Annotated in this window: 101 protein-coding genes (1 of these 101 only partly in view); 51 read left to right on the top strand and 50 right to left on the bottom strand. The window is 62.9% G+C overall.

Features of this window, described 5'->3' with window-relative positions:
• On the bottom strand, positions 1-2060 hold part of the coding region annotated (locus CRO75_RS04435; RefSeq protein ID WP_204856402.1) for a VCBS domain-containing protein (this coding region is incomplete at its 3' end). Its footprint begins 1695 nt before the window's first position; 2060 of 3755 annotated nt are visible.
• 786 nt (positions 2061-2846) lie between these two features.
• Between CRO75_RS04435 and CRO75_RS04430 the strand changes: the two genes are divergently transcribed.
• Positions 2847-3335, top strand: a complete 489-nt coding sequence (locus tag CRO75_RS04430) for an Hpt domain-containing protein (protein WP_062823342.1) — start codon at positions 2847-2849, stop codon at positions 3333-3335.
• A 109-nt stretch (positions 3336-3444) separates the two neighbouring features.
• Here CRO75_RS04430 and CRO75_RS04425 read toward each other — a convergent pair whose 3' ends face one another.
• Positions 3445-4074: a response regulator transcription factor gene (locus CRO75_RS04425; RefSeq protein ID WP_097134544.1), complete on the bottom strand. Its 630-nt coding sequence runs from the start codon at positions 4072-4074 to the stop codon at positions 3445-3447.
• Positions 4075-4591: 517 nt separating this feature from the next.
• On the opposite strand from CRO75_RS04425, the gene CRO75_RS04420 reads away from it, so the two are divergent.
• The 9 genes from CRO75_RS04420 (at position 4592) to CRO75_RS04380 (ending at position 17188) form a co-directional block, all read left to right on the top strand.
• Positions 4592-5155, top strand: coding sequence for a fimbrial protein (locus tag CRO75_RS04420; RefSeq protein WP_097134543.1), 564 nt, complete (start codon positions 4592-4594; stop codon positions 5153-5155).
• Positions 5156-5179: 24 nt separating this feature from the next.
• On the top strand, positions 5180-5947 hold the full coding sequence (locus CRO75_RS04415; RefSeq protein ID WP_097134542.1) for a molecular chaperone: 768 nt from the start codon (positions 5180-5182) through the stop codon (positions 5945-5947).
• A 170-nt stretch (positions 5948-6117) separates the two neighbouring features.
• Complete coding sequence (locus CRO75_RS04410) at positions 6118-8688, top strand: fimbria/pilus outer membrane usher protein (protein ID WP_097134541.1); 2571 nt, start codon at positions 6118-6120, stop codon at positions 8686-8688.
• Positions 8688-9467: a fimbria/pilus periplasmic chaperone gene (locus CRO75_RS04405; RefSeq protein WP_097134540.1), complete on the top strand. Its 780-nt coding sequence runs from the start codon at positions 8688-8690 to the stop codon at positions 9465-9467. Before CRO75_RS04410 ends, CRO75_RS04405 begins: the two co-directional genes overlap by 1 nt.
• A gap of 79 nt (positions 9468-9546) precedes the next feature.
• On the top strand, positions 9547-11232 hold the full coding sequence (locus CRO75_RS04400; protein ID WP_097134539.1) for a ShlB/FhaC/HecB family hemolysin secretion/activation protein: 1686 nt from the start codon (positions 9547-9549) through the stop codon (positions 11230-11232).
• Between the two features lie 74 nt (positions 11233-11306).
• Positions 11307-14348 (top strand): GLUG motif-containing protein, encoded by a 3042-nt coding sequence (locus CRO75_RS04395; RefSeq protein WP_097134538.1) that lies wholly within the window; start codon positions 11307-11309, stop codon positions 14346-14348.
• 186 nt (positions 14349-14534) lie between these two features.
• Positions 14535-15707, top strand: coding sequence for a fimbrial protein (locus CRO75_RS04390; RefSeq protein WP_097134537.1), 1173 nt, complete (start codon positions 14535-14537; stop codon positions 15705-15707).
• A gap of 94 nt (positions 15708-15801) precedes the next feature.
• Entirely contained in the window at positions 15802-16731 is a 930-nt protein-coding gene (locus CRO75_RS04385; RefSeq protein WP_097134536.1) for a LysR substrate-binding domain-containing protein, read from the top strand.
• A gap of 94 nt (positions 16732-16825) precedes the next feature.
• Positions 16826-17188 carry a 5-carboxymethyl-2-hydroxymuconate Delta-isomerase gene (locus CRO75_RS04380; RefSeq protein ID WP_009042603.1) on the top strand — a complete coding sequence of 121 codons (363 nt, stop codon included), beginning with the start codon at positions 16826-16828 and terminating at the stop codon, positions 17186-17188.
• A 24-nt stretch (positions 17189-17212) separates the two neighbouring features.
• Here CRO75_RS04380 and CRO75_RS04375 read toward each other — a convergent pair whose 3' ends face one another.
• The 5 genes from CRO75_RS04375 to CRO75_RS04355 form a co-directional block, all read right to left on the bottom strand.
• The gene (locus tag CRO75_RS04375) at positions 17213-18151 is read right to left on the bottom strand and encodes a LysR family transcriptional regulator (protein WP_097134535.1); all 939 of its coding nucleotides are present in this window, start codon (positions 18149-18151) and stop codon (positions 17213-17215) included.
• Between the two features lie 184 nt (positions 18152-18335).
• Entirely contained in the window at positions 18336-19247 is a 912-nt protein-coding gene (locus CRO75_RS04370; RefSeq protein WP_097134534.1) for a DMT family transporter, read from the bottom strand.
• A gap of 16 nt (positions 19248-19263) precedes the next feature.
• Positions 19264-20448, bottom strand: a complete 1185-nt coding sequence (locus CRO75_RS04365; RefSeq protein ID WP_097134533.1) for a cyanate transporter — start codon at positions 20446-20448, stop codon at positions 19264-19266.
• A 260-nt stretch (positions 20449-20708) separates the two neighbouring features.
• Positions 20709-21179, bottom strand: coding sequence for a cyanase (gene cynS, locus CRO75_RS04360; protein ID WP_097134532.1), 471 nt, complete (start codon positions 21177-21179; stop codon positions 20709-20711).
• Between the two features lie 74 nt (positions 21180-21253).
• Positions 21254-21913 carry a carbonic anhydrase gene (locus CRO75_RS04355; protein ID WP_062823332.1) on the bottom strand — a complete coding sequence of 220 codons (660 nt, stop codon included), beginning with the start codon at positions 21911-21913 and terminating at the stop codon, positions 21254-21256.
• Between the two features lie 123 nt (positions 21914-22036).
• Here CRO75_RS04355 and cynR point away from each other — a divergent pair, with 123 nt between their 5' ends.
• A complete protein-coding gene (cynR, locus tag CRO75_RS04350) occupies positions 22037-22951 on the top strand; it encodes a transcriptional regulator CynR (protein WP_097134531.1) in 915 nt (304 codons plus the stop codon).
• Here cynR and CRO75_RS04345 read toward each other — a convergent pair.
• Entirely contained in the window at positions 22924-23706 is a 783-nt protein-coding gene (locus tag CRO75_RS04345; RefSeq protein WP_062823330.1) for a transporter substrate-binding domain-containing protein, read from the bottom strand. The two genes, cynR and CRO75_RS04345, sit on opposite strands and share 28 nt — an antisense overlap.
• Here CRO75_RS04345 and CRO75_RS32500 point away from each other — a divergent pair.
• The 6 genes from CRO75_RS32500 to CRO75_RS04320 all read left to right on the top strand — a co-directional run bounded on the left by CRO75_RS32500 (position 23705) and on the right by CRO75_RS04320 (position 28991).
• Complete coding sequence (locus CRO75_RS32500) at positions 23705-23920, top strand: hypothetical protein (protein WP_143503887.1); 216 nt, start codon at positions 23705-23707, stop codon at positions 23918-23920. The genes CRO75_RS04345 and CRO75_RS32500 overlap by 2 nt on opposite strands.
• Before the next feature lie 47 nt (positions 23921-23967).
• A complete protein-coding gene (locus CRO75_RS04340; RefSeq protein WP_097134530.1) occupies positions 23968-25617 on the top strand; it encodes a phosphoethanolamine--lipid A transferase in 1650 nt (549 codons plus the stop codon).
• 84 nt (positions 25618-25701) lie between these two features.
• A complete protein-coding gene (locus CRO75_RS04335; RefSeq protein WP_097134529.1) occupies positions 25702-26385 on the top strand; it encodes a class I SAM-dependent methyltransferase in 684 nt (227 codons plus the stop codon).
• A 122-nt stretch (positions 26386-26507) separates the two neighbouring features.
• Positions 26508-27641: a ribonuclease D gene (gene rnd, locus CRO75_RS04330; protein WP_097134528.1), complete on the top strand. Its 1134-nt coding sequence runs from the start codon at positions 26508-26510 to the stop codon at positions 27639-27641.
• A complete protein-coding gene (locus CRO75_RS04325) occupies positions 27638-27931 on the top strand; it encodes a YcgL domain-containing protein (RefSeq protein ID WP_007926915.1) in 294 nt (97 codons plus the stop codon). The genes rnd and CRO75_RS04325 overlap by 4 nt, the downstream gene beginning before the upstream one ends.
• Positions 27932-28058: 127 nt before the next feature.
• Entirely contained in the window at positions 28059-28991 is a 933-nt protein-coding gene (locus CRO75_RS04320; RefSeq protein WP_097134527.1) for a D-2-hydroxyacid dehydrogenase, read from the top strand.
• A 156-nt stretch (positions 28992-29147) separates the two neighbouring features.
• Here CRO75_RS04320 and CRO75_RS04315 read toward each other — a convergent pair whose 3' ends face one another.
• Complete coding sequence (locus CRO75_RS04315; RefSeq protein ID WP_007926913.1) at positions 29148-29741, bottom strand: nitroreductase family protein; 594 nt, start codon at positions 29739-29741, stop codon at positions 29148-29150.
• Positions 29742-30161: 420 nt separating this feature from the next.
• On the opposite strand from CRO75_RS04315, the gene CRO75_RS04310 reads away from it, so the two are divergent.
• Together CRO75_RS04310 and CRO75_RS04305 are read left to right on the top strand one after the other, a co-directional pair.
• Positions 30162-30611, top strand: a complete 450-nt coding sequence (locus CRO75_RS04310) for a YcgN family cysteine cluster protein (protein ID WP_007926912.1) — start codon at positions 30162-30164, stop codon at positions 30609-30611.
• Positions 30612-30657: 46 nt separating this feature from the next.
• Positions 30658-31896, top strand: a complete 1239-nt coding sequence (locus CRO75_RS04305; RefSeq protein WP_097134526.1) for a hypothetical protein — start codon at positions 30658-30660, stop codon at positions 31894-31896.
• Between the two features lie 130 nt (positions 31897-32026).
• Here CRO75_RS04305 and CRO75_RS04300 read toward each other — a convergent pair whose 3' ends face one another.
• The 4 genes from CRO75_RS04300 to CRO75_RS04285 form a co-directional block, all read right to left on the bottom strand.
• Entirely contained in the window at positions 32027-32404 is a 378-nt protein-coding gene (locus tag CRO75_RS04300; RefSeq protein ID WP_097134525.1) for a DUF2892 domain-containing protein, read from the bottom strand.
• 88 nt (positions 32405-32492) lie between these two features.
• A complete protein-coding gene (locus tag CRO75_RS04295; protein ID WP_007926908.1) occupies positions 32493-32960 on the bottom strand; it encodes an RNA methyltransferase in 468 nt (155 codons plus the stop codon).
• Positions 32961-33125: 165 nt separating this feature from the next.
• Positions 33126-33491 carry a YajD family HNH nuclease gene (locus CRO75_RS04290; RefSeq protein ID WP_009042617.1) on the bottom strand — a complete coding sequence of 122 codons (366 nt, stop codon included), beginning with the start codon at positions 33489-33491 and terminating at the stop codon, positions 33126-33128.
• Between the two features lie 49 nt (positions 33492-33540).
• Positions 33541-34227, bottom strand: coding sequence for a hypothetical protein (locus CRO75_RS04285; protein WP_092417768.1), 687 nt, complete (start codon positions 34225-34227; stop codon positions 33541-33543).
• A gap of 75 nt (positions 34228-34302) precedes the next feature.
• Between CRO75_RS04285 and CRO75_RS04280 the strand changes: the two genes are divergently transcribed.
• Positions 34303-34608 (top strand): hypothetical protein, encoded by a 306-nt coding sequence (locus CRO75_RS04280; protein ID WP_009042619.1) that lies wholly within the window; start codon positions 34303-34305, stop codon positions 34606-34608.
• On the opposite strand, the gene CRO75_RS04275 is transcribed toward CRO75_RS04280, so the two are convergent.
• Both CRO75_RS04275 and CRO75_RS04270 read right to left on the bottom strand, forming a co-directional pair.
• Positions 34605-35078, bottom strand: coding sequence for a cyclic nucleotide-binding domain-containing protein (locus tag CRO75_RS04275; RefSeq protein ID WP_009042620.1), 474 nt, complete (start codon positions 35076-35078; stop codon positions 34605-34607). The genes CRO75_RS04280 and CRO75_RS04275 overlap by 4 nt on opposite strands.
• A 103-nt stretch (positions 35079-35181) precedes the next feature.
• Positions 35182-37236 carry a S9 family peptidase gene (locus tag CRO75_RS04270; RefSeq protein ID WP_097134524.1) on the bottom strand — a complete coding sequence of 685 codons (2055 nt, stop codon included), beginning with the start codon at positions 37234-37236 and terminating at the stop codon, positions 35182-35184.
• A 101-nt stretch (positions 37237-37337) separates the two neighbouring features.
• Here CRO75_RS04270 and CRO75_RS04265 point away from each other — a divergent pair, with 101 nt between their 5' ends.
• Genes CRO75_RS04265 through CRO75_RS04255 form a run of 3 tightly spaced genes read left to right on the top strand, consistent with a single transcriptional unit; the run spans position 37338 to position 39188 of the window.
• Entirely contained in the window at positions 37338-37832 is a 495-nt protein-coding gene (locus CRO75_RS04265; RefSeq protein ID WP_009042622.1) for a hypothetical protein, read from the top strand.
• A gap of 25 nt (positions 37833-37857) precedes the next feature.
• A complete protein-coding gene (locus CRO75_RS04260) occupies positions 37858-38634 on the top strand; it encodes a class II glutamine amidotransferase (RefSeq protein ID WP_007926899.1) in 777 nt (258 codons plus the stop codon).
• An 11-nt stretch (positions 38635-38645) separates the two neighbouring features.
• Positions 38646-39188 (top strand): DUF2937 family protein, encoded by a 543-nt coding sequence (locus CRO75_RS04255; RefSeq protein ID WP_009042623.1) that lies wholly within the window; start codon positions 38646-38648, stop codon positions 39186-39188.
• 296 nt (positions 39189-39484) lie between these two features.
• Here the strand turns inward: CRO75_RS04255 and CRO75_RS04250 are convergent, their stop codons facing one another.
• On the bottom strand, positions 39485-40399 hold the full coding sequence (locus tag CRO75_RS04250; protein ID WP_097134523.1) for a LysR family transcriptional regulator: 915 nt from the start codon (positions 40397-40399) through the stop codon (positions 39485-39487).
• A gap of 140 nt (positions 40400-40539) precedes the next feature.
• On the opposite strand from CRO75_RS04250, the gene CRO75_RS04245 reads away from it, so the two are divergent.
• The 4 genes from CRO75_RS04245 to CRO75_RS04230 all read left to right on the top strand — a co-directional run bounded on the left by CRO75_RS04245 (position 40540) and on the right by CRO75_RS04230 (position 44262).
• Entirely contained in the window at positions 40540-41826 is a 1287-nt protein-coding gene (locus CRO75_RS04245; protein ID WP_009042625.1) for an MFS transporter, read from the top strand.
• Between the two features lie 68 nt (positions 41827-41894).
• Positions 41895-42644, top strand: a complete 750-nt coding sequence (locus CRO75_RS04240; RefSeq protein ID WP_097134522.1) for a 5-oxoprolinase subunit PxpA — start codon at positions 41895-41897, stop codon at positions 42642-42644.
• A complete protein-coding gene (locus CRO75_RS04235; protein WP_097134521.1) occupies positions 42641-43348 on the top strand; it encodes an allophanate hydrolase subunit 1 in 708 nt (235 codons plus the stop codon). The genes CRO75_RS04240 and CRO75_RS04235 overlap by 4 nt, the downstream gene beginning before the upstream one ends.
• Positions 43345-44262: a biotin-dependent carboxyltransferase family protein gene (locus CRO75_RS04230; RefSeq protein ID WP_097134520.1), complete on the top strand. Its 918-nt coding sequence runs from the start codon at positions 43345-43347 to the stop codon at positions 44260-44262. The genes CRO75_RS04235 and CRO75_RS04230 overlap by 4 nt, the downstream gene beginning before the upstream one ends.
• A gap of 128 nt (positions 44263-44390) precedes the next feature.
• On the opposite strand, the gene CRO75_RS04225 is transcribed toward CRO75_RS04230, so the two are convergent.
• The 3 genes from CRO75_RS04225 to CRO75_RS04215 form a co-directional block, all read right to left on the bottom strand.
• On the bottom strand, positions 44391-45569 hold the full coding sequence (locus CRO75_RS04225; protein WP_097134519.1) for a VWA domain-containing protein: 1179 nt from the start codon (positions 45567-45569) through the stop codon (positions 44391-44393).
• Positions 45570-45733: 164 nt separating this feature from the next.
• Complete coding sequence (locus CRO75_RS04220; RefSeq protein WP_078473226.1) at positions 45734-46579, bottom strand: MoxR family ATPase; 846 nt, start codon at positions 46577-46579, stop codon at positions 45734-45736.
• Between the two features lie 142 nt (positions 46580-46721).
• Entirely contained in the window at positions 46722-47798 is a 1077-nt protein-coding gene (locus tag CRO75_RS04215; RefSeq protein ID WP_097134518.1) for a DUF748 domain-containing protein, read from the bottom strand.
• Between the two features lie 133 nt (positions 47799-47931).
• Here CRO75_RS04215 and cysK point away from each other — a divergent pair, with 133 nt between their 5' ends.
• The 4 genes from cysK to CRO75_RS04195 all read left to right on the top strand — a co-directional run bounded on the left by cysK (position 47932) and on the right by CRO75_RS04195 (position 51922).
• Positions 47932-48906: a cysteine synthase A gene (cysK, locus tag CRO75_RS04210; protein ID WP_007926882.1), complete on the top strand. Its 975-nt coding sequence runs from the start codon at positions 47932-47934 to the stop codon at positions 48904-48906.
• A 248-nt stretch (positions 48907-49154) separates the two neighbouring features.
• Complete coding sequence (locus CRO75_RS04205) at positions 49155-50093, top strand: aspartyl/asparaginyl beta-hydroxylase domain-containing protein (RefSeq protein WP_097134517.1); 939 nt, start codon at positions 49155-49157, stop codon at positions 50091-50093.
• Positions 50094-50439: 346 nt separating this feature from the next.
• The gene (locus CRO75_RS04200; protein ID WP_097134516.1) at positions 50440-51303 is read left to right on the top strand and encodes a DMT family transporter; all 864 of its coding nucleotides are present in this window, start codon (positions 50440-50442) and stop codon (positions 51301-51303) included.
• Positions 51304-51535: 232 nt separating this feature from the next.
• Positions 51536-51922 carry a hypothetical protein gene (locus CRO75_RS04195; RefSeq protein WP_097134515.1) on the top strand — a complete coding sequence of 129 codons (387 nt, stop codon included), beginning with the start codon at positions 51536-51538 and terminating at the stop codon, positions 51920-51922.
• A 178-nt stretch (positions 51923-52100) separates the two neighbouring features.
• Here CRO75_RS04195 and CRO75_RS04190 read toward each other — a convergent pair whose 3' ends face one another.
• Positions 52101-55547, bottom strand: a complete 3447-nt coding sequence (locus CRO75_RS04190) for an autotransporter domain-containing protein (protein ID WP_097134555.1) — start codon at positions 55545-55547, stop codon at positions 52101-52103.
• Positions 55548-56255: 708 nt separating this feature from the next.
• Positions 56256-57170: a DMT family transporter gene (locus CRO75_RS04185; RefSeq protein ID WP_097134514.1), complete on the bottom strand. Its 915-nt coding sequence runs from the start codon at positions 57168-57170 to the stop codon at positions 56256-56258.
• Between the two features lie 199 nt (positions 57171-57369).
• Between CRO75_RS04185 and aceK the strand changes: the two genes are divergently transcribed.
• The 6 genes from aceK (at position 57370) to CRO75_RS04155 (ending at position 67373) form a co-directional block, all read left to right on the top strand.
• Positions 57370-59091 carry a bifunctional isocitrate dehydrogenase kinase/phosphatase gene (gene aceK, locus CRO75_RS04180; protein WP_097134513.1) on the top strand — a complete coding sequence of 574 codons (1722 nt, stop codon included), beginning with the start codon at positions 57370-57372 and terminating at the stop codon, positions 59089-59091.
• A gap of 221 nt (positions 59092-59312) precedes the next feature.
• Positions 59313-63224 (top strand): ATP-dependent RNA helicase HrpA, encoded by a 3912-nt coding sequence (gene hrpA, locus CRO75_RS04175; protein ID WP_097134512.1) that lies wholly within the window; start codon positions 59313-59315, stop codon positions 63222-63224.
• Positions 63225-63564: 340 nt separating this feature from the next.
• Positions 63565-64686, top strand: coding sequence for a beta-ketoacyl-ACP synthase III (locus CRO75_RS04170; protein ID WP_097134511.1), 1122 nt, complete (start codon positions 63565-63567; stop codon positions 64684-64686).
• 65 nt (positions 64687-64751) lie between these two features.
• The gene (locus CRO75_RS04165; protein ID WP_009042639.1) at positions 64752-65366 is read left to right on the top strand and encodes an RNA polymerase sigma factor; all 615 of its coding nucleotides are present in this window, start codon (positions 64752-64754) and stop codon (positions 65364-65366) included.
• Complete coding sequence (locus tag CRO75_RS04160) at positions 65360-65593, top strand: zf-HC2 domain-containing protein (RefSeq protein ID WP_009047594.1); 234 nt, start codon at positions 65360-65362, stop codon at positions 65591-65593. The genes CRO75_RS04165 and CRO75_RS04160 overlap by 7 nt, the downstream gene beginning before the upstream one ends.
• Positions 65594-66029: 436 nt before the next feature.
• Entirely contained in the window at positions 66030-67373 is a 1344-nt protein-coding gene (locus CRO75_RS04155; RefSeq protein WP_097134510.1) for an OprO/OprP family phosphate-selective porin, read from the top strand.
• A 97-nt stretch (positions 67374-67470) separates the two neighbouring features.
• Here CRO75_RS04155 and mtr read toward each other — a convergent pair whose 3' ends face one another.
• The 8 genes from mtr to CRO75_RS04115 all read right to left on the bottom strand — a co-directional run bounded on the left by mtr (position 67471) and on the right by CRO75_RS04115 (position 76444).
• Positions 67471-68748 (bottom strand): tryptophan permease, encoded by a 1278-nt coding sequence (gene mtr, locus CRO75_RS04150; RefSeq protein ID WP_097134509.1) that lies wholly within the window; start codon positions 68746-68748, stop codon positions 67471-67473.
• A gap of 98 nt (positions 68749-68846) precedes the next feature.
• On the bottom strand, positions 68847-70190 hold the full coding sequence (locus tag CRO75_RS04145) for an amidase family protein (protein WP_097134508.1): 1344 nt from the start codon (positions 70188-70190) through the stop codon (positions 68847-68849).
• A gap of 36 nt (positions 70191-70226) precedes the next feature.
• Positions 70227-71936, bottom strand: a complete 1710-nt coding sequence (locus CRO75_RS04140; RefSeq protein ID WP_097134507.1) for an NAD(P)/FAD-dependent oxidoreductase — start codon at positions 71934-71936, stop codon at positions 70227-70229.
• A gap of 18 nt (positions 71937-71954) precedes the next feature.
• Entirely contained in the window at positions 71955-72425 is a 471-nt protein-coding gene (locus tag CRO75_RS04135; protein WP_097134506.1) for an aromatic-ring-hydroxylating dioxygenase subunit beta, read from the bottom strand.
• Positions 72418-73719 carry a Rieske 2Fe-2S domain-containing protein gene (locus tag CRO75_RS04130; RefSeq protein WP_097134505.1) on the bottom strand — a complete coding sequence of 434 codons (1302 nt, stop codon included), beginning with the start codon at positions 73717-73719 and terminating at the stop codon, positions 72418-72420. The genes CRO75_RS04135 and CRO75_RS04130 overlap by 8 nt, the downstream gene beginning before the upstream one ends.
• Positions 73720-73732: 13 nt before the next feature.
• The gene (locus CRO75_RS04125; protein ID WP_097134504.1) at positions 73733-74680 is read right to left on the bottom strand and encodes an iron-sulfur cluster-binding domain-containing protein; all 948 of its coding nucleotides are present in this window, start codon (positions 74678-74680) and stop codon (positions 73733-73735) included.
• A gap of 14 nt (positions 74681-74694) precedes the next feature.
• The gene (locus tag CRO75_RS04120) at positions 74695-75096 is read right to left on the bottom strand and encodes a DUF4440 domain-containing protein (protein ID WP_097134503.1); all 402 of its coding nucleotides are present in this window, start codon (positions 75094-75096) and stop codon (positions 74695-74697) included.
• Complete coding sequence (locus tag CRO75_RS04115; protein ID WP_097134502.1) at positions 75077-76444, bottom strand: MFS transporter; 1368 nt, start codon at positions 76442-76444, stop codon at positions 75077-75079. The genes CRO75_RS04120 and CRO75_RS04115 overlap by 20 nt, the downstream gene beginning before the upstream one ends.
• A 118-nt stretch (positions 76445-76562) precedes the next feature.
• Here CRO75_RS04115 and CRO75_RS04110 point away from each other — a divergent pair, with 118 nt between their 5' ends.
• On the top strand, positions 76563-77450 hold the full coding sequence (locus CRO75_RS04110; protein WP_097134554.1) for a LysR family transcriptional regulator: 888 nt from the start codon (positions 76563-76565) through the stop codon (positions 77448-77450).
• A 46-nt stretch (positions 77451-77496) separates the two neighbouring features.
• Positions 77497-78621, top strand: coding sequence for a GNAT family N-acetyltransferase (locus CRO75_RS04105; protein ID WP_097134501.1), 1125 nt, complete (start codon positions 77497-77499; stop codon positions 78619-78621).
• Positions 78622-78636: 15 nt separating this feature from the next.
• Here the strand turns inward: CRO75_RS04105 and aqpZ are convergent, their stop codons facing one another.
• The 5 genes from aqpZ to CRO75_RS04075 form a co-directional block, all read right to left on the bottom strand.
• Entirely contained in the window at positions 78637-79335 is a 699-nt protein-coding gene (gene aqpZ / locus CRO75_RS04100; protein ID WP_009042651.1) for an aquaporin Z, read from the bottom strand.
• Between the two features lie 540 nt (positions 79336-79875).
• Positions 79876-81708, bottom strand: coding sequence for an ABC transporter ATP-binding protein (locus CRO75_RS04090; RefSeq protein WP_097134499.1), 1833 nt, complete (start codon positions 81706-81708; stop codon positions 79876-79878).
• 230 nt (positions 81709-81938) lie between these two features.
• Positions 81939-82502 (bottom strand): peptidylprolyl isomerase A, encoded by a 564-nt coding sequence (locus CRO75_RS04085; RefSeq protein ID WP_007920626.1) that lies wholly within the window; start codon positions 82500-82502, stop codon positions 81939-81941.
• A 3-nt stretch (positions 82503-82505) separates the two neighbouring features.
• A complete protein-coding gene (locus CRO75_RS04080; RefSeq protein ID WP_097134498.1) occupies positions 82506-83309 on the bottom strand; it encodes an alpha/beta hydrolase in 804 nt (267 codons plus the stop codon).
• 43 nt (positions 83310-83352) lie between these two features.
• Positions 83353-84276, bottom strand: a complete 924-nt coding sequence (locus tag CRO75_RS04075; RefSeq protein ID WP_007920628.1) for a LysR family transcriptional regulator — start codon at positions 84274-84276, stop codon at positions 83353-83355.
• A 49-nt stretch (positions 84277-84325) separates the two neighbouring features.
• Between CRO75_RS04075 and CRO75_RS04070 the strand changes: the two genes are divergently transcribed.
• The 3 genes from CRO75_RS04070 to CRO75_RS04060 all read left to right on the top strand — a co-directional run bounded on the left by CRO75_RS04070 (position 84326) and on the right by CRO75_RS04060 (position 86648).
• Entirely contained in the window at positions 84326-84640 is a 315-nt protein-coding gene (locus CRO75_RS04070; RefSeq protein WP_007920629.1) for a hypothetical protein, read from the top strand.
• A gap of 149 nt (positions 84641-84789) precedes the next feature.
• Positions 84790-85389: an FMN-dependent NADH-azoreductase gene (locus CRO75_RS04065; RefSeq protein WP_097134497.1), complete on the top strand. Its 600-nt coding sequence runs from the start codon at positions 84790-84792 to the stop codon at positions 85387-85389.
• 395 nt (positions 85390-85784) lie between these two features.
• The gene (locus CRO75_RS04060) at positions 85785-86648 is read left to right on the top strand and encodes a carboxylate/amino acid/amine transporter (RefSeq protein WP_097134496.1); all 864 of its coding nucleotides are present in this window, start codon (positions 85785-85787) and stop codon (positions 86646-86648) included.
• Positions 86649-86687: 39 nt separating this feature from the next.
• On the opposite strand, the gene CRO75_RS04055 is transcribed toward CRO75_RS04060, so the two are convergent.
• Positions 86688-87986 (bottom strand): mechanosensitive ion channel family protein, encoded by a 1299-nt coding sequence (locus tag CRO75_RS04055; RefSeq protein ID WP_097134495.1) that lies wholly within the window; start codon positions 87984-87986, stop codon positions 86688-86690.
• A gap of 192 nt (positions 87987-88178) precedes the next feature.
• Between CRO75_RS04055 and CRO75_RS04050 the strand changes: the two genes are divergently transcribed.
• Complete coding sequence (locus CRO75_RS04050) at positions 88179-89516, top strand: DEAD/DEAH box helicase (RefSeq protein ID WP_007920640.1); 1338 nt, start codon at positions 88179-88181, stop codon at positions 89514-89516.
• A 56-nt stretch (positions 89517-89572) separates the two neighbouring features.
• Here the strand turns inward: CRO75_RS04050 and CRO75_RS04045 are convergent, their stop codons facing one another.
• Positions 89573-89851 (bottom strand): hypothetical protein, encoded by a 279-nt coding sequence (locus CRO75_RS04045; protein ID WP_009042658.1) that lies wholly within the window; start codon positions 89849-89851, stop codon positions 89573-89575.
• A 209-nt stretch (positions 89852-90060) separates the two neighbouring features.
• Between CRO75_RS04045 and CRO75_RS04040 the strand changes: the two genes are divergently transcribed.
• The gene (locus CRO75_RS04040; RefSeq protein ID WP_143503885.1) at positions 90061-90552 is read left to right on the top strand and encodes a hypothetical protein; all 492 of its coding nucleotides are present in this window, start codon (positions 90061-90063) and stop codon (positions 90550-90552) included.
• 33 nt (positions 90553-90585) lie between these two features.
• Here the strand turns inward: CRO75_RS04040 and CRO75_RS04035 are convergent, their stop codons facing one another.
• Both CRO75_RS04035 and CRO75_RS04030 read right to left on the bottom strand, forming a co-directional pair.
• Positions 90586-91533, bottom strand: a complete 948-nt coding sequence (locus tag CRO75_RS04035) for an AraC family transcriptional regulator (RefSeq protein WP_097134553.1) — start codon at positions 91531-91533, stop codon at positions 90586-90588.
• A 115-nt stretch (positions 91534-91648) separates the two neighbouring features.
• A complete protein-coding gene (locus CRO75_RS04030) occupies positions 91649-92386 on the bottom strand; it encodes a thioredoxin family protein (protein ID WP_007920657.1) in 738 nt (245 codons plus the stop codon).
• Between the two features lie 198 nt (positions 92387-92584).
• On the opposite strand from CRO75_RS04030, the gene CRO75_RS04025 reads away from it, so the two are divergent.
• A complete protein-coding gene (locus CRO75_RS04025; protein WP_062823295.1) occupies positions 92585-92977 on the top strand; it encodes a hypothetical protein in 393 nt (130 codons plus the stop codon).
• Positions 92978-93067: 90 nt separating this feature from the next.
• Here the strand turns inward: CRO75_RS04025 and CRO75_RS04020 are convergent, their stop codons facing one another.
• The 3 genes from CRO75_RS04020 to CRO75_RS04010 form a co-directional block, all read right to left on the bottom strand.
• Positions 93068-93937, bottom strand: a complete 870-nt coding sequence (locus CRO75_RS04020; protein WP_097134493.1) for a DUF6279 family lipoprotein — start codon at positions 93935-93937, stop codon at positions 93068-93070.
• A gap of 79 nt (positions 93938-94016) precedes the next feature.
• Positions 94017-94730 (bottom strand): TorF family putative porin, encoded by a 714-nt coding sequence (locus CRO75_RS04015; RefSeq protein WP_097134492.1) that lies wholly within the window; start codon positions 94728-94730, stop codon positions 94017-94019.
• 197 nt (positions 94731-94927) lie between these two features.
• A complete protein-coding gene (locus CRO75_RS04010) occupies positions 94928-95116 on the bottom strand; it encodes a hypothetical protein (protein WP_016702300.1) in 189 nt (62 codons plus the stop codon).
• A gap of 351 nt (positions 95117-95467) precedes the next feature.
• On the opposite strand from CRO75_RS04010, the gene CRO75_RS04005 reads away from it, so the two are divergent.
• From CRO75_RS04005 to CRO75_RS33510, 3 genes are all read left to right on the top strand, one after another.
• A complete protein-coding gene (locus tag CRO75_RS04005; RefSeq protein ID WP_023968236.1) occupies positions 95468-96304 on the top strand; it encodes a S1-like domain-containing RNA-binding protein in 837 nt (278 codons plus the stop codon).
• A gap of 156 nt (positions 96305-96460) precedes the next feature.
• On the top strand, positions 96461-97384 hold the full coding sequence (locus CRO75_RS04000) for a DMT family transporter (protein WP_085530115.1): 924 nt from the start codon (positions 96461-96463) through the stop codon (positions 97382-97384).
• Positions 97385-97634: 250 nt separating this feature from the next.
• A complete protein-coding gene (locus CRO75_RS33510) occupies positions 97635-97763 on the top strand; it encodes a PA1414 family protein (RefSeq protein WP_009042667.1) in 129 nt (42 codons plus the stop codon).
• 148 nt (positions 97764-97911) lie between these two features.
• On the opposite strand, the gene CRO75_RS03995 is transcribed toward CRO75_RS33510, so the two are convergent.
• From CRO75_RS03995 to speB, 6 genes are all read right to left on the bottom strand, one after another.
• Complete coding sequence (locus CRO75_RS03995; protein WP_007920673.1) at positions 97912-98163, bottom strand: phosphopantetheine-containing protein; 252 nt, start codon at positions 98161-98163, stop codon at positions 97912-97914.
• A 72-nt stretch (positions 98164-98235) separates the two neighbouring features.
• On the bottom strand, positions 98236-98961 hold the full coding sequence (locus tag CRO75_RS03990) for an MBL fold metallo-hydrolase (protein ID WP_097134491.1): 726 nt from the start codon (positions 98959-98961) through the stop codon (positions 98236-98238).
• Positions 98962-99045: 84 nt separating this feature from the next.
• Complete coding sequence (locus tag CRO75_RS03985; protein WP_097134490.1) at positions 99046-100425, bottom strand: sodium:solute symporter; 1380 nt, start codon at positions 100423-100425, stop codon at positions 99046-99048.
• A 137-nt stretch (positions 100426-100562) separates the two neighbouring features.
• Positions 100563-102074 carry a cytosine permease gene (locus tag CRO75_RS03980; protein WP_092418030.1) on the bottom strand — a complete coding sequence of 504 codons (1512 nt, stop codon included), beginning with the start codon at positions 102072-102074 and terminating at the stop codon, positions 100563-100565.
• A 197-nt stretch (positions 102075-102271) separates the two neighbouring features.
• Entirely contained in the window at positions 102272-102694 is a 423-nt protein-coding gene (locus CRO75_RS03975) for a nuclear transport factor 2 family protein (protein WP_062823289.1), read from the bottom strand.
• Between the two features lie 9 nt (positions 102695-102703).
• The gene (gene speB / locus CRO75_RS03970) at positions 102704-103654 is read right to left on the bottom strand and encodes an agmatinase (RefSeq protein WP_007920678.1); all 951 of its coding nucleotides are present in this window, start codon (positions 103652-103654) and stop codon (positions 102704-102706) included.
• A gap of 372 nt (positions 103655-104026) precedes the next feature.
• Here speB and CRO75_RS03965 point away from each other — a divergent pair, with 372 nt between their 5' ends.
• Both CRO75_RS03965 and CRO75_RS03960 read left to right on the top strand, forming a co-directional pair.
• Positions 104027-104920 carry a LysR family transcriptional regulator gene (locus tag CRO75_RS03965; protein ID WP_007920680.1) on the top strand — a complete coding sequence of 298 codons (894 nt, stop codon included), beginning with the start codon at positions 104027-104029 and terminating at the stop codon, positions 104918-104920.
• Positions 104921-104930: 10 nt separating this feature from the next.
• Positions 104931-105542, top strand: coding sequence for a DTW domain-containing protein (locus CRO75_RS03960; RefSeq protein WP_097134489.1), 612 nt, complete (start codon positions 104931-104933; stop codon positions 105540-105542).
• A 139-nt stretch (positions 105543-105681) separates the two neighbouring features.
• Here CRO75_RS03960 and CRO75_RS03955 read toward each other — a convergent pair whose 3' ends face one another.
• Genes CRO75_RS03955 through CRO75_RS03945 form a run of 3 tightly spaced genes read right to left on the bottom strand, consistent with a single transcriptional unit; the run spans position 105682 to position 110585 of the window.
• Complete coding sequence (locus CRO75_RS03955) at positions 105682-107037, bottom strand: HlyD family type I secretion periplasmic adaptor subunit (RefSeq protein WP_097134488.1); 1356 nt, start codon at positions 107035-107037, stop codon at positions 105682-105684.
• 10 nt (positions 107038-107047) lie between these two features.
• On the bottom strand, positions 107048-109207 hold the full coding sequence (locus tag CRO75_RS03950; protein ID WP_097134487.1) for a type I secretion system permease/ATPase: 2160 nt from the start codon (positions 109205-109207) through the stop codon (positions 107048-107050).
• Positions 109208-109226: 19 nt separating this feature from the next.
• A complete protein-coding gene (locus CRO75_RS03945; protein ID WP_097134552.1) occupies positions 109227-110585 on the bottom strand; it encodes a TolC family outer membrane protein in 1359 nt (452 codons plus the stop codon).
• 588 nt (positions 110586-111173) lie between these two features.
• Here CRO75_RS03945 and CRO75_RS03940 point away from each other — a divergent pair.
• Positions 111174-113173: retention module-containing protein (locus CRO75_RS03940; protein ID WP_143503889.1), on the top strand; the 2000-nt coding region annotated here is incomplete at its 3' end.

Here is a 113173-nt window from a genome sequence, read left to right as displayed (position 1 = left end):
ACGATGCTCCAGGTCGCGGTGGCAGCGTGATCGATATCGGCCGAGCTGAACTGGCCGCTGACACTGAGGGTGGTGTCTTCCTGCACGGCGCCGACATCGTTGCCGGTGGCGAAGCTGAGTACCGGCGCGTCGTTGCTCCCGGTGACAGTAATGGTTACCAGTTGGGTGTCGACGCCGCCCAGGCCATCGCTGACCTGCACGCTGAACACCTCATCATGACTTTCGCCCGTCTTCAGAGACTGCACGGCACTGGCGACTCCATCGGTGCCGTTGGCCAGGGTGTAGGTCCACTGGCCGGTGCTATCGACGGCGATCGAGCCGAAGGCGCCGGTATTTGCCCCGACAATGCTCCAGGTGGCCGTGGCAGCGTGATCGATATCGGTCGAGCTGAATTGACCGCTGACGCTGAGGGTGGTGTCTTCCTGCACGACGCCGACATCATTGCCGCTGGCGAAGCTGAGTACCGGCGCGTCATTGCTGCCGGTAATGGTGATGCTGACCGTCTGCGTCGCCGAAGCCGCGTTAGCCGCGCCGCTGTTGTCGGTGGCGACCACCGTGTACGAGAAGGTGATGGTTTCACCGGCGCCGAGGAAATCGAGGTTCTGGCTGCTGCTGTAGTCCCAGCTGTTCTGATCGACCGAGAAGCCGGCGATCAGTGCCGAAGCCACGCCCGCATTGAGCGTGCCGCCGCTCCAGGCGATGTTGCCGTTGGCGGTGTGCGACACGGTCACCGCGTCGATGTTGTCCAGGTCGGCAAAGCTCAAGGCGCCGCTGTCGCTCAGTGTGGCCGCAGCGTTGCCTTCGCTCATGGCGCCGGTAGTGTCGGCAATCGTCAGCGTCGGCCGGTCGTTGGTGCCGGTGATAGTAATGGTCACGGTCTGCACCGCGCCGTCGCCAATCGCCACGTCATAGGTCTGGGTGATGGTCTGGCCTTCGCCCAGGAATTGCAGGGCGGCATTGTCTACCGCGAAGTGCCAGCCCAGCGAGCCGCTGCCCGTGCCGGTGCTGTCGTTCAGCGGGTCTGTAGTGAAGCTGCCCAGGTAGCCGGAAGCGCCCGGCGTGACGGTAACGCTGTGGGTGTCGATCAGGTCGGCGTCGGTAAAGGTGATGTTGCCGCTGGCAGCGTAGTCGCCGCTGTCTTCCTTGGCATCTCCGGTCTGCACGCCGCTGGTGATCTGCACCTGATCGTTGGTGCCGGTGATGGTGATGATCACATTCTGCGTTGTCGACGAGCCATGCCCGTCACTGATGGTGACCACATAAGTTTCGCTGGCCGTCTGCCCCTGGGCCAGGGACTGGGCTGCCGCGTTATTCAAGGTATAAGTCCAGTTGACGGTGCCGTTGGCCGCATTGGCGGCTTCAGTCACCGAAGCGAGGACGAAGTTGCCCAGCGCTGTGGCATTGCCTGGCGCCGCCACGAAAGAGGCGGTATGCGTGTCGCTCAGATCGACATCGTTAAACGCAATCGTGCCCGTCGCGCTGTGCGAGTCGGTCGGGCTAGGTGTCGTGGCCGCATCTTCGGTTACGGTACCGGCCTGGGCGCCAAGGCTCATCGTCACGCTGTCATTCGCACCTGCAAATTGCACCTGCGCAGTGGCCCAGCTGAGCGTGCCATTGCCGAGACGAATCGCATACGTAAAGCTGTCTGTCAGGGACGCTCCGGCAGCAAGCGCCTGAAGTTGCGCCTTGAAAGCAGTCGATAAGGTCGCGGCGTCGTAGCCGACTTTTCCATCCGGCGTAATCCAGATTTTTGCGCCATTGAAGCTGGTGTCGGAACTCGTCGCCTCGACTCTGCCCGTGTCCTGGACCAGGAGATCGGCCGGAGCATAAACCTTGGTGGCAGTAGAAAGGCTGGTCGCGTTATCGAGTGACCAGAGTGTCTTTGCATTGCCGCCGAGGTCATTGGACATGACGTCCAGATACACGATCCCCAACAGGTCTTCAGTGATGGCTGCGCTGCTCGTGCCAATGACGCCGGTAGTGAAAATGTCGTCCTGCGCCTGCGGTGTATTGGAAAACGAAGTTGCGGTGCCGCCGCTGGTCGTTGTGGTGGTAGCCATGTCTTTCTCCCGAGAATGTTTTTTTTAGAATCGTCAGGTCCTGCTGGCAGGACGAAGTCCCGTGCTTGTACCGCTCAGGGTGTCAAGGAGCGGTACGAGGTGATCCCGGACATCGTTGGCCGTCTGGGCCTGCCGGAAGAGGGACGCAGGTGGCGCGTAGGTGAAGAAGTTCGCCGTACTTGAGAAGCGAATCGCAGGAGCGGTCGGGCGAACATGAGCCCAAGCCTGAAGCTGCGCTGCGCGTGGCGCGCAATAGTCTGAGAGCACCCATATGAAAGGGACTCCTGAGTAATGACTGGATGAAGCCGGGTCGTTCTGACTCAGGGATACGGCCTTTCCTGATATCAGTTGGATAGTTGTTTAGTTGTGGGGTCAGGCCTTGTAAAGGTGTTAACCGGAAGTAACAGTACGAAGTGCCAATATTCCGACAGGCGGGTGATTTGGTGTCAATATTATGTCGATTTGTTTTTGGCGAAATACTCGCAGGTACCCGGCACTGATACGGCTCAATGGGCTGAAACCCTTATGCGGCAAGGGCTGGCTGGGTCATGCCAGTGCTGGGTGTCTACAAGTTGCAGCGTCAGCTATTAAAAAACGCCAGAGCATTTTTTCTGGCGGGTTTTTTCATGCTCTCCGGACTTCAATGTCTGGGGGGACTCCCTGAGTAAAACCGCCCTGTTCAGCGCTTTGAGAAACGTCTGATATTCGCTTCCAGGAGTTTTGCCTAGCCTGATTCGTATTCGATGAACGGGCCGCGGCATATTCAGGTGAGGCAGGGAGGCAGATATGAATAGGCAGGACGTACAGGCCGGTGCAACGCCGGAGGCAGCAGGCTTCAGCGCAGGCATAAGCGCGGGTGAGGAGGTGTTTCACGCTATCCGGGTCGGTTCCGCGGTGTCGTTGCTAGAGGTGCTGGGCAGGCTCATGGACCTTGCTGGCGACAATGAGCAAGTCGCGCGACGGCTCATCGACGACGTAAGGACCTACCAGATCAAAGACCTCGAGCTGTTGCGGGCGTACTGCGAACAAAACGATCGGCAAGCCATTGCCAGGCTGTGCCACAAGATAGCGGGTGCAGCTTGTGTGTTGAAGTACCAGCCGCTGATCTCCAGCTGCCAGCAGCTGAGGGACGTCAGTGTCGCAGGGACCTGGCCGGTGCTGTTGGAAAGGGCGCAGTTGGTCGAGCAGGCGTTGCTCAACCTCAAGGACATCTGTCTTGTAGCCATACAGGATGATGGGCCAATCAATCTGAGAGAACTGCCTCGTGAGCGCTGATTCCTCTGCTGCTCTGAAGGAGTAGTACTCGATGTCCCGTCGCAAAACCGATAAGACGTCGATTCTGAAACGGACAGATGTCCATGCGCTGCTGGGTTTCGCAAGAGGCCTACATGATTCCTTTCTGCCTGGCTATTTCAATCAGGGCCAGAAGGTTGGTGGTGTTGAATTTCTTCAAGAGTCTTACTTTGTAAGTGCTGACCGTTTTATGACTGATAAGCAGAGTCGCTGCAATCTCCCTATTGTTAAGGCCCTGCGCTAATAATCTTAATGTGGTGATTTCCCTATTGGTCAGCTGAGAGGCGGCAATGCTTTGCATCTGGTTGGTGTGAATGCTTTCCTGCAACAGGAGCAAAGAACTTTCAGGAAAATAGGTATGCCCTGATAACAGTGCCTTTACTGCATCTCCCACCTCATCTAGCGCTTCATCCTTGCAGATGAAGCCTGCTGCGCCCCCATGCAAACAACGTACGGCAAAATTTTTTGAGTCGCTGGAAGTCAATATCAGCGTTTTTACCAGGAAGTTATTTGCCTTGAAGTGGGTGAGTACCGATAACCCGTCCAGTTGCGGTAGATCGAGGTCAAGTATCACAAGGTCCGGTTTATGTGTGCGAACAACTTGAATGGCATCGACGCCATTGTCTGCCTCGGCGGCGATATGGTGTCCGTTACGTTCAAGTATGACTTTCAAGGCGACCCTGACCAGAGGGTGGTCGTCGACTATTACTATGGATCCCATAGTGTGCTCTCTCTATATTGATTGTGCGTGTAGGTTTTATATTTTTACTCTCTATATTCAATTCTTCTCATTGAGGTTGGGCCTTTTGTCGGCGCTCACTGCGCAGGCCGGCGGGGTAGACTCCTTTCATTTTTATTGAATAGTTAGTTAACCTGACTCAGGCTACTGTGATGCGAGCACTTGGCAGAGTTCAGCTGAACGTAGCGCGTGAAGAAGTACACAGTCTTGTCTCATAAGTAAAGACGAAATCAATGGACGGTTTATTAAGATATTTCTGATGGGTGCTTCGGCCGTCTCTCAATTCAAATTCGAAGGTTGATCGGTAAGCTACGGCTTCCTTTGGGCGCCCTTCATGGGCAGCAAAGGAGCTTGCTATTGTTGTCGACCAATCGACTTAGACTTTGAATGAGAGAGGCTTGGACTGCCATGGCTGGCATGATTCGGTCATAGCTGAGCCGGGAGGACGATCAAGTAGATCGCACTTCTTTATGCCGATCAACGTGAACAAGGAAATCACATGAAACGAACATCTTTACTATCCTTGGCAACTTCTAGCTTGATGCTTGCCGCGCTTGTTCCTTCGTTATCTCATGCCACTGATGGCGTGGTTAACTTCTCTGGCAGCATCACCGACGTGACTTGCAATATCAACGGCCAGGCACCGGGTGAAAACAACATCACCAACGTGGAGCTGGGGCGCATCTCTCCTTCGATCTTCAAGGCCATTGGTGATGCTTCTCCGTTCGAGAAGTTCGCGTTGGTGCTGTCCGGCGCGCAATGTACCAATGGAACCAAGGTCGTCGTTGATTTTGACCAGGTGGACAACGTCGATGTGGTGACCGGGAACCTCAAGTTGATCGGCGCCGCGCCTGCTACTGGCGTGCAGATCCAGGTGTTCAACGACAATGTCGCAGCTGGTACGAAAGTTCCACTCGGTCAGTCGGAAACCACGCCACAGGTCGCCACCGTTGCAGGCAACACGGCAACCCTGAAGTTCAAGGCGAACTATGTTGCGACCGCCGCTAGCGTTGGCGCGGGTTCGGGTAACTCCTTCGTTCGATACACCCTGTCGTATAAGTAAAGGCTAGCGCCCGAGGAGTGATTCATGACGCCGAAAGCGCGTATCTTTTCTTCTTTCGTTCTCGGCGTCATGTTCTTGGGCGTATGTTCTGGAATCGTTCAGGCGTCGGTAGTCATTCAGGGTACTCGGCTGGTTTATCCGTCGGATGCTCGTGAAGTTACAATGAAAATAAGTAATACCGGTGCCTCTGCTTCATTGGCCCAAAGTTGGATTGATGATGGCGATTCAACTAAAGGTCCCGAGGAAATAAAGGTTCCATTTTTGCTGTCCCCTGCGGTGATTCGCCTGGATCCGGACAATTCGGCTTCACTGCGTGTTTCCTATACGGGTGAAAAACTTGCAGAAGATCGAGAGTCCTTGTTCTGGCTCAATGTGCTGGAAACGCCTCCGCGCAAGGAAGTCGATGAAAATGTCTTGCAGTTTACTTTCAGAACCCGAATCAAAGTGTTCTTCCGTCCCAAGGGCCTGAAGTCGGATGTGGACTTGGTGGCAAACAAACTCGATTGGCAATTCAAGCAAGCCAGTCATTCGGATGGAAAAGGTAAAGTCGACAATCGCCTGGGAGTTCAGGTGACTAATCCGACTGCGTATTACGTTTCTTTCGGCAAGATAGAAGTTGCTCTGGATGGTCGACGGGTTGCCGTTAAAGACGAAATGATCGCGCCTTTCAGTAGTGGTTTTTTTCCATTGCCAGAACAGGCTCCTCAGGCTTATCGAAAAGCCTCTGTTCATTACGAGGTCATTAATGACTTCGGAGGGCGGCGGGTGCTTGAAAAACCGTTGTCCCTGTAACTTTTCTCATCTTGCAGTTTTTGTCATCTCTATGACCTGGCTGCATGCCGGTATCGAATATGTTGAACGTCCAGCGTAGTTGTCTGGTTGTTTCAGCTTGTGCGTTAGTTTCGTACGGTTTGAGTCCAGGTCGGTTTTTTTTATGTCTTGTTTCTACGGCGGCGATTGTCATGGCGACTGAAACATGGGCTGAAACGTCCACTGCCGAGCCCGCGGGGCAGGGCATGGTATTCGATTCGCAGATGTTGTTTCAGACCGAAGGTGCCCCCATCGATACCAGCCGCTTTGAGCGCCAGGGCTTTCTCATTCCGGGCAATTACCGTATCGACCTGTTGGTAAACGGTCAGTGGCGTGCCACGCAGAACATCGAGTTTCGCGACACCCATGGGCCGCAAGGCGGCCAGCCTTGTTATGAGCGTTCGTTGCTGGTCCGCGCCGGTATTGATCTGGACAAGGCGGCTTCGGCGCAACCTTCCGCAGAACGTATGCCGGAGGGCACCTATTGCGCCGACCTGACTCGCTACATTCCTGGTCTCACCACGAAGATCGATCTCAAGGAGCTGACGATCGATCTTTCGGTCCCGCAATATTTCCTGCAGAAGAACCTGTCGAAAACCTACGTCGACCCGGCCAACTGGGATCATGGCGTTTCCGCGGGGCTACTCAACTACAACACTAACCTGTTCAGCGTGCAAAACAGCGGCCGCACCATGACCAATGGTTATGCCGGGCTGAACATGGGGCTCAATGCCGGCTCGGTGCGCTTACGGCATAACGGCACCCTGACCTGGTCGCCGCAATCGGGCGGCCATTATCAGCGCGGGCAAATTTATGCCCAGACCGAGCTGCCGGCCTGGCGTTCGCAACTGCTGGTGGGGGAGAGCGCCACCGATGCCGATCTGTTCGACTCGGTATCGTTCCGCGGGGTACAGCTGTCCAGCGACGACCGGATGCTGCCCGATACCGAACGCTTTTACGCGCCGGTGGTGCGCGGTACGGCCAGCTCGAACGCCAAGGTGTCGGTTTATCAGCGCGGTTATCTGATCTCCGAAACCTCGGTGGCGCCTGGACCGTTCGAGATCAGCGATCTGCAGGCCGCCAGCTTCGGTGGCGACCTGAGCGTCACCGTGACCGAGGCTAACGGGAAGAGCAGCAGCTTCACCGTGCCCTTCGCCACGACTGTTCAGTTACTGCGCCCTGGAAACTCCCGATATGGCTTCACCGCCGGCCAGATCATCGATCCTGGGCTGCGTGGCAGTAACCAGTATGTGCTGCAAGGGACAGCCCAGCACGGTCTGGATAACGACATTACCGGATACATCGGCAGTGCTGTCACGGGCAGTTATATGTCGGTACTGATGGGGAGCGCGCTCAATACCGATGTGGGGGGCTTTGCTTTCGATGTGACCCAGGCCAAAACCAACGTGCCGAGAAGGGGCCGTCTGAAGGGGACGAGCCTGCGTCTGTCCTATAGCAAGAACCTGCCCAATAGCGGTACCAACTTCTCGTTACTGGCTTATCGCTACTCGACCCGTGGTTATTTGGGACTGCATGACGCGGTCGCGTTGCAGGACTTCGTCGAGAGCGGCGAACGGGTGGAAGCCTTCTCCCGAATGCGTGACCGGCTGGATGTGAATATCAGTCAGCAGTTGAGGGCCACTGGCGGGCATTTCTATGCCAGTGGTTCGGCGCTCAATTACTGGAACAGACAAGGCAAGGCCCTGAGCTTTTCCACGGGTTACAGCAATCAGTGGCGGGGCAATAGCTATTCCTTCGCCGTACAGCGCACGCTGGGACAGAACCGGTATTCAGGGCGTCGGGCAGTCAGTAGCAATACGACCTTGAGTTTGACCCTTACGATCCCGCTGGGCCGTGAGACCCGGGGCGCAACGGTGCTCAATAACTTCGTCAGTCACGACCAGAGCACGGGAGCTCATCTGACCAGCGGTGTTTCCGGGACAGTGGACGAGGCGGGCAAAGCATCCTATGCCGTGTCCGTTTCCCGTGATGACAAGCAACGGGAAACCAGCCACAACGGTAGTCTCAATTATTCCTTGCCCCAGGTGGCCTTAAGTTCCAGTTTTTCCCAGGGCAGCGATTACCGCCAGGGCTCCATCGGCGCGTCCGGCGGCATGATCCTGCACCCCGGCGGCCTGACGTTTGCCCAGACCCTGAGCGAGACCAGCGGCCTGGTCTACGCGCCTCATGCCAAGGGCGCAGGGGTTGGCTACAGCGGTGCGCGGGTGAATGGCGGCGGTTACGCGGTAGTGCCCAGCCTGACGCCTTTCCAGCTCAACACCGTGGATATCGACCCGAAAGGCATGCCCGACGACGTCGAGCTGCAGGTGAGTTCGCGCAACACCGCACCGGTGGCGGGGGCCGTGGTGATGCTGTCGTACCCGACCCGCAAGGCGCGCTCTTTCCTGATCAACAGCCTGCAACCCAATGGCGCGCTCCTGCCGTTTGCCGCGATCGCCACCGACGCCGAGAGCGGGATGGAAATGGGCGCGGTCGGCCAGGGCAGCCGCCTGGTGCTGCGCAGCGAAAAGGACCAGGGCTCGATCCGCGTCGAATGGGGTGACCAGCCTGGGCAGCAATGCCTGATCGACTACCGCTTGCCCAAGCGCGATGCAGCGTCTGGCAAGGCGGTTGAGGCGAAGGGCTATGAGGTGTTCGACCTGCCATGCCGCCCGCTACCTCCCGACACTGCCGGGGCTCCGGCTCAGACGAGGAACGGCTGATGCGACAGACAGGCGGCTTGTGCTGCTCCTCGGCCATGGCTCGGCGAATCTGTGGGGGCCTGATGGCGGCCTGGCTGCTGATGTCGCTTTGCGCCGACGCACAGGCGGCGCTGGCCATTACCGGTACGCGCTTCATTTACCCGGCCAATACCCCAGCGTTGACAGTCAGGGTCGGCAACACCGGCGATGCGCCCATCCTCCTGCAAGCCTGGCTGGACCGGGGAGATACACGCACCGACCCGAGCCGTCTGACGGTGCCGTTCGTACTGTCGCCGCCTATTTCACGGCTGGACCCGCAACAGCGCAGCGCCCTGGTGGTGCGTTACACCGGCGAACCCTTGCCCGGCGATCGCGAGTCGGTGTTCTGGATCAACTTCCTCGAAGTGCCACCGGTGACGACCACCGACAGCAATGTGCTGCGCCTGGCCTATCGCATGCGCATGAAGCTGCTGTACCGCCCTTCGGGCCTTGCCGGCAAGGCGGACGAGGCAATCGGGCAAGTGGTCTGGAGCCTCGACAAGACCCCCGGAGCGGACGGGCAGATGGCGTTGCTGGCCACCAGCCGGGCGCCTTACTACGTATCCATCCCGCAGTTGGAACTGGGCAGCGGGGCTCAATCGATCAGTTGGCAGGGGATCACGCTCGAGCCTTTCGGCACGACACGTATCGCCCTGCCCGCAACAAAAAAGGCAGCCGTCGCCAATGCGACGGTCGTTCGTTACCAGGTGGCGATAGACAGCGGGGAGACGCTGAGTGGAAGTGCGCGGTTACAACAGTAGTTTTGCGATGGACAGATTCGCGGCGAGTGCGTCGTCATGCGGTTGCGGTCGAGCGCCCGAGGGTGCGCGACCGGTGGGCATGAGTCTGGGTCGGCGTGGGTCGTGTTTCGTCCTGGCAGCGCTGCTGCCATTGGCGGTGCCCAATATCGCCCTGGCCTTGCAGGTGCCTAGCGCCGGTCAGGCGATGCGTGACATCGAGTCGGTCCAGCCGGTCCAGCCAGTCCCTTCGGAGCTGGAACTGGATCTGCCCAAGGCCGAGACACCCGCCGCGCCCGCAGCCCCGGACACCTCCGGGATCCGGGTGCAGGTCCAGGCGTTTGCCATCGAGGGCAATCAGGTTTTCGCCACCGAGCGCCTGCAACCGCTGCTGGCCGACCTGCAGGGCCAGGAGCTGAACCTGAACGGTTTGCGCGCAGCCGCCCAGCGTATTACCGACTACTACCAGAAGCGGGGTTATGTACTGGCCCGCGCTTTCCTGCCGCCCCAGGACATTGAAAATGGCCTGGTGCGGATCGCCGTGGTGGAGGGGCGTTACGGGCGCATCGAAGTGCAGAACCGTTCGCGCGCGCTGGATCAGGTGGTACGGGCGCCGCTGTCGTCGTTGAACCGCGGCGAGGCGGTATACGACGCGGACCTGGAGCGTAGCCTCTTGCTGTTGAGCGACCTGCCCGGGGTCCAGGCTCGCGGCACCTTGCGTCCTGGCCAGGAGTACGGGACCACCGACCTGGTGATCGATACCGAGCCCGGGCCGTTGCTGAACGGCACCCTGGAGGCGGACAACTTCGGTGGCTACTACACCGGTGAATACCGCCTGGGCGGCAGCCTCAACCTCAACAACCCCTTGCGCCTCGGCGACCAGCTCAGCCTGCGGGCGATGCGCAGCGACGAATCGCAGCGCTATTACCGTGCGGCCTACCAGTTACCGGTCGGGCCCTGGTCGACCCGCATCGGCGGTGCGTACTCGGAAATGAGCTACCGCCTGTACAGGGACTTCGAGGTCCTCGACTACCACGGTACCGCCAGCTTCCGCAGTTTTTTCGTCGCCCAGCCGCTGGTGCGCAGTCGCACCTTCGACCTCACTGCGCAACTGCAATACGAAGACAAACGGCTACGCGACGATATCGACCTGTTCGAATTCAGTAACCGCAAGCGGATCGGCCTGTGGACGCTGAGCCTCAGCGGCAACAGCCAGGACCGTTTTTTCCGGGGAGGCCAGAACTTCTTCGATCTGTCCTACGGCAGCGGCCGGTTGCGTTTTGGCGACCCCGAGGAAGAGGTTCGCGATGGTCGTACCGCGGGCAGCTCGGGCGGGTTCGCCAAGCTCAATCTCAACGCCGCGCGCCTGCAGCGCCTGAGCGACCGTTTCCAGCTCTATACCCGGCTGAGTGCGCAATGGGCCAACAGCAACCTGGACAACTCGGAAAAGCTCGGCCTTGGCGGTCCCTACGGTGTGCGTGGCTATTCATTGGGCGCCGGCAGCGGCGACCAGGGCTGGCAGGCCAGTGCCGAGCTGCGCTACGCCCTGGCCCCGCGCTGGCAGCTCAGCGCCTTCGCCGACAACGGCACGGTCAAGGTCGATCGCCAACCCTGGACCTCCGAAAACAATACCCGCCGGATCACGTCGACCGGCATCGGTGCCAGCTGGGCGGGGCCTTCGCAGCAAGTCAACCTGACGCTCGCCTGGCCGCTGCATGACAACGGCAAGACCCGGGACAAGCCGGAGCGCCGCCCCCAGGTCTGGATGAACGCGACGCAATATTTCTAGTACCTGCTCGTAGCAGGAGTGGTGTCGTTCTGCAAATGGTTTGCAGAACGTTCTTTAGTGAAGAGGGCGTTACCGTGAACAAAATGTATGCACTGGTTTGGAACCAGGCCCTGGCATGCTGGAATGTGGCTCATGAGGGCGCGCGTCGCCGGCGCAAGTCGGGCGCACGCAAGGGGATGGTCGTGTCGGCTGTCAGCCTGCTGGGAGTGGGCGCCATGTCCTCGGCATTCGCCCTGCCAACGGGAAATACCCATGTGTCCGGGGACGCCAATATCCTGACCTTCAACGATGGCAAGGAAATGTCGATCAACCAGAAAAGTGAAAAGCTGATCACCAACTGGAACGACTTCAGCGTCAAAAAGGGTGAGAAGGTCTCCTTCCACCAGCCGACTAAAAGCTCGGTTGCACTGAACCGTGTGGTCGGAACCAATGCCAGTGATATCCAGGGCCAGATCAATGCCAACGGCCAGGTGTTTCTGGTCAACCCTAATGGCGTAGTGTTCGGCCAGGGTGCCCAGGTCAACGTAGGGGGGCTGGTGGCTTCGACCCGGGACATTGCCAATAAAGACTTCGAGGCCGGCAACTACACGTTCTCGGGCAACTCGCCGGCGGAGATCATCAACAACGGCGACATCATTGCCGACCAGGGCGGCAGCGTGGCGCTGCTGGGGACCAATGTTCGCAACGATGGGGTGATCCAGGCGCAAATGGGCCGAGTGGCGCTGGGCGCGGGGGATAAGTTCACCGTGAACTTCGACGGCAACAACCTGCTCAACCTGCAAGTCGACGGTGCCGCAGTGGATGCCCTGGTGAAAAACGGTGGCCTGCTCAAGGCTGACGGCGGCCAGGTGCTGATGACCGCCAAGAGCGCGGGCACCATGTTGCAGACCGTGGTCAACAACCAGGGCACCATCGAGGCCAATGCCCTGCGTGGCACGGCCGGCAAGATCACCCTCGATGGCGGCGACATGGGCAAGGTACTGGTGGGCGGGGCGATGACCGCCAGCGCCATCGGCACCATGGGTAACGGCGGTGTGATCGAGGTCAAAGGCGCGAATACCGAGGTGCAACTGGCGACCCGGGTCAATACCCAGGCCAGCAACGGCCAGACCGGCAGCTGGAAGATCACTTCGCGCGAGGTCAAGGTCAATTCGACAGCGGCGTCGGGCAGCGACACGGCCTACGCCGATACCTTGTCGAACAACCTGGCGACCACCAACATCGAACTGGCCAGCAGTGCCGGCGATGTGGTGGTGGGTGGTCCCGTCACCTGGAACAGCGGCAATCAGTTGAAGCTGTCTTCCAAGCGCAATATCGAGGTCAATGGCGGACTGGCCAGCACCGGCATCAAGGCCCGGGTCGAGATGAATGCCGATAAAGCCATCCGGCTCAACGGCAACGTGACCCTCAGTGGTGCCAATGCCAGCCTCGGGATGAACCATGGCAGCGGCTATGCCCTGGGGCAGGACGCGAAGGTCACCCTGTCCGGCACCGGGGCCTCGTTCGATTCGAACGGTGCGCTTTACGATGTCATTCAAAATACCGCCCAGCTGCAGGCGGTCAATAACAACCTCAATGGCCTGTATGTCCTGGGGACCGACATCAAGGGTAACGGCAACTTCAAGTCCATTGGCGGCAATATGGCTTTCTCTGGCGTCTTCGATGGCCTGGGCAATACCGTCAGCGGTTTCACGGTGACCAATACCGGGCCTATGGTTGGCCTGTTCGCCGGCAACTCGGGCAGTATCAGTAACCTGAAACTGGCCAACATGACCGTCAATGGCACTACCTCCGGAGCGGGCTTCAGCTATATCGGCGGCCTGGTGGGGTTGAACATGGGCACTCTGACCAACGTCAGCGCCACTGGTCTGCGGGTCAACGCCAACGCTTCGAACACCAACGTCGTGGGTGGCCTGGTCGGGCTCAATTCGGGCGGTGCCATCGATCGCGCATCGGTGGCGGTCAACTCCTACGTGAATGGCAACGGCTATACCACGTCGGTGGGTGGCCTGGTCGGTGAAAACGTTTTGGGTGTGACTGGCTCCGCAAGCATTACCAACAGTCTGGCGAATGTCGCCATCGGCGGGTACCTGGCGCGTACCTTTGCAGGCGGTGCGGGTGGCCTGGTCGGGAGCAACAGGGGCGGTTACATCGCCGACTCTTCCAGCAGCGGTTCAGTCGGCAACAACTCGTGCAGTTATGTGGGCACGAATATGGGCGGGCTGATCGGTTACAACCAGGCCGGTACGGTCGAGCGCTCGAACTCCTCGGCAGCGGTGCGGGGTAACAGCGCCAGCAATATTGGTGGGCTGATCGGGTTCAACACCAACAGCGCGGTCAGGGAGTCCAGCTTCAGCGGTACGGTCAACGGTTACGGCAGTGCCTCGGCAGGCGGGCTGATCGGTTACAACCAAAACAGCACGCTGAACGACGTCAAGACCAGCGGTACGGTCTACGACACTTCGGGCACCAATGTGGGTGGCCTGGTCGGCCAGAACTTCTACGGAACAATAGACACCGCCGAGGCCCTGGCCAATGTCACCGCAGGCGCCAACAGCAATGCCGGCGGGCTGATCGGTAGTAACTACGGCGGTTCTGTCCGTCATGCCGTGTCCCGCGGCAAGGTCGTGGCAGGCACCAACAGCCATGTCGGCGGACTGATCGGCAACAACGACGGTGACCTGAGTTCGGTCGAGGCCAGTGGCGAAGTCCGGGCCGGTACCAACAGCTTCGTGGGTGGCCTGGTGGGCACCAACGGTCGCACCCTGGGCTCGACTATCGAAACCGCTACGGCCAAGGGGGCAGTCTATGGCGACCAGCGTAGCGTCATCGGTGGATTGGTGGGGCAGAACCATGGCCAGATCCTCAACTCCCTGGCCCTGGGCCCGGTAAGTGGCAGTTACTACACGAGTCTGGGCGGGCTGGTGGGATTGAACATGGGCAGCATTCGTCAATCGGTGGCCAGCGGCAAGGTCAATGGCAACGGTAATTACCCGAGCTACCAGACTTACGGTGGTCTGGTCGGCGTCAACTATGGCGAGATGAAATACAACTCGGCACTGGGCGAGGCTGCCCAGGTACCGCTGTTCGGCATGAACCTGGGAATCATCCAGTAACCCTCGGCACCACCCGCTGATACCCAGGTATCGCGGGTTCCCGATACGTCATGCCGCGGCATGGCGTATCGGTTTTTCAGGATTCATCACCTCTTTCAGGATGACCCGCGATGCGGGGCTTCCACGAGCAACGAAATCCGGCCGGCCAACGTGGCCGGGCTCAAGCAGAGCATGGAGAATGGCCCCATGACCCACCTATTGGCGTTCAGGCCCGCCGGCCACCTACGTCGGTTCTACCGCAGTGCCCAGGTACTGGCTTGTCTGCTCCCGGGCTTGATCGGCGCGACGGCCCAGGCCGCCTTGGTGGAAAGCCAGGCGATCGACTGCTCGTTCAGTAACGGTGCCGGCCGGCCCTGGGTGGAAGTGACGCCGTTGACCAGCACCACGCCGGTAGGCTCCGTCCTGTGGCAACGACCGGTGGCCCTGATCACCAACTACCGATATGGCGGGGCTACGGGTAACAAGGCCCATGAGCTGGTCTCTGCCGGATATTGGACCGCGGGTACGCCACTGCCCGACGCCATCGCCCCGACCAACATCGACGGCATCGGTTTCAAGATCGCGGTGAACTCCTCCGACGGCGTCCTCAGGAATATCACCCAAGTGTCCAAGCCCGTAGCGCTGGAAAAGAACCAGGTTATCTATGACCCCAGCGCAGGCCAGAACCAGCGTTCGCTGATGGTGACCAACTATCTGCAATCGCTGATCCTCACGGTGCCCCCCAGCCAGTTGCCCAGCGGCGAGTTGGTGATCGACCGTGTCGCCGGCAGCTCGGGGCTGATGCTGTATGCGGTCGACCTGCTCAAGGGTGTGGCCAGCCTGGGAGGGGAGGTCACCATCCCGAGCGACAACATGCCCATCGGCATTTGCCGCAAACCCTACTCGTTGATGGGGCCCGCCATCATCAATATGGGCGGGGGCGGTGGGATCACCGTTCCCAACACCTGTGTGGTGGAGTCGTACAGGACCATCCCGGTGAAGCTCGGACGTTTCTCCCTGGCCAATTTTCCCAAGGTGGGTTCGACCTCGTCGCCGGTACCGTTTCGTATCGAGCTGAGCCAGTGCGCATTGAATGCCAGGCCGCAGATCACCTTCACCGACAAAGTTGCCACTCACACCGACCCGTCGGTGCTCAACCTGACGGCTTCGCCCAACAGCGCCAAGGGCTTCGGCATCATCATGATCAACGACCTGAACCAGCAGCGGATCAAGTACGACGGCACCCGCTACGACATGCAACGGGTGGGCGACAGCGCGATCATCCCGCTGCGGGCCGGCTACATCCGTACCGGCAGCGATGCCGAGGTCAAGGTCGGCGATGCCGATGGCGCGGCGGAGTTCACCTTTACCTTCCCCTGAGTCATTCAGGGTTGGACCAAGCCCCTTCGATGGCGATAGACGCCGTTGCGGGGCCTTTCTACACTGGGCTCCGACCTGGGGATGGAGCACGCGGATGAATCGCAACGAACTGCGCAAGGCGGATATCAACCTGATGGTGGTGTTCGAAACCCTGATGCTCGAGCGCAATGTGACCCGGGCGGCGGAGAAGCTGTTTCTCGGCCAGCCGACCATCAGTTCGGCGCTCAATCGCTTGCGCGCGATCTTCAACGATCCGCTGTTCATTCGCGTGGGCCACAAGATGGAGCCGACCGCCCGCGCCGAAGAGCTGATCCAGCACCTGTCGCCGGCGCTGGATGCCTTGTCCTCGGCCCTGAGCCTGACCCACGATTTCGATCCCGCCAGCAGCACCATGACCTTTCGCATCGGCTTGTCCGACGACGTCGAGTTCGGGCTGTTACCGCCGCTGCTGCGGACCTTGCGCCAGGAAGCGCCGAAGGTGGTGTTCGTGGTGCAGCACGCGGACTACTGGCGGATCCCGGACCTGCTGGCCGCTGGCGACATCACCGTGGGCATCAGCCAGACCCGCGGGCTGCCGGCCAATGCCAAGCGCAAGCTGCTGCGGCATATCCAGCCCAGCGTGCTGCGCGCCGATGCCAGCGACACGCCACTGACCCTCGACGAATACTGTTCCCGTCCGCATGTGCTGGTGTCGCACACGGCCAATGTCAGCGGCTTTGCCGATGAATGGCTGGCCGAGATCGGTCGACAGCGCCATGTGGTGTTGTCGGTGCCGCAGTACAGTTCGCTGCCGGCGTTGCTGGCGGGGACCGACATGATCGCCAGCTTGCCGGACTACACGGCGGCGGCCATGGTGGCGTCGGGGCAGTTGTTCCAGGAGCCGTTTCCGTTCAAGACCCCGACCTTGGACCTGTCCATGGTCTGGCTCAGCCATGTCGACACCGACCCGGCCGAACGCTGGCTGCGTTCGCGGCTGGAGGCGTTCATGAGCGACCGCGACCTGGCGCCGCTCAAGGCGCGTTGAATCTCTGATCCCTTGGTAGAGGACTCAGGCAGGCGGTCGCGAGGCGTGTAGTATGGAGCGCCTTTTCACCCCCCACCTTTCAGGGAGATCCGCCATGCCTCATCTGCATATGGAATACACCGCCAACCTGCCGCAACTGGATGCCGACAAGGCCTTGCTGCGGTTCAACAACGCGTTGGTGGCGTCCGGGCAGTTCGCTGAATACGACATCAAGAGCCGCGCGCGCAAGGTCGAGACGTTTCGCGTCGGCACCGGCCTCGGCGAGCGGGCGTTCGTGCATGTGAAGCTGTCGTTGCTCAGCGGGCGTTCGCCAGAGATCAAGAAGCAGCTTTCGCAAAGCCTGCTGGCGGTGCTGCAGGAACTCTGTGAATGGCCGGCTGGCGTCGAGTTGCAATTGGCGGTGGAGATCCTGGATATCGACCGCGACTCCTACGGCAAGCTCAGCATCGGCCACTGAACCGGAATGCGGCAGGGCCTGGACCTACAATAGGCCCTGCTGCGCGCAGACCTTGACCACTTGCTCGCGGAACCAGGTGTTGGCGCTGTCCTGGTCGGTGTGGGCGCTCCATTGCATGTCCAGGGTAAAGCCCGGCAGGCCGTTGGGCGCTTCGCAATGGCTGAACACCGCGTCGTTGGTCAGCAGTGCCTGGATGCGCCGCGGCAGGGTCAGGATGAAGTCGGTGCCGGTGATCATCTTCAGCGCCGCGCTGTAGCTGTTGGAGCGCGCGACGATCTGCCGCCGGTGGGCCTGGCGGGCCAGCCAGCCATCGACCATGTTGGTGGTCGAGGTCCAGGGCGTGGGGTAGACGTGCCGGCGCTCGACGAATGACTGCAGGCTGAAACGCGGCTCCAGCGGCGGCGTCGCACGCTTGTCGAAGACACACACCAGGTCATCCTCGAGTAGCACCTGCGACTTGAGGTCGGGGTGGGTGTGGTGAAAGTTCGGACCGAAGCAGATCACCAGGTCCAGGCTGCCGTCGCGCAGTTCCTCGGCGGGGATATCGGTTTCCAGCTTGTGCACATTGACCGACACCGGCAGGTCGGCGAAGTCGAAGCCCTTGAGCAGGCGGGGCAGGATCAGCAATTCGAAATATTCCGGCGCGCAGACATTGAAGGTGACGGCCTGGCGGGTCGGGTCGAAAGCCTGGACCCCGGAGTGGCACAGGTTGATGCTCTCGAGAATCTTCAGCACGTGGCTGTACATGGTGGTGGCTTTGTAGGTCGGACGCATGCCGGTGCGGGTATTGATGAACAGCTCGTCCTCGAAGCCGGTGCGCAGTTTTTTCAGGCAGTAACTGACGGTCGACTGACTCACGCACAGGGTTTCCGAGACCCCGGTCACGCTGCTTTGCTCGTACACGGCGACGAACACCATCAGGTCCTGCATATCGAGCTTTCTAAGCAAGTTACTGTTCAGCATCAGTTCCGTCTCGTTGAGCACCTCGCGCGGTCGTGCGCAAACCTGCCTGATGCTAACGGAACGATCGTCCTAATTGAATCCTTGCCCCGGGGTTTCACGGATAGCGAAGGGACAATTAATTCCGAGAACACGACCTGTGCAGTATGGCGCGGCGCGTAGCTGCTTGTCCCTTGGTGTTGCGTCTTCAATCGGGCACCGGGACTGGCCGGCGGCTGCCGAGGATCAGGGCGAGCATGCCCAGGCCCACCAGCAGCGCGCCGAGCAGCTCGCCCGGCAAGGGATGCCGGCCCAGCCCGAACCAGTGGAAGAGGGTGATGAACAGGGTGCTCAGGTAGATGTAGGAAATGACCGTGGCCGGTGCGATCACCCCGATGGCCCGGTGTAGCAGCCAAAAAGTCGCCAGGGTGGCGAACAAGGCCAGGTACAGCAGCCATACACCGTCGTTGAGAGTGAGCAGGACGGCGCTGCGCCAGCCACCACCCGGCAGGCAGAAGGCGAACAGGAACAGCGCGCCGAACAGCATGTTCCAGAAGGTCATGGCGGCCGGGCTGCGATCTTTCAGGCTGTTGGCTTTCAGCCGTTGGCTCAGCGGCGAATAACCGGCCATGGCCAGGCAACCGACCCCATACACGCCGACCGCGTAGAGCGACGGCATGCCCTCGGGGCCCGAGCCCCTGAAGGTCAGCAGCATGGCCCCGGCGGCCGCCAGCAGCATCGGCAACAGGCGGTTTTTCCCAGGGTTGTCGCTCAGCAGGAGGCCCTCGAACAGCAGGGTCAGCAGCGGTACCAGGGCGAACAGGATGCCGGTATTGACCGCCGAGGTATGCCGCAGCGCCTCGAACAGCGAAGCGAAATAGATCGCCAGCAGCAACCCAAGCATGGCATGCGCCCGCAGCCCGACGCGGTTGATCCGGAACGTGCCGTTGAGCCACAGTGCCGGCACGAACATCAAGGCCGACAGCAGCAGGCGCAGGCCCGTCAGCAACAGCGGGTCGACGGCCTGGCTGACCCGGGCCGCGGCGAAGAACGAGGCGGCGATCAGCACCGCCCACAGCAGCATGCCGAGATGGGCGTTGAGCAAGCTGGCGGGCTTCATGAGCGCGTTCCCCGGGTCATTGGAAGTGGCGGTGGTAGTGCCGCGGATCGAAGCGCAGGACCATCAGGATCATCAGCGCCATGACCGCGGTCAGTGACCACCAGGCCCATTCGAAACTGCCCAGGCGGTCGCGGATGATCCCGGCGAGCAGCGGCGACAGGCCGGCGATCAGATAGCCGATGCCTTGCACGAAGGCCGTCAGGCCACCGGCGCGCCGCGGATTGTCCAGGTGGTCGAGGGACACGATCAGGCTCATGGGAAACAACCCGCCGATGCCCAGGCCGAGCAGGCACGGCCAGAGCAGGCTCAGGTGCCGGGGGCTGAGGATCAGCCCGCAGAAGCCGGCGATGATCAGTACCAGCAAGGCCACCAGCACCCGGCGGCGGTCCTGGCTGCGGTTGGCGATGGCCGGCGTCACCAGGCCCGAGACCACTTCCATGGCGGTGAGAAACCCCAGCAGCAGGCCGGCGTCCTGTTCGCTCCAACCCTGCTCCACGTAATAGGGGGCCAGCCACGCAAGGACACAGGTGTAGGACGCCGTGCCCAGGCCGAAAAAGACCGCCAGCAGCCAGGCGCGACGGTTGCCGGCAAAAGATTCGTGGTGCATCGCGGCATCCGGCAGCTTGGGCATGGCCGCCCGTTGCGCGTACCAGAACAGCAGCGCCAGGCCCGCCAGCGCCGCCCAGATCGCCAGGCCCAGCCGCCAGCTGCCGGTGCGGGTCATCACCAGCGGGGCGAAGGACGCCGCGACCGCCGCTCCCCCCATGATCGAGGTGACGTACAGGCCCATGAACAGCGAGACATTGTCGGGAAAGCGCGACTTGATCAGTGCCGGCATCAGCGACTGGATCAGGGCGATGCCGAGGCCGGCGAGCACGGCGCTGAGGATCAGTTCGGCGGCCGAGTCGAGGAACAACCGCGACAGGGTGGCCAGGCCAATGACCAGCAGCGAAACCACCACGCTGCGGTGGTCGCCCAGGCGCTGGCCGATGCGCACGCCGAAGAACATCGCCAGGCCCATGGCCATGACCGGCAGCATGGTCAGCAGCGCGGCGCCGCTGAAACTCAGGGCGATATCGCCACGAATCCCGGACAGCAAGGGGCCGACGGCGGCCATTGACGGCCGCAGGTTCAAGGCCACCAGCGTCACGCTGAGCATCAGCCAGAAGACGGGGCGGGTTGTCGCGCGAACGTTTTCCATAACCAGACCTTGAACAATTCAGGTGCTGATTAGGCGGGGAGGGGCGTGGCCGGGGCAAATCAGAAAGTGTGCAGGACTATCTAAAAATCAAATAACACCTGTAGCCGCTGCCGCAGGCTGCGCTGGGCTGCGAAGCAGCCCCCAAACCTGCGCCCGCGGTCTGCCGGAAGCACCACGTTGCCCGGGCCAGTCCTGCGGCCTGGATCGCAGCCTGCGGCAGCGGCTACAGGGGCTCGCGACGGTGCGCGGGCCTCGGGCGATCAGAACGGCTTGGTCGGCAGGTACTTGCCATCCAGGGTGATCACCGCGCGGGAGCCGCCCTCCGGGTCTTCGACTTTCTTGATGTCGAGCTTGAAGTTGATGGCGCTGATGATGCCGTCGCCGAACTGCTCGTGGACCAGCGCCTTGAGGGTCGAACCGTAGACCTGGAGCATTTCATAGAAGCGGTACACGGTCGGGTCGGTGGGGATGCCGCCGGGGATGCTGCCGCGCGACGGGATGCTTTGCAGCAGGCGGCTGGCGTCCTGGTCCAGGTCGAGCTTGCTGCAGACCAGGTCGGCGGCGGCGGCCGGCATGGCGTGCTGGCCGAGCAGGGCGGCGGTGACGAAGGCCAGGCTCAGGCCGGTGCCGTCGGTGAGCTGTTGCCACGACAGGTTCTTGCGTGCCTTGGCGTCGATGATGGTGTCGGCCAGGGCCAGGCGTGGGGCTTGGGCGAATTGGGATTGCAGCATGTCGAGTTCCTCGTTGGGATGGTGAAACGGTTGTTGAACGAGTCGTTGAAAAAGGGTCGTTGCAAAGGGAGCGTTCAAGCCGCGTGTCGCGGTTTGCCGACCAAGGCGCAGGCGTCGGGGTGTTCGGCCAGGGACACGAAGCCCTGGCTCGGGCCATCCAGCGCGGCAATGGCGCCGCTGGCGATGTCATAGACCCAGCCATGCAGGTTCAGCCGGCCCTGTTCCAGGGCCAGGGCGACCGCGGGATGCGTCTTCAGGTTAGCCAACTGGGCGATCACGTTTTCCCGCACCAGGGCATCCAGGCGGGCTGCGTCCGAGGCATGGCTGCGGGCGGCATTGACCACCTTGGCCGACTCGGCATGGCGCAGCCAGTTGGCCACGGCCGGCAGATGGTCCAGGCATTTGCAGGTGGAGATGGCGGTCATGGCGCCGCAGTCCGAATGCCCGCAGATCACGATGTCGCTGACCCCGAGCACGGCCACCGCGTACTCCACGGTGGCTGACACACCGCCCGGTTCCGGCCCGTAGGAGGGCACGATATTGCCGGCGTTGCGGATCACGAACAGATCGCCTGGCTCCTGCTGGGTCAGCAGTTCCGGCACTACCCGGCTGTCGGAGCAGGTGACGAACAGGGTGCTGGGGTTCTGGGTGGTGGCCAGTTGCTTGAACAGCTCGCTGCGTTTCGGGAAGGCTTCGCGCTGGAACTTGAGAAAGCCGTCGATGATGTGCCGCATGGTGGTTCTCCTTGCATCGCTGATGGAGCAAGGATGGGAAATTTCAGCTATAGCGTCCAAGACTGGCTTGTTATGCTGGCCATAAGTACTGCCTATAGTTGGCAGTCCTGGCCTGGAGACACCATGCTGCTACGTCATATCCGTTACCTGCTGGCCGTCGCCGAGCACGGCAACTTCACCCGCGCCGCCGAAGCCTTGCACGTGTCCCAGCCGACGCTGTCGCAACAGATCAGGCAACTGGAAGACAGCCTTGGCGCGCCGCTGTTCGACCGCTCGGGGCGCACCGTGCGCCTGACCGACGCCGGCGAGGCCTATGTGCGTTATGCGCGGCTGGCCCTGCAGGACCTGGAGGCGGCCAGGCGCGCCATGCATGACGTGCAGGATCTGCGGCGCGGCTCGTTGCGCCTGGGCATGACCCCGACCTTCATCACGTACCTGGCGGGGCCGCTGCTGACCCGTTTCAACCAGCGGTATCCGGGGATCGCCCTGAGCCTCGAAGAGATGACCCAGGACCGACTTGAAGCGGCCCTGGCCGAAGACCGCCTGGACCTGGGCATTGCCTTTGCCGGGCAGCACCTGCCGGACATCGACAGCCAGCTGTTGTTCGAGGAGAGCCTGAGCCTGATGGTCAGCCGCGAGCAGCAGCCCGAGCTACCGCGGGAACTGACGGCGGCCGAGCTGGAGCGACAGCCGCTGGTGCTGCTCAGCGGCGATTTCGCCACCCGCCAGCATATCGACCGTTATTGTCGCGAGCAGGGCATGACGCCGCGCATCGCCATCGAAGCCAACTCCATCGGCGCGATTGTCGAAATCGTTCGCCGTGGGCAGCTGGCGACCATCCTGCCGCTGGCCATTACCCAGGAGCAGCCAGGCTTGAGGCCGGTGATCCTGCAACCACCCCTGGCGCCCCGCAGCGTGGCGCTGCTGGGACGCAAGGGCGCCTATCGCAGCGCCGCGTGCCAGGCTTTTCGCGAGCTGCTGACGGCTGCTTGTCGCGAACGGCTGACGGCTCAGGGCGTGGGCGCCGCCAGCCACTGATTGACCACGCCGCTGTAGAAACCGGTGGCCTTGCTCAGGTGCAGCCACTGGTCGACGTAGCTTTTCCAGGCGACGTCGTCCCGTGGCAACAGGAATGCTTTTTCACTGTATTGCAGGTACTGCTCGGGGTTCACCGCGCACAGCCCCGGCTTGAGTTTCTGCTGGAAGCGCGCTTCGGAAGCGTCGGTGATCATCACGTCGGCCTTGTTCTCCAGCAGTTGCTCGAAGATGGTCACGTTGTCGGCGAACAGGGTCAGGCTGGCCTTGGGCAGGTGAGCCCGGGCGAAGACTTCGTTGGTGCCTCCCGGCGGTTCGATCAGGCGCACCGAAGGCTGGTTGATCTGCTCGACGGTCTGGTAGCGCTGCTTGTCGGCGCAACGCACCAGGGGGATTTTTCCGTCGACACCCAGGGTGTCGCTGAAGAAGGCTTTCTTCTGCCGCTCCAGGGACACGGAAATACCACCCACGGCGATGTCGCACTGGTTTGCCAGGAAGTCCGGCATCAGGGTTTTCCAGGTGGTCTTCACCCACTTCACCTCGACCCCCAGGCTTTGCGCCAGGGACTGCGCCATCGAAATGTCGATGCCTTCGTAGGCACCGTCTGCGCGCAGGTAGGTGTAGGGCTTGTAGTCGCCGGTGGTGCAGACGTTCAGGTGGCCGCGTTCGATGACCTGGTCCAGGTGCGAGGTGCTTGGCGCGGCAAAGGCCGGGGCGCTGAGGGTCAGCAGCGAGCAGAGCAGAAGGCGTGCTTTCATGCGGTCGATCCTTGATGACGAGGGAGTGGCCGAGGGCGGCTCATTATTTGCGCCGGGCTCGAACGGGGCAAGGCGCATCGCTCGCCAGTGCGCGCGGGTCGTTTTCGCCGAAAAAGTTTTGGCAAAGGGCCATGCCAACTATTTGTTGGCTTCTTTTTCACGAAACGTTGATGGTCGGCTACCTAAAGTTCGTGCTGTCGTGGGCAGTCATTGAATAACAGGCCTGACGACGCACTTCTTTCAAGGAACACGCCGATCATCATGCTGAACATCAAGCCCCTGCGTCCCGAATGGGTGACGTTGATTGCCAGCGCCTTTTTATTGCTTGGCTGCAACTTTGTGCTCTGGCAGCACCTGTTTAGCATTACTGCCTCGGACACCCGCGGCATTGCCATGCGCGTGGCTTTCGGGGTGATGATCTTCTGTGCCTTCAACCTTATCCTGACCTGGCTGGCGTTTCGCCGGGTACTTAAGCCGGTGCTGGTTGTATTGTTTATGGTCAGTGCCGGCGTGGCTTATTTCATGAGCCAGTACGGAGTGCTGATAGATGCCGGAATGTTTCGCAACTTCGCCGAAACCAATGCAACGGAAGTGCGTGACTTACTTTCCCTGAAGTTGCTTGTTTATATTCTGTTCCTGGGTCTATTGCCTTCCTGGTTATTGTGGAAAGCCCCGATCAATTATCGTCGCTGGCACCGCGAGTTATTGAGCAAGTTGCTGGTTTCCGTTATGTGCGCGGCGGCCATTGGCGGGGTAGCCCTGGCCAACTATCAGGGGCTGGCCTCGCTGTTTCGCAATCACCATGAACTACGCCTGATGATAGTGCCGAGCAACTACGTGGGCGCTTCCATCGGTTACCTGCGCGAGCAAGTGGTTTCGGCGCGCCAGCCCTTCGTCAAGATCGGGGAAGATGCCCAGCGCAATCCGACCTGGCAAAACCATGCGCGCAAGTCGCTGACGGTGCTGGTGGTCGGCGAAAGTGCCCGGGCCGAGAACTTCGGCGTGCTGGGCTACGAGCGCGACACCACGCCGAAACTCAGCCAGGAAAACGGCCTGATCGCCTTTACCGATGTGTCGTCCTGCGGCACCGAGACCGCGGTCTCGGTGCCCTGCATGTTCTCCAACATGGGGCGCAAGAACTACGACGCCAGCAAGGCGAAGAACGAGGAAGGGCTGCTGGACGTGCTCAAGCGCGCCGGGCTCGAGGTGATCTGGCGGGACAACCAGTCCGGTTGCAAGGGCACCTGCGACCGGGTGACCCTCGACGATGTCAGCAACCTCAAGGACCCGGCGCTCTGCGCCAACAGCGAATGCCGCGACGAGATCCTGCTCCAGGGCCTGCAGCATTTCATCGATACCCTGGACAAGGACACCGTGCTGGTCCTGCACCAGATGGGCAGCCACGGACCGGAATACTTCAAGCGTTACCCCAAGCAATACGAGCGCTTCACCCCGGTGTGCCAGAGCAACGCCCTGAACAATTGCAGCCGCGAGAGCATCGTCAACGGCTACGACAATACGCTGCTGTACACCGACCACGTGCTGGCGACCCTGATCGACCTGCTGCGCAGCAACCAGGACAAGGTCGATACCGCCATGCTCTACCTGTCGGACCACGGCGAATCCCTGGGCGAATACAACCTGTTCCTGCATGGCACGCCCTACATGCTCGCGCCGTCGCAGCAGAAACATGTGGCGATGCTGGCCTGGTTCTCGGACAGCTATCAGAAGGCGTTCTCGGTGGACACCCATTGCCTGCAACAGAGCCGGGAAAAACCGCTGAGCCAGGACAACCTGTTCCACTCGATGCTCGGTCTGCTGGAGGTCGACAGCCGGGTCTACCAGCCTGAGCTGGACCTGTTCGCCGGTTGCCGGGGCAGTGTGGTCGACGGCGTGCTGGCGCGGCAATGAAGCCTTGATCGGCGTTCGACCTTTTTTTCACGATCGGGGCGGTAACCTGTTTTTCATCCAAGACTTACAAGAGCCAGCAGATCCATGTCCGCGCACCCTCCATCCCCCCTCGAGCTCGAGTTCGCCAGGCGTTATGACCAGGCGCATGCGCGCATCTGTGGCGACGAGCGCCCACTCGGGCTGGGGCGGCGCCTGTCGTTGTGGCGCGACGAGTGGTTGGTTCGCCGCGCGTTGAAGGTGGCGGGCGAGCCGGGGCTGATTCTCGATCTTGCGTGCGGCGCGGGGCGCTTCTGGCCAGTGCTGGGCGAGCACAGTAATCGGGTGATCCTGGCGGCGGACCCGTCCCAGGACATGCTCAACCATGCCCAGACCCACCATCCGGCAAGTCTGCTCAGGCGGGTCAGGACTTTCCAGAGTTCGTCGTTCAGCATCGGCCTGTCGGCCAACGCGGTGGACTGCATCGTCTGCCTGCAACTGTTCCCCCATGTCGCCAGCAGCGAGGCACGCCTGGCGTTGCTGGGCGAATTCCATCGGGTCAGTCGCGACTCGGTGATCCTCGCGGTGCGCATCGACAGTCGCTTGAAAGTCATGCGTGACCGGCTGGAGGGCAACGACACCCTGCAATTGCAGCGTGCTCCACGCATGGACGTCAGCCGGGCGCGGGTCGAGACCGAGTTCAGGGGCGCGGGGTTCGAAGTGCTCAGCCACCAGGATTTCATTCCCGGCTGTGCTGCCTGGCGGGTTTACGTCCTGCGCAAACAGGGTTAGCCGGCGGGGTGCGGACTATTCTTGTGGCCGGGCGCCGATTTCGCGCAGGCTCTTGTCGAGTGAATGCTCAGAAATCGCCAAGGGCGATATATACTGCGCGCCATTCTTCAAGGGAGAGCCGTGTGGCCATCGATATTCACTGGATTCGCGACAACGATAGCCTCGGTCAATTCTGCACCGAGTGGCAGAAGCTGCCATTCGTCGCCCTCGACACCGAATTCATGCGGGTCGACACCTTCTATCCGATCGCCGGCCTGTTGCAGGTCGGCGATGGCCAGCGCGCTTACCTCATCGACCCCTTGACCATCGACGACTGGCAGCCGCTGGCGGCCTTGCTGGAGAACAGCGCGGTGGTCAAGGTGGTGCACGCCTGCAGCGAGGACCTCGAAGTCCTGCTACGCCTGACCGGCAGCTTGCCGGCACCGTTGTTCGACACGCAACTGGCGGCCGCCTACCTGAACCTGGGTTTCTCCATGGGCTACTCGCGGCTGGTCCAGGAAGTGCTGGGCATCGAGTTGCCCAAGGGCGAGACCCGCTCCGACTGGCTGCAGCGTCCGCTGTCGGAAACCCAGGTCAGCTACGCCGCCGAAGACGCCGTGCACCTGGCCGAGGTGTTCACCCGGCTGCGGCCGAAACTGTCCGAGGACAAATACAACTGGGTGCTGGAAGACGGCGCCGAGCTGGTGGCCAACCTGCGCCGCGAAATCGATCCCTATGAGGTCTACCGCGACGCCAAGCTGGCCTGGAAACTGTCCCGCGCGCAACTGGCGGTGCTGCGTGAACTCTGCGCCTGGCGCGAGCGTGAGGCACGGGCACGGGATCTGCCGCGCAACCGGATCGTGCGCGAGCACTCGCTGTGGCCGTTGGCCAAGAGCCAGCCGGACAACCTCGGCGCCCTGGCGAAAATCGAAGACATGCACCCGCGCACCGTGCGTCAGGACGGCGAGTTCCTGCTGGGCCTGATCAAGCGTGCCGCCAGCGTCGGCCCCGACCAGTGGCCGCCGGCCGTCCCCGAGCCGTTGCCGATGGAAGCCTCGCCCCTGCTCAAGCGCCTGCGCGCCGTGGGCCAGGCCGAAGCCGAGCGCCTGGGCATCGCCCCGGAACTGATGCTGCGCAAGAAAACCCTGGAAAGCCTGCTCAAGAGCGGCTTCCCCAACGGAACCTACCAATTGCCCGATTCGCTGCGTGGCTGGCGCCGCGAATTGATGGGCCAGGCGCTGCTCGACAGCCTGGCCACCGCCGGAGAACAGCCATGAAACGTATCTGCTCGATCTACAAAAGCCCGCGCAAGAACGAGATGTACCTCTACGTGCTCAAGAGCGATGCCCTGGAGCGCGTGCCGGAAAACCTGCTGGCGGCGTTCGGCAAGCCGCAGCACGCCTTCGACCTGGTGCTGAGCCCGGAGCGCAAGCTGTCGCGCGAGGACATCCACCAGGTGCTGGAAAACCTCGAGAAGCAGGGTTACCACCTGCAGATGCCACCGGCCGAGGACGAGTACATCGAGCACTTGCCCGAAGAGCTGCTGCGCCGTAATGATCCGGTCTGACGGACACCTGTAGAGGCCCTGTCCGGGGCATCGTTGAAAATGGAACTGATTCTATCTGGCGGCTGCCGCGATCGATGGAGCGATACTCCGTCGGTGGCTGCCTGCACCGTTTTGTAAGGTTTGAACCATGCGCGTTCTGATTGCCGAACACGATCACGCTATTTATGCCCGTTTGTTGCGTCAGCTGGCACCTGACCTGGAAGTGCTCACCAGCGGCGATTCCGCCGAGCTGTCGAAGCTGGCCGCGGACTGCCCGGTCTGGCTCGGCCAGCCGGACCTGCTGGCCACCCTGTTGCGCCAGGGCCACCAGCCGCAGTGGCTGCAATCGACTTGGGCCGGCATCACGCCGCTGCTCGCCGACGGCCTGCCACGCCATTACCGGCTGACCCGCGCCGTGGGGATCTTTGGCCAGGTCATGGCCGAATACGTGCTCACCTACATGCTCGGCCACGAGCGCGAAGTCTTGGCGCGCCTGGTCAGCCAGGTCGAGCGCAAGTGGGATAACCGCACGGGCCAGAGCCTGGCCGGGCGTAAGGTGCTGATCGTCGGCGCGGGCGATATCGGCCAGAGCGTGGCGCAGTTCCTGCTGCCATTCGGCGTCGAGCTGTACGGCATCGCCAGCGAAGCCCGGGAGCAGGCGCCGTTTATTGAAGTGGCGGCGTTGGCGGATCTGGGACGCCTGGTGGGCGAAGTGGATTATGTGGTCAACCTGCTGCCCAACACCCCGCACACCCATGACCTGTACGACGCGGCGCTGTTCAAGCGTTTCAAGCCGACCGGCCTGTTCATCAACGTCGGTCGCGGGGTCGCGGTGGTCGATGCGGACCTGGTGGAAGCCTTGAAGGAAGGGCATCTGGCGGGGGCGGTGATCGACGTCTGCCGTCAGGAACCGTTGCCGCAGCGCCATCCGTTCTGGACCGCCTGGGGCCTGCTGCTGACCGGGCACAGCTCGGCGCCGACCTCGCCGACCCTGATGGCGCAGTTGTTCATCGACAACCTGCGGGCCTATCAGGCCGATACAGCGTTGCGTGGCGAAGTGGATTTCACCCGCGGGTATTGAGGCGCTGCGCAGAGGGGGGCTGATGCCGCCTTTTGCGTAGACCCTGTAGCCGCTGCCGCAGGCTGCGATAAGGTCCGCAGGACCTTCCGAGGCCCTCAGGAGTGCGTCTCCTTCGGAGCCGATCGCAGCCTGCGGCAGCGGCTACAGGTTGCTGGTTTACAGGCTGAAATCGCCTTCGGCCGCTGTTTCGCTCAGCGGGCGACGCGGGCTTGGCTCTTCGCGGGCCTGCAGGTATTCGGCGAGGCTCGCCTTGTCGCCCAGTTTGCCGACGGCCACGGCGGCATGCAGGGCATAACCTTCTGGAATCTTCAGCTCCTTGCGGGTCAGCTCCTGGTCGAACCCGGCCATGCCGTGGGTGTGCCAGCCGCTGATGCTGGCTTGCAGCGCCAGGTGGCCCCAGGCCGAGCCGGTGTCGAAGGTGTGCCACAGGGCCGGGGTTTCCTCGCTGGCGCCAGGCGCGGTGAAGGTGGTTTTCGAGATCACGATCACCAATGCCGAGGCGTGCTGCGCCCAGCCACGGTTGAACTCGTTGAGCAGGCCGAGGAAGCGTTCCCAGTTCGGCGTGTCGCGGCGCGCATACAGGAAGCGCCACGGCTGCGAGTTGTAGGCCGACGGCGCCCAGCGCGCGGCTTCGAAGAAGCTCAGCAGGGTTTCCTCGGGAATGGCTTCGCCGGTGAAGGCGCGCGGCGACCAGCGCTCGGTGAACTGCGGGTGGATGGCGTACTCGGCAACGCGGGGATTGGCACTCATGACAGAGATTCCTGGCTACGTTTGAGAATGAAAGGTGGATAAACCGGCAAGCGCAGTTGAACTGGGCAATGGGGTTTTTTCCTGGCCCTGGGCGATTCACCGGTGCGACGCGGTCGAGCGTTAGGAGCTGAACGAAAAGTGGCTGCGCTCGGTCATGCTGCGTTAAAAACAGGCTCGGAATGCTCATGTAGGTCCCTACACTCCGCTTCCTCGCCTGTTTTTGCCTTGCCTGACCTTCGCTCGCCGACTTTTCGTACAGCTCCTTGGCACGCGGACATAGGGCTTTGCGACAGGCAAAGCTACTGCGCGGCATGCGGCCTGACAAGTAGTGCCTTACCGACAGTCGCCAGCGCTTGGCCCGCGGGGCCTTGGGCACTAGACTGGCGGCCTTTTCCCTGTCCGATACCGATTACCTGAGCCATGGCCGCCAAAGTTGAACCCTTCTGGATCCGCAAAACCCTCGAACAACTCGATCAGGAGGAGTGGGAGTCGTTGTGCGACGGTTGTGGCCTGTGCTGCCTGCAGAAGCTCGAGGATGAAGAAGACAACAGCGTCTACTACACCCGCATCGCCTGCAAACTGCTGGACCTGAAGACCTGCCAGTGCAGCGACTACGCCAACCGCCGCGCCTCGGTGCCGGATTGCATCCAGCTCACCCCGGGCAAGGCCGATGAGTTCAAATGGCTGCCGCCGACCTGCGGTTATCGCCTGGTCAGCGAGGGCAAGGATCTGCCGCTCTGGCACCATCTGGTGTGCGGTGACCGCGACGCGGTGCACCATGAGCGTATTTCCCAATCCGGGCGGATGCTCGCCGAAGGCAGCGTGGCCGAAGAGGACTGGGAAGATCATCTGATTTTCCGCGCCGGCTGAAGGTACGCCGCGCTTGCGTTCAAGGTTGTTTCACGAAGGAGTGTGTATGGCTGTGGGGGCAAGGCTGGCGCTGGCCGGTTGGCTGCTGGTGCTCAGTGCGCCGGGGTGGGCGGCGAAAAAAGTCGATCTGGATTACCACGTGCGCCTGTTGCCGCAGAGCGACCAGGCCGAGGTGCGCCTGACCCTGGCGGACGGCGCGGCGGTGCGCAGCCTGGATTTCGACCTGGGCACGCGTGGCGATTACAGCGACTTCAAGGCCGACGGCCAATGGCAGTCCGGCGCGGCCAAGCCTCCCGCGGTACAGCGCGGCGTATGGCGCCCGGCCGGCGGCAAGGCCAGCCTGAGCTACCGGGTGCGCATCAGCCACAGCCTGAAGAAAGACAGTTTCGACAGCCGCATGACCCCGCATTGGACCTTGTTGCGTGGCGATACGCTGGTGCCGGCGGCGAAGCTCGACCAGCAGGACGGCATCGAACTGGTGTCGCGCCTGGAGTTCGAGTTGCCCGCGGGCTGGAAAAGCGTGGAAACCGCCTGGCCGCGGATCGGCAAGAATCGTTTCCGTATCGATAATCCCGCGCGCCTGTTCGACCGGCCCACCGGCTGGATGCTGGCCGGTGCCCTGGGCAGTCGTCGCACGCGGCTGGGGGAGACCGAGGTCACGGTGGCCTCGCCACAGGGGCAGGGCATGCGGCGCATGGATGTGCTGACCCTGCTGACCTTCGTCTGGCCGCAGATCCAGGCGACCTTTCCCCGTCATCCAACCAAGTTGCTGATCGTCGGCGCGGCCGACCCGATGTGGCGCGGCAGCCTGGCCGGGCACGATTCGCTGTTCTTGCACAGCCGCCTGCCGCTGGTCAGCGAGAGCGGCACCAGCCCGCTGTTGCGCGAAGTGATCCAGGTCTTTGCCCGGATCAATGACAGCGAACGCAGCGACTGGATCGGCGAGGGCCTGGCGGAGTACTACGCCATCGAATTGATGCGCCGCGCCGGCGGCATGAGTGACGAGCGTTACCAGGCCCTGCAGACTCGGTTGGCCAAGAGCGGCCACGGCGTCAGCAGCCTGCGTGGCGAACAGGTGGACGCACCGGTGGTGGCCAGGGCGGTGCTGCTGTTGCAGGAACTGGATCGGGAGATCCGCCTGAAGACCCGCAACAAGCGTTCGCTGGATGACGTGACCCGGGCGGTGATGCGTCTGGAGCGTGTCAGCACCAAAGAGTTCATCCAGCTCAGCGAGAGTGTGCTGGACGGCTCGTCGAAGGTGCTCGACAGCGATTTATTGCGCTAGTGGAGTCGACCGCTTTGCGGTCATCGCGAGCATGCTCCTACAGGTTGACGAGGGAAGCACCACTCTCCTGTAGGAGCGAGCTTGCTCGCGATAGCGTCCTGTCATTCAACGCGAATTCTGCGTCCGACTATCAGACCCCGGCCTTGGGCGATTTCAACGAATCGTTGCCGGTTACGGTCGCGGTACGGGTGGCCGCCTCGGCATTGGCCTTGAGGGTTTTCAGCTCCGCGCCGGCACGCTCGATCTTCGCCCGTACGTTATTCATATCCTGGCGGCTCTTCTCCAGCAGGCTTTTCGCCGAGCTGTGGCCGGTGATGCCACGGGCCAGGGCGACCCCGCCGATGGCCACCTGGATCAGGCCGAACACACCGCCACGGCGCAGGCCCTTGCCGACCATGACCACGCCGCCGGCCAGCGAGCCGATGCGCTCCCAGCCTTGTACGTTCTGCTCCGCCGGGCTCTGGAAAGGGGTGGTTTCGATGGGTTCCAGTTGTTTGCTGTCGCTCATGATCTGTCTCCAGGAGGGATGGATATAAAGCTGACTGCGCTGGCGCGGCGCTTGTTCCATCGAATGTGCGGCGAACTTGAAGCAGTGCTCAGAACTTGGGGCCGGAGCGGGTGTTGTTGCCCTTGGCCAGGCGGTCGTAGAGCACCACGTTGACGGTGGCGGCGAGGTTCATGCAGCCGGTGGTCGGGATGTAGACCACGTCTTCGCACCAGTCGCGGATGTCCTTGTCCAGGGAGCCATCTTCCGGGCCGAAGATGTACAGCGCGCGATCCGGGTGGGTGTATTCCGGCAGCGAGCGGGCGCCTTCCACCAGTTCCACCGCCACCGGCACGCAGCCCAGGGGCAGGATCTTCTTCAGGTCGTCGATGCCGATCAGCGGGATGTCCTGGTGGACCTTCTTGGTGTCGGTGACGAAATCGCGGGCCCGTTCATAGCGCTTGCCGGTGTAGAACACCGACGCGACGCCATAGCAACCGGCGGCGCGCATCACCGAACCGACGTTCTCCGGCGACTTGGGGTTATACAAACCAATGCAGCTGTACCTTTTGTTTGCCACGAGCGGGGTGCCTTCGAGAAAAATCGCGATTATACGGGGATTGTCGGCCGGCGGTTGGATCCGGCAAATGCATCGCGGGCAAGCGGCGCACCTGCAGGGTCAGTGTCTGCCGGTGCGCCGCTTGCCCGCGAGAGACCGGTCCTGTCGAACCGGAAAGAGCGGAGGTTACTCTTCGTCTTTCTTCATCAACCCCGCCAGCGCGGCGAAGGGGTTGTGGGTGGCCTTGGCGACTTTCGGCGTGCTCAGGGAGCCTTCGCCGAAGTACTGCTGGTCGGTGTAGCGCGAGTGTTCGTTGTCGTGGCAGTACAGGCACAGCAGTTCCCAGTTGGAACCGTCCTGCGGGTTGTTGTCGTGGTTGTGGTCGCGGTGGTGCACGGTCAGCTCGCTCAGGCGCTTGCCGGAGAACTCGCGGGCGCAGCGTCCACAGACGTGCGGGTACATCTTCAAGGCCTTGTCGCGGTAGCCCATCTCGCGGTCGCGCTGGGCGTCGGCGAGGATGCGGTCGAGCTTGGAAGTGTTGGTCGAACTCATGGGTTCACCTTTAGGCAAAGACTAATGACGGTAATGAGCCCAGTTTAGCTCAGGCCTTGAGCTTCTCGGCAATCCAGATGGTGTGGCGGGTGCCCTTGTTGCCGTGGGCGAAGACTTGCACTTCTTCGGCCTTGAAGCCGGCCTTGCGCAGCTTGTCGGAGTATTGCTTGTCGGCGCTGGCCGACCACACGGCCAGCACGCCCTTGGGCCGCAGGGCCCGGGCGCAGGCCGCCAGCCCGGCGGCGGAGTACAGCCAGCTGTTGGCCCTCTGGGTCAGGCCTTCGGGGCCGTTGTCGACGTCGAGCATGATCGCGTCGAAGCCCTGGGGTTCGGCCTGCAGCACCTTGGCCACGTCTTCCAGGCGGATCACCGTGCGCGGGTCGAGCAACGGCCGGCCGGATTTCTCCCCCAGGGGCCCGCGGTTCCATTCGACCACCCCCGGCACCAGTTCGGCGACCACCACTTCGGCATTCTTGCCCAGGTGCTTGAGGGCCGAGGCGAGGGTGAAGCCCATGCCCAGGCCGCCGATCAGCACCCGCGAATTTGGCCGTCCGGCGACCTTGCGGCAGGGAATTTCCGCCAGGGCGTCTTCGGAGCCGTGCATGCGCGTGTTCATCAATTGCCCGCCGTCGCCGCCCTGGATCTTGATGACAAAATCCTCGCCGTATTCGAACAGGCACAAGGCACCGCCATTTTCGGGAATCGGGGTGGTGTCCAGCAGAACGAAACGTTTCATGAGGGTCTCAATGAGGAAGGCAAACCGCCCCGGTTGGGAGTAGCCTGAGGGCTGACAATAGCGATGGAGCCATTGATGAAACGCACTATTCTAACGGTCATTGCCCGCGCAGCGCTCTTGCTAAGTGCGGCGCTCGCGATGAGCGCCGTGCACGCCGAGGAACTGCAGGCGGTGCCCGTGACTCCGGCCCCCGCCGCCGGCTCGCCCGGCACCGCGACCCCGACCCCTTATCCGCAGGTCACGCCCCCCAGCACCCCCAAGGCCACGGCCCATGGCGGTGCGCCCTTGCTGCCGCCGATCGACATGCCCAAGCCGCCGAAGGACCAGACCTTGCCAGGGTTGCAGCAGAACGAAACGAAAACCAGGACCCCGGGTAGCTAGACCTGTTGCGACAGCAGTTGCCCGTCGGCCATGCGCAGGCGCTTGGACAGTGACACGGCGAGGGCGCGGATGATCTTGGCGGCGATCTTCGGCGCGTCGTTGAGCATTTTCTCCAGCGAGTCCTTGCCCAGGTTGAGCAACCGGCAATCGCTGGCGGCCACGCAACTGGCCGAACGCCGCTCGCCATCGAGCACCGCCATCTCGCCAAAGGCCCGACCGCTGCGCAGGGTGGCGATGGTCACGCGCACGCCTTCGCTGTTGGTCTTCTGCACCGCCACCTGGCCGGAATGGATGATGCACATGAAGCTGCCGGCATCGCCTTCGCGGAAGATCTCCTGGCCCTGGGCGATGCTGCTGATGCTGAAGTAGCCGGCGGCGGCATTGAAGTCGGCCGGCAAGAGCTGATCGAACAATCCGCAGTCCATCAGCCAGTCGCGGATTTCATTGTTCAACAAGGTAGGTTCTGGCATGTCGTCACGGTCTTTTTCTTGTGTCTGTTGCGGTCCCGGGCAGGTGCAGTATGGCCTGGGGCCGGCGCTCCGGTGTTAAGACAGGAGCGCCGGCCGGAGTTCCTCAGGCAATGCCCAGAATCTTGAAAACAAATGCATATTCGAGTGCTACGTCACGCAATCCCTGGTAACGCCCGCTCATGCCGCCGTGGCCGGCGCCGAGCTCGGTCTTGAGCAGCAGCAGATGGTCGTCGGTCTTGGTGGCGCGCAACCGGGCCACCCACTTGGCCGCCTCCCAGTACTGCACGCGGCTGTCGTTGTAGCCGGCGATCACCAGGGTCGCCGGATAGGCCTTGGCCTCGACATTCTCATACGGCGCGTAGGCCTTGATCCGCGCGTAGACCTCGGGCTCCTCCGGGTTGCCCCATTCGTCGTACTCGGTGACGGTCAGCGGCAGCTCGGGGTCGAGCATGGTGTTGAGCACATCGACGAACGGCACCTCGGCGATCGCCGCCTTGAACAGTTCCGGGCGCTGGTTGAGCACCGCGCCGATCAACAGTCCGCCGGCGCTGCCGCCGCTGATGGCCAACTGCTCGGAAGTGGTCAGGCCCTGGGCGATCAGGTGTTCGGCGCAGGCGATGAAGTCGCTGAAGGTGTTCTGCTTGTGTTCCTGCTTGCCGGCGCGGTACCAGGCTTCGCCCAGCTCGCCGCCGCCACGCACGTGGGCAATGGCGAAGGCCACGCCGCGCTCCAGCAGGCTCAGGCGCGCATGAGAGAACCACGGGTCGAGGCTTTCGCCGTAGGCGCCGTAGCCGTAGAGGTACAGCGGAGCCGGCCGGCCCAGGGCTTCGCGCTTGATCACCAGGCTGATCGGCACCTGGGTGCCGTCGGCCGCGGTCGCCCACAGGCGCTGGCTGACATAGGCATCCGGGTCGAACACGCCCAGCACCGGGGTCTCCTTGAGCACTTTCTGTGTGCCGCCGGCCAAATCCAGCTGGCGGATCTGCGCGGGGCGGTTCAGCGCTTCGTAGCGCAAGCGGATGCGTTGGCTGACGAATTCCAGGCTGTTCTGCACATGCAGGCTGTAGGCCGCATCCGGCAGTTGCACGCGATAGGCCGGCAGGCCCTCGGGGTGCACCTCGATGATCGGCAGGCCGCCTTCGCGCAGGCTCAGGGTCATGGCCGAGCTGTTCAGGCTCAGGCCTTCGAGCATCACGCTGTCGCTATGGGGAATCAGGTTCTGCCAGTCGGCCTGGCTGGGCACCGTGCCCAGGTCCGGCGCCTGGTAGAGGGCGAAGTTGATGCCGTCGCGGTTGCTGCGGATAAACCAGGTCCACTGGCCGTCGAGCAGGCCGTGATCGACGTCGTATTCATGGTGCTCGACCCGCGGCGCCAAGCAGGTGAAGGCCTGCTGCGGCTGCGCCGCGTCGAGTACCCAGACCTCGCTGGTGGTCTTGCTGCCCAGGGACAGCAGCAGCTGTTTCTCCGAGCTTGAGCGGTAGCAATGCAGGAAAAAGCGCCCGTCCGGCTCATGGAACACCTCTTCGGCGGCGGTGCCGTCCAGGCGATAACGGAACAGCTTGTGCGGGCGGTGGGTGTCGTCCAGTTCGCCGAAGAACAGGGTCAGGCTGTCGTTGGCCCAGGTCATGCTGCCGTCGCAATCGGCGAACGCCAGTTCGCTGACCTTGCCGCTGGACAGCTCCTTGACGAACAGGGTGTAGACCTCTTCGCCGCTGGTATCGAGGCTGTAGGCCAGGCGCTGGTGGTCGGGGCTGATGCTGAAGGCGCCGAGGGAGAAGAAACCGCCCTTGGCCAGCTCGTTGGGGTCCAGCAGCAGTTGTTCCTGGCTTTCGTCGACACTCAGGCTGTCGTCGGCCGGGCGCGGGCAGCGGTAGTGCCGGGCGTATTCGTCGCCGGCGGTGGTGCGGGTGTAATACAGGTACGGGCCCCAGGGGGAGGGCAGGGACAGGTCGGTCTCGAGGATCCGGCCCTTGATTTCCTGGAACAGGGTTTCACGCAGCGCCGCCTGGTCGGCGAGGGCCGCTTCCTGGTAGCTGTTTTCGGCCTTCAGGTAATCGAGCACGGCGTCGGTGTCGCGCTCCTGGAGCCAGGCGTACGGGTCCGGGCCTTCGGCCTTGCGGGCGATCGGGGCGCTGGTGACGTGGGCGGATACGGGCATGAAGGGCTCTCGGGGCGGTGACAATTAAGGGCGCGGCAGACGGCGGTGCAGCCTGGCATGCGAAAAGCCGTTATCATAAGCGCCTCTTTGCCTGCCTTGCCATGGACACCATGACCGAGAACGACTATCTGATCGCTTGGGGGCTCTACGCCTTCGCCGCCTTGGGCTGCCTGCTGGTGTGGATGCGCCTGACCCGCTGGATGTGGCGCTGGCTGCGCGAGCCGCTGCGAGTGCTGGTGGCGGTGCTGCTGTTCAGCCCGACCGTGGTCGACCCGGCCAAGGAAATGTTCGCCCCGGCCGTGGCCATCACCGCCCTGGACATGCTGTTCAAGGTCGGCAACAACGCCTGGCGCGCGGTCTCCGACCTGTTCATGTACGGCGTGATCGCCTTCGGCATCTACCTGGTGTTCGTCCTGATCCGCTGGCCGATCGAGCGCGCCTCCAAGGCCCGCCAGGAACAGGCCGAAGCCGCCAAGGCCGCGGCCCATGCCGAAGAGCCGGACGACCAGCCTTTCGGCGGCGCTGGCGACGATCGCTACGGCCGCCCGCCAGTGCCCAGCAACCCCCAGCGTTCGCGGATCGAGCCGCGTCTGTAACACGCATTGAAGCGAGAGTCCGAGCATGTGTGAGTTATTGGGCATGAGCGCCAATGTACCGACCGATATCGTGTTCAGCTTTACCGGGCTGATGCAGCGCGGCGGACGCACCGGCCCGCATCGCGACGGCTGGGGCATCGCTTTCTACGAGGGCCGCGGCCTGCGCCTGTTCCAGGACCCGGCGGCGAGCAGCGAGTCGGAAGTGGCCAATCTGGTTCAGCGCTACCCGATCAAGAGCGAAGTGGTGATCGGCCACATTCGCCAGGCCAACGTCGGCAAGGTCTGCCTGTCCAACACCCATCCGTTCGTGCGCGAGCTGTGGGGGCGCAACTGGTGTTTCGCCCATAACGGCCAGCTGGCGGACTTCCAGCCCCCCACCAGCTTCTATCGTCCGGTGGGCGATACCGACAGCGAAGCGGCTTTCTGCGACCTGCTCAACCGGGTGCGCGAAGCCTTTCCCGAGCCGGTGGAAGTCGAGGAACTGCTGCCGTCGCTGGTGGCCGCCTGCGCCGAATATCGCGGCAAGGGCGTGTTCAACTGCCTGCTCAGCGACGGCGACTGGCTGTTCTGCTATTGCTCGACCAAGCTGGCGCAGATCACCCGCCGCGCGCCCTTTGGCCCGGCCCGCCTGAAGGACGTCGATGTGATCGTCGACTTCCAGGCGGAAACCACGCCCAACGACGTGGTGACGGTGATCGCCACCGAACCTTTGACCGAAAACGAAACCTGGACTCGCTACGAGCCGGGCCAATGGAGCCTGTGGCGGCGCGGTGAATGCGTGCTGCACGGCCAGACCGAATAAGGACATCCCCTATGTTGCTCAGTTATCTGCGGCTGGTGCTGTTTGCGGCGGGGCTGTTGATCGGCGTCCAGGTGCCGGGTTTCATCAGCGATTACGCCAAGCGTGTCGAGGCTCACCTGATCGAGGCCCAGGCCGGCCTGCAAGGGTTCCAGGGCACCGCCAACCAGTTCTTCAAGGGCGATCTGCAAGCGCTGGTCGCCCACTATCGGGCCAGCGACGATCCGGTGTTTCGCAGCGATGCCGACAGCCTGGGCAATCTGCTGGTTCGCCAGCGCGCCCTGGACAAGCAGTTCCAGGCCATGCAGGGCCCTTGGTACATCCGCCTGCTGCAAGTGGTGCTGGCCGCCGACCCGGATATCCGCCAGGAAACCTGGAACGGCTACAGCTACCAGATCCTGCTGACCCCGCAAGCGATGATCTGGGCCATGAGCGGCGCCTTGCTGCTGTCGTTCGGCCTGGAATGCCTGTATCGCCTGATCGACTGGGTGGTGCTTGGCGGCAAGCGCCTGCGCCAGAGCCGGCCGATCGAAGAGCGTGACTTGAAGGGCTTGTGATATAGCCGCTGCCGCAGGCTGCGATCGACGGCGCAGCCGTCGTAAACCAGCCGAGGCGTGTTTCCAGGCAGATCGCGGATACAGGTTGTGCGGCAACTGCGTTGCCGTTCGCAGCCTCGCAGGCTCGGCAGCGGCTACACGGACGCCGCGATCCCTGTAGCCGCTGCCGCAGGCTGCGATCGGTTGCGCAGCAACCGCAAAGATGGCTGGCTCACAAACACTCTTCGAGCCGATTCACGCAGGCTGCGCCCGCGATCGCAGCCTTCGGCAGCGGCTACAAAGGCCTTCGCGGTAGATCAGCCCGCCAGCACGATATAGTCCGGCCCCACCTTGCGCGCATAACTTTCCAGCACTTGCTGGCACAGCACCACCATCTCTTCCACCAGTTCGACCCCCACCCGCCATGACACCACCACCTGCAGGTTCGGCGGGCGCTGGTCGATGGCCAGCAGGGTCAGTTCGCCGCGCGCCAGTTCCTCGCTGACCAGCACCGGCGGCAAGGCGCCGATGCCGAAGCCGTCGCGCAGCAGGCGGGTAATGGCCGACACCGAGTTCACGCAGTTGAGCCGTGGGGCGGTCACGCCGTTGGCCTGCATCAGGCTCAGCACTTCCTGGTGCGGCAGGGAGTTCTTCGAGTAGGTGATGATGCGTTCCCGAGCCAGCTCGGCCAGGTTGGCGTACTCGCGGTTGTAGATCGAGTGGCTGGCGACTATCCAGCCCATGGGGTGGCTGGCCAGTTCCAGGCTGCGAATGGATTCCTGGCGCAGCAGGTCGGTTTGCAGGATCAGGTCGAGAAAGCCTTTTTGCAACTGGTCGCAGAGGTTCAGCGAGGTGTCGGCCACCAGCTCGATTTCCACCTGGGGATAGCAGTCCATCATCCGTGCCACCAGAGGGCTGAGCCAGGTGTGGATCACTGTGTCCATGACACCGATGCGAATCCGCCCGACCTTGCTCGAACGGGTCTCGATCGACTGCTTGAGCGCCTGCATGGTGTCCATCATCTGCTCGGCATAGTCGAGCACCTTGAGGCCTTCCGGGGTCAGGCTCACGCCGCGCGAGTCGCGCAGGAACAGCTTCACCCCCAGTTCGCCCTCGAGCACGGCGATGCGGCTGGAGATCGATGCCTGGGTGGTGAAGAGTTTGTCGGCGGTCAGGCGAAAGCTTTTCAGGCGCGCCACCCAGACAAAGGTTTCAAGAAACTTGAGGTTCATGCGATCAACTTTTCTTATGTCTGGAGGCGGTTTTTATTAGTTGGACGGGGCAGGGCGCGGGTGCCAAAAATCGCTGCGTCTCACGATAAGCGTCGTCGGGGCCCAGAACAATACCAATAAAACCAAGGTGGAGATTTGCCATGAGTGCGCCCGACACGCTCGCCGCCAGCAAGGCCAAAGGCCGCGCCGGCCCCTTCGACTGGTACCGCGACATCAACCAGCAGGAACGCCGCACGTTCTGGAGCTGCAAGGCCGGTTACGGCCTGGATGGCATGGACACCCAGATGCTCAGCTTCGTCATCCCGACCCTGATTGCGCTGTGGGGCATCAGCTCCGCCGAGGCCGGCCTGATCCACACCAGCACCTTGCTGGCTTCCGCCCTGGGCGGCTGGATCGCCGGCATCCTGTCCGATCGCATCGGCCGGGTGCGCACCCTGCAACTGACCGTGCTCTGGTTCGCCTTCTTCACCTTTCTCTGTGGCCTGGCGCAGAACTACGAGCAACTGCTGATCGCCCGAACCCTGATGGGCTTCGGTTTCGGTGGCGAGTGGACCGCCGGCGCGGTGTTGATCGGCGAAGTGATCCGCGCGGAAAACCGCGGCAAGGCAGTGGGCATGGTGCAGTCCGGCTGGGCCCTGGGCTGGGGCATCACGGCGCTGCTCTATGCATTGATGTATTCCCTGCTGCCGCCGGAAGACGCCTGGCGCGCCCTGTTTCTGCTGGGCATTCTGCCGGCGATCTTCGTGATCTTCGTCCGTCGCCTGGTCAAGGACCCGGAGGTCTACCGGCAAACCCGGGCCCGGGAAGTGCCCGACAACCCCTCGCGCTTCTACGAGATTTTCGCCCCCGGCATTCTCAGCACCACCCTGCGCGCGTCGCTGCTCGCGGCCGGCGCCCAGGGCGGCTACTACGCCATCACGTTCTGGCTGCCAACCTTCCTCAAGACCGAGCGCGGCTTGAGCGTGCTGAGCACCGGCGGCTACCTGGCGATGGTGATCTTCGGTTCTTATGTGGGCTATGTGATCAGCGCCTATCTGACCGACATTCTCGGACGCAAGAAGAACTTCGTCCTGTTCGCCGCCGGTTCCTTCACCATCGTCCTGCTCTACACGCAAATGCCGGTGAGCAACGCGGTGATGCTGTGGCTGGGCTTTCCCCTGGGCTTCTTCGCTTCGGGGATCTTCAGCGGCATGGGCGCCTTCCTGACGGAGCTGTTCCCTACGCGGATCCGCGGTTCGGGCCAGGGCTTCTGCTACAACAGCGGCCGGGCGCTGGCGGCCCTGTTCCCGCTGCTGATCGGCCTGCTCAGCCAGCACATCCCGCTGGGCGCGGCCATCGGCACCTTCGCCGCTGTGTCCTACGGCATCGTGGTCCTGGCGGCCCTGAGCCTGCCGGAAACCCGTGGCAAACAACTCGAAGCGCGCTAACTGATAATCTGTGGGCATCCCGCGCGATCCCCGCAGCCAACACGACAAACGCTACAGGAGCACTGACCGTGAGCCGCCTGTTATTGAATTGCGACATCGGCGAAAGCTTTGGCAACTGGACCATGGGCCTGGATGCCGAGGTGATGCCGTTCATCGATTGCGCCAACATCGCCTGCGGTTTCCATGCCGGCGACCCGAGCATCATGCGCAAGACCGTCAGCCTGGCCCTGGCCAATGACGTGCGCATCGGCGCGCATCCGGCGTACCAGGACCTGGCCGGTTTCGGCCGCCGCTCCATGGCCTACGGCGCCCAGGAACTGCAGGACCTGCTGCACTACCAGATCGGTGCCCTCGACGGCATCTGCCGGGCCCAGGGTACTCGGGTGAGCTACGTCAAACCCCATGGCGCCATGTACAACGACATGATGGCCAACCCGGCGCAGTTGCGCGCGGTGATCCAGGCGGTGGCCGCCTACGACAAGACGCTGCCGCTGATGTTGATGGCCACCCGTGACAACGGCGCGGCCCAGGCCCTGGGTGACGAATTCGGCGTGACCCTGTGGTTCGAAGCCTTCGCCGACCGTGCCTACGACAACGCCGGTCACCTGGTTTCGCGGCAACTGCCGGGGGCGGTGCATCACGACCCGGAAAAGATCATCGCCCAGGCCCTGACCATCGCCCGCGGCGACGCGCTGCTGGCCAGCGACGGCAGCGCCTTGCACCTCAAGGCCAATACCCTGTGCGTGCACGGCGACAACGCCAGTTCGGTGGCCGCCGTGCAGCGTATCCGCGCGGCCCTTCAGCAGTTGCCAGCATGAAAATACGCCTTGAAGTGGTGGCCATCGACTGCCTGATGGTGCGCCTGTTCGATGCCATCGCCGAGGCCAACATGCCGTGGATGCTCGCCGCCAGCGAGCGCCTGCGGACGGCCTTCGGCGGGCGGTTGATCGATCTGGTGCCGTCCTATACCACGCTGATGGTGCACTACGACCTGACTGCCCTGAGCCCGTCCCAGGCGCGGGAACTGATCGATCTGGCCCTGACCGATCTCACGCCGGACTCGCGCACCGGCGGCCAGCGCCATGTGCTGCCGGTCTGGTACGACCTCAGCGTTGGCCCGGAGCTGAGCCTGTTGTCGCGGCGCAGTGGCCTGTCGGTGAACGAGGTGATCCGTTGCCACAGCGAGCGTGAATACCAGGTGTTCGCCCTGGGTTTCGCCCCGGGTTTCGCCTTTATGGGGCTGGTGGACGAAGTGCTGGCCGCCCCCCGCCTGGATACCCCGCGCAAGCGCGTGGCGGCGGGCAGCGTCGGCATTGCCGAACGGCAGACCGCGGCTTATCCGGTGGTGTCGCCGGGGGGCTGGAACCTGATCGGGCGCACACCGAGCCGCCTGTTCGATCGCGAGCGCGATGGCTACAGCCTGATGCAACCGGGCGACAGCGTGCGTTTCGCCGCGGTGGACCACGCCGAATTCATCCGCCTGGGCGGTGACGACACGCCACTGCTGGAGGCACTGGCATGAGCCGCCTGACGATCGAAGCCAGCACGCCTTTGTGCCTGTTGCAGGATGCCGGTCGCTTTGGCGTGCGGCACCTGGGCGTGACCCAGGGCGGCGCGCTGGACTGGGTGTCGATGTCCTGGGCCAACTGGCTGCTGGGCAACGCCCTGGATGCGCCGGTGATCGAGATCACCCTGGGCGGTTTCAGCGTGGTCGCCGAGGAACTGTGCCTGCTGGCACTGGCCGGCGCCGACCTGGGGGCTTGTATCGACGAGCGTCCGCTCAGCCCGGGGCGCAGCTTTATCCTGCAAAAAGGCCAGCGCTTGCGTTTTACCCAGCCGTACCAGGGGGCGCGGGCCTACCTGGCGGCGCCCGGCGGTTTCAACGCGCCCAAGGTACTGGGCAGTTGCGCCAGCGTGGTCCGCGAGGAGCTGGGCGGGCTCGACGGTTTCGGCCGGCCGCTGGCCGTGGGCGCGCGGCTGGAGTATTGCGGGGCGGGGACGAACCTCAAGGTGCTGTCAGGCAAGCAACTGCCGGACCTGCGATCGAAGGCGCCGCTGGAGGTGATTCTCGGGGCGCAGATCGGCCAGTTCAGCGGGCAGAGCCTGTTCGATGCCTTCAACAGCGCCTGGACCCTGGACAGTCGCGCCGACCGCATGGGCATGCGCCTGCTGGGGCCGTCACTGCGTTATCAGGGGGCGCCGATGATTTCCGAAGGCATTCCCCTGGGCGCGATCCAGGTGCCACCGGACGGCCAACCGATCGTGCTGCTTAACGACCGGCAGACCATTGGCGGGTATCCACGGCTGGGGGCCTTGACGCCCCTGGCGCTGGCGCGGCTGGCGCAATGCCTGCCGGGCAGCGAAGTGCGCCTGACGCCGGTGGTGCAGGAGACGGCGTATCGGCAGCAGATCGAGTTTTTGCGGCGGTTTGTCTGAACCGATGTAGCCGCTGCCGCAGGCTGCGATCGGCTGCGAAGCAGACGCGCTCTTGAGTCCGCTTGAAGGCCCTTCGGGCCTTATCGCAGCCTGCGGCAGCGGCTACAGGGATCGCGTTGGACGGGATCCTATTTGGAGAGAAACCGCATCCCTTCTTCCAGGCCGCGCAAGGTCAGCGGGTACATCTGGTCTTCGATCAGCTCGCGCACGATGTTGGTCGAGGCGGTGTAGCCCCAGGTGTCTTTCGGGTAGGGGTTGATCCAGATGAGCTTCTTGTACTTTTCCATGAAGCGCTGCATCCACACATAACCGGCTTCTTCGTTCCAGTGCTCGACGCTGCCGCCGGCCTGGGTGATTTCGTAGGGCGCCATGGCGGCGTCGCCGACGAAGATTACTTTGTAGTCGGCGCCGTACTTGTGCAGCACGTCCTGGGTCGAGGTGCGTTCCGAGCCGCGACGCAGGTTGTTCTTCCACACCGATTCATAGATGAAGTTGTGGAAGTAGTAGTACTCCAGGTGCTTGAACTCGGTCTTGCAGGCCGAGAACAGCTCCTCGCAGATCTTCACGTGGGTATCCATGGAGCCGCCGATATCGAACAGCAACAGCAGCTTGATGCTGTTGCGCCGTTCCGGGCGCATCTGGATGTTCAGCAGGCCGGCGTCGCGGGCGGTGTGGTCGATGGTGCCATCGATGTCCAGCTCGTCCGCCGCGCCCTGGCGGGCGAACTTGCGCAGGCGGCGCAGGGCCACCTTGATGTTGCGCGTGCCCAGTTCCACCGAGTCGTCGAGGTTCTTGTACTCGCGCTGGTCCCAGACCTTGACCGCCTTGCCCTGGCGCTTGCCGGCGTCGCCGACGCGGATGCCTTCCGGGTTGAAACCGCCGGAGCCGAAGGGGCTGGTGCCGCCGGTGCCGATCCACTTATTGCCGCCGGCATGGCGTTCCTTCTGTTCTTCCAGGCGCTTCTTGAACTCTTCGATCAGCTTGTCCAGGCCGCCGAGGGACTGGATCTGCGCCCGTTCCTCATCGGTCAGCGAGCGCTCGAACTCCTTGCGCAACCAATCCTCGGGGATCAGCGCCTGCAGGTGGTCGTCGAGTTTTTCCAGGCCGTTGAAGTAGGCGCCGAACGCGCGGTCGAACTTGTCGAAGTGCCGCTCGTCCTTCACCAGGATCGCCCGGGACAGGTAATAGAACTCGTCCATGTCGGCGAAGGTCACGCGCTGCTTGAGCGCGTTGATCAGGTCGAGCAGCTCGCGCACCGACACCGGAACCTTGGCGGCGCGCATTTCATTGAATAGGTTGAGCAGCATGACTATCGCTCTCCAATAATCTTTGGGTCTGTTCAGAAGCTCGCCGAGCGGCGATCAGGCAAGGCAAAAACAGGCGAGGAAGCGGAGTTTAGGGGCCTAAATGAGCATTCCGAGCCTGTTTTTAACGCAGCATGATCGACGCGCAGGCAGCTTCTGGGCAGAGCCTAGCGGGTGCCGCGACGGCTCATGAATGCCAGGCGTTCCAGCAACTGCACATCCTGCTCGTTCTTCACCAGGGCGCCGGCCAGCGGCGGGATGGCCTTGGTCGGATCGCGTTCGCGCAGCACCGCTTCGCCGATGTTGTCGGCCATCAGCAGCTTGAGCCAGTCCACCAGCTCGGAGGTCGAAGGCTTCTTCTTCAGGCCCGGCACTTTGCGCACGTCGAAGAACACGTCCAGCGCTTCGCTGACCAGGTCTTTCTTGATGTCCGGGTAGTGCACGTCGACGATTTTCTGCAGGGTGGTGCGGTCGGGGAAGGCGATGTAGTGGAAGAAGCAGCGGCGCAGGAAGGCGTCCGGCAGCTCTTTCTCGTTGTTGGAGGTAATGATGATGATCGGGCGCTGCTTGGCCTTGATGGTTTCGTCGATTTCGTAGACGTAGAACTCCATCTTGTCGAGTTCCTGCAACAGGTCGTTGGGGAACTCGATGTCGGCCTTGTCGATTTCGTCGATCAGCAGGATCACCCGCTCCTCGGATTCGAAGGCCTCCCACAGCTTGCCCTTCTTCAGGTAGTTGCGGATGTCATGCACCTTGTCCACGCCCAGCTGCGAATCGCGCAGGCGGCTCACCGCGTCGTACTCGTACAGGCCCTGGTGAGCCTTGGTGGTGGACTTGATGTGCCAGGTGATCAGCCTGGCACCGAAGGACTCGGCCAGTTGCTCGGCGAGCATGGTCTTGCCGGTGCCCGGTTCGCCCTTGACCAGCAGCGGCCGCTCCAGGGTGATGGCGGCATTGACTGCCAGCTTCAGGTCATCGGTGGCGACGTACGCGCGGGTGCCTTCGAACTTCATCTGCAATTCCTCGAACGGTAACGCCGACATGCATCAGCAGGTCGGAAGAATAAAACACGAATGGCCGACTATAGCGCGCCGTCCGGTCGACTGTGAACGCAGACGCCCCATTCAGTCTCTGAATGGGGCGTCACGTGGTGACTCAGTCAGCGGATGGCTTGGGACGCTCATACTGGGCATTGAAGGCCTCGATGAAACCATTGCGTAAAATCTGCAAAAAAGCCTGGAATGCGCTGACATCACGCTGATGTACGCTGCCTTTGAGTTCGACCCGGGTGGCGAACTGGTTTTTCCCCTGGTTTTTCAGCACGGTTTCACTGACCCCCACCAGGGCTTCCCAGATCGAGCGGAATATCCCTTTGTCCTTGTTCTCGACATCCTGCTGCCAATTGAACACATCGACATCGCGCAGCAGCGGCTTGATATAGCCGGTGAGCTGGCCCTTGTTGGCTTCGGCTTCGATCACCAGGTCGCCGTGGCCGGCGTTGAAGTCGAATTTGCCATAGGCGCCGGCGAAGTCGTTCAAGCGCTTGAGTTCGATATCCCGCACGCGCAGGCGGAACTCGAAGTCCTGGAAGTCGCTCAGCGGGTCGAAGGTGGCGTTGGTTTCCAGGGGCGCATGGCCCAGCAGCAGGGCCTTGCCTTCGAGGCGGGCGTCGCGTTTGCCTTGGGTGTCGACCACGTTGGTCAGGTTGTAGGCGCTGGCGTTGACCTGGGTGGCGCTCATGTTCACCGGCGGTTTGGAGTGGAAGTTACGGAAACTGATCTTGCCGTCGCTGACCTGTACTTCGTTGAGGGTGATGGGCAGCAGTTTGTTCAGCTGGGCCCGCCAGTCGGTGCCTTCACCGGTTTGCGAGTTCTTCTTGTTGGCGCCGCCGTCGACGAAGTTGACCTGCGGCCTGACGAATTGCACTTCGGCCACCACCGCATGGTCGTACCACAGGGAGTGCCAGCTCACCGACAGATCGACCAGCGGTGCATTGACGAACGGCACCGGCACCTTGCCGTCGACCTTGACGATTTTCAGGCCGTTGATCCGATAGGCACCGCGCCACAGGGCCAGGTCGACATCGGCGATCTGGCCGCGGTAGTCGCCCATGTTGGCGAGGCGGTCATTGAGGTAATCGCGCACCAGATAGGGCAGGGCGATGTGCAGGGCAACCAGCAGCACCAGCACCCCGGCGAGGGTCCACAGGGGCCAACTGTAGCGACGTTTCATGAGCATGAGTCTCCAGCCATGTGCCTTATAGCGATTGACTCCCCGGCATCGCAGTCGTTCGTCCCGACTGGACGCTCATGGGTGCGAGGCATACCCTTGAAGACTTCCTTTCACGCTGTACAAGGACCCAGCCATGAGCCGCATTTTCGTTGACAACGCCCATTCCATCGGCAATACGCCGCTGGTGCAGATCAACCGCATCGCGCCCCGCGGCGTCACCATCCTGGCCAAGATCGAAGGGCGCAACCCGGGTTATTCGGTGAAGTGCCGGATCGGCGCGAACATGATCTGGGACGCGGAAAGCAGCGGCAAACTCAAGCCGGGCATGACCATCATCGAGCCGACCTCGGGTAACACCGGCATCGGCCTGGCGTTCGTCGCCGCGGCCCGTGGCTACAAGTTGGTCCTGACCATGCCGGCGTCGATGAGCATCGAGCGGCGCAAGGTACTCAAGGCCCTGGGGGCCGAGCTGGTGCTGACCGAACCGGCCAAGGGCATGAAAGGGGCGATCGAGAAGGCCGCGCAAATCCTCGCCAGCGACCCTGACAAATACTTCATGCCGCAGCAGTTCGATAACCCGGCCAACCCGGCGATCCACGAAAAAACCACCGGTCCGGAAATCTGGAATGATACCGATGGCGCGGTGGACGTGCTGGTGGCGGGCGTCGGCACCGGTGGCACCATCACCGGGGTGTCCCGTTACATCAAAAAGACCCAGGGCAAACCTATCCTGTCGGTGGCGGTGGAGCCGAGCGTCTCGCCGGTGATCACCCAGAAGCTGGCCGGCGAAGAGATCAAGCCCAGCCCGCACAAGATCCAGGGCATCGGTGCCGGTTTTGTGCCGAGCAATCTCGACCTGTCGATGGTCGACCGGGTCGAGCTGGCGAGCGACGAGGAATCCAAGGCCATGGCCCTGCGCCTGATGCAGGAGGAGGGGATCCTCTGTGGCATCTCCTGCGGCGCGGCGATGGCGGTGGCGGTGCGCCTGGCGGAAACCCCCGAGATGCAAGGCAAGACTATAGTGGTGGTGCTGCCGGATTCGGGTGAACGTTATCTGTCGAGCATGCTGTTCAGCGACCTGTTCACCGAGCAGGAGAACCAGCAGTAAGGCCGTGGGAGTGATCGCCGGCGAGCCCGCTTGCCGGCGATCGAAGGCGTGCAGGGCATGTTGCATGTGTACTGACCTGCATCAGCTGGCGTTCAGCTGGCGTGTGTTAATCAGCGTTTTATTGCACGACCGTTAACACTGATTGTCGGTTTTTGCGGGTTTTTCCAGGGGCCAGGAGTGTTTATCATGGCCGGCTGCCATGCCGGATGAATGCTGCCCCTCCGGTGATTATTTCAAGGAGATATTGCATGAGCCTTTCGTTTGCCGCCAAGTCCGCGGTGTTGCTGCTATTCATCGGCAGCACTCTCTACGTGCATTTACGCGGCAAGGCTCGACTGCCGGTGCTGCGTCAGTTCGTCAACCATTCGGCGCTGTTCGCTCCTTATAACGCCTTGATGTACCTGTTTTCCGGTGTGCCTTCCAAGCCCTACCTGGACCGCAGCAAGTTTCCCGAGCTGGATGTGCTCAAGGACAACTGGGAAGTGATCCGCGACGAAGCCATGCATTTGTTCGACGAGGGTTACATCCGCGCCGCCGAGAAGAACAACGACGCCGGTTTCGGTTCGTTCTTCAAGAAGGGCTGGAAGCGTTTCTACCTCAAGTGGTACGACAAACCGCTGCCGTCGGCCGAGTTGCTGTGCCCGAAGACCGTTGAACTGGTCAGCCGCATTCCCAACGTCAAGGGCGCGATGTTCGCCCTGCTGCCCGGTGGCAGCCATCTGAACCCGCACCGCGATCCGTTCGCCGGTTCCCTGCGTTATCACCTGGGCCTGTCCACGCCGAACTCCGACGACTGCCGGATTTTCGTCGACGGCCAGGTCTACGCCTGGCGCGATGGCGAAGACGTGATGTTCGATGAAACCTATGTGCACTGGGTCAAAAACGAGACCGACAAGACCCGGGTCATTCTGTTCTGCGACATCGAGCGTCCGCTGAGCAACCCGCTGATGACCCGCATCAACCGCTGGATCAGCGCCTGGCTGGGGCGTGCCACCGCGCCGCAGAACCTCGACGACGAGCGCGTCGGCGGGATCAACCAGGCCTATGCCTGGAGCAAGCGTTTCAGCGACCGCACCAGTGGCGTGGTCAAGCAATGGAAGCGCCGCAATCCGAAGCTCTACCGCGTCATGCGTCCGGTGCTGGCGGTGGTGGTCCTGACCGCCCTGGGTTACTGGCTGTTCGGATAAGGCGTTGCAATGAATATCGGGCGCTGGTTATAGTCGGCGCCCGGTGTATCAGAAGATTCACCTTCCACTTCAGAAAGATCAGCACATGCCTCATTCCCTCATCAACGCGGTAGTCGATTCAGCGGTCAACGCTGGCGTCGTGCCGTGCGGGAACCCGCAGCCTGTGCAGATCAGTCATTACCCCCCACCTGTCAGTAGCACGCCGGTGTGCGCCGTCGTATCGCCGCCGGGCGTCGTCGTACGGGGCTGATCGGCAACCTCTGCTGTTGCCCGCGCCCGCCAGAAAAAACTACTGAATTTCAGCCTCGGCTGAGTTGGCTATTTGCCTGATTACAGGTGGTATTCCATGTTGTTCATATCGAAAAAGTCCGCGCTTGCGGCGGCTTCCACGAGCCTGTTCGTCCTGCTCTGGAGCAGTGGGGCGATCTTCTCCAAATGGGGGCTGGCCCATGCCTCGCCCTTTGCCTTCCTGTTGTTCCGTTTTGCCATCGCCCTGTGCGGGCTGGTGCTGTTGATTCCCCTGCTCAAGCTGCGTTTGCCCCGCGGGCGCAAGCCGATGCTGTACGCGGTGGCCACCGGGCTGGTGTTGCTGGGGGCATACCAGATCTTCTACCTGCTGGCCCTGGACCTGAAGGTCACCCCCGGAGTGATGGCCACCATCATGGGAGTACAACCCATCCTCACCGTGGTGATCATGGAGCGTCAGCGCTCCTGGAGCCGGATGTTCGGTCTGGCGCTGGGTTTGGCCGGGTTGATCATGGTGGTCTATCAGGGAATCGGTCTGGCCGGCATGTCGCTGGCCGGGATGCTCTTCGGCCTGCTGGCCCTGGTGAGCATGACCCTGGGCTCGATCATGCAGAAGCGCATCAGCGACAACCCGTTGGGCACCCTGCCGGTGCAGTACCTGGCGGGGCTGTTGCTGTGCGCGCTGTTCGTGCCGTTCCAGCCGTTTCGCTTCGAGCACAGCGTCGGCTTTATCGTCCCGGCGCTGTGGATGGGGCTGGTGGTCTCGGTGCTGGCGACCTTGCTGCTGTACCGGCTGATCGCTCGCGGCAATCTGGTGAATGTCACCAGCCTGTTCTACCTGGTGCCGGCGGTGACGGCCGTGATGGACTACCTGTTCTTCGGTAATCGGCTGGCACTGCTGAGCGTGCTCGGCATGCTGTTGATCATCGTCGGGTTGGTGTTTGTGTTCCGCAAAAACAGCTGATTCATGAGGGCCGGGCGCAGCTTTCGACTTGAGCGAGGGCTGCGCCTTTTTTTGCCTGGGTGCGCCCTTCAGATTGGCCAGGACTGGCCGATAGCAATGATGGCTCATTGCCATTAATTTGTATTCGCTTTTACCCTATTTATTGATTGGTTGGGAATAGGACAAACCTTAAAAATTAAAGATTTCTTCTACACTGACGACATACTCTTCAGGCCCAATGGAGATAGTCAGAATGAGTAGCAAGCTGGTTTTGGCAGGTGTCGGCATGTTTCTAGGCTTGAGTGGAATCTGTTCCGCAGCCCCTCAAAGCATTCAGGGAACGATTTATTTTCACGGCAGCATCGTCGAGGAACCTTGCACGCCAAGCTCGACTGCCCAAGGCGGGGCGGCGTTGAATCTTCGCCAGTGCCCACAGTTTTCCCGCGGCAACGACATTCGTGTACACGGCGTCGGCCCATCGAGCTCGGTGACGGCCATCGGCAAATCGCCAGTCAACGTCAAGCTGGTCACGGACAGCGGCAAGGAAGGGCGCTACTACGATCAGCAATATGCGCTGGTCGATGAGGCAGGCAAACCGGTCAACTCGGGGATGTACCTGATTACCTTGACGTCGCCATAAGCCAGGTATAGGCCAATGCCCGGCGCTAGAGCGCCGGGTATTGAATGACCGTCACGGATGCCCCTGTTGTTGCTGGAGGCATGCCTTGACGAAAGGCAAAAAAAGACCGGCAAGTGTACCTTGCCGGTCAATCCACAACACGCAGCGGCGGGGCCGCCGCTGCGTGATCAGGGCGGGGTCAGAAGCGGTAGCTGGCGTTCAGGCTCAGGCCATGTTCGCTGGCGCCGCTGCCCAGTTGCCCGTTGTAGGCGGCGCCCAGGCTCAGCTCGGGAGTCACCCGGGTTTCCACTCCGGCTTCGACCACCGCGCTGTTGCGCGAGTAGGCCGCACCTTCGATACGGAACGCATCGCTGCCGTCGAAACGGTAGGTGTTGGACGGTGTGATGCCGTTCAGGGCGTGTTTCCAGCCGGCGCTGCCATACACAGTGAGCAACTTGCCGTTTTCCAGCTGCTTGTCGGCGCTGGCGCGCAGACCCAGGGTGGAGAAGGTCTGCTCGTCCGACGCGTGCTTGGCGCGCAGGGCCGCAGGACCGCCGCGTTCCTTGAAGCCTTCGCTCTTGACCTGCACATAGGCCAGGTTGGCGAAGGGTTCCAGCTGTACCGAAGGGCTGAGGTCGAAGCGCCGGCCCAGTTCGCCGAAGGCTTGCAGGGTGTTGGCGTCATGCTTGGACTTCAGGTGGTCGCTGTAGCCGGCGAAGTTCACCGAACGCTTGGCGTCGATCCGGCTCCAGGTGTACGCCATGCCGCCGCGCAGGTCGAAGCCGCTGACCTGTGTTCCGCCATAGACACCCAGGTGGATGTTGTCGTTGTCGCTCGAGGAGTCGCGTGACGAGCTCTTCAGTTCGGTGCGGCTGTAGCCGGTCAGCACGCCGACATGGCCGCTGTCACCGACCGCGGTATCGACACCCGTCAGGAAACCCTTGGTGTCGCTGCGCAGGTTGGCGGTATTGCTGTCGCCCTTGACTTCGCCCCAGTTGCCCAGCGTGGTGATCCACGGGGTCAGGCCGGAGTGAGTGTCGCTCGCGGTGTCACGGGCCTGGGCGGCAGTCGCCGAGCGCAGGCGGGTGTTCGCCGCGTCGCGAACCAGGCGGCTGTCCTGGACCAGCGCCGAACGGGTGGAGTTGTGGAACTCGCCGGACAGTTGATCGAAGGCATCGCGAGCCTGGTGGTCATCGGGCAGATAGGCGATGGCCTCGAACAGCTTGTTGTGCACCGGTGGCGTCAGCGCCGGCACGGCCGCGCCTTTCAGGCTTTGTGCCGCGGTGGCCGTGGCCCGCTGGTTGCGGGTGAAGGCGGCTTCCTGGAACAGGCGCGTCTGCTGCACATCCAGGTAAGCGTTGTGGCTGTCGTAGTTGTCCACCAGGTCATAGAAGGTCGAGACCCAGGTATCGCCCGTCAGCTTGTAGCGCCCGCTCAGGCCTTTCTCGGTCGCCAGCACCAGGTAGCGACGGTCCAGCTCGTAGCGTTTGCTGTCGAGTTTGTCCGCCTTGATGATGCTGCCGTCCTCGAGCCGCGCCGCGCCGTTCACCAGCAGTCGGTCGTTGGCCCCAGTGCTCAGCAGTTCGGCGTGGAAGGTCGAACCGCTGTGCTGGTCGAGGTCGCCGGCCAGGGTCAGGGTGCCGATGGAGTTGCCGGGGGCGATGGTCGCGCCTTTGTGCAGGGTGACGTTGCCGACCTGGCCGTTGCCGGCCAGGGTTGCACCGTCATATACGTCGGTCGAGCCGCCGAGCTTGCCGTTGACGGCGAGGATGCCCGATTCGACGAGGCTGCGGCCGTGGAAGGCCGAGCTGTCGCCGCTCAGCTCGGTGCGCCCGGCACCGCGCTTATAGAGCGTGCCGGTGCCGGAGAGGGCGCCGCCGAAGGTGTAGCCGTTGGCACGGTTGAACACCAGGCTGCCGGGCGCGTCGATCTGCACGTCGCCAAGAATCGAACCGCTGTTGCCGCCATTCGCGCCGGCACCCAGTTGCAGGGTGCCGTTGCTGATCAGCGTGCCGCCCTTGTAGGTGTTTTCGCCGGTGAGCACGCTGGACCCCGTGCCGCGCTGCTCGACCGAGCCGCTGCCGTAGATGACGTGGTCGTACTGGTACTGGTTGTTGCGATCGAACACCACCTGGCCATCGTTGCCGATGTCGCTGAGCACTTCGCCTTGGCTGCCGTTGAAGGCACCGATGTGCAGGCTGGCGTTCTTGTCGACCTGTACTTGCCCGGCCATGACGTTGTTCAGCAGCAGTTCGCCGCCTTTGACATTCAACTGGCCGGTGAAGTGGCTGGAGTCACCGTTGAACACGGTTTGCCCGGCGATGTGATTGATGCGGCCCTGACCTTCGAAGCCGGCATCGAACTGGTAGTTTTGGTCGTTGTGGTTGAACTGGACCAGGCCCTGGCCCTGGCCGAAGACTACGCGTTTGGCTTCCAGCTTGCCCGCGCCCTTGGCGTCGGCGGCCTTGTCGCTAGTCGCTCCCACATAAAGAGCGGCATTGGAGGTGCCGTCGGCGGCGATCCGCAGGATGCCGCTGCCTACTTTGGCCACGCCCTGGTTGGCGAGCACCAGGCTGGCGTTACCACCCTGGCCCACGGTCAGGTCGCCGAGGGTTTCCCAGAGGCTGCCCGCGCCGTCGATGCTGGCGTTGCCATTGGTGCCCTGGTTGGCACCGATGATGCCGTCCTGGCTGGTGACCTGGCCGCCGTTCTTGATTTCCACGGTGCCGTTGCCGGCGCCGCCAACCAGCAGCGTCTTGTCGGTGGACAGTGTGCTGTTGTCGACACTGAGCGTACCGCTTGAGCCTTTGTGTGCACCGAGGACGGTGTTGCCAGCGGTCTGCACCTTGGCGCCGTTGGTGAGCAGCAGCGAGCCACTGCCGGCTTGGCCGACGGTCATGTCGCCGAGGGTCTTCCACAGGCTGTCGGTGCCATCGAGGCTGGCGCTGCCATTGGAACCCAGGTCGGCGGCGATGATGCTGTCCTGGCTGGTGACCTGGCCGCCGTTCTTGATTTGCAGGGTGCCGTTGCCGGCGCCGCCGACTACCAGCCGCTTGTCGCTGGTCAGCGTCGAGCCGCTGTCGACGATCAGGGTGCCGGAAGCACCGCGGTCTGCGCCGATCAGGGTGTCGCCCTGGGAGCGGGCCTTGGAGCCGTTTTTGAGGGTCAGGTCGGCCGATCCGCCTTTGCCGACGATCAGGTCGCCGCCGCTGTTCACTGTCGCGCCGTTGTTGAAGGTGGCCTTGCCCGTGGAGCCCTGGACGGTGCCCAGGGTGAAGCTGTCACCGATGTTCAGCTTGCCGTTGGCGCCGACATTCAACTGGCCCAGGCCATTGTTGGCGGTGCCGACGTTCAGGCTGCCGACCGTTCGCGCGCTGTCCAGTTGCGCGACCTGGTTGTTGCGCCCGGCGAGCGGCCGGTCGATGTTGACCGCCTCATTGCTGGCGGGAGCGCCGTTGCTCCAGTTGCCGCTGTCTTCCCAGGCGTTGCCGTCGTCGACACGATAGGCGTTGCCGTCCTCGTCATAGACAAAATGATGGGCGTCTCCGGTCCAGTTCGTCGTGGCGAATACGGCCGGGGCGAAGGAGCTCAATGCCAGTGCGACGGCGAGCGCGGTGCTGGAGGGTCTGAAGCTGTGGGGTGTCATGGTTTTCTTTTCCAAGGCGGTGCCTGTGTGGTCGGAGGGGTGGAAATGGCGTTGAGTGCGCTATGGATCAGCGGCGCGCGCCGGGGGTTGAAAGCGTTCGATGGCTGCACAGAGGCGCGAGGCGCTTCCTGGCCGGGAGAGGAGTTTTCTGGCTATGAAGTGCAATAGGACCGGTGCTGTAACAGTGCGGCCTGAGTGATCTGTTCATAAGCGTTGAATAACTGATCAAGTTGTCCGGGGAAGTTGTGAACGGGCCGGTAACTTAATAAAGAAGAAGGCGGGAATATACGTAGGGAGAGAGGTTGGGAACTTTTTTTAAACTTTTCAGAAATATCTTTATGGTGATCGAGAATAATCTTTGTTGTTTGTGGTTAGTTCGTTGTTGTTATCAGTGGAACTGTCTGGCGCGGGCTTCTTTTGCGAATTGTGTTCAAGTTTTATGGAGTTTGGACGAGGGGGTAAAGAAGGGAGGGAATAAAGACGGCGGGGTAATGATTTTTTTGCTTGAGGGGATGTTTCTGTTGAGAGGTCAGTATCTGTTTTTAGAAGGTGATGATTTTTTATTGTTTTAAGTTCTTTTGCCGAAGGGCGGAAGTTACGGTGTCCGATATGCGGTTCGATTCCGCTCAAGCCTGATCGAGACTGTCATGCAAGTGGCGAGCGCGCCCATGTTTCAGGACCGCTCGCAATGCCGGGGAATCGATGTGATCAACGATCCGCCAGTTCCCGGGGCGAGGCGACCCGGGCCCCTGGCTTGAGGACCAGCCACAAGGCCGCGGCGATTAGCACGCCGCCATACAGGTGAGCCATGGACAGCGGCTCGTCCAGCAGCAACGCGCCCCACAGCACTCCGAACGGCGGGATCATGAAGGTCACGGTCATGGATTTGACCGGGCCGATCGAGCTCAGCAGGCGGAAATACAGGATGTAGGCAAAGGCGGTGCAGGCCAGGCCCAGGCCCAGCAACGACAGCCAGACGCTCCAGCCGCCCCAGCTGGCGGGCGGCTGGCTGATGGCGCTGTAGGCGAAGATCGGTAGCAGGAACAGGCTGGCGCCGAGCATGCTGCCCAGGGCCGAGAGGCGACTGTCGAGGCCGCCGGCCTGGTCCAGCCAGCGCCGCGCGAGGAAGCCGGCGAAGCCGTAGCAGGTGGTGGCGAGCAGGCAGGCCAGCGCGCCCAGCAGCAGTTCCAGGTCGAATGCCATGGGGCCGGCGCGGGTCAGGATGCTCACGCCGAACAGGCCCAGGCTGACCCCGGCGATTTTTGGCGGGGTCAGTTTTTCATGGAAGAACAACCCGCCGATCAGCACGCCCATCAACGGCGTGGTGGCATTGAAGATCGCCGAATAGCCAGCCGGCAGCACCAGGGCCGCCACCGAATACATAGTGGCGGGGATGCCGGAGTTGATCACGCCGAGCAGCAGCACGGTCTTGAACTTGCCCTGGAAGTCCCAGCTGATGCGCATCAGCGCGAGGATCACCAACAGGCCGGTGGCGGCGATGGAGACACGAAAGAAGGCCGTGGGAATGCTGCCGATCACTGGAGCGATGATGCGCATGAACAGAAAACTCGCGCCCCAGATCGCGGCCAGGGACAACAAACGCAGGGTATCGACAAGTCTCACGGCGCAACTCCTTTAATAGGCCGTTCAACGGCCCTTTTTTCAGCAGGGCGAGAGTGTTGCCGAGAGATAGGGCGCGGGCAATCGCTATCTTGCGGTTGAATGGGTGGCCGCCTTCGCTATCTGCGCAAAATTGCACTTCTCCTGTACCCGGTTCACTGGCTAAGCTCAGGCCTTTCCGAATTCCCGCAGAGGTCTCACCATGCCGCAGAAATGGCCCGCCGCCGATATCGCTCGAACGATCCTCGATGGCTTCGACGATTACCGCGAGCATTTTCGCCAGATCACCGACGGTGCGCGGGCGCGCTTCGAACAGGCGCAGTGGCAGGAGGCGCAGGCCGCCTCGGCGGCACGGATCAACCTATACGAGGAAAAGGTCAGCGAGACCGTGGAGCGGCTGCGCGCGACCTTCGATCTGGAGACCCTGCTCGACGTCAATCAGTGGCCGCTGGTGAAGAGCGCCTATATCAGCCTGATCGACCTGCGCTTCGACGATGAGCTGTCCGAGACCTGGTACAACTCGGCCTTCTGCGGCCTGTTCAGCCATGACCTGATCAGCGACGGTTGCATGTTCATCCACACCACGCGGCCGAGCCTGCGCCGCGCCCGGGCCGCGCAGACCCGCACCTACCGGCCGCAAGGTCATCTGTCGACGATGCTCGAACAGATCTTCGTCGACTACAGCTTCAGCGAAGCCTACGCCGACCTGCCCGGCGACCTGCGGCGCCTGGAGTCGCAGTTGCGGGAGAACCTGCCGGACTGGGTGTGCAAGGACCCGGAGCTGGCGGTGGAGTTGTTTTCCTCGGTGCTGTACCGCAACAAGGGCGCGTACCTGGTGGGCCGCATCTACACCCACGACGAGCAGTGGCCGCTGGTGATTCCGCTGCTGCACCGCGAAGGGCGGGGGATCCAGATCGACGCGCTGATCACCGACGAAGCCGATGTGTCGATCATCTTTTCCTTCACCCGCTCCTATTTCATGGTCGACGTGCCGGTGCCGGCGGAGTTCATCGGTTTCCTCAAGCGCATCCTGCCGGGCAAGCACATCGCCGAGCTGTACACCTCCATCGGTTTCTACAAGCACGGCAAGTCCGAGTTCTACCGGGCGCTGATCAACCACCTGGCCAACACCGACGACCAGTTCATCATGGCCCCGGGCGTGCGCGGCATGGTCATGAGCGTGTTCACCCTGCCGGGCTTCAACACCGTGTTCAAGATCATCAAGGATCGCTTCTCGCCGTCGAAAAACGTCGACCGCGCCACGGTGATCGAGAAGTACCGCCTGGTGAAAAGCGTCGACCGGGTCGGGCGCATGGCCGATACCCAGGAGTTCGCCGATTTCCGTTTTCCCCTGGGCAAGTTCGACCCCGCGTGCCTGGCGGAACTGCTGGAAGTCGCGCCGTCCACGGTGTCGGTGGAGGGCGATACGGTGCTGATCCGCCACTGCTGGACCGAGCGGCGCATGACACCGCTCAACCTCTACTTGGATAACGCCAACCCGGCCCAGGTGCGCGAGGCGCTGGAGGACTACGGCCTGGCGATCAAGCAGCTGGCCGCGGCCAATATCTTTCCCGGCGATATGCTGCTGAAGAACTTCGGTGTCACCCGCCATGGCCGGGTGGTGTTCTACGACTACGACGAGATCTGTTTTCTTACCGAAGCCAACTTCCGCCACATTCCGGCGCCGCGTACCCCGGAGGACGAGATGGCCTCCGAGCCCTGGTATTCCATCGGCCCGCTGGACGTGTTCCCCGAGGAGTTCCCACCGTTCCTGTTCGCCGACGCCGGGCAACGCAAGCTGTTCGATCAGTTACACGGCGAGTTGTACAACGCCGATTACTGGAAAGGCCTGCAGGAGGCCATTCGCGCCGGCAAGGTGATCGATGTGTTCCCGTACCGGCGCAAGGACCGGGACAGCGAATAAGCCAGCGCCGCGCGCGCCTGTAGTCGCTGGCGAAGCCTGCGTCCGGGGACGAAGTCCTCGCAAAACCGCTGCTCGCGGTACATCAGCAATACGCGGGAAGCAGGTTTACGGCGGCTTCGCAGCCGAACGCAGGCTGCGCCAGCGGCTACAAGGATCTCGTTCGCTCGTTAAATCTGCGACAATCCGCCCCCTGCATAAATAAGACGACCCTTGCGTACCCGATGACTTCCGAATCGCCTGCAATCGACCAACTGCTGAAAACCCTCGACCACGCCATGCTCGCCGACCGCCACCGGTTGCGTCGGCAGCTGCTTGAGCTGCGCAAGAAGCCCGACGAGGCCAAGCTTGGGCAGTGGGTCGAGCGCATGCAGGCGTCCTGCGCCCAGGTGCTGACGCGGCGCGCCAGCGTGCCGTCGATTCGCTACGACGACAGCCTGCCGATCGCCGCCAAGCGCGACGAGATCAAGGCGGCGCTGCAAAAGCACCAGGTGCTGATCATCGCTGGCGAAACCGGCTCGGGCAAAACCACCCAGTTGCCGAAGATCTGCCTGGAAATCGGTCGCGGCCAGCACGGCCTGATCGGCCACACCCAGCCCCGGCGGATCGCCGCGCGCAGCGTCGCCAGCCGGGTCGCCGAAGAGCTGGCGACGCCGCTGGGTGCCCTGGTGGGGTATCAGGTGCGCTTCGAAGACCAGAGCGATTCCAACACCCTGATCAAGCTGATGACCGACGGCATCCTGCTGGCGGAAACCCAGAACGACCGCTACCTGGAACGCTACGACACGATCATCGTCGACGAAGCCCACGAACGCAGCCTGAACATCGACTTCCTGCTGGGCTACCTGAAGACCCTGCTGCCGCGGCGCCCGGACCTCAAGGTCATCATCACCTCGGCGACCATCGACCTGGAGCGTTTCTCCAGGCACTTCGACGATGCGCCGATCGTCGAGGTCTCCGGCCGCACCTTCCCGGTGGAAACCTGGTACCGCCCGCTGACCCTGGAGCAGGACGAAGAGGGCAACCGGGTCGAGGACGACCTGACGGTGGACCAGGCGATCCTCGCCACCCTCGATGAAGTCGCCGCCCATGAGCGCAGCGAGCGCCGTAGCCCGGGTGACGTGCTGGTGTTCCTGCCGGGCGAGCGGGAGATTCGCGACGCCGCCGAAATGCTGCGCAAGGCCCAGCTCAAGCACACCGAGATCCTGCCGCTGTACGCGCGCCTGTCGCCGGCCGAGCAGCAGCGGATTTTCCAGTCGCACCCGGGCCGCAGGGTAGTGCTGGCGACCAACGTCGCCGAGACCTCGCTGACCGTGCCGGGTATCCGCTACGTGATCGACAGCGGCACCGCGCGCATCAGCCGCTACAGCTACCGGGCCAAGGTCCAGCGCCTGCCCATCGAGGCGATTTCCCAGGCCAGCGCCAACCAGCGCAAAGGCCGCTGCGGCCGGGTCGAGCCGGGCATCTGCGTGCGCCTGTACAGCGAAGAGGATTTCAACGGCCGTCCGGAATTCACCGACCCGGAAATCCTGCGCACCAACCTGGCGGCGGTGATCCTGCAGATGCTCCATCTGCGCCTCGGTGAAATCACCGCGTTCCCCTTTATCGAGCCGCCGGATGGCAAGGCCATCAGCGACGGTTTCAACCTGCTGCAAGAGCTCTCGGCGGTGGATCGCAACAGCCAGCTGACGCCGCTGGGCCGCCAGCTGGCGCGCCTGCCGGTGGACCCGCGCATGGGCCGCATGCTGCTGGAAGCGGCGAAGCTGGGCAGCCTGCAGGAAGTGCTGATCGTCGCCAGCGCCATGTCGATCCAGGACCCGCGCGAGCGGCCGCCGGAGCGCCAGCAGGCGGCCGACCAGGCCCACGCGCAATGGAAAGACGCCGACTCGGATTTCGCCGGCCTGGTCAACCTGTGGCGCGGCTTCGAAGAGCAGCGCCAGGCGCTGACCGCCAGTCCGTTGCGTAACTGGTGCCGCAAGAATTTCCTCAACTACTTGCGCCTGCGCGAGTGGCGCGACTCCCATCGCCAACTGAGCCTGATCTGCCGCGACCTGCAATTGAGCCTGAACAAAGAGCCGGCCGATTATCCGAAGCTGCACAAGGCGGTGCTGGTCGGCCTGCTTAGCCAGATCGGCCAGAAGACCGAGGAGGGCGACTACCTCGGCGCCCGCCAGCGGCGCTTCTGGATTCACCCGTCGTCGGGGATCGGCAAGAAGCGCCCGCAATGGCTGATGACCGCCGAACTGGTGGAAACCACCAAGCTCTACGCGCGCATGGTGGCGAAGATCGACGCCGACTGGATCGAGCCGTTGGCCGGGCACCTGATCAAGAAAAACCACTTCGAACCCCATTGGGAGAAGAGGCGCGGGCAGGTGGTGGCCTACGAGCAGATCACCCTGTTCGGCCTGATCGTGGTCGGTCGTCGCCCGGTGCATTACGGCCCGGTGGACCCGGTGGTGTCGCGCGAGCTGTTTATCCGCGAGGGCCTGGTGCGTGGCGAGATCCAGTCGAAAGCCAAGTGCCTGAGTGCCAACACGCGGCTGCTCGAGCAGCTCGACGAACTGGAAGCCAAGGCCCGGCGCCGCGACATCCTCGCCGACGAGGAAACCCTGTTCGCCTTCTACGACGCGCGCCTGCCGGCGGAGATCCACCAGACCGCGACCTTCGACAGCTGGTACCGGGTGCATAGCCAGAAAGACCCGCAGTTGCTGATCATGCGCGAGGAAGACGTGCTGGCCCGCGAGGCCAGCGAAGTCACCGCCATGCAGTACCCGGACACCCTGCAGATCGGCGATTTGGAACTGGCCCTGAGTTACCACTTCGAGCCCAACCATCCACGGGACGGCGTGACCCTGCGGGTGCCGGCGCCGCTGCTGCCGGCCTTGCCCGCCGAGCGCCTGGAATGGCTGGTGCCGGGGCTGGTGGAAGCCAAGTGCATCGCCCTGGTGCGCAACCTGCCCAAGGCGCTGCGCAAGAACTTCGTACCGGTGCCGGACTTCGTCAAGGCGGCCCTGGCGCGTATCGATTTCGCCCAGGGCTCGCTGTCCCAGGCCCTGGGCCGCGAACTGCTGCGCATGACCGGGGCGCGGGTCAGCGACGAGGCCTGGGCCGAGTCGGCGCAACAGGTGGAAAGCCACCTGCGGATGAACCTGGAAATCGTCGACGCCCAGGGCAAGTTCCTCGGCGAAGGCCGCGACCTGGCCGAGCTGACCGCGCGTTTCGCCGAGGCCAGCCAGGCCGCCCTGGCCGTGCCGCAAACCGCGAAAAGCCAGCAGCCGGTGGAAGCCAAGGTGTTCGCCGCGGTGGCGGAGAAAACCCAGCAGAAGATCGCCGGGCTGTCGATGACGGTGTATCCGGCGCTGGTGGAAGAGGGTGGCACGGTTAAGGAGGGGCGTTTCTCCACTCCGGCCGAAGCCGAGTTCCAGCATCGCCGCGCTTTGCAGCGCCTGTTGCTGCAACAGCTGGCCGAGCCGGCCAAGTTCCTGCGCAACAAGTTGCCGGGGCTGACCGAGCTGGGCCTGCTGTATCGCGAACTGGGGCGCGTCGATGCCCTGGTGGAAGACATCCTGCTGGCCAGCCTCGACAGCTGCGTGCTGGACGGCGAGGACAGCCTGCCGCGCGATGGCGCCGGCCTGGCCTCGCTGGCCGAGCGCAAGCGCGGCAGCTGGACCGAGCACGCCGAGCGCCTGGCGCGCCTGACCCTGGAGATCCTCAAGCTCTGGCATGGCCTGCAAAAGCGCTTCAAGGGCAAGATCGACCTGGCCCAGGCCGTGGCGCTCAACGACATCAAGTCGCAGCTCGGCCACCTGGTGTACCCAGGGTTCGTCCGCGAGACCCCGGCGCAGTGGCTCAAGGAACTGCCGCGTTACCTCAAGGCCGTCGAGTTGCGTTTCGAGAAACTCGGCAGCCAGGTGCAGAAGGATCGGGTCTGGAGTACTGAGCTGGCCGGCCTGTGGAACCAGTACCAGGCGCGGGCGAGCAAACATGCCCAGGAAGGCAAGCGCGACCCGCAGCTGGAGCTGTACCGCTGGTGGCTGGAGGAATACCGGGTCTCGCTGTTCGCCCAGCAATTGGGCACCAAGGCGCCGATTTCCGACAAGCGCCTGAACAAACAGTGGAGCCAGGTGGAAGCCTGATTTCTTGCCCTCCCTGTAGCCGCTGCCGCAGGCTGCGATAAGGTCCGCAGGACCTTCCCGCGATCTCAAGGGCACGCCCTCTTCGAGGTCGATCGCAGCCTGCGGCAGCGGCTACAGCGATCTGTGATGGGGGCGATTACGCTTGCCGATGGGGCCAAACGCCGGCGTTTATGGCAAACTTCGCCGTTATAAATGCCGGCCCCGCGGTTTTGAGCGTTCGCCGCCCGGGCAAAGCGGAATAAAGCGATGTCAGGTCCTATTCCGCCAGTCGGGATAGACCATTTACGGTTTGGTACGACGGTGCCAATACCTTCTGCCTGAACAGAATAGAGGAACGACCGTGCATAACGTCGTCATCAGCGGCACTGGCCTGTACACCCCGGCCAACAGCATCTCCAACGAAGAGCTGGTGGAGTCTTTCAACACCTACGTGCATCAGTTCAACGCCGACAACGCGCAAGCGATCGAGCGCGGCGAGGTTCAGGCCCTGACCGAATCCAGCGCGGCCTTCATCGAGAAGGCCTCCGGCATCAAAAGCCGCTTTGTCATGGACAAGGACGGCATCCTCGATCCGCAGCGCATGGCCCCGCGCCTGCCCGAGCGTTCCAACGACGAGTGGTCGGTGCTCTGCCAGATGGCCATCGGCGCCGCCGAACAGGCCCTGCAACGCGCCGGCAAGACCGCCGCGGACATCGACGGGGTGATCGTCGCCTGCTCCAACCTGCAACGCGCCTACCCGGCCATCGCCATCGAAGTCCAGGAAGCCCTGGGCATCGAAGGTTTCGGTTTCGACATGAACGTGGCCTGCTCCTCGGCCACCTTCGGCATCCAGGCGGCCTGCAACAGCGTGCAACTGGGCCAGGCCCGGGCGATCCTGATGGTCAACCCGGAAGTCTGCACCGGCCACCTGAACTTCCGTGACCGCGACAGCCACTTCATCTTCGGCGACGCGGCCACCGCGGTGATTATCGAACGGGCCGACCTGGCCACCTCGCCGTACCAGTTCGACATCATCAGCACCAAGCTGCTGACCAAGTTCTCCAACAACATCCGCAACAACTTCGGCTTCCTCAACCGCGCCGCGGAAGAGGGCATCGGCGCGCCGGACAAACTCTTCGTGCAGGAAGGCCGCAAGGTGTTCCGCGACGTCTGCCCGATGGTGGCGGAACTGATCGCCGAGCACCTGCAGGAAAACCAGCTGAACGTCAGCGACGTGAAGCGTTTCTGGCTGCACCAGGCCAACCTCAGCATGAACCACCTGATCGTCAGGAAGCTGCTGGGCCGCGAGGCCACCGAAGAGGAGGCACCGGTGATTCTCGACACCTATGCCAACACCAGTTCGGCCGGTTCGGTGATCGCGTTCCACAAGAACCAGGATGACCTGCCCGGCGGCTCGCTGGCGGTGCTCAGCTCGTTCGGCGCCGGTTATTCGATTGGCAGTGTGCTTCTGCGCAAGCGTTGACAGTCTTATGGATCGCAGCCGCTGATTCAGCGGTTGCGATCCTGGATTCCGATTACGAGGCATGAATGTCCGCAGCTGACGACACGCAACTGCTTGAACGCCTGTTGGCCGGCGAGCAAAAGGCCTACAAGGAACTGGTCAGCACCTACCAGAGCGCGATGCGCGCCGTGGCCTACGCCATTGTCGGCCAGCGCCACGCCGACGAAGTGGTGCAGGATGCCTGGCTGTCGGTGGTGCGCAACCTGGCCGGTTTCCAGGGGCGTTCCAGCCTCAAGACCTGGCTGCTGACCATCACCGCCAACTCGGCGAAAAGCCGCTACAAACAGAACCGCCGCGAAGTCCTGCTGGATGACCTGCCGGCACCCCACGGCACTATCGGCGACGAGCGTTTTTCTTCCTCTGACGGGCACTGGCTGGTGGCGCCGTTCGCCTGGCACGCCGATACCCCGGAAGCCCTGCTCACCGAGGCCGAGCTGCGCGAATGCCTGGAGCACACTTTGCTGAGCCTGTCGGAACTGCAAGGCAGCGTGTTGACCCTGCGTGAGCGCCAGGGCCTGGAGCTGGAGGAAATCTGTAATCTTCTGGACATTTCCCTCTCCAATGTCCGGGTGCTGCTGCACCGGGCGCGGCTGAAGATTTTTGCCACCGTGGAGCACTTCGAGGAGACCGGCCAATGCTGACCTGCAAGGAACAAGTGGCACGCTCCAGCGACTATCTCGATGGTCAGCTGAGCTTTCGCCAGCGCCTGATCCAGCGCCATCACCTGTTGTTCTGCCCCAATTGCCGGCGTTTCCTGCGGCAGATGCGCCTGATGCAGGCCACCTTGCGCAAGATGCCAGAAGCGCCCGTGGCCGATGTCGACGCGCTGGCCGAACGCCTGGCCGCCGAGCGCAAGCGCAACGCCTGATTCACCCGACAATCCTCCCGTAGCCGCTGAAGCCTCGAGGCCCTCAAGAGCGCGACCGCTTCGCGCTCGATCGCAGGCTTCGCCAGCGGCTACACCAACGCCTGCAAGGTATACGAGTTCCTGTAGCCGCTGCCGCAGGCTGCGATAAGGCCGAAGGCCTTCAGCGATCTTGAAGTCGCTGCGGCCGTTCGGCCGATCGCAGGCTTCGCCAGCGGCTACAGGGTTTTCGTTTTTCCCCAAATACCCCGCCGACCGCTCTAGTACAGGCTTTTTGCCTTATTTCGTTTAGAAGTAAAAAAGTTCCGCTGTCATCAAATCTTTATCTATCGGCAACTCCCCTGAAATAACCCGCCGCCAAGATTCCCTCCCAACACAAGCGGGCCTGACTCGCGTGTTTTTTCCAGCGCTACAGACCACCAATTAGGGGAAATCTTCGATGATCCGTAAGCACTTCGCCGGTTTTGCCGCCAGCGCCCTGGCCCTGGCAGTTACCGCCCAGGCTTTCGCTGGCACCGTCACCACCGATGGCGCCGATATCGTAGTCAAGACCAAGGGCGGCCTTGAGGTCGCCACTACAGACAAAGAGTTCAGCTTCAAGCTCGGTGGCCGCCTGCAAGCCGACTACAGCCGCTTCGACGGTGTCTACACCAAGAACGGCGACAGCGCCGACGCCGCTTACTTCCGTCGCGCCTTCCTCGAACTGTCCGGCGTGCTGTACACCGACTGGGCCTACACCATCAACTACGACTTCTCCCACAACACCGGCGACTCCGATAACGGCTACTTCGACGAAGCCTCGCTGGCCTACAACGGCTTCAAGCCGGTGTCGATCAAGGTCGGTCGCTTCGACCCGGACTTCGGCCTGGAAAAAGCCACCAGTTCCAAGTGGGTCACCGCGCCGGAACGTAACATCGCCTACGACATGGTCGACTGGGCCAACACCCACCAGAACGGTATGGGCCTGCAGGCTTCCAGCACCTTCGCCGATTCCTTCTATGCCTCGGCCGGCGTGTTCAGCAAGGACACCGACGACACCGACGGCGACAGCGTCAAGCAGGTCAACGGTCGCTTCGTCTTCGCTCCGATGCACGATGCCGGCAACGTCCTGCACTTCGGTGTGAACGTGGCTTCGCGTGATGTCTCCGACACCGCGTTCGACTCCCGTTATCGCACCCGCATGGGCATGCGTGGCGTCGAGACCCTGGGCGGCAACGATGCCGGCACCAACGGCAACCGTCCGGTGCTGGGCGGCAGCTCGACTTCGCCGGCCGGTTCCTTCGACCGCGACACCGCGCTGGGTCTGGAAGCCGCGTTCGCCATGGGCCCGGCCTCGATCCAGGGTGAATACATCACCCGCAAGACCAAGGCTGATTCCAACGCCTACGAAGACATCAAGGGCCACGGCTTCTACGTGCAGGGCGCTTACACCCTGACCGGCGAATCCCGCGGCTACAAGGTGGGCAAGTTCGACGCCATCAAGCCGGCCAACAAGGCGTTCGGTGCCTGGGAACTGTTCTATCGCTACGACAGCATGACCGTCGAAGACGACAACATCACCACCGCCAGCCTGACCCGCGACGTCGGCGATGCCGAAGTCAAGGTGCACAACCTGGGTGTGAACTGGTACGCCAACGAAGCGGTGAAAATCTCCGCCACCTACGTCAAGGCCAAGACCGACAAGGTCACCAACGCCACGGCCGCCAGCGGTGGTACTCCAGCCGCGCGTACCGGCGACGACGACGGCGACGGCTTCATCGTCCGCGCGCAGTACGTGTTCTAAGGTTCATTTACCGCTGTAAAGAGCTCTTCCTCATCCGTTAAAGCTCCTTTCGTTTCAGCCCCGCTTCGGCGGGGCTTTTTTTTGCCCGGCCATTCGACTAACGCCAGACCGGCAGCAGGTCGAAGCTGAACAGCAGGTGGGCCAGGGCGTTGGCCAGGCCGAACAGCAGCACCAGGACGATCATCGGCGTGCCGCCCCAGACCCGGTACAGCGGGCTGGCGAAGCGCTTGCGCGAGGCGCGGGCGAGCAGGGCCGGGGTGATCACCGCCCAGACGGTCGCCGCCAGGCCGGCGAAGCCGATGGCAAGGATGAAGCCTTCCGGCCAGATCAGCGCGCAGCCGATCGGCGGGGCGAAGGTGACCAGCGCGCTTTTCAGGCGGCCCCGGGGGCTGTCGTCGAAGCCCAGGGAGTCGGCGATGTAGTCGAACAACCCCAGGGTGACGCCGAGGAACGAACAGGCTACGGCAAAGTTGGAGAACAGGGTCAGCAGCAGGTCGACCCGGGCGCTGTCGAGCATGCTGCCCAAGGCGCTGATCAGCACATCGATGGTGCCGCCCTGGCGGGCGATGTCCTTGAACTGCTCGCGGGGCAGGGTGCCCATGGTGCAGAGCATCCACACCGTGTACAGGACCAGGGCGATCAGGGTGCCGATCAGCAGGCAGTTGCGGATGCGCTGCGGGTCCTTGCCATAGTGCTTCATCAGGCTCGGCACGTTGCCGTGAAAGCCGAAGGAGGTCAGGCAGAACGGCAGGGTCATGAACAGATAGGGCAGGTAGTCCGGTTGCGGGTTGCCGCGATCGAGCAAAACCTGTGGCTGCACCTGGCCGAGCAGGCCGCCGAAGGTCAGGAAAAAGGCGAGGATCTTGGCGCCGAACACCAGGGTGGTGATGCGGCTGACCGCCGCGGTGCTGAGCCAGACCACCAGGGCCACCGCCAGGGCGAACAGCAGGCCGCCGTTGCGCGAGGAAATCTCCAGGCCCAGGTTGTGGGCGGTATGACGGATCACCGAGCCGCTGGCCGAGATGTAGGCATAGGTCAGGATGTACAGGACGAACACCAGGGTGGCGCCGTTGAACAGGCTCCAGCGCCGGCCGATCAGGTCGCGGGTGATGGTCGAGAAACTCGCACCCGGCCGGTAGTTGAGGTTGGCTTCGAGGATCATCAGCCCCGAGTGCAGGGTGCAGAACCACGACAGCGCCAGCACCGCGAGGGAACCTTGGAACCACAGGCCCGACATCATCACCGGCAGCGAGAACATGCCCGCTCCGACAATGGTGCCGCCGATGATCATGGCGCCGCCAATGACCGAAGGCCGGCGTTCGGCGACCGTGCAGTGGGAGGTCGAAGGGGATGAAGCGATGGACGTACCGCGCATGGCAAGGCCTGCAATGAAATTGTTATTGGAGGTAGCGAGGGGGCGCCTTGGGTGTGCGGAAAACCGGCAGGCCGGCTCCCGCGCACCCGGGCGCTGAATCAGCGCAGAGCCAGCAGGCGGCTCAGTTGCTGGGCCATCTGTAGCAACTGGTGGTCCTGCCCGGGCAAGGCGTCGAACGACAGCCCGACCGGCAGGCTGCCCGGCTCGGCCACCGGCACGCTGACACTCGGCGCCGCCAGGTTGCTGGCCGGGTCGGTGTTGCGCACGAAACGCTCGAAATGCTCCTGGGCGCCGCTGTCGCTCAGCAGCGGCGCGGTGCAGCTGACGGTCGGGTAGGCGATCAGGTCCAGCCGGTGCTGCTGGAACAGCCCGGCGTATTCCCGATCCAGGCGAATCTTGCTCATCAAGGCCTGCACGTAGTCCTCGTAGGAAATGGCCGGGCTCTCCAACTGCGCCATCAGGGTCTTCTTGATCTGCGGGTCGCGGATCTGCGCCAGGATCTCGAGAAACCGCTCGCCACAGCCGGCCTTCAGCAGGAAGCGCGGGAAGTCGATGAAGAACTCGAAGATCGGCAGCGGGAACTGGATGCTTTCGTTGATCTCGCCGATCAGGCGGTCGTCCACCGGCACCATCTCCACGCCCTGATCGGCCAGGCAATCGATCGCCGCGCGGCAGTCGCTGTGCACCTTGGCCTCCAGCTCGGACCAGAAGAACCGCTGGGGAATGCCGATGCGCAGGCGCTTGGGCTCGGTCGGCGCGGCGCAGGACGCGCCGGTCAGATGCCGATGGACGAACAGCGCGTCCTCCAGGCTGCGGGTCAGCAGGCCCGGTGAGTCCTTGGTCTGGGATACCGGGACGATGCCGTCGCCAGGGTAGACCCCGGTGCTCGGCCGGAAGCCCACCACGCCGCAGAAGGCCGCGGGAATCCGCACCGAGCCGCCGGTGTCGGTGCCCACCGCGCAGGGCACCAGGCCGGCGGCCACGGCCGCGGCACAACCGCCGCTGCTGCCACCGGCGCTGTGTTGCAGGTGGCGCGGGTTGACCACCGCGCCGTAGCTCAGGTTGGCCGAGGTCACGCCGAACGACAGCTCGTGCATGTTGTTCTTGCCGGCGACCCGCGCGCCCAGCGCCCTGAAGCGCCGGACAATGCCGGCGTCCGCGGCCGGGTGGTAGTCGGCCAGGCCAGGGGTGCCGGCGGTGGTCGCCAGGCCACTGACATTGATGTTGTCCTTGAACGAAACCGGGATGCCGTAGAGCGGCGCCTGGCGCTGCTCGGGCGTGCCGGTATCGCCGCTGAACGCCTGCGCGGCGAAGCTGATGAAGCTGTTCAGGTGCCCGGCGTCGGCGTATTGCTCGAGCAGCGCGCGGTGCCAGGAATCCAGGCAGAGGCTGCCCTGGCGAAACCCGTCAACGAGCGCTTCGATCGAATGCTGGCTGTACATGAAAAAGTCTCAACGAAAGTCGGTGGGGGCCGGGGCTCAGCAATAGCGGAAGTGCGATTGCAGATCGAACAGCGGGTTGCCTTCGAGCAGTTCGCCACCAAGGCTGGCGATGACCGCACAGGCGCCGTTCAGGGCGGTCTGCACCGCGCCTTCGGCCCAGCCGCCGGTAAACGAGCTGCCGCAGCCGGCCAGGTACAGGCCGGTGTCCTGCTGCGGGTCGAGGGCGGTCTTGAACTGATAGAACAGGCGCTGGGAGTACAGGTCGTCGCCGGGGAAGTTCAGCTTGAAGGCGCCCAGGGCCTGCTTGTCGGTGAGCCAGTCGTATTCCAGTACGTAACGCTGGTAGTCGCCGTCCAGCGGCACCAAGTGGCTAGCGAACTGCGGCGAGCTCATCGCCAGTTCGTCCACCAGGCGCTTGCAGCGCTGGACCTTGTCGGTCATCGAAACCATTTTGTGCGAGTCGTCTTCCCAGGTGTAACTGATCAGCACCACGCCCCAGGAGTCCGGGTCCTGCGGGGCGTAGTCCAGGCAGTAGACGCCCTTGACCAGGGTGTCGGTCTGGATGTTCTGCGCCAGGCCATGTTTGAGCCAGAACTTGTCGCGGGTCAGGATGAACAGCTTGGACGAGCCGACCATGTGGGTTTCGTTGATCGCCCGGGCCACGTCGCGATTGACGAACTGCTCGGCCTGGGTCAGGCGCATGTTGACTTGCAGGGCGCGGGTGGTGGCGGTGGTGATCACCCGGTCGCAGCCATAGGTTTCACCGTTGCAGCCTTGCAGCAGGATCTGCCCGTCGGCGCCCTTGCTGATGGATTCGATGCGCGTGCGACAGATCCGGTCGCGCAGGGCGATGCCATGGAATTCCTCGTCGGCGATTCGCTCCCAGAGGGTGGAAATGCCATTGGGCACCAGCCGCTGGTTGACTTCGAAGGCGTTGATCACCAGCCGCAGGATCTCGGTGAACGAGGCCCGGTACACCGACTGGAACCCACCCGAGCCGATGCCCAGGGAACCGAACAGGTGGAAGTCTTCCGGCTTGCGCCAGCGCTTGCCGCCCGGCGGGTTTTTCGAGGTGAAGATCTGCACCATGGCCGAGTAGAAGGAGTGGTCGCCAAAGCAGTCCAGGTAGCGTTGCCACTCCGGCTGCACTTCGGCGTATTGCTGTTTTTCCAGCAGGTCGGTGAGCAGCAGCGGCGGCGCCAGGAAGGTGCCGTCGTCCAGGCGCACGCCCTCCTTGAGAAAGGCGTTCCAGCCCTGGTGCACGGTGTTGAAGATCGGCGGTGGATTTTCCCCGGCCGGCCAATGGTGGGTTTCGCCGCGGTAGTGGATTTCGGTGTCGACCACGCCGGGGTCGGGGAAGGCCTCGGTGGTGCCGATGCCGAAGCGGTCCAGGTAATGGAACAGGCCGACTTCGCTCGGCGGGAAGCGCATGGCGCCCATCTCGGCGATGAACTGCGGTTGTGTTTCGTCGAAGCACTGGGTCAGGAAACGCCCGCCAAGGTGGTCTTTCGAGGCTTCGAACAGGGTAATGCGGGTGGCGCCGGCGCGCAGCAGTTCATAGGCCGCGATCAGGCCGCTGAGGCCGGCGCCGACAATGCCGACGTGCTTGTCGGCGATCGCCGGCGGCAGGTGACCGATGGCCTGGGTGGCACGGCGCAGGAACTGCCCATAGTCGTACAACAGGTCGATGTTGGGGAACGAGCGGGTGCCTTGGGTTTCTTCGAAACCGGAGTGGGAGGAGTTCACAGGTAAGGGTCTCGGAAATCAGATGATGAGCTGCAGGCTTTCAAACGCGCGGGAAGGGTTGAGCAGGAGGACTTTCTTGCGCTGGATCTTCCACTGGCCGGCGAGGCACAGCAGTTGGTGTTCCACGGTCACCGGGTAATGCCATTCGCTGTCGCCCCGGGCTTCGCAATACAGCATGGGGGTCCGGCAATGGGCACTCAGGCCATCCGCATCGAGGCTGATCGTTGGCCGCTGGGCAATGTGCAGGCCGCGGCTCTTGGGCTGCTGCGAGAAGTTGCGGGCGCTGGCCAGGCGGTTGATGCGCAGGGTGGTGAGGAAGCGGTCCTCATACAGCAGCGAGGATTCGCGCAACGGGCAGGGTTGGTCGTGGCGCAGCGGAATCCAGTAGTGGAAGTCGTCGCACAGCAGCTGTTGCCAGGCGGCGAAATCCTGTTGGTCGAGAAGCGCGATCTCTTGATAGATCAGCTGTTCGAGGGGCGAGTTATCCATGGGCGGTCGATCCGTCTGGGGCCTGCATCAGCTGCTGCCAGGTGTTGTAGAAGTTGCGCATGGCCCGTTCGCTGGTGCCGGACACCACCTGGGTCTGCTCAAAGGCTTCGCCCGGTTCGAACAGGCGGGCGACATTCACCCAGTCGTTGGCCTGGCTGCGCAGCCCGTCCATGGCCCGCTCGTACATCTCCACGTCGTCGTGGGCGACCATCGAGCACGGCGAGTTGATCAGGTTGTTGTACTGCACGGTTCTTTCCAGCAACTGCACGGGCGCGCCCACCAGCTCGAAGATCCACGACTCGACCACGGTTTCGCTGGCCGAGACCGGGCGGATCACCCGCAGGGTCTGGATCGGTCCCTTGACCATCAGGTTGGGGAAATACACGGTGTTGTGCCGGGTGTCGTCGAGGATCGCCGCGGCCTGGGTTTCGCCATAGCTCTCGACCATCAGCTCCCAGTAACCGGGAATGCTCGAATAGGCCTTGTGGATCGAGTTGCTGACGCCGGTGTGGCCATGGCCGTTGGGCCAGGTGCGGATGCCCATGGCGCTGAAGAACTCGTAGGACGCCATGAACGGCGAGAACAGCTCGACAGCCATCGGCGGCTGGCCGTCGTGCCCGGTTTCCTTCCACAGGCGAATGGCTTCGCCGGCCGAGGATTCGTGGGCGACCATCGGGTGGCAGGTGTCGGTCTGGTTGTCGACCACCATCTTCCAGTTGCAGCGATGGCGGTGCAGCAAGGGCTGGCCGATGGCGCGCAACTGCCCCTGGGGCGAGCGCATGACCATGTTGTCCAGGGTCGACAGCGAGTCGCCGAAGAACTCGCTGAAGCCGACGCCTTGCTCCTTGAGGCGCACGAACACGAAGCCCCGGTAGTTCTCCACCGCGGCCACCGGCTGCATGCCCTTGTGGGCGGCGCAGCTGCTGAGGTCGCAGTCGTCGTATTCCTTTTTCACCGGGATGCTCAGCAACTGGCCGTCGGTCTTGAAGGTCCAGGCGTGATAGGGGCAGCGGATGAACCGGCCGACATTGCCTTGCGGCTCGGCCAGCACTTTCACGCCCTTGTGCGGGCAGCGGTTGTGCAGCACGACGATCTCGCCGTTTTTCTGCCGGACCATGGCCAGCGGTTGGCCGGCGATCTCGCCGGTGAAGAAGTCGCCGGTTTCCGGGACCAGGCTTTCATGGCCCAGGTAGCACCAGCTGGCGGCGAATATCTGTTGTTGTTCTCGCTCGAAGAGCGACGGATCAAGGAACAGCGTGCGATGCACTTCCTTGCCGTTGAAGTAGTTGTCCAACGAGGTTCTCTCTTTAGATGACCAGTTTCAGGCTTGGGCTTTTGGCCCGGGATACGCAGGGGTAGATCTTGTTGCTGCAGGCGGCCTGCTGCGGACTCATGATGAAGTCGCGGTGATCGACTTCACCTTCCAGCACGTCCAGCTCGCACACTCCGCATTCGCCGCGACGGCAGTCGTAGAGCGGTTCCAGGCCGGCCTCTTCGAGGGCGTCGAGCAGGGACTGGCCGGGCTGCACCCGCAGGTCGACGCCGGAGTCCGCGGCGTGCACGGCGAAGCCGGGGTCATCCTCGGCCAGGCAGGTGTTGAAGACTTCGAAGTGGATGCGCTCGCGGGGAAACCCCAGGCTCTGGGCATGGCTGAACACGTCGTTGAGCATGGCTTGCGGGCCACAGACGTACAGGCGGTCCTGGGGTTGCAACTGGCCCAGCACCGCGGCCACCGACGGGCGCCCGTCGGCCGAGTCGGAGCAGTGCAGGCTCAGGCTGTCCTGCAACAGCTCGCGCATCTGCGCGGCATAGGCGGCGTCGCCCGTGCTCTTGGCGAAATAGTGCAGCCGCGCCGGGCGCTGTTGGGCTCGCAGATGCCCGAGGATGCCGGTCAACGGGGTGATGCCGATGCCGCCGGCGAGGGCGATGTCGGCGCCGTCGCTGTCGTCCAGCTGGTAGTCGAAGGCATTGAACGGGCCGTCGAGCCGTACCTGATCGCCAACGCTCAGTTGGCGGATATAAGCGCTGCTGGACGAGTCGGGGTTCAGGCGGATGGCGAACACCAGGCTGCCCTGGGGCAGCGCATGTTCGGCCAGCTCGACCCGGGAGTAGTGACGCCATTGCTCGAGCGTGGGAATCCACCATTTGAAGTGGGCCCCGGCGGTGGTCTCGCAGGGGGCCGGCACAAGAGGCGCCAGAGTGATTTCCTTGATGCTTGGCGAGAGCATCAGGCACTGGGTGATCTGGTAATTCATGGGGTGACTCGCTGTCAGCTTAACGGTGTTTCATGCAGGTACAGCCACTGGGCCGAGTGCTCATGGATGCGGATCACCACCACCGAGAGGCGCGAGGTTTCCTTCTGGTCCAGGCGATGGGTTTCCTTGTAGCGGATCGCCGCGCTGTGGCCTTCGTGCCACACGGTGTGCAGGTCGCTGACAAGGATTTCCAGGCCGGGGCGGGCACCGACGGCGCCGCGGAACATCTGTTCGACCTGCTCGCGGCTGACGATGGCGCCTGCGGTGGTGACGATGCTGAAGTGCTCGGCGAAGGCCGGCAGCAGGCGGTCGATGGCGGCGGCGCCGTTGCCGTCCTGGTCGGTGAAGACCGCGTGGATCAGGTCGTGGACCGCATGGATGCTGTGTTTGGCCTGTTCAACGATTGTGTTGTGCATGACATTCCTTTTGCGTGGTCAGGTTGCTCATCTGCAACAGGGGTAACAGACCCATCACCGCCGCGATGACGAAGGTCAGGTGATAGGCCGGGGTAGACGCCAGGCGGGCGAGCAGCAGGTTGTAGATCATCAGGAACAGCGCGGCGCCGATGCTGAAGGACATCTGCCGGTTGATGTTCCAGATCACGCTGCCCTTGTGGGTATCGGCACCTTCGAAATCCATCAGCGAAGTGGTTTGCGCGGTATTGGCGCCGATGCCGCCGCCGATGCCCATCAGGCAGTAGGCGATGACGATGATCGGCAGGTCGGCGGCGCTGTCGACCAGGTACAGGGTGGCGATGCCGGCGCTGTGCAGGAGCATACCGAGGGTGAACAGGCGTCGGGCGCCGAAGCGGTTGTAGACCCGGCCGCAGACCAGCATGGCGATGAAGGCGCCGCTGGCGTAGAGGATCATGAACATGCCGGTCAGCTGGGCGCTGAAGTGCAGGCTGTTCTGCAGGAAGAAGATGCTCAGCAGGTTGACCCCGGTGAACACCCCGGGAATCGCGTAATAGATGAAGATCGAGGTACTGAGCTTCTTGCTCTTGAGCAGGCTCAACTCGACGATGGCGTTGGCGCAGCGGCGGTAGTGCAGGACATACAGCACCACGCAGGTGACCCCCAGTATCAGGCAGCTCAGGGCGGCCAGCGGCGGGTAGTCGCCGCCGTACAGCGACATGCCCATCAGCAGGCTGCCCAGGGCCGCGCTGACCAGCAGCAGGCCCTTGATGTCCGGGCGCGCCAGGCTGGCGGGCCGGGCTTCCTTGATCCACAGCCAGGACAGGGCGGCGGCGATCAGCGAGAACGGAATATTGCTGTGGAACACCCAGCGCCAGGAGCTGCTGTCGACGATCACGCCGCCGATGGTCGGCGAAATGGCCGGGGCGATCAGGGCGACGGCCATCACCAGGGTGGAGATCTTGGCCCGCTGCGGGCCCTGGAACAGGTTGAAGGTCAGGGCCTGGCCCACCGGGATCAGCAGGCCGCCGCCGATGCCCTGGACGAAACGCCAGATCACCAGTTCATGGAAGCTGCCGGCCATCCCGCACATCCACACCGCGGTGCTGAACACCAGCATCGAGGCGGTGAGGGTTTCGCGGCTGCCGAATCGTCCGGCCAGCCAGGTGCTCACCGGAATGATCAGGGTCAGGCCGAGAATATAGGCATTGGCCACCCAGGCCACGGATGAAGTCGAGACGTGCATCTCATGGGCAATACTCGGTAAAGCCACTGCCGACATGAATATGTTTGTACAGTCGATAAAGAACCCGATGAGGAATATAAGAGCCACTTTGTAGCGATAAGTCATATGATCTCCCTTTTGCGGCGGGATCATAGGAGCGATAGACCGATGGTGTCGATACGCCTATACTTGAAACATTGTTTGATGGAATTTGACAATGATTTACACCACGGTGAGCTATAACATGCACACGCATCTAAATCGCGTCCAGACATTCCTGGCGGTTGTCGATTTCGGTTCCTATACCAAGGCGGCCAACTACCTGTGCATCAGCAAAGCCATGGCCAGCCTGCATGTCAAGGCGCTCGAGGAAGTTTTGTCGGCGACCCTGTTGATCCGCAATACCCGCAATATATCCCTGACGGAAATAGGCCAGGACTTTTATGACGAGTTCAAGGGCATTGTCGCGGATATCGACAATGCCTTCGAGAATGTCCTGCATGGGCATAATCGTATTTCTGGTAAGTTGCGTTTCAGTTCAACTAGTGAGTATGGCGAGCGGTATATATTGCCGATCATTTCCAAGTTCACCGAGCGTTATCCGGAGATCCGTCTTTGTTATAACTTCAACTCTTCGTTGAATGATCTGGTGGCGGAAAAACTCGACCTGGTGATCCGCCTGGGCAACCTCGCCGACTCGGCTTTCAAGAGCCGCAAGCTGGCCGACTACGACATCGTCCTGGTGGCCAGCCCGGACTTTCTGGCGCGTCATCCGGTGGGCGAGCCCCTGGACCTGAACAGCGTGCCGTGGATCGCCAACAGCAACCTGCAAGGGCCGACCAACTGGACCCTGAGCCACCCGCAACGGGGCCAGGTCGAAGTCAGCGGGCCCAATCATTTTGAATCCAATTCCTCCACCGCCATTCGCGCCATGACCCTGTCGTCCCTGGGGGTGTCGGTACTGCCCGGCTGGGTGGTCGAGGACGATCTGGCCAGCGGCCGGCTGGTGCGCCTGCTGCCCGACTACGCCTTGCCTTCGCAGTCGGTGAACGTGGTGTTTCCCAACAGTTCGCACCTGCCGCACAAGTCGCGGGCGTTCATCGATTTCCTGTTGCTGCACCTGGGGCAGTGATCGGCGATACTCGGCGCGTTCGTGGACCACACTCGCGGGGAACCCAATGCCGTTGCAATCCTTGACCAGCCTGGCCGCCGTCGATCCGCAACAATGGGACGGTTTGCTCAGTGACGGCCAGCCGTTTCTGCGTCACGCCTTTCTCAGCGCGCTGGAAGACAGCGGCAGCCTCGGCCCGAACTCTGGCTGGCAGGCCGAGCACCTGCTGCATGTGCAAGACGGACGCCTGATCGCGGCGCTGCCCAGCTACCGCAAGTGGCATTCCTACGGCGAGTACGTGTTCGACCATGGCTGGGCCGACGCCTGCGCCCGGGCCGGCATCGAGTATTACCCCAAGCTGCTGAGCGCCGTGCCCTTCAGCCCGGTCAGCGGCGCGCGGCTGCTGGCGGCAAGCCTGGAAGACGGCTTCGAACTGCTGCAAAGCCTACCCGGTTACCTGGAGATCGAAGGGCTTTCCAGCGCCCATATCAACTTCACCGACGCCTTCACCGATGCCGCCCTGGCCGGGCACCCCGGCTGGCTTGAGCGCCTGGGCTGCCAGTTCCATTGGCAGAACCGCGGTTACCGGGACTTCCAGGACTTTCTCGATACCCTCAGTTCGCGCAAGCGCAAACAGATGCGCAAGGAGCGCGAACAGGTGGCGGGGCAGGGCATCGAGTTCGAGTGGCTCGAAGGCCGCCAGCTCAGCGAAGCGCAGTGGGATTTTGTCTACGCCTGCTACGCCAACACCTATGCGGTGCGGCGCCAGTCACCCTACCTGACCCGGGCCTTTTTCAGCCTGCTGGCCGAGCGCATGCCCGAGGCCATTCGCGTGGTGCTGGCCAAGCAGAACGCCAGGCCGGTGGCCATGGCCTTCAGCCTGATCGGTGGCGACAGTTTCTATGGGCGTTACTGGGGCTGCCTGGCGGAATTCGATCGCCTGCATTTCGAAACCTGTTTCTACCAGGGCATGGATTACGCCATCGCCCAGGGTGTGCAGCGTTTCGACGCTGGGGCCCAGGGTGAGCACAAGTTGATTCGGGGGTTCGAGCCGGTGATTACCCGGTCCTGGCACTACCTGCGACACCCCGGCTTGAAAGCGGCGGTGAAGGATTTTCTCCAGCGGGAGCGGGCGGGCGTGCTGGCTTACGCCGAAGAGGCGAGGGCCGCGCTGCCGTATCGGCAGGCGTGACCCTCGGGGTTGCTGTCAGCTGTCTTCCTTGCCCAGCCAGCGATAGATGCCACCGCCGACCACCGCGCCGAGAATCGGCGCCAGCCAGAACAGCCACAGTTGTTGGATCGCCCAGCCACCGACGATCAAGGCTGGCCCGGTGCTGCGCGCCGGGTTGACCGAGGTGTTGGTCACCGGAATCGAGATCAGGTGGATCAGCGTCAGCGCCAGGCCGATGGCGATCGGCGCGAAGCCCACCGGCGCACGTTTATCGGTGGCGCCGAGGATGATCACCACGAACATCCCGGTCATCACCAGCTCGCTGACAAAGCCCGCCGCCAGTGAGTAGCCCCCCGGCGAATGTTCGCCATAGCCGTTGGAGGCCAGCCCGCTGGCCAGCTCGAAGCCCGGCTTGCCGCTGGCGATGAAGTACAGCAGCGCCGCGGCGATCACCCCCCCTATCACTTGCGCGATGACATAGGCGGGCAGTTCCTTGAGTGGAAAACGCCCGCCGACCACCAGGCCGACGGACACCGCGGGGTTGAGATGGCAGCCGGAGATATGGCCGATGGCGAAGGCCATCGTCAGCACGGTAAGACCGAAGGCCAGCGCCACGCCCAGCAGGCCGATCCCGACCTCCGGAAACGCGGCCGCCAGTACGGCGCTGCCGCAACCACCCAATACCAGCCAGAAGGTGCCTAACAACTCAGTGACTGAACGTTTGAACAGCGACATAGAAGTTATTCCTTATCGATCCGATAACGCCGTTATGCAGCCGTGCAGCCTGGCTACAGGCCCTGCTCCAGAACCTAGGCTCAGTACAGCAGGCTTTTTTTACAAATCCAGTGCGAAAAAAAACGCCAGGGCCCTGTTCACGGGGCTCTGGCGTTTTCTGTAGCCGCTGGCGCAGCCTGCGATGGGCGGGTAGCGATTGAAGTAGCCGCCCCCCTTGTAGCCGCTGCCGAAGGCTGCGATCGGCCGCGCAGCGGTCGTAAATCTTGCAACCTTGATCTGCCTGAAGGAGCGCATTCACCGGTTTGCGACTGCTTCGCAGTCGATCGCAGCCTCGCAAGCTCGGCAGCGGCTACAGGGAGCGGAAAAATGTCGGGCCCTGATGTGGCGTTTTTGTAGCCGCTGCCGAAGGCTGCGATCGAGCGCGCAGCGGTCGCAAAGCCTGCAACCGTGATTTGCCTGAAGGAGCGCATTCGTCGGTTTGCGACGGCTGCGCCGCCGAGCGCAGCCTCGCAGGCTCGACAGCGGCTACAGGGCTACAGGTCAATCGATACCGACAAAACCTCCGGTCTGGTGCTGCCACAGGCGCGCATACAAACCGCCATGGGCCAGCAGCTCGGCATGGCTGCCGGTCTCGGCGATGCGGCCTTTTTCCAGGACCACCAGGCGGTCCATGCGGGCGATGGTCGAGAGCCGGTGGGCGATGGCGATCACGGTCTTGCCCTGCATCAGGGTCTCCAGGCTTTCCTGGATCGCCGCCTCGACTTCCGAGTCCAGGGCCGAGGTGGCCTCGTCCATGATCAGGATCGGCGCGTCCTTGAGCAGCACCCGGGCAATGGCGATGCGCTGGCGCTGGCCACCGGAGAGTTTCACCCCGCGCTCACCGACGTGGGCATCGAAGCCGGTGCGGCCCTGGGCGTCGGAAAGCAACGGGATGAACTCGTCGGCGCGGGCCTTGCGCACCGCTTCCCAGAGTTCTTCGTCGGTGGCGTCGGGCTTGCCGTACAGCAGGTTGTCGCGGATCGAACGGTGCAGCAGCGAGGTGTCCTGGGTGATCATGCCGATTCGTTCGCGCAGGCTTTCCTGGGTCACGTCGGCGATGTTCTGGTTGTCGATCAGGATGCGCCCGCTCTCCAGGTCGTAGAGCCGCAGCAACAGGTTGACCAGGGTCGACTTGCCGGCGCCGGACGGGCCGATCAGGCCGATCTTTTCCCCGGGCCGGATGGTCAGGTTGAGGTCGCTGATGACCCCGGCCTTTTTCCCGTAGTGGAAATCCACATGCTCGAAACGCACTTCGCCGCTGGCCACCGCCAGGCGTGGCGCCTGCTCGCGGTCGCTGACGCTGATGGGCTGGGCGATGGTCTGCAGGCCGTCCTGGACCATGCCGATGTTCTCGAAGATGCCGTTGACCACCCACATGATCCAGCCGGACATGTTGACGATGCGAATCACCAGGCCGGTGGCCAGGGCGATGGCGCCGACCGAGATCAGCGACTGGGTCCACAGCAACAGGGCCAGGCCCGTGGTGGAGACGATCAGCAGGCCGTTCATGGCGGTGATCACCACGTCCATGCTGGTGATGACGCGCCCGGCCAGCTGGCTTTTCTCGGTCTGTTCGCCAATGGCTTCGCGCGCGTAGTTCTGCTCGAAGTGGGTGTGGGCGAACAGTTTGAGGGTGGTGATGTTGGTGTAACCGTCGACGATCCTGCCGACCAGCTTGGAGTTGGCGTCCGAGGAAATCACCGAGCGTTCCTTGACCCGCGGCACGAAGTACCAGAGCGCGCCGATGTAGCTGGCGATCCAGATCAGCAGCGGGATCATCAGGTGCCAGTCGGCCTCGGCGAACAGCACCAGGGAACTGACCGCATAGATCAGCACGTGCCACAGCGCGTCCACCGCCTGCACCGCCGAATCGCGCAGCGAGTTGCCGGTCTGCATGATGCGCTGGGCGATGCGCCCGGCGAAATCGTTCTGGAAGAAGTTCAGGCTCTGCTTGAGCACGTAGCTGTGGTTCTGCCAGCGAATCAGGCTGGTCATGCCCGGGCTGATGGTCTGGTGCACCAGCAGGTCGTGCAGGGCGACGAACAACGGGCGGAAGATCAGCGCGACCACCGCCATCCAGGCCAGCTCGAGGCCGTGGGTCTTGAAGATCTCGACATTCGGCGTGCCCTGGGCCAGGTCGATGATCGTGCTCAGGTAGCTGAACAGCGACACCTCGATCAGCGCCACGAACAGGCCGACCACCAGCAGGGCGACGAAGCTCGGCCAGACCTGCTTGATGTAGTAGAGGTAGAAGGGCAGTACGCGGTTGGGGGGAGCGGCAGTGGGAGCGTCGCGGAAAATATCGATCAGCTGTTCAAAACGACGATAGAGCATGGGATCTGACGCCCGCGTGGCGGGCTCTCCTTATCAGTAAGCAGGCGCAGCGCCGTGTCAGCGCCGCGCCGGGACTCCCGGCTAAGCCTTGGGCTCTGTACGAAAAGTCGGCGAGCGAAGGTCAGGCAAGGCAAAAACAGGCGAGGAAGCGGAGTTTAGGGGCCTAAATGAGCATTCCGAGCCTGTTTTTAACGCTGCATGGCCGAGCGCAGCCACTTTCCGTCCAGAGCCTAGTCGATGCGCTTGGCCGACTTGATTAGCACGGGGTCGATCGGCACGTTCTGCATGCCTTGTTTGGTGGTGGTCTGCGAATTGACGATCTGGTCGACCACGTCCATGCCGCTCACCACTTTGGCGAACACCGCGTAACCGGCATCGCGACCCGGATCGAGGAAGGCGTTGTCGGCGACGTTGATGAAGAACTGGCTGGTGGCCGAGTTCGGGTTCGAGGTGCGGGCCATGGACAGGGTGCCACGTACGTTATGCAGGCCGTTGCTGGCTTCGTTCTTGATCGGGTCGCGGGTTTCCTTCTGCACCATCTGCGGAGTGAAGCCGCCGCCCTGGACCATGAAGCCCGGGATCACCCGGTGAAAGATGGTGTTGGTGTAGAAGCCACTGTCGACGTAGTCGAGGAAGTTCTTGCTGGAGATCGGGGCCTTGACCGGGTCCAGTTCGACTTCGATCTTGCCGAAGCTGGTGTCCAGCAGGACGTGAGGCGCCTTGGCCGGTTGGGCGGCCATCAGGTTGGCAGCGAACAGAACGGAGCCGGCGACGAGGGCGATTTTTTTCAGCATGGGTCAGTGATCCTGGGTGGTGGTGTCGACTGCGGTTAAAAACTCGAGCAGGGTTTGGTTGAAGCGTTGCGGCTGGTCCAGCGGCGTGGCGTGACGCGAATCGGCGATCACCACCAGGCGTCCGTCGGGCAGCAGTTTCACATAACTTTCTTTCAGTGCGACCGGGGTGTAGTCACGGTCGGCGCTGATGACCAGGGTTGGACAGGCGACTTGCGAAAGTCGTTCCTGGACCCCCCAGCCAACGATGGCATCGAAGCTTGCGAGATAAGCACGTTTGTCGTTTTTTGCCCAGCGCTCGGCCATCTTTTGCCGCAGCTCGGCCTGCGCAGGTAGGGGGAACAATTTGCCGGCCAGGGCAATGCCGATGGTTTCCAGGCTCAGCAGGCGCATCAGGCTCCAGCGCTTGAACCATTGCCAGGCGTCGTTGGCGCTGCGGATCTTCACCTCGGGTGCGCTGTTGACGATGCACAGGCTTTTCAGCAGCCCGGGCTGATCCACCGCGACCTGGAAGGCGATCATGCCGCCCATGGACAGGCCCACCAGATGCACCCGCGACAGGTTCAGGTGCTCCAGCAGAGCGACCAGATCGGCGCTGAAACCGGCGATGCTGTAGGGCCCACGAGGTTTGTCGGAGCGACCATGGCCGCGCACGTCGGGCAGGATCAGGCGGTAACGGGCGGACAGCTCGGCGATCTGCTTTTCCCAGTCACGGGTGCTGGAGCCGAGCCCGTGGACCAGCACCAGCGGTTCGCCATGGCCGTATTCCTCATAGTGCAGGGTGCATCCTTCGTGTTCGAAATAGGCCATGGCTGAATTCCTGTTCAGGCGCGTGGAGGGTTCAAGTACGGGGTCAGGCTTGTTCCGGGGCGGCGAACGGCGCGTCCAGCGGCGCGGTGTCGAAGGTGCGCAGCAGCTCGACGAGGATCTGCGTGGCCGGGCCCAGGGGTTTGTCCTTGTTCGAATACAGGTAGAAGGTCGGGTGGCGGCTGCCGCCCTGGTCCAACGGTAGCACCTTGAGCAGGCCCTCCCGGAGTTCGCGTTCGATCATATGCCGTGGCAGCCAGGCAAAGCCCAGGCCGCTGCCGACGAAGGTGGCGGCGGTGGCCAGGCTGCCGACGGTCCAGCGCTGTTCGGCGCCGAGCCAGCCGACGTCCCGCGGCTGTTGGCGGCCGGAGTCGCGGATCACCACCTGCAGCTGGCTTTCCAGGTCCTGGAAGTTCAGCTCGCGGTTCAGACGGTGCAGGGCGTGTTCCGGGTGGGCCACGGCGACGAACTCCACCGAGCTCATTTCCGTGCCCAGGTAGCCGGAGATATTGAAGCCACTGATGGCCAGGTCGGCCACGCCTTCGAGCAGCACCTCTTCGACCCCGGACAACACTTCTTCGCGCAGGCGTACCCGGCAGCCACGGCTTTGCGGCATGAAGGCAGTCAGGGCGCGGACCAGGCGCGCGCTGGGGTAGGCGGCGTCCACCACCAGGCGCACTTCGGCTTCCCAGCCCTGTTCCATGTGGTGGGCCAGGTCTTCCAGCTGGCTGGCCTGTTTCACCAGTTGCCGCGAGCGGCGCAGCAATACGCCGCCGGCCTCGGTGAGCACGGCCTTGCGCCCATCGATACGCAGCAGCGGTACGCCCAGTTGGTCCTGCATGCGCGCCACGGTGTAACTGACAGAGGATTGCGAACGGTGCAGCGCTTCGGCCGCCTGGGCGAAGCCGCCGTGGTCGACCACGGCCTGCAGCGTTCGCCATTGATCGAGGGTAACGCGGGGCGCTTTCATGAGGAGCTCCTCTTGTCCTAAGCTGGCGCTCCTTATTGGAGACTGCCGAATGAGAAAATTCTGTTGTGTGTTGCTGGCCCTGCTGCCGCTCAGTGCGTTCGCCTATCCCATCGACGTGAAGAAACACCTCGAAGGCGTGAGCATCGACTACACCGCCTACGACACCGATGCCGACATCGGTTCGATCCAGGTGAACAACTACGGCACCACCGACGCCGCCTGCACGGTGGTCTTTCGCAACGGTCCCGAAGCCCCGCGCACGCGCAAGGTGGAAGTGGCGGCCGGCAAGTTCAAGAACGCCACGGCCAAGTTCAACCGCAGCATCATCAAGCTGCGCATCGACCTGACCTGTACCGCCAAATAAGCGCAAAGCGGAGCAGGGTGCGCGACCTGCTCCGCTTATAAACGAATTTATTGATTGGTTATAGCAGTTATTTGCGCTTTTTCATCGATATGACTCTGTTTAATCTGCGCTCCATCGACCTACAGCATTCCCGATGGAGGCTACATCCCATGTCCCGCGTTCTGATCATCGAAAGCAGTGCCCGCCAGCAGGGTTCCGTTTCCCGTCAGCTGACCCAGACCTTCATCAAGCAATGGCAAGCGGCCCACCCGGGCGACCAGATCACCGTGCGTGACCTGGCGGTAACCCCGGTGCCGCACCTGGACATCAACCTGCTGGGCGGCTGGATGAAACCCGCCGGGCAGCGCAACGAGATCGAAGAGGCCTCGCTGCAGCGCTCCAACGAACTGACCGACGAACTGCTGGCCGCCGATGTGCTGGTGATGGCCGCGCCGATGTACAACTTCGCCATCCCGAGCACCCTCAAGGCCTGGCTGGACCACGTGCTGCGTGCCGGTGTGACCTTCAAGTACACCGCAACCGGTCCCCAGGGCCTGCTCAACGGCAAGCGCGCCTATGTACTGACCGCCCGTGGCGGCATCTACGCCGGTAGCACCGCGGACCACCAGGAACCTTACCTGCGCCAGGTGATGGGTTTCATCGGGATCCACGACGTCGAGTTCATTCACGCCGAAGGCATGAACCTGGGCGGCGACTTCCAGGAGAAGGGCCTGAACCAGGCCAACGCCAAACTGGCCCAGGTCGCCTGATCCGTTAATCGCCAGATAATCGCGCAGTGGTCTAGTAGGCCCTGCGCTCCCCTTCAAGTTTGTTTGCGCATCGAACCTCCCTTTGCACTTGTTGCTCCTGAGTGCTCCTGCCCGATTGAACGCTTTGCGAGATCGGGCTTTTTTTTGCCCGCGTTTTTTGATGCTTCTGTAGCCGCTGCCGAGCTCCGGCGAGGCTGCGATCGGGTTGGGCGGCATTCCGACGTAGCAGCCGCAAACCCAACGACCGCGATGTGTCAGGAACTGCGCGGTGCCTGGTGTGGCGATGGCTACGCCATCGATCGCCGCCTCGCAGGGCTCGGCATAGGGAGGCGAGGTGTTTTGCGTCGGGTGGGGCAAACCGCTATCGTCGCCGCCTCTTCAAGACGAGGCGAGCAATGGGCTATCTACTTTTTGTCACGCTGATCCAGGCGTTTTCCTTCAGCCTGATCGGCGAATACCTGGCCGGGCATGTCGACAGTTACTTCGCGGTGCTGGTCCGGGTACTGCTGGCCGGGCTGGTGTTCATCCCGCTGACCCGCTGGCGCCAGGTGGAGCCGGCGTTCATGCGCGGCATGCTGCTGATCGGCGCCTTGCAGTTCGGCGTGACCTATGTCTGCCTGTATCTGAGTTTCCGCGTGCTGACGGTGCCGGAGGTGCTGCTGTTCACCATCCTCACACCGCTGCACGTGACCCTGATCGAGGACGCGCTCAACCGCCGCTTCAACCCCTGGGGCCTGCTGGCGGCGCTGGTGGCGGTGGCCGGGGCGGCGGTGATCCGCTACGACCGCATCAGCCCGGACTTCTTCATGGGCTTTTTGCTGCTGCAACTGGCCAACTTCACCTACGCCGCCGGGCAGGTGCTGTACAAGCACCTGGTGGCGCGCCATCCGAGCGACCTGCCGCATTACCGGCGTTTCGGCTACTTCTACCTGGGGGCGTTGCTGGTGGTGCTACCGGCTTTCCTGCTGTTCGGCAAGCCGGACTTCCTGCCCGAAGCGCCGTTGCAATGGGCGGTGCTGCTGTTTCTCGGGCTGGTGTCCACCGCGCTGGGGCTGTACTGGTGGAACAAGGGCGCCTGCCTGGTCAATGCCGCGACCCTGGCGGTGATGAACAACCTGCATGTGCCGGTGGGGCTGCTGATCAACCTGTTGATCTGGAACCAGCACGAAGAACTGGGGCGCCTGTTCCTGGGGGCGCTGGTGATTCTGGCTGCGGTGTGGATCAGCCGTCGCGGCACAAAAGCTGCTCCAGCAGAATAAGAGGGGGGATCGCCCCGGGGAACGGGGCGATCGGCAGGGTTACAACGCGCGTTTTTCCACTTCGGGGATATGGCTGGCGCCCAGCACCGCCGGCAGCAGGCCGGCGCGCAGGTCGTTGCCGCTCGGCTGTTGATACAGGCTCAGGCCGAACTCCGGCATCACCGCCAGCAGGTAATCGAAGATATCGCCCTGGATACGCTCGTAGTCGGTCCACGCCGTGGTGCGGGTGAAGCAGTAGATTTCCAGCGGAATGCCCTGGGCGGTGGTCTGCATCTGGCGGACCATGCAGGTCATGTTCGGCTGGATGTCCGGATGACTCTTGAGGTACGCCAGGGCATAGGCGCGGAAGGTCCCCAGGTTGGTCATGCGGCGGCGGTTGGCCGACATGGCGGCGACATTGCCCTGGGCTTCGTTCCAGCTCTTGAGCTCGGCCTGCTTGCGACTGATGTAGTCGGTGAGCAGGTGGACCTTGCCCAGGCGCGTCTCTTCCTCATCGTTGATGAAACGCACGCCGCTGGCGTCGATGTACAGGCTGCGCTTGATCCGCCGGCCGCCGGACTGCTGCATGCCGCGCCAGTTCTTGAACGACTCGGACATCAGGCGCCAGGTAGGGATCGAGACGATGGTCTTGTCGAAGTTCTGCACCTTGACCGTATGCAGGGTGATATCCACCACATCGCCGTCGGCGCCGACCTGGGGCATTTCGATCCAGTCGCCGACCCGCAGCATGTCGTTGCTGGTCAGCTGCACGCTGGCGACGAACGACAGCAGGGTGTCCTTGTAGACCAACAGGATCACCGCCGACATGGCGCCGAGGCCGGACAACAGCAGCAGCGGCGAGCGGTCGATCAGGGTGGCGACGATGATGATCGCGCCGAACACGAACAGCACCATCTTCGCCAGTTGCACATAACCCTTGATCGAACGGGTACGCGCGTGTTCGGTGCGCGCGTAGATGTCCAGCAGGGCGTTGAGCAGGGCGCTGATGGCCAGCACCTGGAACAGGATGGTGAAGGCCAGGGCCAGGTTGCCGAGGAACACCAGGCTGGTCTTGCTCAGCTCCGGCACCAGGTGCAGGCCGAACTGGACCACCAGCGACGGGGTCATCTGCGCCAGGCGATGGAACACCTTGTTCTGGCGCAGGTCGTTGAGCCAGTGCAGGGACGGCTGGCGGCCGAGCAGCTTGACCGCGTGCAGGATCAGGTAGCGCGCCACTCGTCCGACGAGCAGCGCCACCACCAGCAGGATGACCAGGGCCAGGCTGGAATGCAGGAGCGGGTGCTCATCGAGCGCCCCCCAGAGGTCTTGAACGTTGAGCCAGAGCTGTTTGAAATCCATGGGGTCAGAAGCTTCCTCTATGAGACGAGACAGATCGATTAGAACATTTAAGCCGTCGAAAGTTACCGTTAAGGACGAATCGCTGACAAAAACCAATTGTTTACCGAGGTTTGCGTGAAAGAAACTCGGCCTTCGCGCCCGAAACCGTTACCCTATGCAGCTGTTTTTTTGCATATCTTCGAGGTAGCACCCGTGTTTTCCCAATTCGCCCTGCACGAACGCCTGCTCAAAGCCGTGGCCGAGCTTAAATTTGTCGAGCCAACGCCTGTGCAGGCAGCGGCCATTCCGCTCGCGCTCCAGGGGCGTGACCTGCGGGTGACGGCACAGACCGGCAGCGGCAAGACCGCCGCATTCGTCCTGCCGATTCTCAATCGCCTGATCGGCCCGGCGAAGATCCGCGTCAGCATCAAGACCCTGATCCTGCTGCCGACCCGCGAACTGGCGCAGCAGACCCTGAAGGAAGTCGAACGCTTCTCGCAGTTCACCTTCATCAAGGCCGGCCTGATCACCGGTGGCGAAGACTTCAAGGTCCAGGCCGCGATGCTGCGCAAGGTGCCGGACATCCTGATCGGCACCCCGGGCCGCCTGATCGAGCAACTGAACGCCGGCAACCTCGATTTGAAAGAAGTGGAAGTGCTGGTCCTCGACGAAGCCGACCGCATGCTCGACATGGGCTTTGCCGACGACGTGCAGCGCCTGGTGGACGAGTGCCCGAACCGGCAGCAGACCATGCTGTTCTCCGCCACCACCGGCGGCTCGGGCCTGCGCGAGATGGTCGCCAAGGTCCTGAACAACCCTGAGCACCTGCAGCTCAACGCGGTCAGCCAGCTGAACGACACCACCCGCCAGCAGATCATCACCGCCGACCACAATCAGCACAAAGAGCAGATCGTCAACTGGCTGCTGGCCAACGAGACCTACCAGAAGGCCATCGTCTTCACCAACACCCGCGCCATGGCCGACCGTATCTACGGCCGCCTGGTGGCCCAGGAGTACAAGGCGTTCGTCCTGCACGGTGAGAAAGACCAGAAGGACCGCAAACTGGCCATCGACCGTCTGAAGCAGGGTGGGGTGAAAATCCTCGTCGCCACCGACGTCGCCGCCCGCGGCCTGGACGTCGATGGCCTGGACCTGGTGATCAACTTCGACATGCCGCGCAGCGGCGACGAGTACGTGCACCGCATCGGCCGTACCGGGCGTGCCGGCAACGACGGCCTGGCCATCTCGCTGATCTGCCATGGCGACTGGAACCTGATGTCGAGCATCGAGCGCTACCTCAAGCAGAACTTCGAGCGCCGCACCATCAAGGAAGTCAAAGGCACCTACGGCGGGCCGAAGAAGGTCAAGGCCTCCGGCAAGGCCGCGGGCGTGAAGAAGAAAAAGACCGACGCCAAGGGCGACAAGAAAAAAACCGCGGCCAAGGCCCCGACCAAGCGCAAGACCGCTAACCGGCCGAAAAGCGATGCCCTGGTCAGCCAGGACGGCATGGCGCCGCTCAAGCGCCGCAAGCCAGCACCGGCTGCCGAATAAGCCGTAGCGCAACAGAAAAAGCCCGGACCCTGTCCGGGCTTTTTATTGGCCGGCGATCAGCTGTCGGCCTTCTTCTCGGCCGCGCCCAGCTCCTTCAGGCGCTGGTCGATCAACTGGCACTTGTCCGGCAGATCCTTGCTGGCCGTGCTCAGGTCCATCTTCTGCAATTCGTCGTTGATTTCCTTGGCCTTGGCCGGGTTCTGCTCGGTGAGCCTGGCCACTTCCTGGGCCAGTTGCTCACGCTTGGCGGTGGCCTCGTCGAGAGTGCAGGCCCAGGCAGGCAGGGTGCAGAGCAGGGTGGTGGCGATGACGAGCGGACGTACTAATGCGTTCATGGCAAGTCTCGGCTTCAGGGCAGGGGTTTATGAAGGTTGAGGGGCCGCGCAGGTTAAAAGTTCAGAGTTTTACGGTGGGCGGCCTCCCGGCTTATCCCCTTGCTGCGTTTTCAGTACGGGATGGAATGAGGCTGTGAAAATAATGGCCTGTTGATATCTTTGCTGGCCCTATGTCTGGGGGCTGTTCAAATCGTTCAAGGAGCATGTCGGTGAAGGGAACCTCCAAATACCCCTGGTTGAAGGTACTGCTGGGCATTCTTTTGTGCCCCTTGATTGGCGGTGTGGTGGGAGGTTTGGTGATGATGGTCGTGACGATCTATCAGATGGCTTCCAACCCGAGAATAATCGGTGAAATGGGGGGCGCCGGTGCGTTTGGCGCCTTGATCAGTGGGCCTTTCGTGGCTCAGTTGCTGTTCGCCATTCCAGCGCTGTTGCTTGCCCTGCTGGTGGTTTGGCGCCAGTTGCACAAGAACCGGAGTGGGCTGGTGCAGACGGCATTGGCCGGCGGGATCTTGGGAGGAGGCTGGATTCTCACCATCGTTGCCCTGCTGGACAAGCAATGGGGGCTCGAGCACTTCGGGTGGTCGCTGGCGGCGTTCGCCGGGTGTTTTCTGACCGCTCTGGTGGCCGCGGCCCTGGTCTTGCCATGGGAGGAGGAGCCCCCGATCTCCTCCTCGGTTGATGAAAACGGAAATTCTTGAACCGCCTTGGTGGCTGACGCCTGTCGGTATGATTTACAACGCCTTCACCGGAATACAGATCTCACACTCAAGTTCCCCCGTCTTCATGTCGTATTTCGCGTCCACCGGATAGCGCTCGAACGCCGGTCGGGCGTCGAATTGCATGCCGCTCTTGGGCAGCCAGTCGCGGCACAGTTCGGTCCAGGCGCCGGCGATGTCGGGGCCTTTGCCTTGGTAATGGGCGATGGCGTAGAGGCCGCCGAGCAGGGTGGTGACGACGGCGGGGGCGCTGGCCTTGAAGTCGTCGGGGACTTCGACGCAGGCGTCGTAGCGGCATTTTTCGGGTGGGGTGACGTAGGGATCGTCGTGGCCGATGCCGTAGCGCACGCGGCCCAACAGGCCGTTTTCGACCATCCAGGGGGCGACGGTGTCGCGCCAGAAGGTGCCGATGCCCGGCCCGTAGGGGCCGATATAACGCAGGTAGGCGACGCGGACCGGTGGCAGTTCCTTGAGGGTGACGTTCATCAAAGGCTCCTTCAGGTGAATGAAGGCGTCAGGATCGTCGAAGGCCGGGATGTGCGTCTGATCAGGATTGCTCAATTCCCGCAGGCGCCGTTCGCGGACGTCGCTGAGGCGGCGGTGCCAGCGTTTGGGTTCGATGCTGCGCCAGGTGCTCGGCGTGACCGAGAAATGCTGCTTGAACGCCCGGGAGAACGCTTCGCCGGAGCTGAAGCCTACTTCCAGGGCCACGTCGAGAATGCTCATTTCTGGATGGCTGGCTAACTGATAGGCGGCACAGGCCAGGCGGCGTCGGCGCAGGTAATCGCCCAGGGTTTCGCCGACCCAGGCGGTGAACAGGCGATGAAAGTGAAAGGGCGAAAAATGTGCGACCTGCGCGAGTTCCGCCAGCTCCAGCGGCTGGTCCAGGTGTTGGTCGATATGCTCCAGCACCCGGTTCATGCGTTGGGTGTATTCGTGGAGGCTGTGGTAGGCGGGGCTCATGGAGCCAAGTTTAGCCGGGGGCAGGCCACGGGTTTGTGCCGGGCGGTTTTTTCCGCCGGCCGGACGAACATGATCGCGAGCCGGCTCCTGCAGGCCCGCGATCGCGGTCCGGCGCTCAGGACCCGCCATGGCAGCAACTGGCGGCCGGTTTGTCGTCATAACGATCATGGTGCCTGACCCAGTCCATGATCTGTTCTTCGTTGCGCCCCTTGGGCGTCAGGTCCAGGTAGTTGTAGGCCCCCACCAGCAGGTCCAGGCCACGGGCGTAGGTGGAGTAGGTGTGGAAGATCTCACCGGCTTCATTGCGATAGAACACGCTGAGGCCAGGCAGCTCTTCCTCGGCGCCGTCGGTTTTTTCGTAGTTGTAGGTGGCGGTGCCGGCGGCGACCTCGTCGGCCCGGGCGCAGACCCCGAAGTCGTAGTTAAAATCACAGCCTGCGGACGAAACCCAATCGAACTTCCAGCCCATGCGCCGCTTGAACGCCTGGAACTCGGCGAAGGGCGCGTGGGACACCGCCACCAGCGCGATATCGTGGTGGGCCAGGTGCTGGTTGGCGCCGTCGATGTGATCGGAGAGGAAGGAGCAGCCCGGGCAACCTTCGTCCCAGCCTTCGGCGAACATGAAGTGGTAGACCACCAGCTGGCTGCGATCGCCGAACAGGTCGGCCAGGCTCAGTTCGCCGTGGGGGCCCTGGAAGCGGTAGGGCTTGTCGATTTTCACCCAGGGCAGGGCACGCCGCTCGGCGCTGAGCTGGTCGCGTTGGCGGGTGAACGCCTTTTCGTGAATCAGGTGCTGCTTGCGGGCCTGTATCCATTGTTCCCGGGATACGACCGGATGATCGTTGAGGTGCATGACGTCTTCTCCTGCGGCAAAGGTGCGCGGCGACAGTGCCTACACAGGCTAGTCGTTTCGCCCGCGGGCAAATCGACAGCCGCCGGACGGTTCCGCCCAACGGTCGCCCGCCTGCTCGATGCTGCTGAACGGCCATAGGTGGCGTTTGTCACAACCTGGGTACAGGCATCTCTCTTTCATGAATGGAGGCAGAACAGGATGGCGACTTATAACTGGGATCTGATCGAACGATTGTTGCATGAGGTGCAGAACGGCGCGGGCCACAGCTTCACGCCGCGACCCTATGCCGAGCAGCATGCCGCGGCCAAGGCGGCCGAGGGTGAATCCACGGGCAATCTGGATGAGCTGAAAAGCACCGCCGCCGAGTACGAAAAACTGTTGCTGGACCGGGGTTTCATCGAGCCGCGTCCCGAGGAAGAAGGCGGCAATGGCGAGAACTTCAGGCTGACGCCGCGCGGTTCCAGCCTGCTGTGCATGATCGACAGCTGCATTCCGGGCAACGATCACCCGCGCCAGGTGCTGGACGAACAGGCCGATGCGCTGGAACCGGCGGTTTTCGATGAGCTGGCCAGCAAGGCGCAGATTGCCTGAGGGGTATCAAGAACATCGCGAGCAAGTTCGCTGCTGCGGGGAATATGCCTTGCAGCAGCGAACGCGTTGGCGCAAGACGCGCGCCAGGTGTTACTCCTGGCGTACCTTCTTCATGCATTTCAACGCTTCGAACTCATCGCGCACGTTCTGCAGCTTGTTGCGCAGATGCTCGCGCTGGGCTGGCGTGCTGTTGGCCATCACGTCCACCAGCAGGCTGCGCATCGCCTGTTCGCTGTTGGTGTAGGCCTGGCGATAAGCCGGTGTCCAGAAGCTTTCGCGATCCACCAGCAGGCGCTCGATGCGTCTGTCGAAGTCGCTGTTCTGGCGTTGCTCCAGCGCGGCGCTGAACTGCGCCTGCCAGTTGGCCCGATTGGCGAGCCAGAGCTGGTTCTGTTCGCCGAGGGACGTTGACCAGTCCGTCACCCGCTGGGTCTGCTCGGGAGTGAGGGCGCCGAGCCAGGTATTCAGGCGCTTGTCCATGCGTTCGGCACGCAGCCTGATCTGTTGCTCCAGTGGTGGCTTGAGGTATTTGCTGCGACGTTGGCGCATGTCCTTGGCGAAGGCCGCCTTCATTTCCGCGACCTGTTGATCATCCAGGCCTCGCAACAACTCGATGGCCGAAGGCGCGATCGCGCGGGCGGTCTGGGCAATGGCCTGCTTGGCTCCGCGGGTGAGCTCTTGCAGCTCGGCATCGTTGACCTGATTGCGTGCGACCATCTGCTGCAGACGGTCCAGGTAGTCCAGGTAGCCAGGCAATTGCGTGCTGCAGTGCCAGCTCAGGTGTTCCTTGAGGCGCTGGTTGAACCAGATTTTCTGCTCGCGGTTCATTTCCAGGTAGTCATTGAGCGTCCAGGGAATGATTACATCGAGGTTGCGGTAAGCCAGGCCGACACGATTGCAGGAGGTCAGCACCAGGCTCAGCAGCAGTAGCAGGGTGAGGTGTTGCAGCCGGCGCGACATGGCAAGTCCTTGCGAAGGCTTGGGTTTGTAAGCATGGGTTTCTTATCTGAACCCGGAAAGCTTCCGGCAGTTCAGCCGCTCAATAGAACGAATGCTCGGCCTTGAAGGTGAGCAGACCGTCGCATTGCGCGTTATGTCCAGAATAGGCCGAACAATCGCTGCCGTTGAGGTTGGAGTCGCTGTAGATCAGTTTCAGGTCGATGCCCATCCAAGGGCGGGAGAACTTGATCGACCAGTCGTTGAAGCTGCTGACGTAGCCGCTGCTCACCGAAACCGGGTTGCCCAGCTGATGAGTGGTGTACTTGATGCTGACGCCAATGCCGAAGGGCTGGTTGCCGCCCAGGTCGGCGAACAGGGTGCTGTTGCGCTTGTCCGGTTCCTGGCTGAACGCGGCGCCGAAGCGGCTGCCCAGCAGCGTCAAGCCGCCATAGAACTCCTGGCTGTCCTGCGGGGCCAGTTGCGGGTAGTTGTACTGGATCATCCCCACCTCATAACCCAGGGTCTGATCGACGGGGCGCTTGAAGCCCAGGTAGGAGTCCACTTCCAGGTCGCTCTCGCCCAGGCCCATGCTCGGCGACCACTGGCCGATGTCCCAGCCGCTGTCATGGGTCAGGTCCAGGCCACCATGGAACGAGCCGGTGGCCGAGGGTTTGACCAGGCCCTGGGCCATGCTGCGGCTCGGGGTGCTGCTGAGCTTGAGGTCGAAGTCCCCCAGTTCGCGCTGGAAGATCTGCCCCTGGACCAAGGGGCTGGCGAGAAGGCTGGCAAGCAGCACATGAGAGGGTTTGAGCATGCTTCACTCCATGAAACGCGAGGAGCAGGAACCGCGGAACCTACTGGAATGCTCGATCTAGACGTGTGAAAGGATACCGGCGAAACCTCGGGGATGAGGGCCGTTCGTCGATTTTTACGGGAGGGGAGGAGTCAGAACTCTAGTCCTAGCGCTTTGAGGCTCAAAGCGCATAGGGACCAGGAGGTATTGCGGGGGGATTACTTCTTGCCCAGGCTGATCTGCTTGGACGGGCCGAAAGTCTGGCCGCTGACGCCTTTGGCAATTTGCTGGATCTCGCCACCGGATTTCAGGAAAGCAGCAATCTGATCGTTGATCGATTCGCTGGTTTCAACGGCTGGAGCTGGCTTTGCTTTGCTGTTGGATGCTTTTACACGCATGGCGGCCATTAACCTTCAGAAAATTAATTTGGCCAGCCATCATACATGAAATGCTTGACAATTGCTTGGTAAATATCCTCCTGGAATAACAGTGGAAAACTCCCGAATAATCCTAAGTTGATCTCGGGAATATCCCCATAAGCTGCTGTTTTAAATAAAGACAATGGCAAAAAGAAAGGCTTGCTCGGCGGCGCTGAGGCCAAAGTCGCTGCCGGCTGGCCTGACGGGCGGAACCGGTTGCTGGCGCAAAGCCATAAAAATCAAGGCATTCAGGAAAATATCCGCTGCTATCCGGCGACGCGGGCCAACCAGGAGCGGAAAACCGGGTAGAATGCCGCCCACGCAATGAGGGTATTGGAAATGGCTTTAGTCGGGCGCTACAACAGTTTGCAAGTGGTTAAACACACTAACTTCGGTTTATATCTGGACGGCGGGGCGGATGGCGAAATATTGCTGCCCAATCGTTATATTCCCAAGGACATTCCCAGTGAAGATGAAGACTGGTTGAATGTTTTCGTTTATCTGGATAGCGCCGACAAGTTAATTGCAACTACCGAAAAACCAAAAGTTCAAGTCGGTGAATTCGCCAGCCTTAAAGTCGTGGAAGTTAACAGTATCGGTGTGTTCCTCGACTGGGGCCTGCCCAAGGACCTGCTGCTGCCGTACTCCGAGGAAAAGCGCCAGCTGACCGCCGGCGAGTATTGCGTGGTGCACGTCTACCTCGACAAACACACCCGTCGTATCACCGCCACGGCCCGTCTGGACCGCTACCTGGACAAGGCTCCGGTAACCTACAAGGTCGGCCAGGAAGTCGATCTGCTGGTGGCCGAGAGCACCGACATGGGCTTCAAGGCGATCATCAACAACAAGCACTGGGGCCTGATCCACAAGAACGAAGTGTTCAAGTTCCTGCGTCCGGGCAAACAGGAAAAGGGCTTCATTAAAGAGATCCGCGCCGACGGCAAGATCAGCCTCAGCCTGCAACCGGTGGGCGAAGAACTGGCCAGCAGCCTGAACGCGAAGATCCTCGCCAAGTTGCGCGAAAACAATGGCACCTTGCCGGTCAGCGACAAGAGCGATCCGACGGTGATCAGTGGCCTGTTCGGCGTCAGCAAGGGCAACTTCAAGAAGGCCATCGGTGCCTTGTACAAGAATGGCCAGATCGTTATTCATGCCGATCGCATTGAACTGACCTGAGTATTTCGTTCTCTCGAAGCTCTTTTTCGGGCGTGTTTTTCTATCCGTTTGGTTGATAATCGACAGCACATCCATTCTTCGCCCCGGACCGGTTCCGGGGCTTTGTCGTTTCTGTCGAGTAACTGCCATGTCTATGAATCTGCCCGAGGGGCTGCGGTGAGCATCGAGCGGCGCAGCGCCGACGGTTTTGCACTGCAAGTGATGTTGGGGCTGTGCCTGATCTGGGGCGTGCAGCAGGTGATGATCAAGTGGGCCGCGGCGGATATCGCGCCGGTGATGCAGGCGGCCGCGCGTTCGGGCATTTCGGCGCTGCTGGTGGCCTTGCTGATGTGCTGGAAGGGCGGCTGGTCGCAGATCGGCAGTACCTGGCGCGGTGGTTTGCTGGCCGGCAGCCTGTTCGGCCTGGAGTTCCTGTTTATCGCCGAAGGGCTCAAGCTCACCAGCGCGGCGCACATGTCGGTGTTTCTCTATACCGCGCCGATCTTCACTGCGCTGGGGGTGAACTGGCTGCTGCCCAGCGAGCGCCTCAGGCCCTTGCAGTGGCTGGGGATTCTGCTGGCGTTCATCGGTATTGGCGTGGCCTTCGCCGGCGGCATTTCGCTGGATAACCTGGACACGCGCATGCTGCTTGGCGACGCCCTGGGCGTGCTGGCCGGCCTGGCCTGGGGCGCGACCACGGTGGTGGTGCGCGCGTCGCGCTTGTCCGAGGCGCCAGCGACCCTGACCCTGTTCTATCAGCTGATCGTCGGTTTTGTCGGCCTGCTGCTGATCGCCGCGCTGAGCGGCCAGGCCACTCATATCAGCCTGACCCCGGTGGCGGTGGCCAGCGTGCTGTTCCAGGGGCTGGTGGTGTCCTTTTTCAGCTACCTGACCTGGTTCTGGTTGCTGCGCCGTTACCTGGCCGCCAATCTGGCAGTGTTTTCCTTCATGACGCCGCTGTTCGGTGTCACCTTCGGGGTCCTGTTACTGGGCGAACCCCTGAGCCTCAATTTCGTCATCGGCGCGGTGCTGGTGTTGCTGGGCATCACCTTCGTCAGCGCCGAACAGTGGCTGCGCAGGCGGATTCGCAACCTGTTGTAACCCCAGGTTCAGGCGGTGGCGTGGTATCCCGGGCAAGCGGATTTCGCCTCGACGGCAAGACACCCGCTAGCGGCAGGCCGATCAACGGTCAGCGCTGCGGACGAGGGCCTGAAACGGGCTGGCTGATTCGGATTAATCCGGTAACAGATCATTGCTATCCGGGGGGAGCACTGGGCGAAAGTTAGCGCTATTATCAGAGCTACGCGGCTTCAGAACCCAGCCGCCACGCACGACCCTTAAGGGGGGCATTATGAAAGAGAAACTGCAAAACTGGCTTCACGACCTCGGGGTCGCACTGGGGCTGATCGAGCCGCCATTGCAGCCGGTGCCAATCCGCACAGACGACGAACAACGGCGTCGGCAACAGCGCCGCCGCTAACCATCGGCTCGGGAATGGGGCAGGCATCCAGCCTGCTCCCGTCACGTTTCAGCCGCGCGAGGGCAGGTTTACTCGCGAACGGTTGCCGCCTTCTGATCCAAATCCGTCCACTCGCAACCCGCCCATGGTGCTTGGCGCCATGGAATCTTCAGTGCCGTGAAATCTTCAGCAGAAACCGGCTCAAGTCATTGGCGCTGTTCGCCGCCTTGAGCATCTGGTCTTCTTCGTGGGTGAAGGCGGTCAGCCCAAACTGATCTTCCAGGTGGAAGATCAGGTCCTCGATATCCTGCTTGTCCAACCCCAGCTCCTGCAGGCTCACATCGTCGGCAAATCCGTCGTTGCCATCGAGCAGGCGGCTGATGAAGTCATGCACGGCTTGTCGGACTTCGGCTCTTTTCATCTTGGCTCTTTTCGCCAGGGGCCTGCGCATGGTCTTTGAAACGGGCGCGATTGTGTGCAGTACAGCACAGCTTCAGGGGTGCCGGCGGATCCAATCCTCGATCATCGTGCGCAGCTGCGTTCCCGAAAAACTGCCGAAATGGCCGCCGTGCACGGTACGCACCGGCAGCTCGTACAGGCGTTCCAGGCTGGTGGCGTAGTCCTCCAGGTTGGAGTGATAGGCGTCTTCGACCAACGGGCCGTCGTAGATGATGTCGCCGCTGAACAGGGTGCCGCTAGCCGCTTCCCAGAGGCTGATACCCCCGGGGGAGTGGCCGGGCGTATGCAGCACCTGGAGGCTACGGTTGCCCAGCTCGAGCACATCGCCTTCCTCGATCAGGCGCGTCGCCGGGGCGGCCTTGACCCGATATTCGGCGTAGCACAGCGGGCAATCCGGGTGGGCTTCGAACATCGCATCGCCAACGAAGGCAGCCGACAAGGTATTGGCCCCGTCGGGCGCGGCGAGGATCTGCGCTTCGGCCGGGTGCACCAGGCGTTCGGGGAATTCGTGATGCCCGGCGATATGGTCGAAATGGCAATGGCTGGCCACCGCCAGCAAGGGCCGTTCGGTGAGCCAGGGCAGCTGTTCGCGCAAGCTGACCAGGCCGGAGCCGCTGTCCAGCAGCAGGTCCCTGTCGCGACCCTGGATATGCCACAGGTTGCAGCGATAGAACGGCCGGATATAGGGCTCGTGGATCAGCCGAATCCCGTCGCTCAGGCTTCTGACTTCGAACCAGCGGTCGCGGCTGACAATCTTCATCGGCTTTCCTCCAGGCGAAAAAAAACGGGTGCAGCCACCGACGCTGCACCCGCCGAAGAAAAATGTACGGCGTCTGACCTGAGGTTAGATCGCGTTGGCCAGGGTTGCCGGGCGACGAGACAACAGGCTCGCCACCACGAAGCTGATCAGGCCGACAGCCAGGCTGTAGTAGATCGGGGTGTTGGCATCCAGGCCGTCCTTGAACATGAACGCCAGCGCGGTGAGGAAACCCAGGCCCATGCTGGCGATGGCGCCGGCGGTGGTCGCGCGTTTCCAGAAGATCGCCCCGATCAGCGGGATCAGCATGCCGCCCACCAGCAGGTTATAGGCCAGGGTCAGGGCGCTGATCACGTCGTTGACCACCAGGGCGATGCCCAGGACCACGATGCCGGTCAGCAGGGTGAACAGGCGGTTGATCCCCAGGCTCGACTGCTTGCCGCCACGCAGCTTGGGCAACAGGTCTTCGGTCAGGGTAGTGGAAGCGGCCAGCAGGCCGGCGCTGGCGGTGGACATCATGGCGGCCAGGGCCGCGGCGATCACCAGGCCACGGATGCCGTCCGGCAGGGAGGCTTTGACGATGGCGGCGAAGGCGTTGTTGACGTTGTCCAGGTCCGGCAGCAAGACATGCGCGGCCATGCCGATCAGGGCGCAGGCCAGACCGTAGAGGATGCAGTAGAAACCGGCGACGGTGCCTGCGTATTGCGCGACTTTTTCGGTCTTGGCGGTGAACACCCGTTGCCAGATGTCCTGGCCGATCAGGATGCCGAAGAAGTAGATCATGAAGTAGGTGACGATGGTGTCCCAGCCGATGGTGGTGAAGCTGAAGCTGGACGCCGGCAGCTTGGCCACCAGTTCATCCCAGCCGCCGACGCGGTACAGGCAGATCGGCAGCAGAATGAACATCAGGCCGACGGTCTTGATCACGAACTGGACGATGTCGGTCAGGGTCAACGACCACATGCCGCCGATCGCCGAATAGATCACCACCACGCCGCCGCCCAGCAGCACCGAAATCCAGAACGGCAGGCCGAACAGCACTTGCAGCACGGTGCCGATGGCGAGGATCGAGGTCACGCCGATCATCAGCGCATAGGCCAGCATGATCACCGCGCTGGCCTGGCGGGCCATCGGGTTGTAGCGTTTTTCCAGGACCTGGGTAACGGTGAAGATCCGCAGCTTGAGCAGCGGCTTGGCCAGCAGCAGGTTGAGGGCGATGATGCCCAGGCCCAGCGCCGCGCACAGCCAGAAGCCGGAGATGCCGTGGACATAGCCCAGGCGCACGGTGCCGACGGTGGAGGCACCGCCCAGCACGGTGGCGGCCATGGTGCCCATGTACAGGGTCGGGCCCAGGTTGCGGCCGGCTACCAGGTAGTCCTCGTGGGTCTTGGCCTTGCGCATGCCGTAGTAGCCGAGCACCAGCATGCCGGCGGCGTAGATGAGTACGACGAATAGATCTAAAGCCATGATGGCGTGTCTCCGATTGTCTTTCTTATAGTGGCGTCCCGTAGGCGCGAGGCTTGCCGCGATCAAGGCGACGGGGTCTGGGCCCGTCGTGTGGGGCGTGATCGCGGGCGAGCCTGCCGCTACAGGTCATGCATGGGTCAGGCGGTTTCGCGCATGACCGGTTTACCGAGCGAATCCGTGCTCTTGCTGCGTGGATCGTTGGGGCCGTAGACCGCGGCCGGTTCCGGGAACAGGTTGAGCAGGGCCAGGTACACCAGCGAGGCCAGGCCCAGGGTCACCGGCAGGCTGATATCGATGCCGTCGGCCAGGTTGCCCAGTGGACCGACGAACTGCCCGGGCAGGTTGACGAAGCACAGGCCGACCAGCGCGCTGGGGATCCAGGCCCCCAGGCCACGCCAGTTCCAGCCGTGCTGGAACCAGTAGCGGCCACCTTGCTCGCCACGGGTGAAGACTTGCAGGTCGTCCGGGCAGTAGAAGCCGCGACGCACCAGCAGGCCGATCAGCATGATCACCATCCACGGGGTGGTGCAGGTGATGATCAGCACGGCGAAGGTCGACACGCTCTGCACCAGGTTGGCGGCGAAGCGCCCGATGAAGATGAAGGCGATCGACAGCACGCCGATCAACAAGGTCGCCTTGACCCGCGACAGCACCCGCGGGAACACGCTGGACATGTCCAGGCCGGTGCCATACAGCGAGGTGGTGCCGGTGGACATGCCGCCGATCACCGCGATCAGGCACACCGGCAGGAAGAACCAGCTCGGCGAAACCGCCAGCAGGCCGCCGACGTAGTTGTTGGCGGCGATGTAGTCGGGCGCCTTGATCGCCACGATGGTGGCGGTGGCCAGGCCGAACAGGAAGGGAATCAGGGTGGCGATCTGCGCGGCGATCACCGCCAGCATGATCCGGCCTTTCGGCGTTTCGCGGGGGATGTAGCGCGACCAGTCGCCGAGGAACGCACCGAAGGAAATCGGGTTGCTCATGGCCACCAGCGCGGCACCGATGAAGGCCGCCCAGAAACCCGCCTGGCCGAGGGCCACGGTCCCGGCGAACTGGCTGTCGAAGGCCGGCGCGAAGGCGAAGATCCCCAGCAGGAACAGCAGGCTCGCCGCCCAGACGGCAATGCGGTTGACCCACAGCATGAAACGGAAGCCGTAGATGCACACCGTCAGTACCAGGATCGCGAACAGGCCGTAGGCCAGGCCCAGGGTCAGGTCGGTTTCCGGCAGGTCGACCAGGCGCTTGGCGCCGCCCACCAGGGCGTCCCCCGAACTCCATACGGAGAGGGAGAAGAAGGCGATGGCGGTCAGCAACGACAGGAACGAACCGACGATCCGCCCGTGCACGCCGAAATGCGCACCGGAAGAGACGGCGTTGTTGGTGCCGTTGATCGGCCCGAACAGGCCCATCGGCGCGAGGATCAATGCCCCCAGGATCACGCCCAGCACGATCGCCCAGACACCCGCCTGGAAGGACAGGCCGAACAGCACTGGGAAACTGCCGAGCACGGCGGTGGCAAAGGTATTGGCGCCGCCGAAGATCAGGCGAAACAGGTCGCTGGGCCGGGCGTCGCGTTCATGGTCGGGGATCTGTTCGACCCCGTTTGTTTCGATGCTGCTAAGGCTTTTTTCTTTGTTGTTGTTATTCATGATCTGCTCCGATCACAAAGGCGCGCTCGTCGTGTGTGAGCGTCACCTGTCTGGCTAGCTTCTGTACGTAAACTGCCTGCGCGTCGATCATGCTGCGTTAAAAACAGGCTCGGAATGCTCATGTAGGCCCCTACACTCCGCTTCCTCGCCTGTTTTTGCCTTGCCTGATCGCCGCTCGGCGACTTTCCGTACAGAACCTAAGGGGGTGGCAGCCCTTCCGGCATTGCGGACAAATGTTCGTGGCAGGCCAGCCATAGGCCTTGTTGTTGTGTGCCGGACCCTTGTTTGCAAAAAACAATGGTCTCGCGCTCCTGGCTGAAGTGTTGCTCCCCTTGCATGCGCAGCTCGGTGGCGACGTCATGAATAAATACCGCGGTGTCCCCCTGCAGGCTGACAAACGCGTTGCTCGAAGTGCAGGACAGCACCTCGAAGCCGTCCTCGCGGCGCCAGCTGTCCCACAGCGCCTGGTAGGCGTCGCGGGACAGCAGGGGCTGGGCGAGGGTGTGGAAGACGAAGCTGGCGTCGGTGCTGAACGCACCGAAGTAGGCTTCGCGATCGTTACGGGCAAAGGCCGCCACCAGTTCGGCGGCGGCTTTGAGGACCTGCTCGCGCTCGCTCATGGCCGGGCCTCAGCGACGCGCCACGCCCGGCAGCACGCAGAGCATTTCGTACAGCAGGTTGGCGCCCAGCAGCGAGGTGTTGCCGGTGGTGTCGTACGGTGGCGAGACTTCTACCAGATCGCAGCCGACCAGGTCGAGGCCCTGGCAGCCACGGACGATCTCGATCGCCTGGATGGTGGTCAGGCCGCCGATTTCCGGGGTGCCGGTGCCTGGCGCCCAGGCCGGGTCGATGCCGTCGATGTCGAAGCTCAGGTACACCGGGCCGTCGCCGACTTTCGCCCGTACTTCGGCCATCAGTGGGTCCAGCGACTTGTGCCAGCACTCTTCGGCCTGTACCACGCGAAAGCCCTGCTTGCGGCTCCAGTTGAAGTCTTCGGCGGTGTAGCCCTGGGCGCGCAGGCCGATCTGCACCACGCGGTCGCAGTCCAGCAGGCCTTCTTCGACGGCGCGGCGGAAGGTGGTGCCGTGGGCGATCTTCTCGCCGAACATGTGATCGTTGACATCGGCGTGGGCGTCGATGTGCACCAGGCCGACCTTGCCGTGTTTCTTGTGGATGGCGCGCAGGATCGGCAGGGTGATGGTGTGGTCGCCGCCCAGGGTCAGGGGGATCACGTTGTGCTCGAGGATGCCGTCGTAGGCTTCTTCGATGATGCGCACGGCGTCCAGCAGGTTGAAGGTGTTGATGGCCACGTCGCCGATGTCGGCCACGTTCAGCGAGTCGAAGGGCGCGGCGCCGGTGGCCATGTTGTACGGACGGATCATCACCGATTCGGCGCGGATCTCACGGGGCCCGAAGCGGGTGCCGGCGCGCAGCGAGGTGCCGATGTCCAGCGGTACGCCGACGAAGGCGGCATCCAGGCCGGCCGGGGTAGGCACATGGGGAAGACGCATCATGGTGGCGATGCCGCCGAAGCGCGGCATTTCGTTGCCGCCCAGTGGTTGGTGGAGAATCTTGTCCACGGGATTGGCCTCATCGTTGTTTTATTTATGGGGTTTGTGGCGCGGCGATGACTGCCGGCGAAACCGCGTGGGGCCGATTCTGCGAAATGCAGTGGGCGGGAAGAATCGCTACGGGCAAATACTTAGTTCAGATTTTTCTAAACTAATGCTGGGCGTAAAGGATAGACTTTGGCCTCTGCGAGCGCGGCGTTGTTCACGCCGAGCAGGTGGCGCCCACGCCTCGCTCGTGCTTCTGCAGGAGCGAGGCTTGCCCGCGATTGGCCGCACAGCGGTCATAATCGGCGCCGCGACGCTGTTCATGAAGGAACGCCAATGAGGTCTGGATGACCCTGACACCCGATCCCCGTTGTCGATTTTCCTTGTGGAGCTCCCATGGCCAACGCTTTACCTGATCTGAAACTATTGCGCATCTTCGTCAGTGTGGTGCGGCATCAGGGGTTCGCCAATGCCCAGCACGAACTGAACCTCTCCACGTCGGCCATCAGCACCTACATGAGCCAGCTCGAGTCGGCCCTGGGGCTGGTCCTGTGCCACCGTGGCCGCGGCGGTTTCAGCCTGACCAGCAAGGGCGAGCTGTTCCATCAGGAAACCCTGCGCCTGCTGGGCGAGCTGGAGGGTTTCGAGCAGTACGCCGCGGCGCTCAAGGGCGAACTTCGCGGCACCCTCAACCTGGGGGTGATCGACTCGACGGTGAGCGACAAGGCCCTGCCGTTCGCCGAAGCCATCGGCGCCTACAGCCAGGAACACCCGGCGGTGCATTTGCACCTGTCGGTACTCAGCCCCTACGAATTGCAGCTCGGCGTGCAGGACAACCGCCTGGACCTGGCCATCGGTGCGTTCTCCACGCGCATGAGCGGGCTGGTGTACATGCCGCTGTACCGCGAGCAGCACTGGCTGTATTGCAGCAGCCGGCACCCACTGTTCAACGAGCGGCGCATCCCCGAGCAGGTGATCACCCAGCAGCGCATGGTCGGCCGTGGCTACTGGAGCCAGGCCGAACTGGCGCGCCATGGCTTCAAGCACAGCGCGGCGACGGTGGAGAGCATGGAGGCGCAGCTGATCCTGGTGCTGTCCGGCGCCTACATCGGCTACCTGCCGGAGCATTACGCCCAGGCCTGGGCCGACAAGGGCGATTTGCGCGTGCTGCTACCGGCGACCTTCGGCTATCAGGCGCCGTTTTCGATGATCGTGCGCCGTGGGCGCAGCCGCGAACCGTTGATCCAGACGTTCCGCGACCTGCTCAAGGCGCAGCTCAATCAGGCCTGAGGAGGCGCCCATGTCGAGAATTCAATGCCCGCGTTGCCTGCGCCCGAAAACCCATTGCCTGTGCCCGCTGATTCCACGGCTGGACAGCCGCACCCGGATCCTCCTGTTGCAGCATCCCAGTGAAGTGAACCACGCGCTGAACACCGCGCGGCTGGCGGCGTTGGGGTTGAACAATGCCGAGTTGATCGTTGGTGAGGTGTTTGCCGATCTGCCGAAGTGGTTGAACTGTCCCGGCTATCAGGCGCGCCTGCTGTTCCCGGCGGAGGACGCGCAGCCGTTGCAGGCTTATTCCAGCGTGCCGGACGAGCAGCCCTTGCTGCTGGTGGTGCCCGATGGTACCTGGCGCAAGGCGCGCAAGTTGCTGCACCTCAATCCGCCGCTGGCCGCGTTGCCGCGAGTGACCCTGGCCGCAGGCGCGGTGTCCCGTTACCGGCTGCGCAAGGCGCCCGGGCCGGGGGCCCTGTCGACCATCGAGGCCATCGTCCAGGCCCTGCAGGTCCTGGAGGCACCCGCCACGTTCGCGCCATTGCTGAAGCCCTTCGAAGCCTTGATCGACGGACAGATCGCGGCAATGGGCGAAGACACCTACCAACGTAACCACCAACAGACAAAAGACCTGTAGCCGCTGCCGCAGGCTGCGATCGACCGCGAAGCGGGCACCGATCCAGGCGGCGTGGTTTTTCAGGAGGTATGCGGCGTCAGGCCCAGGGGCCGCTGCGCGCCCCGGCGCAGCCTGCGGCAGCGGCTACAGGTCGGGTGTATCAGCGCTCGCGCATCGCCTCGGTGCGCGCCTTGAGCACCGGCTTGAGCAGGTAGTCGAGCACGCTTTTCTCGCCGGTGATGATGTCTACCGTGGCGACCATGCCGGGGATGATCAGCAGCGGCTTGAGGTCGCCGCCCAGGTGGTTCTTGTCGGTGCGCACCTGGATCAGATAGAAACTGTTGCCCTTGTCGTCGGCGATGGTGTCGGCGCCGATCAGTTCCAGCTTGGCGCTCAGGCCGCCGTAGATGGTGTAGTCGTAGGCGCTGAACTTGACCATGGCTTTCTGCCCGGGATGGAGGAAGGCCACGTCCTGTGGCCGCACCTTGGCCTCGATCAGCAGGTTGTCTTCCAGCGGCACGATTTCCAGCATGTCGCTGCCCGGCTGGACCACGCCGCCGATGGTGTTGACCTTGAGCTGCTTGATCACCCCGTGCACCGGCGAAGTCACGGTGGTGCGGGTCACCCGGTCGTCGATGGCGATGCTCGAGGCAGTGATTTTCGACAGGTCGGTGCGTTTCTCGTTGAGTTCCTTGGCGGCGTCGGAACGGAAGCCCTGTTCGGACTCGTCGATCTTGCTCCTGATTTCGTTGATCGCCGATTCCGCCCGGGGAATGGCCAGGGTCGTGGCATTCAGCGAGCCGCGGATTTCCACCGCGCTGCGTTTGAGACGCAGGATCTCCACCGGTGACACCGCGCCGGTACTCACTAGCGGCGCCGACATGTTCATCTCCTGGTTGAGCAGGGCCAGGCTGGAACTGAATTGCCCCTGTTTCGAACGGAATTCCGCCAGTTCCTGGGTCTTTTGCCGCAGCTGTTCGCTCAGGGTCCGCTGTTCGCTGGCCAGGCGGCGCTGGCGCTGTTCGTACAGCGAGCGTTCGTCCTCCGCCACCTGGGGCGCCTTGGCCACCACCTCGTCGGACGGCTTGAACGGCCGGCCCTCGGCTTCGGCCGACAGGCGTTCGACCTGGGCCATCAAGGCATAGCGGTCGGCCTCGCTTTCGCCCTTGTTCGACAGGAAACGCGTGTCGTCCAGGCGCAGCAGGGTGTCGCCCTTGTTCACCATCTGCCCTTCGCGCACGAAGATCTCGGTGACGATGCCGCCTTCCAGGTTCTGCACCACCTGCACCTTGCTCGACGGGATGGCCTTGCCTTCGCCGGTGGTGACTTCCTGAAGCACCGCGAACTTGGCCCAGAGCAGGGCGCTGATGAGCAGCCCGGTGGTCAGCCAGACGACGATGCGCGAGCCGCGGGGCGAATCCTGCAGCGAGGCGCCGGCGGTTTCGGGCATGAACTCGCTTTCCGCGCTTTTGCGCAGGCTGGCGAAGTAGCCGCGTGATTGCGATGAGGCAGGCATGGGGCGACTCCTAGACCGCCGCAGAGCCGACACGGCCCTTGCGCAGTGCATCGATGACCGCTTCTTTCGGCCCGTCGGCGACGATCCGCCCGTTGTCCAGGACCACCAGCCGCTCCACCAGGCTGAGCATCGAGGTGCGGTGGGTCACCAGCAGCAGGGTCTTGCCCTGTACCCAGGCGTGCAGGCGCTGGCGCAGGGCGTCTTCGCTGCTGTTGTCCATGGCGCTGGTGGGTTCGTCCAGGAGCAGGATCGGCGGGTCCAGCAGCAGCGCCCGGGCCAGCAGCACGGCCTGGCGCTGGCCGCCGGACAGCAGCTGGCCACGCTCGCCCACCGGCCGGTCGAAGCCCTGGGGATGCTGGCGGGCCAGTTCGGTGACGCCGGTCAGCTCGGCGACCTCGAGCATGCGCGCATCGCTGATGTAGCGAGCGCCGAGGGTCAGGTTGTCGCGCAGGCTGCCGGCCAGCAGCGGCAGGTCGTGGGCGACATAGCCGATCTGCTGGCGGAGGTCGGCCACGTCCAGTTGGCGCAGGTCCAGGCCGTCCAATAGCAACTGGCCTTCCTCGGGGGCATAGAACCCCATGACCAGGCGCCCCAGGGTGCTCTTGCCGGAGCCGCTGCGGCCGATGATGCCGATGCGTTCGCCGGGCTGCATGCTGAAGCTGATATTGCTCAGGGCCGCGGCATTTTGCCCCTGATAACGGAAGGTCACCTGATTGAGCGCCAGCGCGCCTTGCAGTTGCGTGCGCTCCAGCGGGCGCTGGCGGGCATCGCGTTCCTGGGGCAGGGCCATCAGGGCGTCGGTGCTGCGCATGGTCAGTTGCGCCTGCTGGTAACGGGTGATCAGCCCGGCGATCTGCCCCAGCGGCGCCAGGACCCGGCTGCCGAGCATGTAGGTGGCGACCAGCGCGCCGACGCTGAGGTTGCCGGCGATGATGCTGTAGACCCCGGCGACTATGGTCGCCATGCCGCAGAACTGCTGGATGAACAGGGTGCCGTTGGTGGCCAGGGCCGAGAGATTGCGCGCGTGGCTGTCGAGGCGGGTGAGGGCGCCGTGGGTGCTTTCCCATTTGTGCTGGCGTTCGCTTTCGGCACTGCAGGCCTTGAGGGTTTCCAGGCCGCCGAGGGTCTCGATCAGCAGCGCCTGGCGTTCGGCGCCCAGGCTCAGGCTCTTTTGCACGGTGTCGCGCAGGCGGGCCTGGATCAGCATGGCGAAGACGATGGTCAGGGGAAACGCCAGTAGCGGGATCACCACCAGCCAGCCGCCGAGCAGGCCGATCACCAGCAGCATCAGCACGGCGAAGGGCAGGTCGATCAGGCTGGTCAGGGTCACGGCGGTGAGAAACTCGCGCAGGCCCTGGAAGTCATGGATGCTCTGGGCGAAGCCGCCGATGGTCGCCGGCTTGGCTTTCATCGCCATGCCGGTGATGCGCTCGAACAGGGTGGCGGAGAGGATCACGTCGGTGCGCTTGCCGGCGCTGTCCAGCAGATGGGCGCGCACCACCCGCAGCACCAGCTCGAAGCCGGTGCCGATCAACAGGCCGATGGCCAGCACCCAGAGGGTCGAGGTGGCCTGGTTGGGCACCACGCGGTCGTAGGTCTGCATGACGAACAGCGGCACCATCAACCCCAACAGGTTGATCAGCAGGCTGGCGAGGATCGCGTCGCTGTACAGCCAGCGCGAGAGTTTCAGGGTGTCGCGGAACCAGGCTTCGACCCGCGGCACCAGGGAATTGCGCAGTTCTTCCAGTTCGTGGCGTGGCCGGGCGAACAGCGCCTGGCCACTGTAGTCATCGTTCAGCTCCGCCTGGCTGACCCACTGCTCGCCGCCTTCGGCTTCGCTGGGCAGGATCAGCGCCTGGCCGTCATCGCCCCAGCGGCGCAGGACCGCGCAGCGGCCATGCTTGAGGATCAGCAGCACCGGCAGGTTGAGCTTGGAAATCGCCGACAGCTCACGACGCAGCAGCCGGGCCTGCAGGCTGGCGCGGGCCGCGGCGCGGGGCAGCAGGTCCAGGCTCAGGCGTTGCTGGGCCAGGGGCAGCCCCGCGCTGAGGCTGGCCCGGCTGACGGTGCAGTCGTGCAGTTTGCAGAGGATCAACAATCCGTCCAACAACGGGTCATCAAAGCTCAGGCGCGGATCGACGCCTGAGCTCCCGGGTTCCATGCTGGTCACATTGAAGTCCTCCGAGGACTTAACGCATCTCAGGCAGACGGGCGTCGCTCTTCACTTCGGTCTGGGCGATCGCTTCGGCTGGCACCACGACTTTTTCCTTGTTCAACAACTCGCCCATGTTCGCCAGCACGCGATACATCGAGAACTCCTCGGTGTAGCGCACCTCGGTGTAGCGGCGGTTGGCGTTGTACAGCTCGTTTTCGCTGTCCAGCAGGTCGAGCAGGGTGCGCTGGCCGAGACCGAACTGGTCCTGGTAAGCGGCCCGTACGCGGGTGGTGGTTTCAGCGTATTCGCGAGCGGTGGGGGTCTGCTTCTTGGCGTTGAGCATGGCGTTCCAGGCCAGGGTGATGTTCTCGTTGAGCATGCGCAGCGCGTTGTTGCGGATGTCCATGGCCTGGTTGATCTTGTGCGCGTCCGATTGCAGGCGGGCCTTGTCGCTGCCGCCGCGGAACAGGTTGTAGTTCATCACCACGCCCACCCGCCATTCATTGTCGTGGCCCTTGTCGCCCTGCACGTTGTCGTTGGCGCCCACCGCGGCCTCGGCATCGAAGCGTGGGTAGAACGGCGACTTGGCGACCTCATACTGGCTCTCGGCCGCTTGCACGTCGGCCTGGGCCGATTTCAGGTAGGGGTTGTTCTCCAGCATGCTCTGCCGGGCATCCGGCAGGCTGGCGGGGATCTCGCCACGCACCGAAGGCAGGCTTTCCAGTTCGTCGGGCATACGGCCCACGGCGCTGAAGAAGTTGGCCTCGGCGTCGGCCAGGTCGACCTGCGCCGTGTCGTAGTTGTTTTCCGCCAGGGCGCGACGGGCCTTGGACTGATCGAGGTCGGCGGTGCTGCCGACGCCGCGTTCGCTGCGCAGGCCGATCTGGTCGTTGACCCGCAGGTGCGCCTGCAGGTTGTTCTTGGCCAGGGTCACCAGTTCGCGGCGCTTGAGCACGTCCAGGTACACCTCGATGGTGCGCAGCGCCAGGCTCTCGGCGGTGCCACGGGTGTAGTAGGCCCGCGAGTTGGAGACCGACTGGGTACGCCCGACTTCATTGGCGGTATTGAAGCCGTCGAAGAGCATTTGCCGCAGGCGCAACTCCGACTGGGTATAGGTCAGGGTCTCGGTGTGATGGTTGCCCAACGAGCGCGTGGTGGTGTTGTCGCTGTAGCCACGGCCATAGGCAGCATTCAGGTCCAACGATGGATAGAAGCCCCCTTTGGCGACCTTGACGTCCTCATCCGCCGACAGACGGTTGTTCTGGCTCGCGCGCAGTTCCGGGTGGTTGTCCAGCGTGCTTTGAATCGCCTCCGTCAGAGACATGGCTTGGGCCTGATGAATGCAGGCCATGGCTAATAAAATCGCGCTACTGAGGGGGGTAAAAACGCGCATGAGGTACATCTCCCTGGTCCATGTATGGTGCTTTGCAGTCGCCAAAAAAATGACGAAATTTGTAGGTCAAACCGTTTCAGGCTTGTAACAACAGAGCTAAGAACATCCTGAGCGCAAGCTAAGAAGAATTTCTCATAAGCCTTATGCTGAAAAAAACTTATGCACTCTGTGAAATCCAGCACATTGTTCAGTTCGCAAGCCCCGTATTTATAGGCTCTAGGGAGCTTTTCAGGGACTTGAAAAGGTTCAACAAAATTTGCGACATAGGGCGGAAGAGGAGCGGTGGGGAGGGTGCGATACGGATTTCAGTGCGACATTTTTTTGTCACTCGCAGTGTTTGAATCTGTGTCGCGACTTTCGCGGGAGGGCTGTCCGAAGCCTGGATGCGTTTGATTGCATTCGGTTTTACCTTCGGCAGAAACAGCAGGCCAGCGAGGGACGAGCGAGAGGGAAGGCCGGTGCGCAGGTTCGACTGAGCAAAAGTCAGCGGACCTTCAGGCTGGCGTTTCCCGTCGGTGACCCGATAACGCCATAGCACTTTTCCGTGCAACCAGATGCCGATAGCGGTCGGCAGCGGAGGAAGTGCTCATGGCTAGGTTAATCGGTGTCGTCAGTAAGGTAATCGGGCAAGTGGTAGCGGTCGCGGCGGATGGCAGCCGGCGCGTTCTGGTAGAGGGCGATCGTCTGTTTGCGGGGGATCAACTGGTGACCGGTGCGCAGGGCGCGGTAGCCGTGCATCTGCAGAACGGCCAGGAACTGACCCTTGGGCGCGACAGCAGCCTGCAATTGACCCCGCAACTGCTGGCGAACCAGGCGCCCCATGTGCAGGCTCCTGAAGTCGTGACTCCCAGCGAGGCGCAACTGACCGATGTCGAGCAACTGCAGAAAGCCATCGCTGCCGGCGCCGACCCGACGCAGACCGGCGAAGCCACCGCGGCCGGCCCCGGTGCTACGGGTGGCACCCCCGGCGCCCTGGGTGGCGGGCATACCTTTGTACTGCTTGAAGAAGTCGCGGGTCGGGTCGAGCCGATCATTGGTTTCCCCACCGCGGGCTTCAACGGCATCCCTGAGTTCGTGCCTGAGCGGATTGCCGCGGTACCGCCTGGCGACGACGGCGGTATCGCGCCGCCACCCCCACCGAACAACCCGGTCACCCTGGGCGGCCTGTCGGTCGCCAATGGCGAGTTGACCCTCAGCGAAGCCAATCTGCCCCAAGGCTCGGCGAGCAATCCTGCGGCGCTGGTGCAGAACGGTACCTTCAGTGTCTCCGCCCCCGACGGACTGCTCAGCCTCAGCGTGGGCGGGATCGCCGTGGTCAGTGGCGGGGTGGCCGCCGGCTTTCCGCAGTCGATCACCACTGCCCTCGGCAACATCCTGACCATCACCGGTTTCGATCCTGCCACGGGTACGGTCAGCTACAGCTACACCCTGGTCGGCAACGAAATCCATTCCGCCGCCGACGGTGCCAATAACCTGAGCGAACATTTCACCGTGGTCGCCAGCGACAGTAATGGCGATTCGGCGAGCAACTCGCTGGATATCAATATCACCGACGATGTGCCCCAGGCGTTCAACGACAGCAATGGCGTCGCTTCGGAAAGCCAACTGACCCTGAGCGGCAATGTCCTGACCAACGATGTGCAAGGCGCCGACCGGGTGCCCAGCGGACCGATCATCGCCGGTACCTTCAATGGTACCTACGGCACTCTGGTGCTGGCGGCCGACGGTACCTATACCTACACCCTGCACCCTGGTGATTCGGCGTTCCTCGCCCTCCAGGGCGGCGGAAGCGGCACCGAGACCTTTACCTACACCCTGACCGATGCCGACGGCGACAGCAGCACCGCCAACCTGGTGTTGCAGGTGCACAACAATGACGACACGGTGGTGATTCAGGGCCTCAATGCCGAAGGCGGCGAAGTCACGGTCTACGAGAAGAACCTGGCGGACGGCAGCAGCCCGGATGCGGGCGCGTTGACCCAGAGCGGCACCTTCACCGTGACCGCGCTGGACGGCCTGCAGACCCTGACGGTGGGCGGGATCAACGTGGTGACGGGCGGCGTGGCCGCGGGCTTCCCGCAATCGGTGACCACGGCCCTGGGCAACACCCTGACCATCACGGGCTACAACGCCGCCACCGGGGTGATCAGCTACAGCTACACCCTGGCCGACAATGAGGCCCACCCGACAGCCAATGGCGCCAACAGCCTCAGCGAACACTTCAATGTGGTGGCGACCGATGTCGATGGCAGCACCGCCAGCGGTTCGCTGGATGTGAATGTGGTGGACGACCTGCCAACGGCAGTCGATGACAGCAATGGCATTGCCTCGGAAAGCCAGCTGGTGCTCAGCGGCAATGTGTTGACCAACGACGTGCAGGGCGCTGACCGCGTACCCACAGGCCCAGTTACCCCTGGCACCTTTACGGGCACCTACGGCACCCTGGTCCTAGCGGCCGATGGCACTTACACCTACACCCTCAACACTGCGGACGCCGACTTCAAGGCGCTGCACGGCAATGGCAGCGGTACCGAGACCTTCGCCTACACCCTCACCGACGCCGACGGCGACCCGAGCACCGCCAACCT

It is taken from the genome of Pseudomonas sp. LAMO17WK12:I10, from assembly GCF_900215185.1.
Taxonomy (GTDB): Bacteria; Pseudomonadota; Gammaproteobacteria; order Pseudomonadales; family Pseudomonadaceae; genus Aquipseudomonas; species Aquipseudomonas chlororaphis.
Note: the sequence above shows the minus strand (reverse complement) of the source record. Positions and strands in the feature narration are given on the sequence as shown.

Excerpts from the sequence above, each read along its gene's own strand:
- CRO75_RS04015 (WP_097134492.1), bottom strand. The coding sequence starts at position 94,730 with ATGCTCAAACCCTCTCATGTGCTGCTTGCCAGCCTTCTCGCCAGCCCC.
- CRO75_RS04300 (WP_097134525.1), bottom strand. The coding sequence starts at position 32,404 with ATGAGCGACAGCAAACAACTGGAACCCATCGAAACCACCCCTTTCCAG.
- CRO75_RS04355 (WP_062823332.1), bottom strand. The coding sequence starts at position 21,913 with ATGCGGCACATCATCGACGGCTTTCTCAAGTTCCAGCGCGAAGCCTTC.
- CRO75_RS03995 (WP_007920673.1), bottom strand. The coding sequence starts at position 98,163 with ATGAAAAGAGCCGAAGTCCGACAAGCCGTGCATGACTTCATCAGCCGC.
- CRO75_RS03990 (WP_097134491.1), bottom strand. The coding sequence starts at position 98,961 with ATGAAGATTGTCAGCCGCGACCGCTGGTTCGAAGTCAGAAGCCTGAGC.
- CRO75_RS04415 (WP_097134542.1), top strand. The coding sequence starts at position 5,180 with ATGACGCCGAAAGCGCGTATCTTTTCTTCTTTCGTTCTCGGCGTCATG.
- CRO75_RS04070 (WP_007920629.1), top strand. The coding sequence starts at position 84,326 with ATGAGAAAATTCTGTTGTGTGTTGCTGGCCCTGCTGCCGCTCAGTGCG.
- CRO75_RS04080 (WP_097134498.1), bottom strand. The coding sequence starts at position 83,309 with ATGGCCTATTTCGAACACGAAGGATGCACCCTGCACTATGAGGAATAC.
- CRO75_RS04090 (WP_097134499.1), bottom strand. The coding sequence starts at position 81,708 with ATGCTCTATCGTCGTTTTGAACAGCTGATCGATATTTTCCGCGACGCT.
- CRO75_RS03975 (WP_062823289.1), bottom strand. The coding sequence starts at position 102,694 with ATGAGCGAGCGCGAGCAGGTCCTCAAAGCCGCCGCCGAACTGGTGGCG.
- CRO75_RS04285 (WP_092417768.1), bottom strand. The coding sequence starts at position 34,227 with ATGAAACGTTTCGTTCTGCTGGACACCACCCCGATTCCCGAAAATGGC.
- CRO75_RS04035 (WP_097134553.1), bottom strand. The coding sequence starts at position 91,533 with ATGAGCCCCGCCTACCACAGCCTCCACGAATACACCCAACGCATGAAC.
- cysK (WP_007926882.1), top strand. The coding sequence starts at position 47,932 with ATGAGCCGCATTTTCGTTGACAACGCCCATTCCATCGGCAATACGCCG.
- CRO75_RS04105 (WP_097134501.1), top strand. The coding sequence starts at position 77,497 with ATGCCGTTGCAATCCTTGACCAGCCTGGCCGCCGTCGATCCGCAACAA.
- cynS (WP_097134532.1), bottom strand. The coding sequence starts at position 21,179 with ATGCTGCAATCCCAATTCGCCCAAGCCCCACGCCTGGCCCTGGCCGAC.
- CRO75_RS04220 (WP_078473226.1), bottom strand. The coding sequence starts at position 46,579 with ATGAAGTTCGAAGGCACCCGCGCGTACGTCGCCACCGATGACCTGAAG.
- CRO75_RS04340 (WP_097134530.1), top strand. The coding sequence starts at position 23,968 with ATGCTGAACATCAAGCCCCTGCGTCCCGAATGGGTGACGTTGATTGCC.
- CRO75_RS04390 (WP_097134537.1), top strand. The coding sequence starts at position 14,535 with ATGACCCACCTATTGGCGTTCAGGCCCGCCGGCCACCTACGTCGGTTC.
- CRO75_RS04115 (WP_097134502.1), bottom strand. The coding sequence starts at position 76,444 with ATGACTTATCGCTACAAAGTGGCTCTTATATTCCTCATCGGGTTCTTT.
- CRO75_RS04010 (WP_016702300.1), bottom strand. The coding sequence starts at position 95,116 with ATGGCCGCCATGCGTGTAAAAGCATCCAACAGCAAAGCAAAGCCAGCT.
- CRO75_RS04005 (WP_023968236.1), top strand. The coding sequence starts at position 95,468 with ATGGCTTTAGTCGGGCGCTACAACAGTTTGCAAGTGGTTAAACACACT.
- CRO75_RS03985 (WP_097134490.1), bottom strand. The coding sequence starts at position 100,425 with ATGGCTTTAGATCTATTCGTCGTACTCATCTACGCCGCCGGCATGCTG.
- CRO75_RS04290 (WP_009042617.1), bottom strand. The coding sequence starts at position 33,491 with ATGAGTTCGACCAACACTTCCAAGCTCGACCGCATCCTCGCCGACGCC.
- CRO75_RS04055 (WP_097134495.1), bottom strand. The coding sequence starts at position 87,986 with ATGGATTTCAAACAGCTCTGGCTCAACGTTCAAGACCTCTGGGGGGCG.
- CRO75_RS04225 (WP_097134519.1), bottom strand. The coding sequence starts at position 45,569 with ATGCTGCTCAACCTATTCAATGAAATGCGCGCCGCCAAGGTTCCGGTG.
- CRO75_RS04135 (WP_097134506.1), bottom strand. The coding sequence starts at position 72,425 with ATGGATAACTCGCCCCTCGAACAGCTGATCTATCAAGAGATCGCGCTT.
- CRO75_RS04235 (WP_097134521.1), top strand. The coding sequence starts at position 42,641 with ATGAAAATACGCCTTGAAGTGGTGGCCATCGACTGCCTGATGGTGCGC.
- CRO75_RS04365 (WP_097134533.1), bottom strand. The coding sequence starts at position 20,448 with ATGGAAAACGTTCGCGCGACAACCCGCCCCGTCTTCTGGCTGATGCTC.
- CRO75_RS04195 (WP_097134515.1), top strand. The coding sequence starts at position 51,536 with ATGAGTAGCAAGCTGGTTTTGGCAGGTGTCGGCATGTTTCTAGGCTTG.
- aceK (WP_097134513.1), top strand. The coding sequence starts at position 57,370 with ATGCCGCAGAAATGGCCCGCCGCCGATATCGCTCGAACGATCCTCGAT.
- CRO75_RS04120 (WP_097134503.1), bottom strand. The coding sequence starts at position 75,096 with ATGCACAACACAATCGTTGAACAGGCCAAACACAGCATCCATGCGGTC.
- CRO75_RS04165 (WP_009042639.1), top strand. The coding sequence starts at position 64,752 with ATGTCCGCAGCTGACGACACGCAACTGCTTGAACGCCTGTTGGCCGGC.
- mtr (WP_097134509.1), bottom strand. The coding sequence starts at position 68,748 with ATGCGCGGTACGTCCATCGCTTCATCCCCTTCGACCTCCCACTGCACG.
- CRO75_RS04145 (WP_097134508.1), bottom strand. The coding sequence starts at position 70,190 with ATGTACAGCCAGCATTCGATCGAAGCGCTCGTTGACGGGTTTCGCCAG.
- CRO75_RS04375 (WP_097134535.1), bottom strand. The coding sequence starts at position 18,151 with ATGCTGAACAGTAACTTGCTTAGAAAGCTCGATATGCAGGACCTGATG.
- CRO75_RS04280 (WP_009042619.1), top strand. The coding sequence starts at position 34,303 with ATGAAACGCACTATTCTAACGGTCATTGCCCGCGCAGCGCTCTTGCTA.
- CRO75_RS04110 (WP_097134554.1), top strand. The coding sequence starts at position 76,563 with ATGCACACGCATCTAAATCGCGTCCAGACATTCCTGGCGGTTGTCGAT.
- aqpZ (WP_009042651.1), bottom strand. The coding sequence starts at position 79,335 with ATGTCGCTGTTCAAACGTTCAGTCACTGAGTTGTTAGGCACCTTCTGG.
- CRO75_RS04190 (WP_097134555.1), bottom strand. The coding sequence starts at position 55,547 with ATGACACCCCACAGCTTCAGACCCTCCAGCACCGCGCTCGCCGTCGCA.
- CRO75_RS04320 (WP_097134527.1), top strand. The coding sequence starts at position 28,059 with ATGCGCGTTCTGATTGCCGAACACGATCACGCTATTTATGCCCGTTTG.
- CRO75_RS03980 (WP_092418030.1), bottom strand. The coding sequence starts at position 102,074 with ATGAATAACAACAACAAAGAAAAAAGCCTTAGCAGCATCGAAACAAAC.
- CRO75_RS04160 (WP_009047594.1), top strand. The coding sequence starts at position 65,360 with ATGCTGACCTGCAAGGAACAAGTGGCACGCTCCAGCGACTATCTCGAT.
- CRO75_RS04310 (WP_007926912.1), top strand. The coding sequence starts at position 30,162 with ATGGCCGCCAAAGTTGAACCCTTCTGGATCCGCAAAACCCTCGAACAA.
- CRO75_RS04215 (WP_097134518.1), bottom strand. The coding sequence starts at position 47,798 with ATGAAACGTCGCTACAGTTGGCCCCTGTGGACCCTCGCCGGGGTGCTG.
- CRO75_RS04085 (WP_007920626.1), bottom strand. The coding sequence starts at position 82,502 with ATGCTGAAAAAAATCGCCCTCGTCGCCGGCTCCGTTCTGTTCGCTGCC.
- CRO75_RS04155 (WP_097134510.1), top strand. The coding sequence starts at position 66,030 with ATGATCCGTAAGCACTTCGCCGGTTTTGCCGCCAGCGCCCTGGCCCTG.
- CRO75_RS04315 (WP_007926913.1), bottom strand. The coding sequence starts at position 29,741 with ATGAGTGCCAATCCCCGCGTTGCCGAGTACGCCATCCACCCGCAGTTC.
- CRO75_RS04025 (WP_062823295.1), top strand. The coding sequence starts at position 92,585 with ATGGCGACTTATAACTGGGATCTGATCGAACGATTGTTGCATGAGGTG.
- CRO75_RS04030 (WP_007920657.1), bottom strand. The coding sequence starts at position 92,386 with ATGCACCTCAACGATCATCCGGTCGTATCCCGGGAACAATGGATACAG.
- CRO75_RS04345 (WP_062823330.1), bottom strand. The coding sequence starts at position 23,706 with ATGAAAGCACGCCTTCTGCTCTGCTCGCTGCTGACCCTCAGCGCCCCG.
- CRO75_RS04385 (WP_097134536.1), top strand. The coding sequence starts at position 15,802 with ATGAATCGCAACGAACTGCGCAAGGCGGATATCAACCTGATGGTGGTG.
- hrpA (WP_097134512.1), top strand. The coding sequence starts at position 59,313 with ATGACTTCCGAATCGCCTGCAATCGACCAACTGCTGAAAACCCTCGAC.
- CRO75_RS04230 (WP_097134520.1), top strand. The coding sequence starts at position 43,345 with ATGAGCCGCCTGACGATCGAAGCCAGCACGCCTTTGTGCCTGTTGCAG.
- CRO75_RS04020 (WP_097134493.1), bottom strand. The coding sequence starts at position 93,937 with ATGTCGCGCCGGCTGCAACACCTCACCCTGCTACTGCTGCTGAGCCTG.
- CRO75_RS04245 (WP_009042625.1), top strand. The coding sequence starts at position 40,540 with ATGAGTGCGCCCGACACGCTCGCCGCCAGCAAGGCCAAAGGCCGCGCC.
- CRO75_RS04420 (WP_097134543.1), top strand. The coding sequence starts at position 4,592 with ATGAAACGAACATCTTTACTATCCTTGGCAACTTCTAGCTTGATGCTT.
- CRO75_RS04200 (WP_097134516.1), top strand. The coding sequence starts at position 50,440 with ATGTTGTTCATATCGAAAAAGTCCGCGCTTGCGGCGGCTTCCACGAGC.
- CRO75_RS04260 (WP_007926899.1), top strand. The coding sequence starts at position 37,858 with ATGTGTGAGTTATTGGGCATGAGCGCCAATGTACCGACCGATATCGTG.
- CRO75_RS04370 (WP_097134534.1), bottom strand. The coding sequence starts at position 19,247 with ATGAAGCCCGCCAGCTTGCTCAACGCCCATCTCGGCATGCTGCTGTGG.
- CRO75_RS04410 (WP_097134541.1), top strand. The coding sequence starts at position 6,118 with ATGGCGACTGAAACATGGGCTGAAACGTCCACTGCCGAGCCCGCGGGG.
- CRO75_RS04060 (WP_097134496.1), top strand. The coding sequence starts at position 85,785 with ATGGGCTATCTACTTTTTGTCACGCTGATCCAGGCGTTTTCCTTCAGC.
- CRO75_RS04405 (WP_097134540.1), top strand. The coding sequence starts at position 8,688 with ATGCGACAGACAGGCGGCTTGTGCTGCTCCTCGGCCATGGCTCGGCGA.
- CRO75_RS04270 (WP_097134524.1), bottom strand. The coding sequence starts at position 37,236 with ATGCCCGTATCCGCCCACGTCACCAGCGCCCCGATCGCCCGCAAGGCC.
- CRO75_RS03955 (WP_097134488.1), bottom strand. The coding sequence starts at position 107,037 with ATGCCTGCCTCATCGCAATCACGCGGCTACTTCGCCAGCCTGCGCAAA.
- CRO75_RS04275 (WP_009042620.1), bottom strand. The coding sequence starts at position 35,078 with ATGCCAGAACCTACCTTGTTGAACAATGAAATCCGCGACTGGCTGATG.
- CRO75_RS32500 (WP_143503887.1), top strand. The coding sequence starts at position 23,705 with ATGCGGTCGATCCTTGATGACGAGGGAGTGGCCGAGGGCGGCTCATTA.
- CRO75_RS04335 (WP_097134529.1), top strand. The coding sequence starts at position 25,702 with ATGTCCGCGCACCCTCCATCCCCCCTCGAGCTCGAGTTCGCCAGGCGT.
- CRO75_RS04380 (WP_009042603.1), top strand. The coding sequence starts at position 16,826 with ATGCCTCATCTGCATATGGAATACACCGCCAACCTGCCGCAACTGGAT.
- CRO75_RS04325 (WP_007926915.1), top strand. The coding sequence starts at position 27,638 with ATGAAACGTATCTGCTCGATCTACAAAAGCCCGCGCAAGAACGAGATG.
- CRO75_RS03960 (WP_097134489.1), top strand. The coding sequence starts at position 104,931 with ATGTCGAGAATTCAATGCCCGCGTTGCCTGCGCCCGAAAACCCATTGC.
- CRO75_RS04205 (WP_097134517.1), top strand. The coding sequence starts at position 49,155 with ATGAGCCTTTCGTTTGCCGCCAAGTCCGCGGTGTTGCTGCTATTCATC.
- CRO75_RS04125 (WP_097134504.1), bottom strand. The coding sequence starts at position 74,680 with ATGAATTACCAGATCACCCAGTGCCTGATGCTCTCGCCAAGCATCAAG.
- cynR (WP_097134531.1), top strand. The coding sequence starts at position 22,037 with ATGCTGCTACGTCATATCCGTTACCTGCTGGCCGTCGCCGAGCACGGC.
- CRO75_RS04425 (WP_097134544.1), bottom strand. The coding sequence starts at position 4,074 with ATGGGATCCATAGTAATAGTCGACGACCACCCTCTGGTCAGGGTCGCC.
- CRO75_RS33510 (WP_009042667.1), top strand. The coding sequence starts at position 97,635 with ATGAAAGAGAAACTGCAAAACTGGCTTCACGACCTCGGGGTCGCACTG.
- CRO75_RS04265 (WP_009042622.1), top strand. The coding sequence starts at position 37,338 with ATGGACACCATGACCGAGAACGACTATCTGATCGCTTGGGGGCTCTAC.
- CRO75_RS03965 (WP_007920680.1), top strand. The coding sequence starts at position 104,027 with ATGGCCAACGCTTTACCTGATCTGAAACTATTGCGCATCTTCGTCAGT.
- CRO75_RS04255 (WP_009042623.1), top strand. The coding sequence starts at position 38,646 with ATGTTGCTCAGTTATCTGCGGCTGGTGCTGTTTGCGGCGGGGCTGTTG.
- CRO75_RS04400 (WP_097134539.1), top strand. The coding sequence starts at position 9,547 with ATGAGTCTGGGTCGGCGTGGGTCGTGTTTCGTCCTGGCAGCGCTGCTG.
- CRO75_RS04305 (WP_097134526.1), top strand. The coding sequence starts at position 30,658 with ATGGCTGTGGGGGCAAGGCTGGCGCTGGCCGGTTGGCTGCTGGTGCTC.
- CRO75_RS04065 (WP_097134497.1), top strand. The coding sequence starts at position 84,790 with ATGTCCCGCGTTCTGATCATCGAAAGCAGTGCCCGCCAGCAGGGTTCC.
- CRO75_RS04075 (WP_007920628.1), bottom strand. The coding sequence starts at position 84,276 with ATGAAAGCGCCCCGCGTTACCCTCGATCAATGGCGAACGCTGCAGGCC.
- CRO75_RS03945 (WP_097134552.1), bottom strand. The coding sequence starts at position 110,585 with ATGCGCGTTTTTACCCCCCTCAGTAGCGCGATTTTATTAGCCATGGCC.
- CRO75_RS04430 (WP_062823342.1), top strand. The coding sequence starts at position 2,847 with ATGAATAGGCAGGACGTACAGGCCGGTGCAACGCCGGAGGCAGCAGGC.
- CRO75_RS04045 (WP_009042658.1), bottom strand. The coding sequence starts at position 89,851 with ATGAACGCATTAGTACGTCCGCTCGTCATCGCCACCACCCTGCTCTGC.
- CRO75_RS04250 (WP_097134523.1), bottom strand. The coding sequence starts at position 40,399 with ATGAACCTCAAGTTTCTTGAAACCTTTGTCTGGGTGGCGCGCCTGAAA.